This is a genomic window from Novosphingobium sp. SG751A, assembly GCF_013149295.1.
GTDB lineage: Bacteria > Pseudomonadota > Alphaproteobacteria > Sphingomonadales > Sphingomonadaceae > Novosphingobium.
The window spans coordinates 57,672-171,123 of record NZ_JABGCB010000007.1 but is presented as its reverse complement, the minus strand read 5'-3'; the positions used below and the strand labels follow the sequence as shown (position 1 = coordinate 171,123).

General features: G+C 64.1%; 100 protein-coding genes and 1 pseudogene (2 of these 101 only partly in view). 28 read left to right on the top strand and 73 right to left on the bottom strand.

All coding sequences use genetic code 11. The annotated features are described in order from the left end of the window. Positions 1–1,546: the 5' portion of a phosphocholine-specific phospholipase C gene (locus tag FHW96_RS11385; RefSeq protein WP_253950885.1), read on the bottom strand. Its footprint begins 554 nt before the window's first position; the window shows 1,546 of its 2,100 coding nt (coding positions 1–1,546); its start codon is at positions 1,544–1,546; the stop codon falls past the left edge of the window. A 430-nt stretch (positions 1,547–1,976) separates the two neighbouring features. Here FHW96_RS11385 and FHW96_RS11380 point away from each other — a divergent pair, with 430 nt between their 5' ends. Next, positions 1,977–3,845 carry an acyltransferase family protein gene (locus FHW96_RS11380; RefSeq protein WP_172340688.1) on the top strand — a complete coding sequence of 623 codons (1,869 nt, stop codon included), beginning with the start codon at positions 1,977–1,979 and terminating at the stop codon, positions 3,843–3,845. Between the two features lie 63 nt (positions 3,846–3,908). Here the strand turns inward: FHW96_RS11380 and FHW96_RS11375 are convergent, their stop codons facing one another. Then, on the bottom strand, positions 3,909–5,039 hold the full coding sequence (locus FHW96_RS11375; RefSeq protein WP_172340687.1) for an OmpA family protein: 1,131 nt from the start codon (positions 5,037–5,039) through the stop codon (positions 3,909–3,911). A 211-nt stretch (positions 5,040–5,250) separates the two neighbouring features. On the opposite strand from FHW96_RS11375, the gene FHW96_RS11370 reads away from it, so the two are divergent. Next, complete coding sequence (locus FHW96_RS11370; protein ID WP_172340686.1) at positions 5,251–5,502, top strand: GlsB/YeaQ/YmgE family stress response membrane protein; 252 nt, start codon at positions 5,251–5,253, stop codon at positions 5,500–5,502. 30 nt (positions 5,503–5,532) lie between these two features. On the opposite strand, the gene FHW96_RS11365 is transcribed toward FHW96_RS11370, so the two are convergent. From FHW96_RS11365 to FHW96_RS11345, 5 genes are all read right to left on the bottom strand, one after another. Continuing rightward, a complete protein-coding gene (locus tag FHW96_RS11365; RefSeq protein WP_172340685.1) occupies positions 5,533–7,305 on the bottom strand; it encodes an SLC13 family permease in 1,773 nt (590 codons plus the stop codon). A gap of 123 nt (positions 7,306–7,428) precedes the next feature. Next, on the bottom strand, positions 7,429–7,686 hold the full coding sequence (locus tag FHW96_RS11360; protein WP_172340684.1) for a GlsB/YeaQ/YmgE family stress response membrane protein: 258 nt from the start codon (positions 7,684–7,686) through the stop codon (positions 7,429–7,431). 23 nt (positions 7,687–7,709) lie between these two features. Then, positions 7,710–7,862, bottom strand: coding sequence for a lmo0937 family membrane protein (locus FHW96_RS11355; protein WP_172340683.1), 153 nt, complete (start codon positions 7,860–7,862; stop codon positions 7,710–7,712). 97 nt (positions 7,863–7,959) lie between these two features. Beyond that, a complete protein-coding gene (locus FHW96_RS11350; protein WP_172340682.1) occupies positions 7,960–8,175 on the bottom strand; it encodes a NepR family anti-sigma factor in 216 nt (71 codons plus the stop codon). Between the two features lie 61 nt (positions 8,176–8,236). Then, positions 8,237–9,049 carry a response regulator gene (locus FHW96_RS11345; protein WP_172340681.1) on the bottom strand — a complete coding sequence of 271 codons (813 nt, stop codon included), beginning with the start codon at positions 9,047–9,049 and terminating at the stop codon, positions 8,237–8,239. On the opposite strand from FHW96_RS11345, the gene FHW96_RS11340 reads away from it, so the two are divergent. Both FHW96_RS11340 and FHW96_RS11335 read left to right on the top strand, forming a co-directional pair. Continuing rightward, a complete protein-coding gene (locus FHW96_RS11340; protein WP_172340680.1) occupies positions 9,048–9,185 on the top strand; it encodes a hypothetical protein in 138 nt (45 codons plus the stop codon). The genes FHW96_RS11345 and FHW96_RS11340 overlap by 2 nt on opposite strands. Before the next feature lie 87 nt (positions 9,186–9,272). Next, on the top strand, positions 9,273–9,923 hold the full coding sequence (locus FHW96_RS11335) for a sigma-70 family RNA polymerase sigma factor (RefSeq protein WP_172340679.1): 651 nt from the start codon (positions 9,273–9,275) through the stop codon (positions 9,921–9,923). A gap of 52 nt (positions 9,924–9,975) precedes the next feature. On the opposite strand, the gene FHW96_RS11330 is transcribed toward FHW96_RS11335, so the two are convergent. From FHW96_RS11330 to FHW96_RS11315, 4 genes are read right to left on the bottom strand one after another with little or no spacing between them, the layout of a single operon-like run. Beyond that, positions 9,976–11,079 carry a histidine kinase dimerization/phosphoacceptor domain -containing protein gene (locus FHW96_RS11330; RefSeq protein ID WP_172340678.1) on the bottom strand — a complete coding sequence of 368 codons (1,104 nt, stop codon included), beginning with the start codon at positions 11,077–11,079 and terminating at the stop codon, positions 9,976–9,978. Next, positions 11,079–11,519, bottom strand: a complete 441-nt coding sequence (locus FHW96_RS11325; protein ID WP_172340677.1) for a response regulator — start codon at positions 11,517–11,519, stop codon at positions 11,079–11,081. The genes FHW96_RS11330 and FHW96_RS11325 overlap by 1 nt, the downstream gene beginning before the upstream one ends. Next, on the bottom strand, positions 11,516–12,976 hold the full coding sequence (locus tag FHW96_RS11320; RefSeq protein WP_172340676.1) for an ATP-binding protein: 1,461 nt from the start codon (positions 12,974–12,976) through the stop codon (positions 11,516–11,518). The genes FHW96_RS11325 and FHW96_RS11320 overlap by 4 nt, the downstream gene beginning before the upstream one ends. Position 12,977: 1 nt before the next feature. After that, the gene (locus tag FHW96_RS11315; protein ID WP_172340675.1) at positions 12,978–13,256 is read right to left on the bottom strand and encodes a hypothetical protein; all 279 of its coding nucleotides are present in this window, start codon (positions 13,254–13,256) and stop codon (positions 12,978–12,980) included. 223 nt (positions 13,257–13,479) lie between these two features. Here FHW96_RS11315 and FHW96_RS11310 point away from each other — a divergent pair, with 223 nt between their 5' ends. Continuing rightward, the gene (locus FHW96_RS11310) at positions 13,480–13,656 is read left to right on the top strand and encodes a CsbD family protein (protein ID WP_172340674.1); all 177 of its coding nucleotides are present in this window, start codon (positions 13,480–13,482) and stop codon (positions 13,654–13,656) included. A 115-nt stretch (positions 13,657–13,771) separates the two neighbouring features. Here FHW96_RS11310 and FHW96_RS11305 read toward each other — a convergent pair whose 3' ends face one another. From FHW96_RS11305 to FHW96_RS11265, 9 genes are all read right to left on the bottom strand, one after another. Continuing rightward, on the bottom strand, positions 13,772–14,074 hold the full coding sequence (locus tag FHW96_RS11305; RefSeq protein ID WP_172340673.1) for a GNAT family N-acetyltransferase: 303 nt from the start codon (positions 14,072–14,074) through the stop codon (positions 13,772–13,774). A 79-nt stretch (positions 14,075–14,153) separates the two neighbouring features. Continuing rightward, the gene (locus FHW96_RS11300) at positions 14,154–15,227 is read right to left on the bottom strand and encodes a glycosyl hydrolase family 8 (protein WP_253950882.1); all 1,074 of its coding nucleotides are present in this window, start codon (positions 15,225–15,227) and stop codon (positions 14,154–14,156) included. After that, complete coding sequence (gene bcsD / locus FHW96_RS11295; protein WP_172340672.1) at positions 15,217–15,720, bottom strand: cellulose biosynthesis protein BcsD; 504 nt, start codon at positions 15,718–15,720, stop codon at positions 15,217–15,219. Before bcsD ends, FHW96_RS11300 begins: the two co-directional genes overlap by 11 nt. A 13-nt stretch (positions 15,721–15,733) precedes the next feature. Beyond that, positions 15,734–19,312, bottom strand: coding sequence for a cellulose synthase subunit BcsC-related outer membrane protein (locus FHW96_RS11290; RefSeq protein WP_371815692.1), 3,579 nt, complete (start codon positions 19,310–19,312; stop codon positions 15,734–15,736). Then, complete coding sequence (gene bcsA / locus FHW96_RS11285) at positions 19,309–23,889, bottom strand: UDP-forming cellulose synthase catalytic subunit (RefSeq protein WP_371815691.1); 4,581 nt, start codon at positions 23,887–23,889, stop codon at positions 19,309–19,311. The genes FHW96_RS11290 and bcsA overlap by 4 nt, the downstream gene beginning before the upstream one ends. Continuing rightward, complete coding sequence (locus tag FHW96_RS11280; protein WP_172340671.1) at positions 23,886–24,599, bottom strand: division plane positioning ATPase MipZ; 714 nt, start codon at positions 24,597–24,599, stop codon at positions 23,886–23,888. The genes bcsA and FHW96_RS11280 overlap by 4 nt, the downstream gene beginning before the upstream one ends. Further along, complete coding sequence (locus tag FHW96_RS11275; RefSeq protein WP_172340670.1) at positions 24,599–25,000, bottom strand: hypothetical protein; 402 nt, start codon at positions 24,998–25,000, stop codon at positions 24,599–24,601. The genes FHW96_RS11280 and FHW96_RS11275 overlap by 1 nt, the downstream gene beginning before the upstream one ends. A gap of 121 nt (positions 25,001–25,121) precedes the next feature. Next, on the bottom strand, positions 25,122–27,401 hold the full coding sequence (locus tag FHW96_RS11270; protein ID WP_172340669.1) for a patatin-like protein: 2,280 nt from the start codon (positions 27,399–27,401) through the stop codon (positions 25,122–25,124). Between the two features lie 40 nt (positions 27,402–27,441). Continuing rightward, positions 27,442–28,089 (bottom strand): trimeric intracellular cation channel family protein, encoded by a 648-nt coding sequence (locus FHW96_RS11265; RefSeq protein WP_172340668.1) that lies wholly within the window; start codon positions 28,087–28,089, stop codon positions 27,442–27,444. 197 nt (positions 28,090–28,286) lie between these two features. Between FHW96_RS11265 and FHW96_RS11260 the strand changes: the two genes are divergently transcribed. Beyond that, positions 28,287–29,585: a sugar MFS transporter gene (locus FHW96_RS11260; RefSeq protein ID WP_172340667.1), complete on the top strand. Its 1,299-nt coding sequence runs from the start codon at positions 28,287–28,289 to the stop codon at positions 29,583–29,585. 87 nt (positions 29,586–29,672) lie between these two features. Here the strand turns inward: FHW96_RS11260 and FHW96_RS11255 are convergent, their stop codons facing one another. From FHW96_RS11255 to FHW96_RS11175, 17 genes are all read right to left on the bottom strand, one after another. Beyond that, a complete protein-coding gene (locus FHW96_RS11255; protein WP_172340666.1) occupies positions 29,673–31,475 on the bottom strand; it encodes a DEAD/DEAH box helicase in 1,803 nt (600 codons plus the stop codon). A 195-nt stretch (positions 31,476–31,670) separates the two neighbouring features. Continuing rightward, on the bottom strand, positions 31,671–32,690 hold the full coding sequence (locus tag FHW96_RS11250) for an adenosine deaminase (protein ID WP_172340665.1): 1,020 nt from the start codon (positions 32,688–32,690) through the stop codon (positions 31,671–31,673). A 9-nt stretch (positions 32,691–32,699) separates the two neighbouring features. Continuing rightward, positions 32,700–33,959, bottom strand: a complete 1,260-nt coding sequence (gene guaD / locus FHW96_RS11245; RefSeq protein ID WP_172340664.1) for a guanine deaminase — start codon at positions 33,957–33,959, stop codon at positions 32,700–32,702. Then, complete coding sequence (gene xdhC, locus FHW96_RS11240; RefSeq protein ID WP_172340663.1) at positions 33,956–34,858, bottom strand: xanthine dehydrogenase accessory protein XdhC; 903 nt, start codon at positions 34,856–34,858, stop codon at positions 33,956–33,958. Before xdhC ends, guaD begins: the two co-directional genes overlap by 4 nt. After that, on the bottom strand, positions 34,855–37,140 hold the full coding sequence (gene xdhB, locus FHW96_RS11235) for a xanthine dehydrogenase molybdopterin binding subunit (RefSeq protein WP_172340662.1): 2,286 nt from the start codon (positions 37,138–37,140) through the stop codon (positions 34,855–34,857). The genes xdhC and xdhB overlap by 4 nt, the downstream gene beginning before the upstream one ends. Continuing rightward, on the bottom strand, positions 37,133–38,530 hold the full coding sequence (gene xdhA / locus FHW96_RS11230) for a xanthine dehydrogenase small subunit (RefSeq protein ID WP_172340661.1): 1,398 nt from the start codon (positions 38,528–38,530) through the stop codon (positions 37,133–37,135). The genes xdhB and xdhA overlap by 8 nt, the downstream gene beginning before the upstream one ends. A gap of 1 nt (position 38,531) precedes the next feature. Next, positions 38,532–38,882 carry a hydroxyisourate hydrolase gene (gene uraH, locus FHW96_RS11225; protein WP_172340660.1) on the bottom strand — a complete coding sequence of 117 codons (351 nt, stop codon included), beginning with the start codon at positions 38,880–38,882 and terminating at the stop codon, positions 38,532–38,534. Then, positions 38,879–39,319, bottom strand: coding sequence for a 2-oxo-4-hydroxy-4-carboxy-5-ureidoimidazoline decarboxylase (gene uraD, locus FHW96_RS11220; RefSeq protein ID WP_172340659.1), 441 nt, complete (start codon positions 39,317–39,319; stop codon positions 38,879–38,881). The genes uraH and uraD overlap by 4 nt, the downstream gene beginning before the upstream one ends. Further along, on the bottom strand, positions 39,316–39,696 hold the full coding sequence (gene hpxZ, locus FHW96_RS11215) for an oxalurate catabolism protein HpxZ (protein ID WP_172340658.1): 381 nt from the start codon (positions 39,694–39,696) through the stop codon (positions 39,316–39,318). The genes uraD and hpxZ overlap by 4 nt, the downstream gene beginning before the upstream one ends. Beyond that, positions 39,693–40,586: an allantoinase PuuE gene (gene puuE / locus FHW96_RS11210; protein ID WP_172340657.1), complete on the bottom strand. Its 894-nt coding sequence runs from the start codon at positions 40,584–40,586 to the stop codon at positions 39,693–39,695. Before puuE ends, hpxZ begins: the two co-directional genes overlap by 4 nt. Beyond that, on the bottom strand, positions 40,583–41,821 hold the full coding sequence (locus FHW96_RS11205; RefSeq protein WP_172340656.1) for an alanine--glyoxylate aminotransferase family protein: 1,239 nt from the start codon (positions 41,819–41,821) through the stop codon (positions 40,583–40,585). The genes puuE and FHW96_RS11205 overlap by 4 nt, the downstream gene beginning before the upstream one ends. Continuing rightward, positions 41,814–43,040: an allantoate amidohydrolase gene (locus FHW96_RS11200; RefSeq protein WP_172340655.1), complete on the bottom strand. Its 1,227-nt coding sequence runs from the start codon at positions 43,038–43,040 to the stop codon at positions 41,814–41,816. The genes FHW96_RS11205 and FHW96_RS11200 overlap by 8 nt, the downstream gene beginning before the upstream one ends. Next, positions 43,034–44,611, bottom strand: coding sequence for a gamma-glutamyltransferase family protein (locus FHW96_RS11195; protein WP_172340811.1), 1,578 nt, complete (start codon positions 44,609–44,611; stop codon positions 43,034–43,036). The genes FHW96_RS11200 and FHW96_RS11195 overlap by 7 nt, the downstream gene beginning before the upstream one ends. Then, positions 44,611–45,945 (bottom strand): NCS2 family permease, encoded by a 1,335-nt coding sequence (locus FHW96_RS11190; RefSeq protein ID WP_172340654.1) that lies wholly within the window; start codon positions 45,943–45,945, stop codon positions 44,611–44,613. Before FHW96_RS11190 ends, FHW96_RS11195 begins: the two co-directional genes overlap by 1 nt. Then, positions 45,942–47,195 (bottom strand): AtzE family amidohydrolase, encoded by a 1,254-nt coding sequence (locus FHW96_RS11185; protein WP_172340653.1) that lies wholly within the window; start codon positions 47,193–47,195, stop codon positions 45,942–45,944. The genes FHW96_RS11190 and FHW96_RS11185 overlap by 4 nt, the downstream gene beginning before the upstream one ends. Beyond that, complete coding sequence (locus FHW96_RS11180; RefSeq protein WP_172340652.1) at positions 47,192–47,371, bottom strand: hypothetical protein; 180 nt, start codon at positions 47,369–47,371, stop codon at positions 47,192–47,194. Before FHW96_RS11180 ends, FHW96_RS11185 begins: the two co-directional genes overlap by 4 nt. 111 nt (positions 47,372–47,482) lie before the next feature. After that, positions 47,483–48,040: a phosphoribosyltransferase gene (locus FHW96_RS11175; protein WP_172340651.1), complete on the bottom strand. Its 558-nt coding sequence runs from the start codon at positions 48,038–48,040 to the stop codon at positions 47,483–47,485. A gap of 180 nt (positions 48,041–48,220) precedes the next feature. On the opposite strand from FHW96_RS11175, the gene FHW96_RS11170 reads away from it, so the two are divergent. After that, entirely contained in the window at positions 48,221–48,511 is a 291-nt protein-coding gene (locus FHW96_RS11170) for an EthD family reductase (protein ID WP_172340650.1), read from the top strand. Positions 48,512–48,541: 30 nt separating this feature from the next. On the opposite strand, the gene FHW96_RS11165 is transcribed toward FHW96_RS11170, so the two are convergent. Further along, complete coding sequence (locus FHW96_RS11165) at positions 48,542–49,525, bottom strand: 5'-methylthioadenosine/S-adenosylhomocysteine nucleosidase (protein ID WP_172340649.1); 984 nt, start codon at positions 49,523–49,525, stop codon at positions 48,542–48,544. A 117-nt stretch (positions 49,526–49,642) separates the two neighbouring features. On the opposite strand from FHW96_RS11165, the gene FHW96_RS11160 reads away from it, so the two are divergent. Further along, positions 49,643–49,912: a hypothetical protein gene (locus FHW96_RS11160; protein ID WP_216650865.1), complete on the top strand. Its 270-nt coding sequence runs from the start codon at positions 49,643–49,645 to the stop codon at positions 49,910–49,912. 22 nt (positions 49,913–49,934) lie between these two features. Here the strand turns inward: FHW96_RS11160 and FHW96_RS26730 are convergent, their stop codons facing one another. The 6 genes and pseudogenes from FHW96_RS26730 to FHW96_RS11135 all read right to left on the bottom strand — a co-directional run bounded on the left by FHW96_RS26730 (position 49,935) and on the right by FHW96_RS11135 (position 56,003). Then, entirely contained in the window at positions 49,935–50,423 is a 489-nt protein-coding gene (locus FHW96_RS26730; protein WP_371815697.1) for a tannase/feruloyl esterase family alpha/beta hydrolase, read from the bottom strand. Positions 50,424–50,459: 36 nt separating this feature from the next. Then, positions 50,460–51,308, bottom strand: a pseudogene (locus FHW96_RS26725) (tannase/feruloyl esterase family alpha/beta hydrolase); the annotation flags it as partial. A 295-nt stretch (positions 51,309–51,603) separates the two neighbouring features. Beyond that, a complete protein-coding gene (locus FHW96_RS11150; RefSeq protein ID WP_172340648.1) occupies positions 51,604–52,059 on the bottom strand; it encodes a hypothetical protein in 456 nt (151 codons plus the stop codon). 112 nt (positions 52,060–52,171) lie between these two features. Continuing rightward, positions 52,172–54,109 carry a DUF885 family protein gene (locus tag FHW96_RS11145; RefSeq protein ID WP_371815690.1) on the bottom strand — a complete coding sequence of 646 codons (1,938 nt, stop codon included), beginning with the start codon at positions 54,107–54,109 and terminating at the stop codon, positions 52,172–52,174. Positions 54,110–54,153: 44 nt separating this feature from the next. Beyond that, positions 54,154–54,324, bottom strand: coding sequence for a hypothetical protein (locus FHW96_RS11140; protein WP_172340647.1), 171 nt, complete (start codon positions 54,322–54,324; stop codon positions 54,154–54,156). A gap of 83 nt (positions 54,325–54,407) precedes the next feature. After that, positions 54,408–56,003, bottom strand: coding sequence for an isocitrate lyase (locus FHW96_RS11135; protein ID WP_172340646.1), 1,596 nt, complete (start codon positions 56,001–56,003; stop codon positions 54,408–54,410). Positions 56,004–56,183: 180 nt separating this feature from the next. On the opposite strand from FHW96_RS11135, the gene FHW96_RS11130 reads away from it, so the two are divergent. Then, a complete protein-coding gene (locus tag FHW96_RS11130) occupies positions 56,184–57,581 on the top strand; it encodes a short-chain fatty acyl-CoA regulator family protein (RefSeq protein ID WP_172340645.1) in 1,398 nt (465 codons plus the stop codon). Positions 57,582–57,809: 228 nt separating this feature from the next. On the opposite strand, the gene FHW96_RS11125 is transcribed toward FHW96_RS11130, so the two are convergent. Then, entirely contained in the window at positions 57,810–58,721 is a 912-nt protein-coding gene (locus tag FHW96_RS11125; protein WP_172340644.1) for a LysR family transcriptional regulator, read from the bottom strand. 114 nt (positions 58,722–58,835) lie between these two features. On the opposite strand from FHW96_RS11125, the gene FHW96_RS11120 reads away from it, so the two are divergent. From FHW96_RS11120 to FHW96_RS11105, 4 genes are all read left to right on the top strand, one after another. Next, the gene (locus tag FHW96_RS11120) at positions 58,836–59,534 is read left to right on the top strand and encodes a pirin family protein (RefSeq protein ID WP_172340643.1); all 699 of its coding nucleotides are present in this window, start codon (positions 58,836–58,838) and stop codon (positions 59,532–59,534) included. 27 nt (positions 59,535–59,561) lie between these two features. Further along, positions 59,562–60,491, top strand: coding sequence for a pirin family protein (locus tag FHW96_RS11115; RefSeq protein WP_172340642.1), 930 nt, complete (start codon positions 59,562–59,564; stop codon positions 60,489–60,491). 123 nt (positions 60,492–60,614) lie between these two features. Beyond that, positions 60,615–61,067 (top strand): cytochrome c, encoded by a 453-nt coding sequence (locus FHW96_RS11110; RefSeq protein ID WP_172340641.1) that lies wholly within the window; start codon positions 60,615–60,617, stop codon positions 61,065–61,067. A 70-nt stretch (positions 61,068–61,137) separates the two neighbouring features. Then, positions 61,138–61,848: a cytochrome b/b6 domain-containing protein gene (locus FHW96_RS11105; RefSeq protein WP_172340640.1), complete on the top strand. Its 711-nt coding sequence runs from the start codon at positions 61,138–61,140 to the stop codon at positions 61,846–61,848. A gap of 10 nt (positions 61,849–61,858) precedes the next feature. Here the strand turns inward: FHW96_RS11105 and FHW96_RS11100 are convergent, their stop codons facing one another. After that, positions 61,859–62,902 (bottom strand): aldo/keto reductase, encoded by a 1,044-nt coding sequence (locus FHW96_RS11100; protein WP_172340639.1) that lies wholly within the window; start codon positions 62,900–62,902, stop codon positions 61,859–61,861. A 216-nt stretch (positions 62,903–63,118) separates the two neighbouring features. On the opposite strand from FHW96_RS11100, the gene cysK reads away from it, so the two are divergent. The 4 genes from cysK (at position 63,119) to FHW96_RS11080 (ending at position 67,042) form a co-directional block, all read left to right on the top strand. Then, positions 63,119–64,039 (top strand): cysteine synthase A, encoded by a 921-nt coding sequence (gene cysK, locus FHW96_RS11095; RefSeq protein WP_172340638.1) that lies wholly within the window; start codon positions 63,119–63,121, stop codon positions 64,037–64,039. A gap of 6 nt (positions 64,040–64,045) precedes the next feature. Next, the gene (locus FHW96_RS11090) at positions 64,046–64,738 is read left to right on the top strand and encodes a glutamine amidotransferase (protein ID WP_172340637.1); all 693 of its coding nucleotides are present in this window, start codon (positions 64,046–64,048) and stop codon (positions 64,736–64,738) included. A gap of 288 nt (positions 64,739–65,026) precedes the next feature. Then, positions 65,027–66,142 carry an alanine dehydrogenase gene (ald, locus tag FHW96_RS11085; protein ID WP_172340636.1) on the top strand — a complete coding sequence of 372 codons (1,116 nt, stop codon included), beginning with the start codon at positions 65,027–65,029 and terminating at the stop codon, positions 66,140–66,142. A gap of 63 nt (positions 66,143–66,205) precedes the next feature. Continuing rightward, entirely contained in the window at positions 66,206–67,042 is an 837-nt protein-coding gene (locus FHW96_RS11080; protein WP_172340635.1) for a transcriptional regulator, read from the top strand. Here FHW96_RS11080 and FHW96_RS11075 read toward each other — a convergent pair. The 4 genes from FHW96_RS11075 to FHW96_RS11060 all read right to left on the bottom strand — a co-directional run bounded on the left by FHW96_RS11075 (position 67,020) and on the right by FHW96_RS11060 (position 71,456). Beyond that, positions 67,020–68,417, bottom strand: a complete 1,398-nt coding sequence (locus FHW96_RS11075) for a hypothetical protein (protein WP_172340634.1) — start codon at positions 68,415–68,417, stop codon at positions 67,020–67,022. The genes FHW96_RS11080 and FHW96_RS11075 overlap by 23 nt on opposite strands. A gap of 83 nt (positions 68,418–68,500) precedes the next feature. Continuing rightward, positions 68,501–69,202 (bottom strand): ABC transporter ATP-binding protein, encoded by a 702-nt coding sequence (locus tag FHW96_RS11070; protein ID WP_172340633.1) that lies wholly within the window; start codon positions 69,200–69,202, stop codon positions 68,501–68,503. Continuing rightward, positions 69,202–70,452: an ABC transporter permease gene (locus FHW96_RS11065; RefSeq protein ID WP_172340632.1), complete on the bottom strand. Its 1,251-nt coding sequence runs from the start codon at positions 70,450–70,452 to the stop codon at positions 69,202–69,204. The genes FHW96_RS11070 and FHW96_RS11065 overlap by 1 nt, the downstream gene beginning before the upstream one ends. Continuing rightward, entirely contained in the window at positions 70,452–71,456 is a 1,005-nt protein-coding gene (locus FHW96_RS11060) for an efflux RND transporter periplasmic adaptor subunit (RefSeq protein WP_172340631.1), read from the bottom strand. Before FHW96_RS11060 ends, FHW96_RS11065 begins: the two co-directional genes overlap by 1 nt. 234 nt (positions 71,457–71,690) lie before the next feature. Between FHW96_RS11060 and FHW96_RS11055 the strand changes: the two genes are divergently transcribed. Both FHW96_RS11055 and FHW96_RS11050 read left to right on the top strand, forming a co-directional pair. After that, on the top strand, positions 71,691–72,827 hold the full coding sequence (locus tag FHW96_RS11055) for an FIST N-terminal domain-containing protein (RefSeq protein ID WP_371815696.1): 1,137 nt from the start codon (positions 71,691–71,693) through the stop codon (positions 72,825–72,827). A gap of 2 nt (positions 72,828–72,829) precedes the next feature. Further along, positions 72,830–75,052 (top strand): NahK/ErcS family hybrid sensor histidine kinase/response regulator, encoded by a 2,223-nt coding sequence (locus FHW96_RS11050; RefSeq protein WP_172340629.1) that lies wholly within the window; start codon positions 72,830–72,832, stop codon positions 75,050–75,052. A gap of 117 nt (positions 75,053–75,169) precedes the next feature. Here FHW96_RS11050 and FHW96_RS11045 read toward each other — a convergent pair whose 3' ends face one another. The 4 genes from FHW96_RS11045 to pedF all read right to left on the bottom strand — a co-directional run bounded on the left by FHW96_RS11045 (position 75,170) and on the right by pedF (position 79,176). Further along, positions 75,170–75,826 carry a response regulator transcription factor gene (locus FHW96_RS11045; RefSeq protein WP_253950881.1) on the bottom strand — a complete coding sequence of 219 codons (657 nt, stop codon included), beginning with the start codon at positions 75,824–75,826 and terminating at the stop codon, positions 75,170–75,172. 77 nt (positions 75,827–75,903) lie between these two features. Then, entirely contained in the window at positions 75,904–77,661 is a 1,758-nt protein-coding gene (locus FHW96_RS11040) for a methanol/ethanol family PQQ-dependent dehydrogenase (RefSeq protein ID WP_172340627.1), read from the bottom strand. A gap of 165 nt (positions 77,662–77,826) precedes the next feature. Then, positions 77,827–78,702, bottom strand: a complete 876-nt coding sequence (locus FHW96_RS11035; protein WP_172340626.1) for an ABC transporter substrate-binding protein — start codon at positions 78,700–78,702, stop codon at positions 77,827–77,829. A gap of 63 nt (positions 78,703–78,765) precedes the next feature. Further along, on the bottom strand, positions 78,766–79,176 hold the full coding sequence (pedF, locus tag FHW96_RS11030) for a cytochrome c-550 PedF (RefSeq protein ID WP_253950900.1): 411 nt from the start codon (positions 79,174–79,176) through the stop codon (positions 78,766–78,768). A gap of 197 nt (positions 79,177–79,373) precedes the next feature. Here pedF and FHW96_RS11025 point away from each other — a divergent pair, with 197 nt between their 5' ends. Next, positions 79,374–80,366, top strand: coding sequence for a PQQ-dependent catabolism-associated beta-propeller protein (locus FHW96_RS11025; protein WP_172340624.1), 993 nt, complete (start codon positions 79,374–79,376; stop codon positions 80,364–80,366). Positions 80,367–80,514: 148 nt separating this feature from the next. Continuing rightward, positions 80,515–81,909 (top strand): porin, encoded by a 1,395-nt coding sequence (locus FHW96_RS11020; RefSeq protein ID WP_172340623.1) that lies wholly within the window; start codon positions 80,515–80,517, stop codon positions 81,907–81,909. 176 nt (positions 81,910–82,085) lie between these two features. Here the strand turns inward: FHW96_RS11020 and FHW96_RS11015 are convergent, their stop codons facing one another. From FHW96_RS11015 to FHW96_RS11005, 3 genes are all read right to left on the bottom strand, one after another. Continuing rightward, the gene (locus FHW96_RS11015; protein ID WP_253950880.1) at positions 82,086–82,469 is read right to left on the bottom strand and encodes a cytochrome c family protein; all 384 of its coding nucleotides are present in this window, start codon (positions 82,467–82,469) and stop codon (positions 82,086–82,088) included. 93 nt (positions 82,470–82,562) lie between these two features. Then, the gene (locus FHW96_RS11010; RefSeq protein WP_172340622.1) at positions 82,563–83,708 is read right to left on the bottom strand and encodes a pyridoxal phosphate-dependent aminotransferase; all 1,146 of its coding nucleotides are present in this window, start codon (positions 83,706–83,708) and stop codon (positions 82,563–82,565) included. 36 nt (positions 83,709–83,744) lie between these two features. Next, positions 83,745–85,010 (bottom strand): MFS transporter, encoded by a 1,266-nt coding sequence (locus FHW96_RS11005; RefSeq protein ID WP_172340807.1) that lies wholly within the window; start codon positions 85,008–85,010, stop codon positions 83,745–83,747. A 243-nt stretch (positions 85,011–85,253) separates the two neighbouring features. On the opposite strand from FHW96_RS11005, the gene FHW96_RS11000 reads away from it, so the two are divergent. After that, positions 85,254–86,213, top strand: coding sequence for a bile acid:sodium symporter family protein (locus FHW96_RS11000; RefSeq protein ID WP_172340621.1), 960 nt, complete (start codon positions 85,254–85,256; stop codon positions 86,211–86,213). A 35-nt stretch (positions 86,214–86,248) separates the two neighbouring features. On the opposite strand, the gene FHW96_RS10995 is transcribed toward FHW96_RS11000, so the two are convergent. Together FHW96_RS10995 and FHW96_RS10990 are read right to left on the bottom strand one after the other, a co-directional pair. Continuing rightward, positions 86,249–87,202, bottom strand: a complete 954-nt coding sequence (locus FHW96_RS10995) for an SDR family oxidoreductase (RefSeq protein ID WP_172340620.1) — start codon at positions 87,200–87,202, stop codon at positions 86,249–86,251. A gap of 26 nt (positions 87,203–87,228) precedes the next feature. Beyond that, positions 87,229–88,107, bottom strand: coding sequence for a 3-keto-5-aminohexanoate cleavage protein (locus tag FHW96_RS10990; RefSeq protein WP_172340619.1), 879 nt, complete (start codon positions 88,105–88,107; stop codon positions 87,229–87,231). Positions 88,108–88,281: 174 nt separating this feature from the next. Between FHW96_RS10990 and FHW96_RS10985 the strand changes: the two genes are divergently transcribed. Then, positions 88,282–89,103: a helix-turn-helix transcriptional regulator gene (locus FHW96_RS10985; protein ID WP_172340618.1), complete on the top strand. Its 822-nt coding sequence runs from the start codon at positions 88,282–88,284 to the stop codon at positions 89,101–89,103. Between the two features lie 33 nt (positions 89,104–89,136). Here FHW96_RS10985 and FHW96_RS10980 read toward each other — a convergent pair whose 3' ends face one another. From FHW96_RS10980 to FHW96_RS10970, 3 genes are read right to left on the bottom strand one after another with little or no spacing between them, the layout of a single operon-like run. Then, complete coding sequence (locus tag FHW96_RS10980; RefSeq protein ID WP_172340617.1) at positions 89,137–90,564, bottom strand: aldehyde dehydrogenase family protein; 1,428 nt, start codon at positions 90,562–90,564, stop codon at positions 89,137–89,139. 13 nt (positions 90,565–90,577) lie between these two features. Continuing rightward, positions 90,578–91,411 carry a glutathione S-transferase family protein gene (locus FHW96_RS10975; RefSeq protein ID WP_253950879.1) on the bottom strand — a complete coding sequence of 278 codons (834 nt, stop codon included), beginning with the start codon at positions 91,409–91,411 and terminating at the stop codon, positions 90,578–90,580. Next, positions 91,408–92,277, bottom strand: coding sequence for a beta-etherase (locus tag FHW96_RS10970; protein ID WP_172340616.1), 870 nt, complete (start codon positions 92,275–92,277; stop codon positions 91,408–91,410). The genes FHW96_RS10975 and FHW96_RS10970 overlap by 4 nt, the downstream gene beginning before the upstream one ends. Before the next feature lie 225 nt (positions 92,278–92,502). Between FHW96_RS10970 and FHW96_RS10965 the strand changes: the two genes are divergently transcribed. Continuing rightward, the gene (locus tag FHW96_RS10965; RefSeq protein ID WP_172340615.1) at positions 92,503–93,162 is read left to right on the top strand and encodes a glutathione S-transferase family protein; all 660 of its coding nucleotides are present in this window, start codon (positions 92,503–92,505) and stop codon (positions 93,160–93,162) included. On the opposite strand, the gene FHW96_RS10960 is transcribed toward FHW96_RS10965, so the two are convergent. The 6 genes from FHW96_RS10960 to FHW96_RS10935 form a co-directional block, all read right to left on the bottom strand. Then, positions 93,159–93,365: a hypothetical protein gene (locus FHW96_RS10960; protein WP_172340614.1), complete on the bottom strand. Its 207-nt coding sequence runs from the start codon at positions 93,363–93,365 to the stop codon at positions 93,159–93,161. The genes FHW96_RS10965 and FHW96_RS10960 overlap by 4 nt on opposite strands. Continuing rightward, complete coding sequence (locus FHW96_RS10955) at positions 93,365–94,141, bottom strand: SDR family NAD(P)-dependent oxidoreductase (RefSeq protein ID WP_172340613.1); 777 nt, start codon at positions 94,139–94,141, stop codon at positions 93,365–93,367. Before FHW96_RS10955 ends, FHW96_RS10960 begins: the two co-directional genes overlap by 1 nt. 72 nt (positions 94,142–94,213) lie before the next feature. Beyond that, positions 94,214–94,669 carry a MerR family transcriptional regulator gene (locus tag FHW96_RS10950; protein ID WP_172340612.1) on the bottom strand — a complete coding sequence of 152 codons (456 nt, stop codon included), beginning with the start codon at positions 94,667–94,669 and terminating at the stop codon, positions 94,214–94,216. A 63-nt stretch (positions 94,670–94,732) separates the two neighbouring features. Next, on the bottom strand, positions 94,733–96,397 hold the full coding sequence (locus tag FHW96_RS10945) for a long-chain fatty acid--CoA ligase (RefSeq protein ID WP_253950878.1): 1,665 nt from the start codon (positions 96,395–96,397) through the stop codon (positions 94,733–94,735). A 37-nt stretch (positions 96,398–96,434) separates the two neighbouring features. Continuing rightward, positions 96,435–97,736 (bottom strand): OmpP1/FadL family transporter, encoded by a 1,302-nt coding sequence (locus tag FHW96_RS10940; RefSeq protein WP_172340611.1) that lies wholly within the window; start codon positions 97,734–97,736, stop codon positions 96,435–96,437. Between the two features lie 31 nt (positions 97,737–97,767). After that, a complete protein-coding gene (locus tag FHW96_RS10935) occupies positions 97,768–98,172 on the bottom strand; it encodes a DUF2147 domain-containing protein (RefSeq protein WP_172340610.1) in 405 nt (134 codons plus the stop codon). A 225-nt stretch (positions 98,173–98,397) separates the two neighbouring features. Between FHW96_RS10935 and FHW96_RS10930 the strand changes: the two genes are divergently transcribed. From FHW96_RS10930 to FHW96_RS10915, 4 genes are read left to right on the top strand one after another with little or no spacing between them, the layout of a single operon-like run. Then, entirely contained in the window at positions 98,398–99,519 is a 1,122-nt protein-coding gene (locus tag FHW96_RS10930; protein ID WP_172340609.1) for a thiolase family protein, read from the top strand. Then, complete coding sequence (locus FHW96_RS10925; RefSeq protein ID WP_172340608.1) at positions 99,519–101,828, top strand: 3-hydroxyacyl-CoA dehydrogenase/enoyl-CoA hydratase family protein; 2,310 nt, start codon at positions 99,519–99,521, stop codon at positions 101,826–101,828. The genes FHW96_RS10930 and FHW96_RS10925 overlap by 1 nt, the downstream gene beginning before the upstream one ends. Before the next feature lie 24 nt (positions 101,829–101,852). Then, positions 101,853–103,643, top strand: coding sequence for an acyl-CoA dehydrogenase C-terminal domain-containing protein (locus FHW96_RS10920; RefSeq protein ID WP_172340607.1), 1,791 nt, complete (start codon positions 101,853–101,855; stop codon positions 103,641–103,643). Beyond that, positions 103,643–103,942, top strand: coding sequence for a polyhydroxyalkanoic acid system family protein (locus FHW96_RS10915; protein WP_172340606.1), 300 nt, complete (start codon positions 103,643–103,645; stop codon positions 103,940–103,942). Before FHW96_RS10920 ends, FHW96_RS10915 begins: the two co-directional genes overlap by 1 nt. Positions 103,943–103,981: 39 nt before the next feature. Here FHW96_RS10915 and FHW96_RS10910 read toward each other — a convergent pair whose 3' ends face one another. The 5 genes in view from FHW96_RS10910 to FHW96_RS10890 are tightly spaced (at most 21 nt apart) and all read right to left on the bottom strand, a layout consistent with a single transcriptional unit that may run on beyond the window. After that, positions 103,982–104,962 carry a polysaccharide deacetylase family protein gene (locus tag FHW96_RS10910; protein WP_172340605.1) on the bottom strand — a complete coding sequence of 327 codons (981 nt, stop codon included), beginning with the start codon at positions 104,960–104,962 and terminating at the stop codon, positions 103,982–103,984. A 21-nt stretch (positions 104,963–104,983) separates the two neighbouring features. Then, positions 104,984–106,432, bottom strand: coding sequence for an efflux transporter outer membrane subunit (locus FHW96_RS10905; protein WP_172340604.1), 1,449 nt, complete (start codon positions 106,430–106,432; stop codon positions 104,984–104,986). 1 nt (position 106,433) lies between these two features. Further along, entirely contained in the window at positions 106,434–109,637 is a 3,204-nt protein-coding gene (locus FHW96_RS10900) for an efflux RND transporter permease subunit (RefSeq protein ID WP_172340603.1), read from the bottom strand. Next, positions 109,634–112,786: an efflux RND transporter permease subunit gene (locus FHW96_RS10895; RefSeq protein WP_172340602.1), complete on the bottom strand. Its 3,153-nt coding sequence runs from the start codon at positions 112,784–112,786 to the stop codon at positions 109,634–109,636. Before FHW96_RS10895 ends, FHW96_RS10900 begins: the two co-directional genes overlap by 4 nt. Further along, positions 112,783–113,452: the 3' portion of an efflux RND transporter periplasmic adaptor subunit gene (locus FHW96_RS10890; RefSeq protein WP_253950877.1), read on the bottom strand. 587 nt of this gene lie beyond the right edge of the window; 670 of the gene's 1,257 nt are visible here — the last part of the coding sequence; the start codon falls outside the window, past its right edge — the gene reads right to left on this strand; its stop codon occupies positions 112,783–112,785. The genes FHW96_RS10895 and FHW96_RS10890 overlap by 4 nt, the downstream gene beginning before the upstream one ends.

The window sequence follows — 113,452 nt, the reverse complement described above, 5'->3', positions numbered from 1 at the left end:
GGCGCAGGCCGGTTTCCTGCACGGGCGCGACGGGTTGAGCGGGCAGCGGCGGGGCCACTTCGACCAGCCCCGCCGCGCGCCGCGACAGATCGGCGGTGGCGGGCATGGCGGCCATGAAAGCCTGCGCATCAGGCGCGGCAAAATCAAAGCATGAGGTCAGATCGCCGCAAACCGCGCGTCGCCATGCGCTGATATTGGGCTCGGCCACGCCAAAGCGCGCCTCAAGGAAGCGCAGGATGCTGGTGTGGTCGAACACTTCGGAGGCGACATGGCCCCCCTTGCTCCATGGCGAGATCACATACATCGGCACCCGCATGCCCAGCCCATAGGGCCGGTCGAGATAGGCCGCATCCCCGGCATTATGCGAGACACGGTGATATTCGTCCTCGGCCGCTATCGTGGTGGCCCCGATCATCCGGCCATTCAGCCGCGCGGGCGGCGCGGGCGGCGGCATATGGTCGAACAACCCGTCATTCTCGTCGAAATTGACCAGCAGGACTGTGCGCGCCCAGACCGCAGGATCGGCGGTCAGCGCATCAAGCACGCGGGCGGTGTAATCGGCGCCCTGCAGCGGAGTGGAGGCGCCCGGATGTTCCGATTGCGCGGCGGGCGCGACGATCCATGAGACCGGGGGCAGGCGGCCCCCCATGACATCGCCCCGCAGATCCTCAAGCGAGCGCGTAGCCAGTGTCCGCCGGGCCAGCATCGCCGCCTCACGCGACAGGCCCGAGCGGGCCGCGCGATAGGCGGCAAAACCCACCAGCGGGTTGTCCGAGAAATTGTCGGCCATGTCCTGATAGATCTGGAAACCGATGCCTGCGGCCATCAGCCTTTCGGGATAGGTCATCCAGCGATAGCCGCCGTGATGCGCCGGATCGGCCTCCATTGTGTCATAGCCATTGTCGAGCGCGGGCCCATGGCCCTGGCCCAGCGGGTCATGCGTGCCGCTCCAGATGAACAGGCGGTTTGGGTTGGTGCCGCCATGCATCGAGCAATGATAGGCATCGCAAAGAGTAAAGGCCTCGGCCAGCGCATATTGGAATGGCAGGTCGGCGCGGGTGAAATGGGCCATGGCGTGATTGTGCTTGGCATGGGGCCATGCGCCCATCCGGCCATTGTCCCATGCGGCCTGGCTGTCGGGAAAGACATGGGGCGTGCCCAGCGGGCGATAGAGGCGGAAATCGACCTTCGTGTCCAGCCGGAACGGCGCGATCAGCGCGGGGTCGGCCTCGGCATGTTCGTTGGGTTGCAACAGCACGGTGCGATGGGGCGCCAGCGGCAGCGGCGGGGCAGGAACGGCAAAGCGGTCGCCATAGCCGCGCACCCCGCGCATCGTGCCGAAATAATGGTCAAACGAGCGGTTTTCCTGCGTCAGGATCACCACATGGGCCACATCCTGCAAGGTGCCCGTCCGGCGATCGGCCGGGATTTCCAGCGCGCGGGCGATGGCGGGGGTAAAGGCGGCCGCCACGCCTGCGGTTTCCATCATGGCGCGGATGAAGCTGCGGCGGTCCTGCATCGTGTTTGCGCCCCTGTCGGCTGGCATGAGGGTCCTCATGGCTATGGTTGACGGCGCGCAGATTGGGCGCGGGGCGGGCAATGTCCATGCGTCATTGCGCGACATGGGTGCGTTGAGACATTGGGTCGGGTTTATGCTGGGCCGGTTAAGCGCAAGCAGCCCTTCGTTCTGGCAGACTTTGCCGGGAGCTGAAATGTGGTTTGGGCGGTGGGAGCGAAGGCTGTAATCGACCAAATGCGGGACAGCTTTCTTTCGCTAAGGCAACATACTTTGTCGCTATGCAGCAAAACCTATGGTAGTTGCCGGATAAGGCATTGCACTTATGGCTGGCATGGAATTCCTAAGAAAGGGCGGTTCGCTTTATCTAATAAAGCGGACACGGATAGGTGCCCAATCATGGTTTTGAGCGCTTCGCCAGAAACGTGCCTCTATAAATGGCGTGCAAATGGAGTTGATTATGAGTGTTTCCAGTGCAGTGCGTCACAAGGCTAATTTGCATCACGAAACCTCAGGTGGCTATATTACAGAAATTGACGGCATGAGGGCAATTGCTGTCATGTCTGTTTTTATATTCCATTTAAATAAAAATTACATACCCGGTGGATTTGTCGGGGTCGATGTATTTTTTGTTATATCGGGATTTCTCATTTCCACGCTGATTATTGCTGCGCTGGATGCTGGGCGATTCTCTTATTTCCAATTTTATCAACGCCGTATTGCCCGCATCGCACCGGCCGCGACCGTCACCGTGGTTGCGGCGTTGATTGCCGGGATGCTGTTATATGACCGCCAGGATTACGCCTCGCTGGGCGCGAATGCTGCGGCTGCGATGCTGTCGGTCATGAATTTCAAGCAGTTGTTTGAAGGGGGCTATTTCAAGGCTTCAGTCGATGCTCAGCCTTTGATCCACTATTGGTCTTTGTCGGTTGAAGAGCAGTTTTACGTTTTTTTTCCAGTTTTTATGCATGTGGTGGCAAGGTTCTGGCGCAAAAATTGCGCTGCGATCCTGATCGGGCTGTGTGTTCTGGGATATATCGCCAGTATTATTTTGACCCCTAGGATGCCGGTGGCGGCCTATTATTTGTTGCATACGCGCGCCTGGGAATTGCTCGTCGGGGCTGCGCTGGCGGTGCTGAAGCGTGATGGCAAGGTGGCTGGCTGGCCCGCACCCGGATTGAGGATGAATATCGGCCTGATTCTGGTATGCCTTGGGATGATCTTCGCGCGGGGGGACGGCTTTCCCGGGTGGATAGCGATCCTGCCTGTCGGCGGCGCGGCGCTCATGCTGTCGGCGGCCGGGGGGCAAGCGGCGACCGAGCCGGGGTTTGTTGCGCGCGTCCTGTCGTGGCCGGTTTTGGTGTTTATTGGTAAAATTTCTTTTTCGCTCTACCTTTGGCACTGGGTTGTATTTTCATTTTTGAATTACAGTCTTTACGATTATTCTCAGTACGTCGCGTATATTGGTATGGTGGTTCTGTCATTTCTGGCAGCAATACTATCTTATTACTATATTGAGGCGCCGTCGCGAAAATATCTGAATGCTCCCGGCCATATGAAATTTGCCTTCGCGATGTTCGTGGCAACCGCCGCGATTATCAGTCTGGCTGGATGGAGCATTCGCAGAAGCAACTATCTTTCTGCTCCTGAAAAATCGATCGCCTCGGGGGGCATTGCCGTCAATGGTGACAAGGCCCCGGCTTTGTTGCTGATGGGTGATAGCCAGGGAGCAATGTATGCCCATGACATTGCCCAGATCGCCCGAGCCAGATCCTTGCGCGCCAATTTGCTGGCTGCTGCCGCGCATAACGAATTGCCCGAAGAAGATGGTACCCAATGGCCCAAGGTTGAGCAATATCTGCATGGTAGGCATTTCGCGCTGATTATTGTCGCTCAAGCTTGGGGCGCCAAACTTCCTGCGGATGGCGTGACCCATATGCAGCATGCACTGGATCGGCTTTTGCCTTATGCGGATCGTATCATGCTGATAGGGCAATTGCCGAATGTGCCCGAAAATGCTTCTCGTATGGCTATCGCGACGGGGGCAGTCCATTTGCCGGTTTACGAACCGGAAGAGCGCTTGCGGCAGCGGCTTCGCGCGCAGTCGGTTCTTGCCCGACTGTCGGGTCCCAAAGTGACGGTTTTGGAAATTGCTGATCTGATGCACAATGCCGATGGTTCGCTGCGATTGATCGCGCCTAATGGGCGGATTGCCTATCATGATGCCGGGCATCTTTCTTCTTCGGGCCAGTTGATACTGCATGACCGGCTGGATCGGGCTATTGCGGATGCGTTGAAAGGTACGGGAGCTGAACTAACCGCGCATTGAGGTGCCGGAGCAACAAAAAAGGACCGGATTGCTCCGGCCCTTTTCGTTAAGAGGGTGGCTTGCTCAGTTACCTGCGCCCGGCCCGTAGGTGATTTCCACACGGCGGTTTTGCAGTTCGCGCACGCCATCGGCGGTGGGAACGCGCTGGTTGGCTTCGCCAAGGCCCTGCGTGGTGATCGAGGCGCTGCCGATGCCGTGGCTGGTCAGATAGGATTTGACCGAGTCCGCGCGGCGGGCCGACAGGCCGAGGTTGTACTTGGGCGTGCCCGAACTGTCGGTGTAACCGGCCACCATCACCGGCACGCTGGCGCAATTGCCATAGGCCTGAACCGCGCTGTCCAGAATGCTGGCCGCCTCGCTGGTGAGCTCTGACTTATCCCAGTCGAAGAACACGATATAGGGCCCCTTGTTGCAGACCGGAGCGGGCGGCGGCGGCGGGGGCGGCGGGGGCGGCGGAGCCTCGGCCACGGGCGGCGGCGGGGGCGGCGGCGGTGCGGGTTCGGGCGCAGGCTCGGCGGCGCGGCCGAAATTATAGGTCAGCGTGGCCAGCACGGCATGGCTGCGCACCTTGGCCCCCTGAAACGCGCCTTCGCGGTCGGTAAAATGCTTGGCGTCCTCGGGGCGGAAATAGCGATATTTTATGCCCAGGTCGACATTCTTGCTGAGCGGCGCGCTGATCCCTGCCAGCGCCTGCCAGGCGAAGCCTTCGTCATGGCCGCGCAGGCCGCCGACCGTGCCGTTATCGGCCCACACATCCACCCGCGCATAGCCCGCGCCGGCACCGGCATAGGCCTTAAACATGCCCCATTTGCCCACGCTGAACAGCGCATTGACCATGCCGGCGGTGGTTTCGGTATGACCGTAAAAGCCGTTGCCATTATTGAAATAGCCATTGGGCAGCGGGGTGCCGTTGGGACGGTATTCGCTTCTCAGCGCCGTTTTGTCATAGAAACCTTCGGCCTCAAGGCGGAAATTGCCAAAGTCATAGCCGACCGCGCCGCCGGCCTGCCAACCCAGCTTGGCTCGGTTGTTGCGCTGGAAATTGCCGCTGCCGTCACGGATGTCGATGCGCTCATGCTGCACTGCGCCGCCTTCGACCGTCACATAGGGGCCGGTTTCGGCATGGGCGGTGGTGGCAATTGTGGTGGCCAGAGCGGAAGAGGCCAACGCGGCTGCAAGAACAAGATTTCTCATGGGTTTCCTTCCTTCCTTACCGCAGGCCTTTTCGTTGGCGAGCTGTGCCTGCGCGCTGAGGATGAAAGAATCGAAACGCGGGAAGGTTGCATGGCCCCTCTGCAAATTTACGTCTTTATGCGGGCGCAGCATGGCCCCGCGCGCGACAGACCATGGAACATCGCGCCCCGACCGCTGTTGATGGCATATCAGTCAATCAAGGAGAGTTACGATGAGCATTCTCTTATGGCTTGTCATCGGCGCGCTGGTCGGGGCGGTGGCGGGCATGATCATGGGCGAAAGCATGGGCCTGTTCGGCAATATCGTCATCGGCGTGGTCGGCGCCTTTATCGGCGGGCTGATGTTCTCGCACGGGGATATCAACAACAGCCCGCTGACCATCGGCAGCTTTTCGGTCTCGCTGGTGGGCGCCATCGTGCTGCTGGGTCTGGTCAATCTGTTTCGGCGCGGATCTTTGCGTTGAAAGCCTTGGCGCGCGCCTGATCGCGCGCGCCTACAAGGGCCAGAACAGGTCGATGGCCAGCGTCCCGGCGACAATCACCATGATCGACAAAGGCAGGCCCAGCCGCCAGTAATCGCCGAAGCGATAGCCGCCCGGCCCCATCACCAGCGTGTTGCACTGATGGCCCACCGGGGTCAGGAAATCCGATCCCGCGCCCGTGGCCACTGCCATCAAAAACGCATCGGGATTGAGATGCAGCCCGCGCGCCACGCCGACCGCCACCGGCCCCAGCAACAGCACCGTGGGCGCATTATGGAGGAAGGGCGAGCAGGCCATAGCCGCCGCCATCATCAGCCCCAGCGCAAGGATCGGCGCCATGCCGTCGAGCAGGCCGGTCATCACATGGGCGATGATTTCGGTGCCGCCGCTATGATGCACCGCCTCGCTGATCGGCGTCAAAGCTCCCAGCAGCACCAGCACTTCGGGTTCGAGCGCGCCATAGGCCTCACGCGGGGAAAGCGCGCCCACCACCATCATCATCACCGCCGCGCCAAAGAAGGCCCCCGCCACCGGCGCCACCCCGCAGGCAACCATCACCATAGCGCCTGCCAGCACGATGATCGGTAAAAACCTCTGCCTCCGGTCGCCCAGTTTCACGTGGCGCTCGAACAGGGGCAGCAGGTCAAGATCGGTCAGGATGGCGGGCAGGGCCCTTTCCCCCGCGCGCAGCACCAGCACATCGCCCGCGCGCAGGGCGGTTTCGTCCAGCCTCTCGGTGATCCGCTCCTGACTGCGGCCGATGCCTATCAGATGGACGCCGAAACGGTCATAGAGGCCGACCTCCTGTGCGGTCTGGCCCACCAGCAGCGAGTGTTCCTGCACCACCGCCTCGATGCTGCGCATTTCCTCGCCGGGTTCGGGTTTGCTCATCCGCCGCGTTTCGCGCCCATGCAGTTGCGGCACGCGGGCAAACAGGCGGTCGAGCGCTTCGTCCTGCCCCTCCAGCACAAGGCAACCGCCCGCCTGAAGCGCGGCATCGGGCAGGGCGGGGCGCGCCGCCCCATCCGGCCCGATCAGCCGCCGCAGCATCACCCCGTCATCGTTGAGGCGCAGATCCGCGATGGTGACGCCGCTCTCCGCCAGTTCTGGGGTGATGCGCGCCTCGGTGGTATAACGCGTCTGGGCCGAGGCGGCATCGAGACTGGCCGCGCCCTGCCGCTTGCTGGGCAGCAGCCGCCATGCCACGCTGACCGTCAGCAGGCCCAGCGCCGTCAGCACCAGACCGACCGGCGCAAAATCGAACAGGGCAAAGGGGCGGCCCAGCTCCTGTTGGCGGATCTGGCTGACGATGATGTTGGTCGATGTGCCCACTAGCGTGACCAGTCCGCCCAGCAAGGACATAAAGGCCATCGGCATCAGCAGGCTGGCGGGCGATGTGCCGGTCTTGCGCCCGATGCGCAATGCCACTGGCATCAGGATCGCCAGCGCGCCTACATTCTTGGTCAGCATCGAGAGGATCGCGGTGGTTCCTGCCAGCACCGGCACCTGAACCTGAGCGGTGCGCAGCCGCTCCAGCCAAGGTCCCACCGCCCATTCGATCACGCCCGAGCGGGCAATCGCCGCGCTGATCACCAGCGCCGAACCGACGATAATGACAACATCGCTGGTAAAGCCGGTAAAGGCCTGTTTGACGGGAACATCGCCGGTGGCCATCGCAATGACCAGCACAACCAGCGCCACCAGATCATAACGAAACCGCCCCCACACAAACATCGCAATGGCGCCCAGCAGCAGCGCAAAGGACAGGCCTTGAGCATAGGTCATGAACGCAAGGTCATAGCGATGCAGACCGGAGCAGGACGGGGCGGGAATCGCGACAACACAAACTGATTATATCTCACTATGGCTTTGTGCATAGAGGGGGGCAGGGTGAAGGAGCCGGCAGGCTCAGCGCAGAGAACCGCGTCGAGCCAGATTGACAATGGCCAAAAGGACCACCGCGCCTACCACCGAGACCAGAATGGTGCCCAGCGATATCACGCCGTCGTTGATCGTCCCGCCCGCAAACAGCAGCCCGCCGATAAAGGCACCCACAATGCCCACCACCATATCGCCCAGAAAGCCCTGTTGCCCGTCGCGCCGCATGATCAGGCTGGCCAGCCAGCCCACGAAGGCTCCCGAGAGGAGCCAGATGATGATACCCATGTCTTTCTCCTTTCCTGTGATGTTCAACTGACCGAGGAGCGCCCGGTGATCAGATGAAGCACAAAGGAGGCGATGGCGAAAATCAGCAGCAGATGGATCAGCGCACCTGCGACATGAAACACGGCAAAGCCGCCGATCCACGCAACAACCAGCACAATGGCAAGAAAAAGAAGCATCGCTTTCCTCCTTTATTTCTTTCGTGGTGATCGCCAAAGGGCGATTACAGAAAAGAAATGCCCAGGGCGGGCAGAGGTTCCATTGCGGAATGCGGGGTTATTTCCCGATCTGTTTGGCGATCTGCGCCATCAGGTCGACAAAATCCTGCGGCACCGGTTCTTCGGCCGCAGCATGGTAATAGGCGCGGATATCCTGGCTCCACGCCGGCGGGGGCGCCGGGGTGGATGCCTGCGGAGAAGCCGAAGGGGAGGGCGCGGGGATTTCAACGACCGCCTTGGCCCCATCGGCGTTGAAGGGAGGAACTTCTTTCACGGGCTTGTTCCATTCATCGAAACATCGCATATCGACCGCGCCAATGACAGCGCTTCGACGGCTATTTGTCTACATGCGATCCGAAAAACAGCGCCTGGCTGATTGCGGCACGCACGGTTTCATCGCGAAATGGCTTGCCGATCAGGAAAGCCGGTTCGGGGCGCTCGCCCGTCAGCAGCAATTCGGGAAAGGCGGTGATGAAGATCACCGGCACATCGCCGATGCGCAGGATCGAATCCACCGCATCAGCCCCCGAGCTGCCATCGGCCAACTGCATGTCGCTCAGCACCAGGCCGGGACGTTTGACGGCAAAGATCGTTTGGGCCTCGGCTGCGGTGGTGGCGTTGCCGATCACGCGGTGGCCTGCATCGGCCACGATATCCTCCAGATGGCTGGCGATCAGCGTCTCATCCTCGATGATCAGCACATCGACCGGCCGGTCGAGCGCCAGATCGGCAATTGCCTGCTGCACCAGATCGGCCGCCTCCTCCTCGCTCACCCCCAGAATTTCTCCGGTCTGGGCAATCGAGAAATCCTCAAGCTGGTTGAGCAGCAGCGCCTGACGGGGAAAGCTGGGCACGCGGGCGATCTGCGAGGCGGTTTCGGCGGCGAAGCTTTCGGCCCCGCGCGCGAAACCGGCGTCGCTGGTGGTCCATACTTTGGTAAAGGCGCGAAACAGGCCGACCGACCCACTGTTGATTTCGGCCAGCAGCGCAGGATCCTGCAGCGAGGCTTCGAGCGTGGCGCGCACGATGGCATCGCCGCTGGCCTGACGCCCTGTTACCGAGCGCGCATAGCGGCGCAGATAGGGCAGCGAGGCGGCAAGATCGCCAGGTTTGCGAAAGGAACCGGCGCGCTCAGTGATCAAAGTCATGGATGTCCTCGCAGCGAGTAATGGCCTGCTTTTCAAACAGCTCAGCGCGCGACAGGTTCCGCTGACCGTGCAAATTGCGACAAAATTTTTGCGCAGGGGTGAGATTTTTGCTTATATATATGATAATAAGGAATAATTTTCTAAAGTTCGGCGCCGCACCGCGATGGAACCTTCACGTAATCGGGACGTTAGCCCTTGTGAGGACCTAAAAAGGAAATTTCGCATGACCGAGCGATCCGAAAAAGGCGGCAAGAACAGTGCCGTATCCGGCGCACCGCTGAGCGATGCCGAGTTTCACAAGGAGCTGACGGCGGCCATCCCCCATTTGCGCGCCTTTGCCCGCACGCTATGCGGCAATCGCGACCGGGCTGATGATCTGGCCCAGGAAACGCTGATGAAGGCATGGGCTGCGCGCGACCGCTATGTCGGAGGCACCAGCTTCCGGGCCTGGACTTTCACCATTCTGCGCCATCACTATTTCGGACAATTGCGCCGCGAACGCTTCGTGGGCGACTATGATGAAAGCGTGGCCGAAACCATCCTGAACACGCCGGGCGATCAGGAAAGTCAGATGGAAGCTGCGGACGTCCTGCGCGCGCTCGAAACGCTGCCCGATGCCCAGCGCGAGGTGCTTATCCTGATGGCGGTGGGTTCCGTCAGCTATGAGGAAATCGCCGAAATCTGCGGCGTGGCCGTCGGCACCGTCAAGAGCCGGATCGCGCGCGCCCGCGCGGCTCTGTCCGCGGTGCTGGAGGGCGGGGTGCTGCCCGATTTCCGCCATAACTTCGTCTTGGAGGGCGAAGTGCTGGAGGCATTCATCACGCAATTTCGCCAGATTGCGCCAGCGCATCTGACCATGCCTCGGGCGGCCTGATCCCGCCTGCCGGGGATCGCCGGTGGTATGAATGCCACCGGCGATCCCGACATCAGCTTGTGGAATCGACCCGGCTTGCGGTCTCCGGCAAGGCCGAGGGCGGCATGGGCGAGGGCGCGCGGTAAATATCCACCTGCAATCCTTTCCCCTCGCCCGTAATGCTGTGCTTGGCCCCCAGTGATCGGGCCATGGCGGCCACGATCTGTGATCCCAGACCGGTGCCTTTTGGGTTCAGGCCGTCGTTCATGCCGGACAAACCGATCCCGTCGTCCTCGACGCGCAGGTGATAGCCATCCGCGCCCTCCAGGTCGAAACGGATGCGGACCTCGCCCGATTCCTCTTTGCCATAGGCATATTTGCAGGCATTGCTGACCAGTTCGTTGACCAGCACGCCCAGCGTTACCGCCATTGCCGCGGGCAGCGAGGCGTCCTGAGCCATCACCTTGATCGAGCGCCGGATGTTCTCGCTGGAGAACGTGCCGGTCAGATCGCGCGCCATGCCTTCCAGATAATCGCGCATATTGACCGCGTGAAAGCTCTCGCCGGTATAGAGTTGACGATGGATGCGGCCAATCGCCTGAATGCGGTGGCGCACATCCTGAAGCATCGCGCGCGCTTCCTGTCCGGTCGCCCGGCGCGATTGCAGGCTGACCAGCGAGGAAACCATCTGCAAGCTGTTGGCCACGCGATGGTTCATTTCATGCAGCAGCGCTTCAAGCTGAACATTGGTGTCGCGCAATTGCTGTTCGACCTGCTCCTTCTGCTGGCGCAGGCGCAAGGTGGCCAGCGCCTGATGCAGCGTGCTGGTCAGCAGTTCGAAGAAATCGCCGCTGCCGGTCTTGACCACATAATCGACCGCGCCCGCCTTGAGCGCGGCCACCGCCACGCCCGTTTCGTCCGACCCGGTGACATAGATCACGCCCGGCGGCGAGGGCAGCGCCATCAGCAATTCGAGCGTTTCCAGCCCGCCCATGCCCGGCATGAAGTGATCGAGCGCCACCAGATCGAAAGGCTCCGCCCGGGCCAGTTCGATCCCCTCCGCGCCCGAGAGCGCATAGGTCAGCTCGCAGCCCTGCCTTTCGAGGTGGCGCTTGGCCAGTCGGCACAGCCCCTCGTCATCGTCAATATAGAGGACGCGCGATTCCGAGAGAGGCATCAGCCACCGCTTTCCGGAATTTGGATGACCGAGAGGAACAGGCCAAGCTGGCGGATCGCTTCGGCAAAGCTCTCGTAATTCACCGGCTTGGTGATATAGACATTGCAGCCCAGATCATAGCAACGCTGGATCTCGACCCTGTCATCGGTGGTGGTCAGCACGACAACCGGCGTGCGGTGCAATCCGGGCGCTTCCTTGATCCGCGCCAGAACCGCCGTGCCGCTCATATCGGGCAGGTTGAGGTCAAGCAGGATCAGCACCGGTCCCCGGCGCGCGGGATCCTGCGCCGGATTGAACAGGAATTCCAACGCCGCCGTGCCATTGTCGAAATGGGTGATATGGTTGGAAATCCCGGCACGACGTATATTCTTTTCGATCAGGCGCGCATGGCCCAGATCGTCCTCAATCATGATAATCGTGACAGGCAATGGATTGCTCATGAGACCTGACTCTGCTCCTCGGAATAATGCAGCGGGATCGAGAGGATGAAGGTCGATCCGACACCCAGTTCGGATTCAATCAGAATAGACCCGCCCAGACGATAAACCACCGCACGAACATGCGCCAGTCCGATGCCTTCGCCGGGCCGGTCCTGCGCGCCCGAGCGACGGAAAAGGTCGAAGACACGCTCGAAATCGCCCGGATCGATGCCGCGCCCGTTGTCGTTCACGCGAAATTCGGCATGGGTTCCGATGCGTCGCCCCGTGACCTGGATGATCGGCGGACGGCCGGGTTGGTTATATTTGATCGCATTTTCGATCAGGTTGGACAGGATCTGTTCGACCGCCACCCGATCGCCATAGATTTCGGGCTGGTTGGGGGCGATGATGATCTGCGCCCCGGCCTGTTCGGCCCGCACCTTGAGCGTTTCGGCCACATCGGCCAGCAGCCGGTTCATATCCAGCCATGCCGGCGTCAGCGCGCGGCTGCCCTGTCGCGAGAGTTGCAGGATGGCGTTGATCAGTCGGTCCATCTTTTGCGTGGAGGTGCGGATGAAATGGATCGCTTCGGGCAAATCCTGTTCGATCAGCTCGTCCGTGCCGGGAAACAGCGTTTCGGGGCGGGTCTTGCGCGCCTCCTCCAGCATTTCGCCCAGCCGCTTCGCCGCGATTTCCAGCTCCGAGGTAAAGCCCATCACGTTGACCAGCGGCGAGCGCAGATCATGGCTGACGATATAGGCAAAGCGCTGAAGCTCGCCATTGGCGCGTTTAAGATCGGCGGTGCGCTCCTGCACGGCCAGTTCCAGCCCGGCATTGGCGTCGCGCAGCGCCTGACGCGAATTGACCAGATCGCGGGTGAAACGGCGCAGGCTGACAAAGGTGAGCAGCCCCACCACGATCAGCAACAGGCCCGCCGCCCCCAGCACGACATAGAAGCCATATTGAATCCGCCGCATTTCCGCGTTGCGAAACCTTTGCAGGCGCAATTCCTCATCCTGCATCGCCTTGGTCAGCACGTCGAGCATGCCCAGCGGATCCTCAACCCGGATCGATTCGCCAAATTCCTCTTTGGTGATCGCCCCCACGTCGAGCAGCACCTGCGCCTGCAAGGCTTCGAGCAAGGGCACGCGGGCCTGTTGCCTTGGATTGTCGCTGGTCAGTGTGCGGAAACTGGCGATCGCGCTATCCAGCCTTGCGCGATAGGTCTTCAATTCGTCGGCGCGCCGCTCAATGTCCTTTTTGCGGCGGAAACTGTCGATGCGAAGCAGCGATACGCGCATGGCCGAAACCTGCCGCTCGACCTGATAGGCATGGGCCACGCCGTCCATCTGGCGCTGGTTCATCGTCATCAGGATTGCCGCCGAACCCACGATCCCGGCCAAGGCGACAAAGCCCAGAAGGATCATGCCGATCCATTTGCCGCGCAAAGCGATGGGCGCGCGCAGGTCCAGCACCATATCAGCGCACCACCTCGCGACAGTTGGCAATAGCCCCGTCGCGCGCCGAAGCGCATCCGCGCGCGCAGGCAAAGCCGGAGGTCACCTTGGCCTCCATCGTATAATCCTGCATCGCCATGCGGCATTCCTGCGCGGTCTTATAGGGGCGGGAGATGGCGCCCTCGGCATTATCGCGCAGATCGTCATAGTAATAGCCATACCAGACGTCGTCCTGTCCCCTGCTGTCGAGGCAGCCCCCCAACAGGGAACAGGCGCCAAGCAAAAAACCGGCCGCAAGCATGAAGCAAACGCCCTTCGGCCTGACATCCATGTTCTTCCCCCGCTCCATCAGGCATATAGACGCGCCAGATCGCAAAAGGTTTCATGCCTGCACCACGATAATCAAAAATAATCTATCGGCGGAACCCTGCCCGTCGCGCGTCATTCCATCTCGTGAAGGCCCGCCTGTCAGGCAACAAACCGCGGTCTTCGCATTGATCCATTCATTTCGCAGGAGACGTATCATGGGTTCTGTCAGCGATCGCATTTCGGGCGCCACCAACTCGCTGGTCGGCAAGGCGAAGGAAGCCATCGGCAAGGAAACGGGCGACGTCAAACTGGCCGCGGAAGGCGCGGCGCAGGACGCCAAGGGCAAGATTCAGACCGCCGCAGGCAAGGCCAAGGCCGCGATCGGCGAATAAGCTGACCGCCCGGCGTATGCCGGGCAGGGCAGGGCGTTGGCCCCGCTGGCGAGAGCGGGGCCAGCGTTATTCTGGCCCCGCGTTATTCGGTCCCATCGTTATTCGGTCATGGCCATTATGACGAGGTCAGCACGTCGCCATATTCGGTGTGGCGCGCAGCCCATGCCACCATGAAGGAACAGCGGGGCGTCAGTTTCAACCCCTGCGCCCGCGCCAGGTCGAACACACCCTTAGCCAGCGCTCCTCCGATCCCGCGTCCTTCATAGGCAGGGGGAACCTCGGCATGGAGCAGATGATAGGCACCGCCCGCGTCCTGCCGATAGGTGCAAAAGGCGAGGGCGTTTTCCTCAATCGGCATCTCGAAACGTTGAGCCTGAGCGTTCAGCGTAACCGGTTTCAAGGTGATAGGGGCGGTCATCCATATTCTCCTTTACCGGAAAAGATGGGGCGGGCCGCCCCTTTGCGCAAGGTGTTTAGTGCACATGCCCGGAGGGCATTCACCTCAAATGCCGTGCCAGCAATTGCAGCACGCAGCCGTAATAGTCCTGCGCCAGCGCCTCGGTCTTCATCGGCAGATTCAAGGTGCGCTGCACGACGTTGAGCCCGCCCGGCGAGAGCGGGAAGGGCGCCTCGGCCCCAGAATAGACATCAACCCATGCCGGGATCGTCTGGCCGCCGGCCTGCTTTGCCCGCCAGTAATCGGCAATCGGCGCCACCAGTGCGCCGCGCCGCGCCGCCACCGCGTAAAGCGCGACGCGCACTGCATCAAAGCCGAATTGCGGCGCCTTGTCGGGCGCAGGCTGGGGCATGCCGTCGGCGCCCACCACCACCCAGTCGGTGGGCAGATTATGCGCGCCAAACCGCGCCTTGCGCAGCACGTTCTCGCATGTGGCGATCACCGGCCCCCATGTGGCCGCGCCATCCAGCGCGGCAAAGGCGTCGAGCGCGGTGAAGATGAAATAGGACGGGTTGATCATCAGCCGGTCGCCAAGATCGAAACCCGCAATGCCCGACATCAGATAATGCTGGCCCCCGCGCGCGATCACCAGATGTTCGCGGATCGCCTGCCGGATCTGGCGCGAGCGCGCCTCCCACGCCGCCACGCCCCAGCGCCGCGCCGCCCGCGCCAGCGCCAGCGCGATCAGCATATCGCCATCGGTGGCATTGTTGGGATCGGCCACCGGATTGTTTGAACGCGGATCGAAACGCCACGAATAGAGCGCCATGTCGGCACGGGCCAGATGGGCCTGCGTCCAGTTATACATGGCCTCGAACGCCGGTCGATCACCCACCGCCACGGCCATCAACATGCCATAGCCCTGACCCTCGGTATGGCTGATCCCGCCATTGCCGGTGTCCACGATCCGGCCTGATGCATCCAGATAGATCTGGCGAAAGCTGGTCCACATCCCGTCGAGGTTCTTTTGGCCGTCAAAAGACTTCTGCCCGCCCGTCGAGCTTTCCGGGGTCACGGATTTGCCCTCCCCCTTGCGCGAACAGCCCACCATCAGGGCTGCGCTGGCGGCCATCAACATATGGCGACGGTCGAACAACATGCTCTTATCTTGCATCAATCTCTGCGCCATGGCGGATTTCAATGATGTTGTCCGCACAGGACAACAGGCGGGTCTGCAACGCATCGGGGCTGCCCAACGCGCGCATCCATCCATCATAGGCCCCCAGCAACAGCGAGGGCAAGGCTGCCCCCCAGTGGAAATCGGGGTCATAGGGGATGGTGGCGGGCGCCTCGTGATGATGGATCAGCACGCCTTGCAGATCGAGCGTGATCTCCGCCTCGCCCAGTCCGACGCGCGCCCAGACCGCGTTGACCGCGCCCTGAAGTTCGCGCAGGTCGCGCATGGCGGGGATCGGGTTCTGTCGGGCCAGACGTTGGCCCACGGCGCGAAAGAAGCCCTGCGCCTGATCCTTGCCCGCATTGGCAAAGATTTCCGATACCGCCAGCGCCGCAATCACCGCCAGTCCGCGATCCGAGGTCAGCGGCGGCAAGGGCATGTCATCCATCGTGCCTCCCCCCTTGGGTGTCCCGTCATATGCAAGCCTCATGTGAATGCCCCCCTTATTTGGTGTTGCCAAGGGATTGACGAATGCCCAGCATCGAACGGAATTCGTCATAATTGCCGAAAGTGTTATAGCTGACCTCGCCGCCCACGCGGGTGGCCGGGCCGATGCGATAGTAAAGCGAGGTCTGGGCCGACATGCCGAAGCCGGTCTTGCTCAGGCTGTCGTAATAGTTGCGCACATCGCTGTTGGCGGCCTTCAGAGCGTTGAGCGTGGCCTGCGCCGCCGGATCGCCCGGATACAGATCGGTGCGGTTCTGCGAGAAGCTCTGGAAGCCCGGCGTGCCCGCCACCTTCAGATCCAGATTGCCCTTTTGATAGGCATAGCGGATCGGGAAGCTGAGCGCGAGGAAACTCTGCGGGCTGAAATAGCCGCCCTGGCCCCATGTGAACTGGTTCTGGTTGTTGGCATAGGACTGGTAATTGATGTTCATTCCCGCGGTAATCGAGGAATGTTCATCGCGCCATGCCTGCATATAGCCGCCGACATTGACCTCGACATTGCGGTTCGAGAGCACATTGGTGCCGTTATAGCGGTTATAGCTGACGTCGCCATAGGCGCCGTTGCCATTGTTTTCATACGAGTAACCAACACCGCCCCCGGTGCGCATCACCTGGCCCCAGGTCTGGCCCGTGACCGGATCGCGCGTCCCGGCATAGGAGACGACGCTGTCGGTCACCGGCTTGCGCTCGAACCATGCGCGCGCGGTGGCGTGTTCGGACATTTGCGGCGTGACGGCCACGCGCCATGTGGCGCGGGTGTTGCCAAAGCCCACCGGGGTCGTGCCGCCCTCAACCTGCACCAGCTTGTCGGCATAGCCGGCGCTGAGCGCCACGCCCGAGGCGCGCTGGGTTTCGGCATTGATAAGCGCCGATGCGGTTTTGTTGACGATGGCCTGCGCCTCGATCGTGGCGTTGCGGCCAAAGCGGGCAAGGCCCGACCCCGTCGGGCGCCCGGCATCGATCACCACCGCTTCGGCGCGGGCAAAGACGCGGCCGCGGCCAAGCCCGGTTGAAAGCTGGGCATTGGTCTTCATCTCGCTCAATTGCGAGAGGCCGGTTTCGCCCTTGCGCGCGCGAAACGAGGCGTTGACCTCGGCGCGCGGGCCATTGTCGGCGGCAAGGCCTGCAATGTCGCGCTCAATTCCCGCCAGCACCGGATCGACGGGTGCTTGCGGGGTTGCCGCGAAAGGGGCGGCGTTATTCTGGGCGCCTCCGGCAAAGCCATTGCCCGGCAGACCGCCCCATGTGGCCGGAGCCGGAGCCGATTGCGGGGTGAAATTGTTGCCCTGATAGGCCGCCGGAACCTGCTGGGCGCCATAGTTGCCCTGCGGCGAAAAACCGCCCTGTGCGGCCCCGTTCTGGGGGACAAAACCGTTTTGCGGGGCAAAGCTGTTCTGCTGCTGGGGCGCGCTCATTTGCAGGCGCGTGCCGCCGCCCAGGGTGAAGGGGTTGGGCATGGTGGGCGTGGCGGGTTGTTGTTGCTGTTGTTGTTGCTGCGCGCGGAAGGGGTTGGCGTCGGGCGCCTGCGGGCCGTTTTGCAGGCCATTGGGCGCGCTGCCATCGGCGGCAAAGGGCGAGGAGGCGAAGGGATTAGCGCCGTTATTCGCCCCGCTGCTGCGCTGATAGACCTCGCGGGCCTGTTTGAAATAACGCGTGGCGGCCGAGGCATTGCCGCGTGCCTGCTCGGTGCGCGCGGCGGCCAGCCAGACCTCGTAATTATTGGCATTTTCGCGCAGCAACTGCGCCTGCGCCTGCTGGCTCAGGCTCTTGTCGCCCGCCGCCTGCGCGGTTTCCATCAGGCCCGAGAGCGCATCGCGATTCTTGGGATCGCGCACCAGAATCATCTGGAACGTCTGGGCCGCGCGCGCGTTCATCTTGCCCGACTGATAGAGCCGCGCCAGCGAGGAGAGGATTTCCGGGCTGTCGGGCGCGGCGTTAAAGGCGGTCTGGAGCACGTCGAAGGCTTGCGCGAACTGACCGGCCTGACGCAGGCGGTCGGCCTGCTGGGCCGCCGCGCTGGCGGCCATGCGGGCCACGGCGCGCTGGCCATTGGGGTCGCCTGCGGCCAATTGCGTCGCCTTGGCCATCGCGGTGCGGGCCAGATCGTCGCGGCCCGTGCGTACAGCCACGCGCAGGATCGCTTCATAACCGGCGATTTCGGCCACCGGCCCGTTGATCGCCTGCTGCGCCATCGAGGCGGCATCGAAATTGTCGCCCAGATCAAGCAGGGCCTCGGCAATCGCGGCCTGCTTGATGGGGGAAAGCCCCTTGGTGCCGCCCAATTGCTTGAGCACGCCGACGGCTTCGCCCTTCTGGCCATTGGCGCCGATTTGCTTGGCGCGGATGATGGCCGTGTCGATCTTGAGCCCGATGGCGAAATTGCGCATCGGGGCCGAGCGCGCCTCGTCGGGAATGCGGTCGATCAGCCCTTGCGAGGCGGCCGTGCGGCCCAGATCGGAATTGAGCATCGCAGCGGCATAGAGCGCATCGGGATCGGTCGAGGAAGCCAGCGAGGCGATCAGGCTCTCGCTTTCGGGCACGCGGCCCCGGCGGATCATGAAGCGGGCAAATTCATAGCGGATCCACGGATCGCTCTGGTCCAGCATGATGCCCTGCTGAAAGGCCTGTTCCGCGCCGAAATCATCGCCGCGCGCCGCCGCCGAAAGGGCCGCCCCGCGCGCCGCCCGGCTTTGCAGCCGCTGGCCATTGGGGGTGTCCTCGCCGCCTGCCTGACGATAAAGATCGGCGGCATCGGCATAGCGGCCCTGACGTTCGTAAATGTCGGCCAGCAATTCATAGGCCCCGCCGTTTTCGGCATAGCCCGAACGGATCAGCGCCTCGGCGGCCTTGCGCGCATCATCCAAGGCGCCGCGCGTGACCATGGCCTGCGCTTCCTGAAGCGATGCGAAATAGCGCGCCGATTCCAGCGCTTCCTTCCACTTGGACGCATCGCCCAACTGGCTGGCCTGCGCCAGTTGATCGCGCGCCTGCGCAAAGCGACCGCGCTTGAGATCGACCAGACCAAGGCCGCCCAGCGCATCGGCGTCGCGCTTGTTGCGGGCCAGGGCGGACTGGAACTGATGCTCGGCGCTTTCCAGATCATTGTCCTGAAGCGCGCGGAAACCCACCACGCGCGACTGGCCCGCACGGTCGGCCGCCGAAGGCCCGGTGGGCGCGGCAGGGCGCGGTGCGGGCTTTTCGGCCACCACCGGCGCGGAGGCCGGAGCAGGCGCGGCGCGCGGCGTTACCGGGCGCGGGGCCGGAGCGCGCGCGGGCTGTGGCATGGCCGCCAGCGTGCGGGTCGGCTGGGGCGCGGGGGCGGGCGCTGCGGCGGGCGCAAGCGCCCGCTTGGCCACCGCATTGGCCGGGTCCAGTTCCAGCGCGCGGCGCCATGCCTGTACGGCCAGATCGTGACGGCCTTTGCCTTCCCAATATTGCGCCTGATCCAGCAGGGTTTTGACCCCCGATGCCTGCGCATGAACCGGCGCGGAAGCAAGGCCGGACGCCAGCATCGCTGCGGCAAGGGCTACGCCGGTATTCCAGCGCAGTGCGCGGCGATTAAAGGCGGGGCTCACTTCTTGTCTCCCTTGTGCTGGTTAAGGTCGGCAGGCGTTTCGCCTTGCAGGCGCGCCTTGGCCTGACGGGCAAAGATCAGATAGACAGGACCCGTCAGCAACAGGGCGATCAGCACCCCGCTCAGCGCCATCAACAGCGGGCGCTGGCTGAACCAATAGGCGGTTTTCATCCAGAAGGGCAGGCTGCCGGCCCAATAGCGCGGGCCGATGGCAAAGCTGTTCATGCCATCGCCCGTGGTGACGGCAAGATCGCCCTGAATCTGGGCGTTGATCTTGTCGTCGTTCATGCCGTCAACCAGCTGGGGCAGGGTGGCGGTGTCATCGGCGATCAGCGCGACCACGCTGCGGCCCGAGGAGAAGGGCGATTCAAAGGCGACGATGCCGTTAAAGCCCTTGGAGGCATAGACGGTGTTCTCGACGTCTTCCTTATTGTCCTTGCCCCAGCCGCCGAACAGGCTTTCGACATATTGCAGCGGCGAGCGTTCGGTGACCTTGAGCGTACCGCCCTCGTTGCGCAGCGGCGCATTGGCAAACAGCGCGCCGCCCGCCAGATTGGCGCTGCCGATCACCAGCACGTCATGGTCGGCGGCCTGTTCGCCATTGCCGCCCATCGAGACGGTGACGCCCGTCGTGGCCACCCCGGTCGAATCGCCCAGACGGCCCATCATGTCGAGGAACGCCTCGATCGCGGGCTCGCTGGGATGCTCGTCCATGATCACCACGGTTTCCGACAGGTCGGGGCGCACGGTGAAGGGATAGCCCGCGCCTGCAAAGCTGGCCAGATCGGGCATTTGCAGTCCGTGCCACGCGCCGGTCAGGTTGATCGTCGAATTGGGGTCGAGGCCCACGCGCACATTGTCGGGCAGCGTGCCGGTGCACTTCTGCTTGTCGGCCATGATGAGGTTATAGTCAAAGACCACCTCGTTCGAGCCGAACAGGTTATAGCGGGGCAGGCCAACGCTGCCGCGGCCATTCACGCTGTTGGCGCCCGAACCATACCACAGGCGCTGCCACCAGCTCATGCCGGTCAGCGGCAGGGTTTTCAGGAACTGGCCGTTGATCGACACGTCCATGCGCGAACCTTCGCGGTCCAGCCACTTGGCGTCGGGATAGATATAGCCAAGGCTGAGCGAACCGCCCTGACGGGGCCAGAAGAACAGGTCGGGAGCAAGGCGGAAACGCGCGGCCAGCGGGCCCGGCGGCAGGCCCATGCCCACCAGCGCATAAGGCGCCATGACCTCGCCCAGCTTGACCTCGCGGCCCGTGGTCAGCCAGCGGGGCGCGCCATAGCGCGGCCAGGTGGGCACGCGGGCATTGTCAAAGCTCATCTGCGCGCCGCCCGGAATGCCCTTGGCGCTGGCCAGAGCGGCGGCGGCAAGGCGGATTTCGGCATCGTTGCGCCCGGCAATCACCAGCAGCGTGCCGCTGGGATCGGCAGGGTTGCGGATCATCGTGGCGGTGGCGCCATTGATCGGCACGTTCAGGCCCAGCCCGGGGGCTTTCATGAACACGATGGCATTGCCGGCGGGCAGGCGGCCCACCATCGGCTTGAAGGCAAAACCGCGATAGGAGGCAAGGCTGCCCATCCACGAAGAGATGCTGGCGGCGGCCTCCAGATCGCCGTGGGTGGGCGCGGCGGCGAACACGAAGGGCAGGCGCAGCGCGCCATTGTCATGCCGGTCAAAGAAGGGGCCGGGCAGGCTGGCCAGATCGGGCGCCTTGGGCAGCGACTGCACGGTCAGGTCAAAGCCCGACTGAACATTGCTGACATTGGCCCAGAGCGAGGAGTGGAACGGATCCTCGCAATCGCGGGCATAGTGCGCGACTAGACGCAGGTTGAGCTGATTATCACCGGGCAGGAACAGCGCGGGATTGACCGGGATCTTGAGCGTGATGCCGCCCGCATTGTCGCGGGTCAGGGGAACGGTCTGGACCACTTCGCCATTGAGCAGCACGACGAGCTGCGACACATCGCCCAGCAGCGCCGGGCTCCATGCCGCGCGCAGCGTGACCAGCGCGTCGGTGACGATATCGTTGGGGCGCATGCCAAAGGGAATGCCGATTTCCCCGCGCGTGCCCGCCAGACGGATCGGCGTCTTGATGCGCAGATCCTTGAAGGTGAGATGTTCGCGGCGCGTGCCGGTGGTGCCCGCCGTGATCAGCGGGGCGGCCGCAGCGGCGGTTTCGGTCGGGGCCGCAGCGGCAGTGGCCGCAGCCGCCGCGACCGGAGCCTGAGCGCGCAGACCATCATCCGGGACCATCATCGAGGCGCCCAGCACCGCCAGCAGGCAGGCCGCAGCCTTGATCCCGGCAACAGGGCGGGCCATCAGCATCGGGCGGGCGGCCACGGGCGCTTCGGCTTCAACGGCTTCGGCCGATGCTTCGGGACGCGCCACCGGCTTGTCCTTGACGGCTTCCTTGGTCACCGGGATTGCCTTGCTGGGCAATTCGGCGCTGGCAGCGGCCATTTGCACACGCTGGGCGCGCATCCGGCGGCGTTCTTCGACATTCAGGCCAAGCAGGCGCTTTAACGTCATCAGATCGACGGCAAGAATATCTTTCACAGACCGCAGTTCCCCAACCGGATCGGGTGCCGACATTTGCCACGCATCCGCCCGTCCCATAACGGCACGCACTAGCTTGCGGCCCATGGCCATGTCCAGCGGATGGAACCGTACAAATGCGTATCCGCGCGCCGTGCGAATAGTATCCACAGGAATAACCAGTCGATCAGCGTCCATGTCGAGCGCGATATGCGTCAATTCAGGTTCGCGCACCGGCAGATCGGCGGGCAATACAATGGCCGCGCCGCCCATCGAGATGTCGCGCGTGACGCCCGTGATGGCATGGCCCGACTTCAGATAGAGCGTGACGGGCAGTTCGGCATGGATGCGGATGTCCTTGCGCGCCTGACGGGTTTCGCGCGCCACCGAGACGGCGGCCAGCAGGATGATCAGCGAGAAGCTGGCCCATGCGGTGTTGAGCAGCAGCGTGTCGATCTGGATGTTGAAGCTGGACTGGAAGAACAGCAGCTTGATCCAGCCCATCGAGACGGCACCCGCCAGCAGCGCGATGGCCACCAGATGGGGCTTGACGATCGCCCAGTCGAAGAAGGTCTGGTCCAGCAGGTCGCCCTTGTCGGTGACGTTGAATTTGCCCTTGCGCGGCTGGAACCAGGTCATGACCGTGGGCTTGACCAGATGGAAGGCCAGCATGGTTTCATAGACCTCGCCCCAGAAGGGGCGGCGCCAGCCAAGCTGCGAACGCGCGCTGAACACCTGCGAGCAGACGAGGTGGGGCGCGGAAAAGGCGAAGATCAGCGAGGCCGAGGCCTGAATGATGTTCTGGCCAAAGAGCAGATAGGCCAGCGGGCTGGTCAAAAACACGATGCGCGGCAGCGGAAACTGAAAGTGCATCATCGCGTTGAGATAGCAAAGGCGCTGGGGGATGCTCAGCCCCCGGCCCAGCAGCGGGCAGTCGATGCGCAGGATCTGGGTCATGCCGCGCGCCCAGCGGATGCGCTGGCCGATGTGCAGGACGAAGCGTTCGGTGGCAAGACCGGCCGACAGGCGCGCTTCGAGATAGCCGGTGTTCCAGCCCATGCGCTGCAGTTTGAGCGCGGTATGGGCGTCCTCGGTCACGGTTTCACCGGCAAAGCCATTGGTGATTTCCAGCGCCTCGCGGCGGATGATCGCGCAGGAGCCGCAGAAGAAGGCCGCGTTCCACAGGTCGTTGCCGCCCTGCACCGGGCCATAGAACAGATCGCCTTCGCCCGGCATGTCGCCCACCACATTGCCCAGATTGCGCTGGACCGGATCGGGCGAATACATGTGGTGCGGCGTCTGCATCAGCGCCAGCTTGGGGTCCTTGTCGAACCAGCCGACCGAGAGCTGCAGGAACGAGCGGGTGGGCACGTGGTCGCAATCGAAAATGGCGATCAGCTTGCCGTCGGTCTTCTTCATCGCCGCGTTCATATTGCCCGCCTTGGCGTGCAGATTGTTGTCGCGGGTGATGTAGCCGCATCCGGCCTTGCGGGCGAAAGCCTTGAATTCCGGACGCTTGCCGTCGTCCAGGATATAGACGTTGAAGCGGTCAGCCGGATAATCCATGTCCATCGCGGCATAGACCGTGTTACGCACGATCGAGAGGCTCTCGTTATAGGTGGGGATGTAAACGTCCACCGTGGGCCATTGCGAGGGATCGCCCGCCGGTTCGACCACCGGGCGATAGAGCGGCCAGCTTGTCTGGATAAAGCCCAGCACGAGGATGACCCATGCATAGGCTTCGGCCAGATAGAGGCCCGTGCCCAGCATCGCTTCGAGCGGGGCGCCGAAAGACAGCGTCTGCGTCGTGCGCCAGAACAGATAGCGGGTGGACACGATCAGCGAGAGCAGGCCGATGGCCAGCGCGCCCTTTTGCGATTTCCAGCGGTTGATGATCAGCGCGCCCACAATCGTGGCGCCGGCGAATTGCCATTGCGATTTGGCATCCAGCGGCACGGTGACGACCGCCACGGCGATCATCGCCAGCAGCGCCCATCCGAACAAACGCCCGATCTTGGGGAGATAGTCGATCACGCCGCATCTTCCTCTGCCTGAGGGGGAGCGCAGACCTGCGCAATGGTCTTGGCCAGCGTGCGAATATCGGCCAGAGCCCCGCTGGCGGGGGCATGAGCGGGCAGCAGCTTGGCCATGGCGGCGGCTTCGTTGACCGATTCGTCCTCGTGGATCGACCCGATCAGCTTGCCCCCCAGCAATTCGCGCAGAAAGCTGTGGGCGTTGCGGGCAAAGCGGCGGGTTTCATCCAGCCGGTTGATGATAAAGGCGGTATAGTCCAGATCGATCAGCGGCGTGCCGGGGATCACCTGCGTCAGCGCGGCCAGACCCAGCGCGGTGGGCGAAACCGGCACCACCATCAGCGAGGCATGGGGCAGCAGCTGATCGCGCAGCGCGGCATCGTCGCTGGCAATGTCGGCCACCACGAAAGTGCCGCCCGAAAAGGGCAGCTCGCCATTGTCGAGCGCATCGGCAAAGGCGGGCGCGTGCGTGGCGCGCCAGCCCTGACGCAGCGACACACCGCCAATGGTCAGCCCCTGATTCTCAGGCGCTTCCAGATCGGGGATCTCGCTGATCGGCTTGAGGCCGAAATAGAGCTTGAGACTGTCCTGACGGGTCATGTCGATGGCGGTGGCGCCATGGCCGGCCTCGGCCAGAGCCATGGCCAGATGGGCCGCCACAAAGCTGGTGCCGGCGCCGCCCTTGGGCGAATGGCAAAGGATCAGCGGCATCAGAGCTTTCCTTGTTCGATTTGCTGGGCCAGCTTTTGCAGCAGGGCATGGACATCGCCGGGTGCGTCTTCGGCGTTCTGGCCGCCATAGCGGGCGAACAGGTTGCTCAGATCCTTGGAAGCCGGGGTTGCCTCGCCGCCGGAGGTTTCGCTTTCGGGCCGGGCCGGGGTGATGGCGGCCAGCGTGGCGGTAGCGGCCGGGCTGGGCGCCGGGGCCGCATTGGCGGTCACCGCGGCCTCGGCGTTATCTTCGGCCGGAGGAGCGTTAAGGATACGCGGATCATGGATCAGCGTTTCAAACAGGGGCCAGAGTTCGACATCGCTGAAGCGATCTGCAAATTCCTGGTAATGGAATTCCCGCTTGCCCAATTTGGCCAGCAGATTGGCCACATCCTTACGCATGAATCGACCCCTAGGTTTGTTCCCCTATAAAACTGCATAAAATTGGTTAACAAAGAGCTAAGTTTTGCATAGTCCAAGGGGTCACTTATTGGACTTGCTGGGGATATTTGGATAAAGTCCGTTAGTAAGGACGTAAAGACAATTCCGCACGCAGGCTGGCGATCAGCTCCGGATCGGCGGTCAGTTTGCCCTGTTCCTCGTCAAGAATGGCATGAAACAGGCGATGGGCGAATCGCGTGCTCTCCTGCGAATCGATGGCCCCCGGCGCGGTCGAGATCAACAGATCAACCATCCGCGCCGCGCCGTGCAGGCGCCCCATCAGGTAATCATGCTCGCGATAGGCCCGGCTGAAAAAGGCAGCGAAATGATGAAATTCCTCGCCCTTCAATCTTCGCGACAGACCCGTGGCGCCATCGCCTCGGGCCACATCGCGCGGCGAGATGCGGTCGATCTTGACCGGGTTCATCTCGGCCTCGCCCTGTCCCCGCGTCAGGGTCAGCGTGGCCACGTCGTAAAAGGCAAAGCCCAGATAGGCCAGCAGCATGGCCTGTCCCAGCGCGCCGGGCACGTGGCGGATCGCGTTAACCAGAATGGCATCGATCCGCGCGTCCAGTTGCGGCAGCACGCCCGCCGATGCCATATCGCGCAGCACCTCTCCGGGGTTAACCAATACCCGCTCCGGATCGGCCGGAACCGGCGCCGCCACGCCCAGCGCCAGCGACAGGCCCTGCCATGCCGCATCGCGCGCGGTGTCGTGATGATGGGCGGGCACATCGCCCAATTCCTCGCGCGTTTCCTCCAGCCGCCGAATCAGGTGGCGCATCCGGCGCAGGCGGAAGCCGCCGTCATGGCTGCGCAAAAAGGCCAGCATTTCGCTCGACATGCCTTGGCCCGCGGTGCCCCTGGGGCGCAGATTGGCATTGGCCCAGCGGCCCAGCGCGTTGCGGATCGGTGTGCCGATCTGCGCTTCGGGCGCGGCCACCGGCCCGTCGCGGGTTAACGCCTGCGCCAGCGCGTCCAGCGTGATCTCCAGCTTCATTCGCGCATAGGCCTGATAGGCGAAACCGGCCTGTTCGACGGCGGCGGCGTGGGATGCCTGACGCCATGCCGCCATCTGCGTGCTATCGGGACATGTGCCCAGCACATCGCGCCCCAGCGCCATTCGCACCGAGGCTTCCACCTCGGGCTGGATCGCGGCCATAATCTGGCGCACGCGGGCCATATCGGCCGATTGCCGGGACAAAGCCTCCAGATTGTCGCGGATCGGCTGTTCGCGCGGGATGGTGGAAATGGCGCGAAAGATCACGCTGAAAAAGCCCGGCGCGCCGGTGGGCCGGACATTAGAAATCACATTCTGTGTGGGGTCGATATAGAGCAGGCGGCGGTCCACTTCGCGCTCGGCCGGGCGCGAGGGCAGGGCGGCGATGGCCTGCGCAAAGGGCGCGTTGACGAGGATCGAGCCATCCATCAACGCGGCCTCGTTAACCGTTCCGGCGGCAAAATGGGCGGGCAGCACGCGCGAGAGGAACCCCGTCCGCCCGCTCCATTCCTCGTCGCGTTCGGCCATCAGCCGGTCGATTTCGGTGGGCAGCAGCGGGGGGAACGCGCCGGGAAAACTGGCCGAGGCGCGCGCGGCAAAGACCAGTTCGGGCAGCGCCGCCAGCGCCCCATGCCCGGCAACCGCGCGAAAGCTGATGTCCACGCGATGCTCGCGCTCCTCCACCCATGGCGGGCTGTTGAGCGCCACTTTTTCGGGATGGCCCGCATAATCGGTGGCCGTGGTGAACAGGTCGAGCGGGTGCCCCCTGGGCAGCAGTGCCGCCCCGCAGGCGCCATCGGCCATGGCATCCAGCGCCTCGGCGATCAGGCGCGAAAAGCCGATCCCGCTGAACGGCGCCTCGAACCAGCGCGAACGCACCAGCCGGTTGAGCTTGGCCCTGATCTCATCCTCAATGGCCGATGATGTGTGCGATATGGGCGAGGTGCGCGTCAGCAGCATCCGCACCAAAGGCACCGCCCATTGCTTGGCAAAGCCGGTCCAGCCCTGATCGTCGGCATCAAGCAGGCAGTCGATATCGGCCCGTTCCAGCCAAAGCCGCGTCAAAGGTTCGAGCGATTGCCCGGTGTGAATCGCCTGGGCCAGAAACACGCCGTTGAGCCCCCCCGCGCTGGCCCCGGCAACAATATCGGGCAGCACCCAGAGCTGGGTCGCCGACAGATCCGCGATTCTGTTCAGCAGATCGGCATAGATCCGCTCGCTGGGCAAAAGATTGTCGGGATTTTGGCGCAAGCGGCTGGCGCGGGCCAGTTTCCACACTTCCTTGGTCACGCCATGCATGTAAACCGCGAGGCTGATGCCCCCGTAACAGACCAGAGCGAGACGAAGCTCTTTATGACGCATGGGTTACTGTCTGCGCCCAATAGAGTTTACAGGCAAGCGCCTAAAGGTCTTTGTAGGCTGGAAGGCCCAATTGCCAGCGGATCGCGGCAAAGCGCAGGATCAGCCCGCCAAGGAAGCCCACCCCCATCGCCAGCCCGCCATGCAGCCCCATGCTGACCAGCGCAACATAGGACCCCGCCGCCAGCGCCGCCGCCGTCACGTAAATCTCGGGCCGCAGCACGATCGAGGGCACGCCCGCCAGCATATCGCGGAAAATCCCGCCCATACACGCCGTCACCACCCCCATGATCGCGGCCGGCAGCGGCGGTATGCCAAAGGACAGCGCCTTGGCCGCGCCAAACACGCTATAGGCGGCAAGCCCGATGCCATCGCACCATTCCAGCGCTTGTTCCGGCCAGATCCGGCGCGGCGTGAACCACACCACCAGCGCCGCGCCCAGACAGATCGCAATCGGTGCGCTGCGATGCATCCAGAACACCGGCGCCCCGATCAGCACATCGCGCAAGGTGCCCCCGCCCACGCCCGTGATCGCGCCAAAGAACATGAAGGTGACCAGCGTCTTGCGCATCCGCGCCGCCGCCAGTGCGCCCGACAGCGCAAAAACCGTGGTCGCCGCCATATCCAGCCATGGCATGATCCATGCCGAGGCATCCACAACAGGCTGAACAGAGAGGGATGCGGCCACCATTCGTCGCTTTTTCGTCATGCCGGGGCAATTTGCAAGCGTATGCGTGGTGGACAAACGCTTGACAGCGTTGTCGAGATTGCCGAGGGCTAGGCTGCTTGGCGCCTTGCAAACGTATATCTGCGGCTGCGCCATTGCTGCAACGGGATCTGTCGATATGACAGGCGCATAAAGGCACAAGAGGAGGGGGATTTACGCCCATGGCATTGGCTCCAGACACCAAAGGCAGCGCGCAGGCGGGCCAGAATATCGACGCACCGGAATTGCGCCTGTTTGTCATGGCGCTGTTCTTCATCTTCGGCGGCATCACCAGCCTGAATGACGTGATCATTCCCAAGCTGAAGGAACTCTTCACGCTGAATTACACCCAGGCGATGCTGGTGCAATTCTGCTTCTTCACCGCCTATGCGCTGATCGGCCTGCCCGGTGCCGCGCTGGTCAAGCGGATCGGCTATATGCGCGGCGCGGTGGCGGGGCTGCTGGCGATGATGGTGGGCTGCCTGCTCTTCATCCCGGCTTCGAAAAGCGCGACCTATGCGATCTTCCTTGCCGCTCTCTTCGTGTTGGCCAGCGGCGTCGTGGTGGTGCAGGTCGTGACCAACCCGCTGATCTCGCTGCTTGGCCCGGCCAAGACCGCGCACAGTCGCCTGACCTTTGCGCAGGCTTTCAACAGCCTTGGCACGGTGATCTTTCCGCTGGTGGGCGCGCCGATCATCCTTGGCAAGCTCAAGGACGTGAAGGTCGAGGACCTGACCGGCCCGGCGCTTGACGCCTATCGCATGGCCGAAACCCAGCACGTGGTGAACACCTATACCGCTCTGGCCGCCGCGCTGGCGCTGGTGGCCGCTGTGGTGTGGTTCAACCGCAACCGCCTCAAGGGCGAGCAGCATGAGCAGACCTCGCTGGCGGCCGGTTTCGCGCTGCTTTCGCAAAAGCGCTTTGGTCTGGGCGCGCTCTGCATCTTCCTCTATGTCGGCGCGGAAGTGTCGATCGGTTCGCTGATCGTCAACTATCTCAAGCAGTCCAGCGTGCTGGGCCTCGATGATGCCTCGGCGGGCGGCTATATCCCCTATTACTGGGCGGGCGCGCTGGTGGGCCGTTTTGCAGGGTCCGCGCTGCTGCGCGTGGTTTCGCCGGGCAAGGTGCTGACCTTCAACGCGATTGGCGCGATTGCGCTGATCCTGATTTCGACCAACACCACCGGCCATGCGGCAGCCTACAGCCTGCTGCTGATCGGCCTGATGAACTCGATCATGTTCCCCACCATCTTCAGCCTCGCCTGCGAAGGGCTTGGCCCCAAGGCGGCCGATGGTTCGGGCATCATCAACATTGCCATCTTTGGCGGCGCGGTGGTGCCTCTGGCCACGGGCGCGATTGCCGACGGCATGGGCAGCCTTGCCCTGTCGCTGGCACTGCCTGCGATCTGCTATGCGGTCATTGCCTATTTCGGCTGGTTCGCACGCAATCCGGCCTCGGATGCGGCTCTGGCGGAGGGTTAATCCCCTTCGCCCCCATCAGGGCACAGCAAAAGGGCGGCGGAACCGGGTTGGTTCCGCCGCCCTTTCTGTTTTAAAGGCCTATCAGGCTCAGTCGCGACCGCGCGGGCCCTTGCCCTTGAAGCCGCCGCCAAAGCCGCCCTTACCGCCCGCAGGCTTGGGGCGATAGGGCTTTACGCCATTGGGGTGCTGGGCATGGCCTTCGCTGTGCGCAGGACGACGCGCGCCCGGCGCATGGCGGCCCTTGCGGTGCTCGCGGGCCTGCTCGCGCGGGCCGGTGGTGCTGGGCTCGATGTTGACACCGGCCTCATCGTCGCTGCCCGGCACGGCGGTGCGAGCAATGGCATTGCCAAAGCGTTCGGCCAGATTGCGCGGGATTTGCACAAAGGTCTCGTTCGGGCCGATGCGGATCGCGCCGATCTCGCCGCGCGTCACATGGCCGCGGCGGCACAGCAGCGGCAGAATCCAGCGCGGATCGGCGTTCTGCTGACGACCGATGTCGATGCGGAACCAGGCCACATCCTCGAAACCGGCGCGGTGATGCGCCTGACGGATGTTGTCCGGCGCCGATGCGATCAGCTCTTCGGGCTGGGGCAGCGAGGCGCGATGCGAACGCACCAGCGCCAGCGCCAGTTCCTGCGCGCTGCGCTGGCTCATCAGCTCTTCGGCGATGGCCAGATCCTCGGCATCGTCCTCGGCATCGACCGGGGCCAGCATCTTGTCCAGCATGCGCTGACGGTCGGCGGCGCGGATGGCTTCGGGGCTGGGCACTTCGGTCCATTCGGCCTCGATACGCGCGCCGCGCAGCATCATTTCCACCCGGCGACGGCGCGGGAAGGGAACGATGAGGACGGCGGTGCCCTTCTTGCCCGCGCGGCCGGTACGGCCCGAACGGTGCTGAAGCGTTTCGGCGTCACGCGGGATTTCCACATGGACCACCAGCGTCAGATTGGGCAAATCGATGCCGCGCGCGGCAACGTCGGTGGCCACGCAAACGCGGGCGCGGCGGTCACGCAGCGCCTGAAGCGCGTTGTTGCGCTCATTCTGGCTATGCTCGCCCGACAGGGCCACGGCGGCAAAGCCGCGCTCGACCAGCGTGGCGTGCAGGTGGCGCACATTGTCGCGCGTGGCGCAGAACAGGATCGCGGTGTCGGCTTCGTGGAAACGCAGCAGGTTGACCACCGCATGTTCGATGTCGGCCGGGGCCACGGTCATCACCTGATAGGCGATGTCGCCATGGCCGCGGTTTTCGCCCACGGTCGAAATGCGCAGCGCGTCGCGCTGATAGCGGCGGGCCAGCGCCACGATCTGACCCGGCATCGTGGCCGAGAACAACAGCGTGCGGCGGGTTTCGGGCGTAGCTTCAAGGATCTGTTCCAGATCCTCGCGGAAGCCCATGTCGAGCATTTCGTCCGCTTCGTCCAGAACGATCGCCTTCAGACCCGACAGGTCGATGGCGCCGCGCTCCAGATGGTCGCGCAGACGGCCCGGCGTGCCCACCACGATATGTGCGCCCATGTTGAGCTGGCGGCGTTCCTTGACCGGGTCCATCCCGCCAACGCAGGTCACGATGCGCGCGCCCGCCTGCGAATAGAGCCAGGTCAGCTCGCGGCTGACCTGAAGCGCCAGTTCGCGCGTGGGGGCGATGATGAGTGCGAGCGGATCGCGTGCGGGCGGCAGCATTTCGCCGCCATCCAGCAGGTCATTGGCCATCGCCAGACCAAAGGCCACGGTCTTGCCCGATCCGGTCTGCGCCGAAACGATGAGGTCACGGCCATGCGCTTCCTCCTTGATGACGCTGGACTGCACTTCGGTCAGCGAAGTGTAGCCTTGCGTCTCGATGGCGCGAAGGATGCAGGGGGCGAGCGTGGCGGGAAGGTTCGATTCGGTCATGCAAACTCTTGTGGCTCTGCCCCGGTGGGGGCAGGAGGAATGGGAACATTCGGTAACAGGCGCCAAAGGGGCCAAAAGAGGGCGCGACAACAGCCAGCAGCCCGTCATATGGCGCGCCCATAGCGGGAAAATTGCCGTTTGGCTTGTTCTTTTTTTGCGGCAGGTCGAGTCGGGCGGCCCGCCATGGCACAAAATCTAGTTTTGGCGCGCAAATTCCTCGATTGTCGCCAGATGGGTGGCGATTTCCTCGGGGCTCAGAAATGAGCCGGTAAAGCTGTTGCGCGCCAGCGCGGCGATCTGCGCTTTGCCAAGGTTGCGCGCATGCGCCACCGCCCGGTAATTTTCGGCCACATAGCCGCCGAAATAGGCCGGATCATCCGAATTGACCGTGGCGTTCAGCCCAAGCTCAAGCATCCGGTCGATCGGATGATCGGCCAGATCGCCCACCACGCATAATTTCAGATTGGAAAGCGGGCAGACGGTCAGCGTCATCCCCGATTGCGCCAGACGCTCGACCAGCGCGGGGTCTTCCAGTGCGCGGTTGCCATGGTCGATTCGGTCGACATGCAGGATGTCGAGCGCCTCATAGACATAGGCGGGCGGGCCTTCCTCGCCGGCATGGGCCACGCGCTTGAGGCCTGCCTCGCCCGCAGCAGCAAAGACGCGGGCGAATTTCGAAGGCGGATGGCCCAGTTCGGAGGAATCGAGGCCCACGCCCGCAATCCGGTCCAGCCATTTTTCCGCAGCTGTCCATGTGGCAAAGGCGGCCTCCTCGTCCAGATGGCGCAGGAAGGACAGGATCAGCTTCGAGCTGACCCCTTCGACCGCCGCCATGCCCGAAAGCAGCCCCTCGATCACCACGTCAAAGGGAATGCCGCGGTCGGTATGCGTCTGGGGGTCAAAAAAGATCTCGGCGTGGCGTACCCCATCGGCGCGCGCCCGCGCAAAATAGGCGGCGGCCAGATCGTGAAAATCCTGCGCCGTCTGCAAGACCTGCGCCCCGGCATAATAGATGTCGAGAAAGTCCTGAAGATTCGAGAATTGATAGGCCGCGCGCACGTCCTCAACGCTGGCAAAGGGGATCGCCACTCGATTGCGCCGCGCCAGTTCAAACATCAGCTCCGGCTCAAGGCTGCCCTCGATATGCAGGTGAAGCTCGGCCTTGGGGATGCCCCCAATAAATTGGTCCAGGTTGAAATTGTCGAGATCGCTCATGGGCCTATCCTATCGGCAATGGGCAAGGATGCCAGCAATATAGGTGCGCGCCACGCAGCGGTCATCGCCCAGCACCTGCATGGCAAAGAGCTTTTCCGCCAGCCCGGCCCCCTGCGTGCGCATCGCCAGCAAAGGCGTGGCGGCAGGATCCAGCACGATGAAATCGGCCTCCTGCCCCGCCTCCAATCCACCGATGCGATCCGACAGGCCCAGCGCCCGCGCGCCCCCGGCCGTTGCCAGATAGAGCGCGCGAAACGGATCGAGCACCGCGCCCCGCATCTGGCACACCTTATAGGCCTCGCCCTGCGTTGCCAGCATCGAGAAACTCGTGCCCGCGCCCACATCACTGCCCATGCCCACCTTCACCCCGAACCGGTCCGCATGGGCCAGATCGAACAGGCCCGAACCCAGAAACAGATTGCTGGTCGGGCAAAAAGCGATCGCTGATCCGGCCTCGCCCATGCGGCCCATCGCGGCGTCATTCATATGGATGCAATGGGCAAACAGCGATCGCGGCCCCACAAGGCCAAACCGGTCATAGGCGTCGATATAATGCGCGGCGCCAAACCGCGCCTCCACCGCCGCGCATTCGCCAAGGTTTTCCGCCATATGCGTGTGCATCATCACGTCGGCGTGCGCCGCCAGCAGATCGCCCGCCACGCGCAATTGCGCATCGGATGATGTCAGCGCAAAACGCGGCGTCACCGCATAACCCAGCCGCCCGCGTCCGCGCCACCGCGCGATCAGCGCCTCGCTTTCCCCCCGCGCTGCCTCGGGCGTATCGCGCAATCCTTCCGGCCCAAGGTCCATCAGCACCTTGCCCGAAATGATCCGCATATTGCGCGAGAGCGCCGCCTCGAACAAAGCGTCCACGCTGCCCTCATGCACGGTGGCGAAAACCAGCGCGCTGGTCGTGCCGTTGCGCAGCAATTCGTCGAGGAAGAAGGCGGCCACATGGTCGGCATGGGCGCGCTCGGCAAAGGCTTTCTCGGCCGGGAAAATATGCTGCTCCAGCCAGCTCAGCAATTGCTGGCCATGGGCCGCGATTCGCCCGGTCTGCGGATAATGGATATGGGTGTCGATGAAACCCGGCACGATCAGGCCGGGCAAAGCCTCCACCGCCACATCGCCAAACCGCCCCGCCAGATCGGTATAAGCCCCCAGCGCCACCACCAGCCCATCCTCGACCACCAGCAAGCCATCGGGATAATGCCGGACCACATCGGGGGCGGGCGTGGTCAGGATCTCGCCGCGAAACGCATGGATCATGCCGCCTGCTCCATCGCGGCCGCCATGGGCAGCGACAGCAATTGCGCCAGCACGGCAATGGCGATGGTGTCCGGCTCCTTGCCGGTGATGCCGGGGATGCCGATGGGGCAGGTCAGGCGCGCGGCATCCACCCCTTCGCCGCGCAGCCGCGCCAGAAAGCGCGCCCGCTTGGTGGCCGAACCGATCAGCCCGACAAACCGCGCCCTTGACCGCAAGGCCGCCGCCACCAGCCGATAGTCCAGTCCATGGTCATGCGTCAGGATCAGCACCGCACAATCGCCCCCCGCGCTGGCCGCGCATTCGACCAATTCCGCCTCGGGCGCTATCACCACGCCGGGGCGATCATATTCCGCGCGGCTGTCATACCACCCCAGCGAGAGCGGCAACCCATCCATCCGCCCCGCAATCGCCTGGCCGACATGGCCCGCGCCAAACAGCATCAGCGGCAGGCGCGGCCCATCCTGCGGCTCGGCAAAGGCAAAGCCGGGGGCGGGCAGGGGGCCACGTGCGGGAATGGCCATTGCGGGCCTTTTGTCCAGAGCACTCCGCTCCACGCCCCCCTCGCGCAAAATGGTCAGCGTTGGCGCATCGAACCATGCCGCATCGGCCAGATGCTCGACCATCACCCGCACCCGCCCGCCGCAGCACTGGCCCAGCAAAGGCCCCAGCGGATAATCCTGCACCCGCCAGCTTCCGGCCCGATGGGCCAGAATCGCGCGGGCCTGCGCCACCAATTGATGCTCCAGTCGCCCGCCGCCGATCGTGCCCGCCATAGCGCCCGCCGTGATCGCCATGCGCGCGCCGGGCCCGCGCGGGGCCGACCCTTCGGTGGCCAGCACGCTGATCAGCGCGACCGGTTCGCGCGGCAAAGCCTGCCGGGCCAGATCCTGCCAGATCATCGCGCCTTTAACTCCGCAATGGCCTTGAGAACCCGCTCGGGCGTGGCGGGCGCATCCAGCGCGGGCAGGCCGACACCGGGCGCAGCCGCCATCACCGCCTCGCTCAAAGCGCTGAAAACGCTGATCGCCAGCATGAAAGGCGGTTCGCCCACGGCTTTGGAGCGGTGGATCGTCGGCTCGACATTTTCGCCCCGGTCCCACAGGCGAATGTCCATATGGGCGGGGCGGTCGCCGGCCGTGGGGATCTTGTAAGTGCTGGGCGCGTGGGAGAGCAGGCGGCCATCGGGATGGAACACCAGTTCCTCCGTGGTCAGCCAGCCCATGCCCTGAATGAACCCGCCTTCGACCTGCCCCAGATCAATCGCCGGATTGAGCGAGCGTCCCGCGTCATGGAGAATATCGGTCCGCAGCACCTTATGCTCGCCCGTCAGCGTGTCGATCACGACTTCGGAACAGGCCGCGCCATAGGCGAAGTAGTAAAACGGGCGGCCATGATGCGCGGCGCGGTCATAGTGAATGTCGGGCGTGGCGTAAAAGCCGCTGGCCCATAATGGCACCCGAGCCATATAGGCCATGCGGGCCAGCGCGGAAAAAGGCATGGTGGTGTCTCCGGCCACCACGCCCTCGCGGGTAAAGCGCACATCCTGCGCCGTCACGCCATTTTGCGCGGCCAGCCATGCGGCCATCCGCCCCCGGATCTCCATCGCCGCATAATAGGCCGCCATGCCGTTCAGGTCCGAGCCGGAAGAGGCTGCCGTGGCGCTGGTGTTGGGCACTTTGTCGGTGCGCGTGGCGGTGATGCGGATGCGCGAAAGGGGCAGGGCGAAGACATCGGCCACCACTTGCGCCACCTTGGTGTAAAGCCCCTGGCCCATCTCGATCCCGCCGTGGTTCAACTGGATCGAGCCATCGGCATAGACCAGCACCAGCGCGCCTGCCTGATTGAGATGTTGCGCTGTAAAGCTGATGCCGAATTTGACCGGGGTGAGGGCGATGCCCTTTTTGAGCACGCGATGGCTTGCGTTGAAATCCGCCACCGCCGCGCGCCGCGCCGCATAATCGCAGGACACGGCCAGTTCATCCATGATCCGGGGCGCGACATTATCGGCCACGCGCATGCCATAGGGCGTGATGTCGCGCCCCGGCGCATAAAGGTTGGCGCGGCGCACATCCAAAGGATCGCGGCCCACGGCGGCGGCCACATCATCCATGATCCGCTCGATGGCGATCATTCCCTGCGGCCCGCCAAAGCCGCGAAAGGCGGTGTTCGACACGGTGTTGGTGCGCAGACGGTGGCTGAGGATTTCCACCGCGGGCAGCCAATAGGCGTTGTCGGCATGAAACATCGCCCGGTCATTGATCGAGGGCGAGAGGTCCATGCTGATCCCGCAGCGCGAGGCCAGATCGAGTTTCAGCCCGATCAGCACGCCCTCGTCGTCAAAGCCCACGTCATAGCGGATGACAAAATCATGCCGCTTGCCGGTCAGCACCATGTCGTCGTCGCGGTCATAGCGCAGACGCGCGGGCCGCCCCGTTTTCATGGCCACCAGCGCGCAGGCGGCGGCGGGCGCGGTGGCCTGCGTTTCCTTGCCGCCGAAACCGCCGCCCAGCCGCCGCGCCTCCACCGTCACATCGGCGCTGGGGCGGCCCAGCAGATGGGCGACCAGATGCTGCACCTCGGACGGATGCTGGGTCGAGGACCAGACATGGGTCTGTCCGTCCTCCATCGGCATCGCCTGCGCAATCTGGCCTTCGAGGTAGAAATGTTCCTGTCCGCCGATTTCCAGCCTGCCCGACAGGCGGCGCGGGCTGGCGGCCAGCGCGGCATCGGCATCGCCGCGCGCCATGCGCTGGGTCGGTTCGATATGGTCGCCCGCCGCCAGGGCCTGCGCCACGGTCAGATGGGCGGGCAGATCCTCATAGTCCACCTTGGCCAGCCTTGCCGCGCGGCGAGCAGAATCATAGCTTTGCGCGGCCACCAGAAACAAAGGCTGCCCGGCAAAATGCACCTCGTCACTGGCCAGCAGGGGCTCGTCATGGCGCAGCGGGCCGACATTGTTGTCGCCGGGAATATCAGCAGCGGTATAGACCCCCACCACGCCCGGCGCCGCGCGCACCGCCGACAGGTCCATCGCCAGAACGCGCGCATGGGCCCGCGCGCACAGCCCAAAGGCCAGATGCAGCAGCCCGGCAGGCGCGGGCAGATCGTCAATATAGGCCGCCGCGCCCGTTACGTGCAGGCGGGCGCTGTCATGCGCATGGGGTGTGTGGACCTCAGCCATGGCCCACCTCCAATACGCTGACCGCCTCGCCGCTTTGCGCCAGCCACAGGCGGCGCAGCAGGTTGCCCGCCACGGCAAGGCGATAGGCCGATGATCCGCGCACATCGCTCAAAGGCTGATAATCGCGGGATAGAGCGGGGATCGCGGCCTCGATGGTCGCCTCCTCCCATGCCTTGCCGATCAGCGCCTCCTCGGTGGCATGAGCGCGTTTGGGCGTGGCCGCCATGCCGCCAAAGGCGATGCGCGCGCGGGCGATCATGCCATCCTCGATGGACAGATGGAACGCCCCCAGCACCGCCGAAATATCGCTGTCAAAGCGTTTGGAAAGTTTTATGATGGCGATCACCGCATCGGATGCGGGGCGGGGGATGAAGACGCTTTCTACAAATTCCCCCTCGCGCCGGTCCTGCTTGCCATAGGCCAGGAAATAGTCCTCCAGCGCCATTTCGCGCCGCATATCGCCCCGGCGCAGTGTTAATGTCGCGCCAAGGGCGATCAGCGCGGGCGGCATGTCGCCGATCGGCGATCCATTGGCGATATTGCCGCCGATCGTGCCCGCATTGCGCACCGGCGTCCCCGCAATCCGCCGCATCAGCTCGCCCAGATCCGGGTGGAGCCGGGCCAGCACATCCCAGCTTTCCGAATAGCGCACCGCCGCGCCCAGCGTGACGCCCGCCTCATTCTCCCCGATCCCGCGCAGATCGGCCACATCGCCGATGAAGATCACCCGCCCCAGATCGCGCAATTGCTTGGTCACCCACAGGCCGACATCCGTGGCCCCGGCGACGATCCGCGCCTCGGGATAGGCCATCAACAGCGCGGCCAGTTCATCGGCCGAGCGCGGCGCGTGCCAGTTTTCGCCCTCGCCGCGCGGCAGACCCGTCAGGCCCGCCAGCACATCGCCATCATCGCGCGGGGCGGGGGGGCAGGCCGCCGCGCTGTCCAAAATCGGGCCATAGCCGGTGCAGCGGCACAGATTGCCCGACAGCACATCGGCCACAGGACGCCCTACCGTACCCAATCCGCCCCTTGCGCGCCCTTCAAGGCTCATGATGAAACCGGGGGTGCAAAAGCCGCATTGGCTGCCATGGCGCGCCACCATCTCCCCCTGCACCGCGCAGAGGCGATCAGGCGCGCCAAGGCTCTCGACCGTCACCAGCGCCTTGCCGTCGAGCATGGGGGCAAACAGGATGCACGAATTGACCGCGCGCCATTGCACCGTGCTCCCCACGATCTCGCCCAGCAGCACCGTGCAGGCCCCGCAATCGCCCTCGCCGCAGCCTTCCTTGGTGCCCTTTCGGCCCAGTCTTTCGCGGATGAGGTGCAGCGCGGTTTCCTGCGCGCCCGCCTCGATTTTCATCACTTGCCCGTCGAGCAGAAAGCGGATCATCTCAACTCCCGCGATAGGTGGAATAGGAAAATGGTGAGACGAGCAGCGGCACATGGTAATGCCCGCCGCGTTCCGACCCGCTGCTTTGGGCTATGCCGAAATCGATGGAAACTTCGTCCAGAAACGGCGGATCGGGCAGGGCCACGCCCCGGCCCCGGAAATAATCCGCCACGGCAAAGCTCAGGCGATAGCGCCCCGGCGCCAGATCGGCCGGCGCCAGATTGGCCACACGCCCGTCCTCATTGGTCACCCCCTGCGCCGCCAGTCCATGGGGCCCGGTCAGCCGCACCGCCATGCCTGCGGCGGGCGCGCCGTGCATCGTGTCGAGAACATGGGTCGAAAGGCTGCTCATGGCTGATCCTCCAGCCGCAATTTCGTGATTCTACCGATTTCGGCCAGCGCGACGGCGATTTCCGTCTCTGTATCGTGGGCTGCGCGCTCCTCCATCGCGGCCAATATACCAGCCTTGTCGGTCAGCCGCACGCAGATGATGAAAGGCATGTCATGGGCCGCGCGATAGGCCGCGTTGAGCGCATGGAAGCGGGCAAATTCCTCCGGCGTCAAACGGTCCAGCCCGGCGCTGGCTTGTTCGGCGGCGCTGGCCGGCGTCAATGTGCCGTCAATCGCCGCCTTGCCCGCCAGTTCGGGATGGGCGCGGATCAGGGCCAATTGCTCGGCGCGGCTGGCGGCATGGACCACGGCCATCAGATCGGCATGGCGGTCGCCCGATGATGGCGCGGCATCGGCGCGCGCTTCCACCCATGGGGAATGTTCGAAAAGGGCGGTCAATGCGTATGGCCTTCCATGCTGACATGGGCCGAGACGACCTTCCAGCCATCCGGAAATTTGACCCAGGCCTGGGTCTGGCGCCCGCGCCGGTCCGAGCCTTCGCGCCAGAATTCGGCATCGGCGGTGGCGAAAGCATCGCCATAGGTGGTGATCGAGATGCGCCCCAGCCTGCGTTGGGGCGATCCGCCACGCCCACGGCGAAACGCGCGGATCTCCTCGATGCCGTAGAGAACCTCGCCCACGCCATAGCGGTTGGTGGTGGGCGCATCGTGAAACAGCGCGTCCATCGCGGGAATATCATCCGCCATCAGCGCACGCTCATATTGATGGAACGCCGCCGTGACTTCGGCCAGCAGGACCGGATCGTCGATGGTCATGCGCCGCCTCCATAAGGGTGGGTGGCGACCCAGTGGCGGGCGATTTCGCGCCTTGTGGTGATCCACGCCGCCCCGCTGTCGATCACATGGTCGAGGAAACGCGCCACCGCCCGCGCCCGGCCCGGACGCCCCGCGATGCGCCCGTGTAGGCCGATGCTCATCATCCGCCCGCCTTCTTCGGCCAATTGGTCAAATGTGTCGCGCAGATAGCGAAAGAACTGCTCGCCTTCGGTAAAGCCGTTGAGCGCGACCATCTTCATGTCATTGGCGTCGAGGCTGTAGGGCACGATGAGCTGAGCTTTGCCGTGCTTATCATCCCAATAGGGCAGATCGTCGGCATAGGAATCGGCATCGTACAGAAACCCGCCCTCCTGCGCGACGAGGCGCGCGGTGTTGGGGCTGGTGCGCCCCTGATACCAGCCGAGCGGGCGCTCTCCGGTCAGGCGCGTGTGGACTGCGATGGCTCTGGCGATATGTTCGGCCTCCACTTCGGGGGCGATGGTCTGATAGTCGATCCAGCGATAGCCATGGGTGGCCACCTCCCAATCGGCCTTCAGCATGGCCTCGACCGCATCGGGGTTCTGCTCCATGGCGGCGGCCACGCCGAATACGGTGACGGGCGCGGCGCGATCCGTAAACAGGCGGTGGAGCCGCCAGAAACCGGCGCGGCTGCCATATTCGTACAGGCTCTCCATAGCCATGGCGCGGGCCGGATGGCGCGCGGCGCCCACCATGTCGGACAGGAAGCCTTCGGACAGTTCATCGCCGTAAAGCGGGCTGTTTTCCGCGCCTTCCTCATAATTGATGACGAAATTGACCGCGACCCGCGCATCATCGGGCCAATGGGCCGCCGGAGGCGTGGGGCCATAGCCGATCAGGTCGCGGCTCATTGCGCATCGTCCCATGCGTAGAGCGCAGCAGGAACAGCCGCCCCCATCGGCAGCCTGAACCCTTGCGCGCTCAAGCAAGACTCCAGCGCGGCCAGCGTTATCAGCACCTTATGCTTCATCGCATTATAGCCCATAGCCCCGATCCGCCAGATGCGCCCGGCCAGCGGGCCAAAGGCGGTGCCGATCTCGATCTCGAAATGCTCGCGCATCGCGCGGCGGATCGCTTCTCCATCGACGCCATCGGGGATGTAAACGCCTGTCACATTGGTCATCCGGTGGGCATCATCGCCAAACAGCGTCAGGCCCATCGCGCGCAGTCCTGCGCTCATCGCCGCGCCCGCCGCGCGGTGGCGGCGGTATCGCGCCTCCAATCCTTCGCCCAAGGCCACGCGCGCGCATTCCCGTGCGCCATAAAGCATGCTCGTCGCCTCGGTGTGATGGTTCAGCCGCTTCTCGCTCCAGTAATCCATCACCATGGCCAGATCGAAATAGTTCGAACCGATGCGCGGCCCTTGGCCATCGACGGCATCGGCCGCCCGAATGCCCTTTTCATCATGGCGGCGGGCGAAAATCCGCTCGGCCGCCGCGTCCGAAATGGTGATCGGCGCGCTGCCCGACGGCCCGCCGAGGCATTTTTGCAGGCCCCCCGTGATGACATCGACGCCCCAGCGGTCGGCGGCGATTTCCATGCCGCCGATCGTCGCCGTGGCGTCAATATAGGTCAGCGCGCCGACCTCGCGGGCGATCGCGCCAAGGCCATCGAGCGGTTGGGCCATCGTGGTGGACGTATCGCCATGCACGCTGCAAATCAGCGCGGGCCGGACGCGCAGGGCGGCCTCCCGGATCGCCTCCATCGGCACGACCTCGCCCCATGGGGCATCGACGGTTTCAAACCTTGCGCCGATCCGCGTCAGGATCTCCTGCAAGAGCAGCCCGAAGCGTCCGAAATTGACCACCAGCGCTGTCTCGCCAGGCTGGATCATGCTGACCAGCGCCGCCTCGATCCCCGCGCGCGCCGTGCCGTCCACCAGCATGGTCCAGCGGTTCTGCGTGCCGAAGAGCGGGCGATAGAGCGCCATCACCTGATTCATATATTCGGTCATTTCCGGGTCGAACTGGCCCAGCAGATCCGCGCTCATCGCGCGCAGCACGCGCGGATGGGCATTGACCGGCCCCGGCCCCATCAGCAGACGCTGCGGCGGGTCAATCTCGCCAAAGAGCAGCGGATCAAGCATAGGTCGCTCCCAATTTCTCGATAAAGCCCAGCATCACGGAAAGCGCCGCCTCGGCATCTGCAGGTTCGACATGCTCGGCCGGATTGTGGCTGATCCCGTCGCGGCAACGGATGAACAGCATCGCGGTGGGGCACAATTGCGCCATCACCATCGCATCATGCCCCGCCCCCGACACCAGCCGCCGCGCAGCATGGCCGTTTTCCACCAGCGCCTCCTCCAGCAGATCCATCAGCCGCCCGTCGCATGGGCTGGCGGGCAGATCGTGGACCCGCTCAAATTCAAAATCCAGACCGCGCGCATCGGCAATATCGACCAGCGCGTCGAGGATCTGCTCAGCCGCCCGGTTGCGCCGCGCCGCATCGCCCGAACGCACATCGAGCGTAAAGCGCACCTCGCCTGCAATGACATTGGCCGCGCCCGGCATTGCCTCGATCCGGCCCACCGTGGCGACCAGATCGCTTTCATCCGCGCGCGCGATGCTTTCCACCGCCAGCACCATTTCCGCCGCCCCGGCCAGCGCATCGCGGCGCAGCGGCATCGAACTTGTCCCCGCATGGCCCGCCAGGCCGCGCACCACCATGCCGTAGCGCAATTGCGCGGCAATCCCGGTGACGACGCCCAGCGCAAGACCCTCGGCCTCCAGCACCGGGCCTTGCTCGATATGCGCCTCCAGATAAGCCAGCGCGCCGGGGTGCCGCGCGCCGCTCAGCCCATCGGGCGAAAGGCCATATTCGGCCAGAGCCTGCGCCAGCGTGACGCCCTTGGCATCGGCCATGTCGGGCACGCCATCCAGGGCCCCCGCCACCGCCTTGCTGGTCAGCATGGCGGCGGGAAAACGGCTGCCCTCCTCGTCGCCAAAGGCGATGACCTCGATAGGAAAGGGCATATGCCGCCCGGAGGCCGAGAGCGCCGCCACGCATTCAACCCCCAGCATGATGCCCAAAGGCCCATCGTAAAACCCACCATCACGCACGCTGTCCAAATGGCTGGCGATGATGAGGGGGGGCAGATCCGCTGCGCCCGGATAGCGCCCGATCAGATTGGCCGCCGCGTCGGTGCGAGGGGTCATCCCCGCCTCGACCATCCATGCCGACAGCTGCTCACGCGCGGCGCGATAGGCGGGGGTCAGCCATGCGCGGTACAGTCCGCCCTCCATGTCGGAAAAGGGCGCGCGACCCAAAGCCTCGCATCGGGTGACCGCTCTGGCCCCGCCTAGCATGCCGCCGCCTCGCCATCGCTGCGCGGGTCGGTGGCGCCTTCCAACCCTCCGCCGGGGTGGCGCACAATCGCGCCCGCATGGCCCATCATCGCGGTGATCGCTCCGACACGCTCGACATCGTGGCCCGCCGCGATCAAGGCGTTATAGACCTCGGGTGCAAAGCCGTCCTCGATCTTCAACGTGGTGCTTTGATCGCCCCATGTCCGGCCCAGCAGCCAGCGGGGCGCGGAAATCGCCTCCTGCAAATCCGCGCCATAACGGGCATAGCGGGAAAAGATCGCCGCCTGCGTCTGGGGCTGGCCCTCGCCGCCCATCGTGCCATAGGCCATCACGCGGCCATCATCGAACAGGGCCAGCGCGGGATTGAGCGTGTGGAACGGTTTGCGAAAGGGTTTGAGCGCATTCCATCCGCCCGGCGCCAGACGGAAGGAAGCGCCCCGGTTCTGCCATGTGATGCCGGTGCCCGGCAAAACCAGCCCCGAGCCAAATTCGAAATAGGTGCTTTGAATGCAGGAGACGACCTGCCCCCTTCCGTCGGCGGCGCCGAACCAGCAGGTGTCGCCCCACTGGCTGGGTTGGGGCCAAGGCAGGGCGCGCGCCGGATCGATGCGCGCGGCCATCGCGTCCAGCGTGGCGGGATCATCCAGCAGGGCCTGCGGATCGCTCTCCATATATTGCGGATCGCCGCAATGGCGGTCGCGCCAGAGAAAGGCCTGTTTGGTCGCCTCGACAAGGCCGTGAATATGGTCGAAACCGTCCATCGCACCCGCCTGCAACCGGTCGAACAGGGCGAGGATCAGCAGCGATGCCGTCCCTTGCGTCGGCGGAGCGGCATTATACAGCGCGGCGCGGCTGGTCCGCACATGCGGCGGGGCTGGGCGTGTGGCGCAATGCGCGGCAAGGTCGGAGGCCGCAACCGGGCTGCCCAGCGCGGCCAGATCCGAGGCAATATCGGCGGCAAGAGGACCACGATAGAAACTCTCCAGACCTTCCTCGCACAGGCGGCGCAGGGTCTTGGCCAGCAAGGGCTGGCGCAAAAGATCCCCCTCGCGCAGGGGGCGACCATCGGGCTCGAACACGGAGGCATAGGCGCCCGGCTGGATGCGCAATTCCGGCCCCTTGGCGGCGGCAATCTCCGCCCCGCCTTGCGTCACCGCCACGCCCGCCTCGGCATGGGCGATGGCATCACGCAGCAGGCGCTCCAATGGCAATGATCCGTCATCGCTTTCCAGCGCCGCCTGCCATCCGCTGATCGTGCCCGCCACAGTATTGGCCGCCAGCGGCCCGCGCCACGGCACGGCGTCAAGGCCCGCATAGAGCGCAAGATCGGCCCTTTCCGCCGCGCCGCCGCAGCCATGGACGCCATGGACCCGTCCGTCCGCCTCGCGGATCACCCAGAAGCCATCGCCCCCGATCCCGGTCATATGCGGATAGACAACTGCCAAAGCCGCCGCCGCCGCCACGCAGGCCTCCACCGCCGTGCCGCCATCCCGCAAGACCGACAGGCCCGCCCTGCTGGCCAGATAATGGGGCGCGGTGACCATGCCCCCTTCGCCCCGAACGGTCTGCATCACGCCGCCCCCGTCAGCCAGACGAAGCGCGCGATAAACAGCCCCGCCAGCACCAGCAGCAGCCAGTCCTTCTGCGTTATCTTGCCGCGCACCAGCTTGATCAGCGCATGGGCCGCAATGCCCAGCGCCAGACCATTGGCGATGGAAAAGGTGAAAGGAATGCCCACCAGCGTCAGAAAGGCGGGAATCGCGGCCTCCGGATCGGTCCATTCCACATCGGAGAGCGGCACCATCATCAGCGCGCCGACAAGGATCAGCGCGGGCGCGGTGGCCGCGCTGGGCACCAGTTGCGCATAGGGAGCGACAAACATTGCGGCCAGAAACAGCACGCCGGTGATGATCGCGGTCAGGCCCGTGCGCCCGCCGACCTCGACCCCGCTGGCGCTTTCGACATAGGAGGTGACGGTGGATGTGCCCGCCACCGCGCCCACCATCGTGGCCAGCGAATCGGCCACCAGCATCCGGTTAAGCCCCGGAATATTGCCCGCCGGTTCGATCAGGCCCGCGCGGCGCGTGACCGCCATCAGCGTGCCCAGATTGTCAAACAGATCGACGAACAGGAACACGAACAGGATCTCGAAAATCCCCAACCCCGCCTTGCCGCCAAAGCCGAACACGCCGCCAAGGTCGAGCTTGCCCACCGTCTCGGTCATGGCGGCGATGGAATAGGGTTTCACATCGAAACTGACCGCGCCCACGATCCATGCCAGAACCGTCGTGGCCGCAATCGCGATCAGGATCGCCGCATTCACCCGCCACACATGCAGCGCCACCACCAGCACAAGGCCGATAATCGCAAGGATCGGCCCGCTCTCATGCAGATTGCCCAGCGCCAGACCTGTGGCCGGGCTGTTGACCACAAGGCCGCCGTTTTTGAGGCCAATCAGCCCGATGAACAGGCCGATGCCCGCCGCCACCGCCGCGAACAGATGGGCCGGAATCGCCGCCACGATCATCTGGCGTATCCCCGCCAGCGTCAGGATCAGGAAAATTGCCCCTGAAACAAACACGCAGCCCAGCGCAACGGGCCATGGCACATGCATCGACTGGACCACGGTAAAGCTGAAATAGGCGTTGAGCCCCATGCCCGGCGCGAGGGCCAGCGGCGTGTTGGCGATGGTGCCCATCAGGATGCTGGCAAAACCGGCGGCAAAACACGTTGCCGCCGCAACGCCCGCCACCGGCATTCCGGCCAGCCCCAAAATCGAAGGATTGACCAGAATGATATAGGCCATGGTCAGGAAAGTCGTTGCCCCCGCCAGCACCTCGGTGCGGATCGAGGTGCCCCTTTCGGAAAGCGCGAAATGGCGGTCGAGCGTGGACGTGAGGCTCATGGGGCGGTTCCTGTGGTGCCGGTGATCCCGGCGCGGTGAAGGTGGTGGGCGGTGTGGATCAGGCGCGCCTCGGCCCATGCGGGCGCGATCATCTGCACCCCGATGGGCAAAGGCGTGTTTGCCAAAGCGGGGACGGAGATCGCGGGCAGGCCGATAAAGCTGATCGGTTGGCAGAACATGCCCAGATTGGCACGGACGGGAACCGGACGGCCCTCGATCTCAATGGTGGGTTCGCCGATGCGCGGGGCGCTGCATGGCGTGGCGGGGGAGAGCAGCAGGTCGAAATCGGCAAACAGCGCGCGCGCAGACGCGGCAACAATCCGCCGCACCCGCCGCGCGGCCAGCAGCAGATCAGCGGGCATCAGCAATCCGGCCAGCATCCGGTCGCGCACGGCGGGGTCAAAATCCATCGGCCGCGTCATCAGATCGGCGCGGTGCAGGCTGCCCCCCTCCATCGCGGTCATGCAAAAGGCGGCCGAGCGCGCCTGACTGGCGCCGGGCAGCAGGGCGGGGGCGATGGCGCAGCCCAGCGCGGCCAGACCATCGACCACATGGGCCAGCGCGGCATGGGCCTCGGGCGCGGCGCCGGTTGCGAAAAATCCGCGCAGCATGCCCACGCGCAGCGGCGCCATGTCGGAGCTCAGCACAATCGGTTCGGCGGGGCGCTGGTCTTGCGCCGGATCTCGCGGGTCGGGGCCCTGCACCGCGTCATAGGCCGCCGCCAGCATCGCCGGGGTCCGGGCAAACAATCCGGCATGATCGAGGCTGTGAACAAAGGGATAGACCCCCGCGCGCGACAGGCGGCCAAAGGTGGGTTTCAGGCCGTAAACCCCGCAGAGCGAGGCGGGCACCCGGATCGAGCCGTTGGTGTCCGAGCCCAGCGCAACATCGACCAGCCCCGCCGCCACCGCCGCCGCCGAACCGCCCGAGGAACCGCCTGCGATGCGCGTGGGGTCATGGGGGTTGCGGGTGGTGCCGTAATGGCTGTTTTCCGTGGCGAAACCATAGGCATATTCGTCCATGTTGGTCATGCCGACCAACCGGCACCCGGCCGCCTTCAGCCGCGCCACCAGCGTGGCGTCCTGCGCGGCGATCCGGCCATCGTCGGCATTGATCTTGGATCCGGCCAGCGTGACATGGCCCGCCACATCGAACAGATCCTTGGCAGCAAAGCTGGTGCCCGCCAAAGGACCGTCCGGCGCGGGGCCTCCGGGCAGGAGCGTGGTGAAGATATTCAACGTGTCGATCATGGCGCGATCAACTCGGCGGGGTCCTCCATCGGATCGTCAATCTCGCGCAAATGCGCACCATGGCGGGCCAGCAGCGCCAGATTGGCCATGATCCCGGCGTGGCATTCCTCGGGCGGGGCCAGTCCCGCCACGCGCAGCAGGACATCGAGTGTCGCGCCGTCGATGTCCCCGCTCATCTGGCCTCCCTTTGTTGCCCCTGTCCTCTTTGCCCCGGCGGCCCTGTACGAGAAAGCGCAAATTTTTGCCCCATGCGTTGCAAAAATTCGCGCACCTGCGTGCCTGTCGGCTTACTCCTCGCGCAGGATGATCGCCGCCTCGGGCTTGTGCTTGCGGATTTCCTCCTTGGTCAGCCCATCCACCTCATGCGGGAACACCAGCCATTCGTCGGTTTCATAGACATAGAAATCGGGCTTGATATCCACCTTGGACCGGCGCGGCTTGTAGTAAACCGTGGCGCTGCGGATCGTTTTGGGTGTGTTGTGGCGGCATCGCGCGGCCAGTTCCTTCATGAAGGCGGCAATCGAACGCCCGCTGTCGAAAACATCGTCGATTACCAAGAGCTTGTCGGTAGGCTCCAGCGTGTCGATCAGATAGCCCAGCGAATAGACCTGAACCTCGTCCTCCTGACGGTCGATGCCGGTATAGCTGGCCGTGCGCACCGCGATATGGTCGGTCATCACGCCGTGATATTCCAGCAGTTCCTGTACCGCGATGCCCACCGGCGCGCCCCCGCGCCAGATGCCCACGATATGGGTGGGGCGGAAATCGGAATCGAGGATCTTGTTGGCAAGGCGGAAGGAATCGGCAAGCAGGTCATTGGCCGAGAGGTAACGCTTTTCGATCATGGCAGAACGGCTCTTTTGATGTCGGATCATGCAGGGATAAACGCTTTACGCGCCATTGAATAGCGCCCCGGGCAAAAGCGCGTAGGACCAAAGGGCAATTCGCCTATTGCCGATAATTGCGGCAAGTTGGCACCACACAAGCGGCCCGACCAGAACCGGGCGCGGGATGAGGAGAAGATCATGCCTACTCTGGTTGTCAGCTATCCGGTGGGGGATGGCACACAGTTTGATGCCGAATATTATGTGGAAACGCATATTCCTTTGGTCCGGACCTGCTGGACGCCCTATGGATTGAGCAGCGCCGAGGTGCTGTTGCCGCAGGGCGATCAGCCGTGGCACGGGGCGGTGCTGCTGCGTTTTGAAAGCAGCGCGGCAATCGACGCGGCGCTCAACGGCATCGAGACGCCCAAGGTGATGGCCGACCTGCCCAAATTCACCAATATCGCACCGGTCATTTATCGCGCGTTTTGATGGGCTGGGGCTGCGCTTAATTCAGCCCCCTCAATCGGGAAGCGCGGCCACAAACCGCTGCACCACCGTGGCGGCATTGCGCGCGGCAAGGCGGCCAAACACCCATGACTGGTTTGGCCCGCTGTCGCCGCCCGCAAGGTCGGACAGCGAGCGAAAGCCGATGAAGGGCATCTGATTGGCATAGGCGACATGGGCCGTGGCCGCCGTTTCCATGTCCAGCACCTGCGCCTTGAACTGGGCGAAGAGATATTCGCGATATTCGGCATTGTCGGCAAAGGCGGGGCCGGAAATGCCGTTGCCGCCCACCATAACGCGGGGCTGATGGTCGAGGCAGCGCCCCGCCTCGGCGGAAACGCCGCGCGTCTGGGGGATCGGCTCGTTGGCGGGCAGGCAGCGTTCGAGAGCAAAGCCGCCGACCGATTTCTTCGCCAGCGCCAGCAGCGCGGGATCGGCCGGAAACCAGCGATGGCGCTTGGCCGGCTGCGCGGCATTGCCGACGCGCACCGTGCGCGGGATCATCATGCCGTAATTGCTCAGATGGTCGGGGTCGTCATAGATGTCGGGGCTGATGAACTGATCGCCCTTTTTACGGCCCAGCGCGACCTCCATATATTGCGCCCATTGGTCGGCCACCACCACATCGCCCACGACAAGCGCCGGGTCGATGCCGCCCGCGATGCCGGAAAAGACGATGCGTTTGACGTTGAAGCGGTCGATCACCAATTGCGTGTTCATCGCCGCATTGACCATCGATACGCCCGATTGCAGCAGCACCACCCGATGTCCGGCCATCATGCCGGTCAGGATGGTCAGCCCGTTTATGTGATAGGCTTTCGGGGCTTTCACTGCGCCCTCCAGCGCCACCCATTCCGGTTCGAACGCGGTGATGATGACGGTGCGGGGGATGGCGTCCAGCTTGCCTGCGGCGATGGCTGCAGGCTTGGCCGAGGCGGGCACCGCCCCCGCCGCCGATGTTGCAAGGGCAAGAGCAAGCAGGCAGCGGCGGGCGATCATGGCAAACTCCATTGCAAACAGCGCCCAAGGTTGGGACAGCGCGGCGCAACCTGTCAACCGGGCCGAATTGCGGATGGGCCTGTTCAAACCGGGCGCGATGGCGCAAGGACATGCGCCATGGAACTCGACATGCTGCTCACCCACTATTTCAACACCGCTGATCTGGCCGATGTCGATCCCGATACGCTGGCGATGGGCTGCGAACAGCTCGCGCTGGATTTCGGGATCGAGCAGGAGGGCGGGCGCAAATTCGCGCTCTGGGTGCTGCTCGATGCGATGGGCATGGCCCCGCCGCCCGCCGAGGCGTTCAAGGACCATCCCGAACTGGTCGAACCGGCCTATGACTGGCAGCGCGCGACCTATAGGGCAGAACGCGACCAGTCTTAACCGCCAGCCTTAATGCGCAGGGTTAACGCGAGGCGCAGGTGAAGCGGCCCGGATCGCCGGTATATTGGGCAAAACCGGGATAGGGGCAGAGCGGCATAGTCTCGCTCCCGCTCCGGCGAAAGGCGTTGATGGCCTCGGGCGCCGCGCCCTTTTCCACCCAATCGACCACCGCGCCCAGCAGGTCGAACGTGTCAAACGCATTGCCCCCGCCGCAATGGCCCATGCCCGGCACCATATAGAACCGGCTGGCATCGGTGAATGCCGGGCCATTGGCGCCCTGATTCGCCGATGCCGCGCGCTGCCAGTAATCCCATGTGTCGAGCGCGGAGAACCACGGGTCGGAAACGCCGTGATAGAACAAGATCTTGCCGCCATGGCCCAGAAAGCCCGACAAATTGGTCCAGCGGTCGGTGTCGGTTAACCCTTGCACGAAATCGGCGCGGATCGCCTCGATGCGGGCGTCGGGATCGAAGGTCAAGGCGCGGATCGGCGGGCCGAGCGGACCGGGCATGCCGGTGGGCAGAAAGCCGGGGATGCCGCCGTCCGTGGCCACGATGCCCGTGTCATAGGGGAAGGGTGAATAGAGCGCATGGCCCGCCTTGTCGCGCGGGGGCGCAAAGGCGCGCTCCAGCACTTCGGCCTGAAGCGGCGAGAGGCAATTCTGCGCCGCGCCGGGCGCGCAGATCAACGCGGCGGGGCGGAAATGGCAGGCCGCCACATTGGCGATCATGCCATCCTTGCGCCCGTCCAGCGCGTCGCATTGGTTCAACACGCCATCAAGGATTGTCTTGCGGTCGGCGGCGGAAAAGATCTGCGCAGGGATCGGCATTCCGGCCCCATCGCGCGGGGCGGCCTGATTGAAGGTGACGGCGGCATGGGTCGTGGCCAGATTGGAATTGCCGGTGCGCATCGCGGGCGCCCCCACCACCAGCCCGTCGAACAATTCGGGATAGCGCTGGGCCGCCAGCATCGTCTCGCGCCCGCCGGTGGAGCATCCCGCCATATAGGAACGCGCGATCGGGCGGCGGTAATAGGCCCGCGTGATCGCCTTGCCCAGCAGCGCCACTTCGCGCACCGAGCTTTCGGCGAAATCGAGCGCGGCGCGTTGGTCGACCATGAAATCCCTGTCGAAAACCGCACCCTTGTGGCCGCTGTCATGGCTGATGACGGCAAAGCCGCGCGCCAGAGCGGGGGTCTTTCCGGAGGCCGCCGCGCCGATGGGCGGGCGGATCGAGCCGTTCAGCCCGCCCCCGCCTTGCAGCAGAAAGCGCCCCTGCCAATTGGCGGGCAGGGCGATGGCAAAGCCGATGCCATAGGTCACGCCCTTCGATTGGCGGGCGTTGATCGTGCCTTCGACCCGGCAGTGGGCGGGCAGTTCGACCGGCGGCGCCCCCATGTCGCCCGGCGCGGAGCCCGCCGCCACCATCCGGGCCGAGGTGATCGCCACGCCGGGGCCGAAATTCTCGCGCGCCATGGCCGTGCAGGAATCGGCGGCCATGGCGGGGTTTGCGGCCAGCAACAGAGGTGTCAGCAGCAGGGCATGTCTGGCCGAAAGCTGGCGCGCAGAAAACTGGGGCATGTCGGGCGGTCCTCTCAACGCAGGTTTTTATCAACCTTCCGTTGTAAGGTATGACAATCCGACCCCGCCCAGACAAGAGTTTTCAGGCCCAAGAGTTTTCAGGCCCCAATCATCAGTGCAGCAAAATGTCCGCCGGGATTTCGAACGGGGCGCTGCCCGCCATCTGCCCCTGTGCGCTATTGAGCGCCTCTGCCAGCGCGCCAAGGCAGGCGAGCGTCAGGCTGGCCCCGCCCGCAGTGCTCTCTTCAAAACGATAGGGCAGCAGGATCGAGGCCAGCGGTGCGCCATCGGCCCCGCGTGACAGGCAAAATCCGCTGTCCTGTCCCATCAGCATCATGACCGCGCTTTCGGTCGCGCCCGCCGCCAGCATGGCCTCGATCCGGTCGCGCGCGGGGGGCGTCAGGCCCTGCAACAGCGCCAATTCCGGCGCATGGTCGATCAGATCGAGGAACAGGCGCAGCAGATGGATCTCCCGTCCGGCCTGAGCCCCTCTGATGGCATGGGCCAGTTCGTCCAGCCGGTGAAACCAATCCGAGCGATCCATCGGGATACCATTGCGCGAGCCCATTTTATTCCTTTCGTTGTCGCGCGGCTTTTTACACGATGGGTTTGCGGAGAAACTTGCGGCCACCCCCTGTATTTAGCGCTAGGCGGCCTTAACCAAAGGGCGGCCGGAAATCTTAACCACGAAGCCGCGCGGCGATGCGCTCGTCCACCCGCCGCTCCAGCATGGCCAGCGGCAGGATGCCGTCTTTGAGCACCTCGTGGAACCAGCCCATGTTGAATTTGGCCCCCAGCGCCTTTTGCGCCTTTTCGCGCTGAGCCACCCAGACATTGTGGCCGATCTTGTAGCTGCAGGCCTGTCCGATCATGCAGATATAGCGTTCGATCTCGCTCTGGCTGCGTCCGCGGACAAAGCCGGTGGTGTCCATCATATAGCGCGTGGCCTCCTCGCGGCTCCAGCGCTTGGCATGGATGCCGGTGTCCACCACCAATCGCGTGGCACGGAACAGCAGCGATTGCAGATAGCCCGCCTCGTCAAGGCCGGGCAGCGCGCCCAGTTCATAGGCCACCTGTTCGGCATAAAGCGCCCAGCCCTCGGCATAGGCCGAATTGAACGTGTTGCGCAGCAGGAGCGGCAGATTGCCCGCGCGCCGAATATAGGAGAGTTGCAGGTGATGGCCCGGCACGCCCTCGTGATAGGTCAGATCGGGCAGGCCATATTTGGGCCAGTTGGCGGTGTCGCGCAGGTTGATCCAGTAGATCGCGGGGCGCGAACCGTCGAAAGGGGCGCGGTAATAATAGCCATTGGGCGCGCCATCCTGAATTTCGACCGGCACGCGGCGGATTTCCAGTGGATCATTGGGCGGATCGTTAAACGCCGCGCCCAGCTTTTTCTGCATCGCCGCCACGCTCTGGTTCAGCCCGGCCAGCAGGGCGGCGCGGCCCTCGTCCGTATTGGGATAAAGCTGATCGGGGCGTTTGTTGAGCGCGGCCAGACGCGCGCCGATGGTCCCCTGCGTCATGCCATTGGCGCGCAGCACCTTGTCCAGCCGGGCCGAGAGGTCGGCCACCTGCGCAAGGCCGATCTTGTGGATCTCCTCGGGCGAGAAATTCGTGGTGGTCGCCTCGGCTAATGCTGCGGCATAGAGCGCCTCGCCATCCTTGACGCGCCAGATGCCGTCGCCCGCCGGGGTCTGGCCCTTCAGGCTTTCGACAAAGGCGATCTGGCGGTCGAGCGCGGGATAGACCTTGGCCGCGACGATGGCGGCGGCGCGCGCCTGCCAGTCGCCTGCGATGCCCGCCTTGGCCGCGCGCCGGGCCAGCGAGGTGGCCATGCCGCTCTCCTCCGGCTTTGCCCCGCGCAGCGCCCGCAATTGCCCCAGCGTCAGATCGAGCGACCAGACCGGGGCGACCAGCCCGCGCGCAATCCGCGATTTCTGCTTCTCGCTGTCCTGATCGATGGCCCGGTCAAACGCATCGAGCCGCGCCAGATAGGCGTCGGCATCCTCTTTCGTGTCGACCGGATGTTGGCTGTCGAGGAAATCGGGCACTTCGAAATAGGCGCCGTCGGCCTGCGAGAGGACATAGGGGTTCTCGACATTCTCGATGCCGAATTTGCCCGAGGCGATGGCGTGATCCTCATACCACAGCGCCAGCTCGCGCTGCTGTGCCACGGCGGGCGACAAAATGGCCGGGTTGATCGCGCGCAGCGCTCCGGCGGCCCAGCGGCGATGGGCCAGATAGCGTTCAACATTGGCCTGGCTGCGGTCGGTCAGCCGCGATTTGAGCGCGGCGCGTTCGCCCTTGTCCAGCCCCATCGAGGTGGCGTCCTGCGGCGAAAGGTCGAGGCGTTCGTAAAAGATCCGGTCGGTCAGCGCGACGAAATCGGTGTCACCATTTCCGGCGGCACGCGCCGCGACGGGCAAGGCTGCGGCCAGAGCGGCGCTTGCGCCCGAGGTGAGGCCAGATGAGAGGAATTCGCGTCTTTTCATGCCGATTGCCCCCGCAATATCCGTGACGGGCAGGGGTGTATCAGGATGCGCGTAATTGACAAAGATGAAAGTAGCGGCCCGCGCATAAAGGAAGGCCCGCCGGATCGCTCCGGCGGGCCCCAAGTCAACTCCTCCCCAGGAGTCTAAACGAAACTTGTTTTTCCGGCTTATCGGCGCGTCACGCTGCCCAACCGGTGATAAAGATTGGAGAACTTTGCAGTTCCCGGAGCATCTTCATGCTCGCGCAGGTAGAACAGTACCGCTTCCTGCAAGAGCCGGAAGTCCTCGGTCGAGAGGACGGCACGGGCGCGGGCGGGTTCGCGAACTTGGGTCGTCATCGTCTTTCTCCTCATGCAAGAAGGGTTGATAATTCAAAAAGTAGGGCGGCCCCGGCCTACTGAGGCCGCCCCTGCGGAGTGGATTACGCCGCGAATTGGTTCATCGTGTTGTGGACGCCGCCGGCCTTGAGCGCGGCTTCACCCGAGAAATATTCCTTGTGATCGTCGCCAATGTCGCTGCCCGACATGTTCTGGTGCTTCACACAGGCGATGCCCTGACGGATTTCCTGACGCTGCACGCCCTTGACGTAACCCAGCATGCCGGCCTCGCCGAAGTATTCCTTGGCCAGATTGTCGGTGCTGAGCGCCGCGGTGTGATAGGTGGGCAGGGTGATCAGGTGGTGGAAGATCCCCGCCTGAGCCGCTGCGTCACGCTGGAAGGTGCGGATGCGTTCGTCGGCTTCGATGGCCAGTTCGGTGGCGTCATAATCGACGCTCATCAAACGGGCGCGGTCATAGGCCGACACATCCTTGCCTGCTTCCACCCACGCATCGAACACCTGCTGGCGGAAGTTCAGCGTCCAGTTGAACGAGGGGCTGTTGTTATACACCAGCTTTGCGTTCGGGATCACCTCGCGGATGCGGCTGACCATGCCGCCGATCTGGCCGATATGCGGCTTTTCGGTTTCGATCCACAACAGGTCCGCGCCGTTCTGAAGGCTGGTGATGCTGTCGAGAACGCAGCGGTCTTCCCCGGTGCCAGTGCGGAACTGGAACAGGTTAGAGGGCAGGCGCTTGGGACGCATCAGCTTGCCTTCGCGAGTGATCAGCACGTCGCCGTGGGTGATCTGATCGGCGGTCACTTCGTCGCAGTCGAGGAAGCTGTTGTACTGATCGCCAATGTCGCCCTTTTCGCGGACAAAAGCGATCTGCTTGGTCAGCCCCGCGCCCAGCGAGTCGGTGCGGGCCACGATCACACCATCGTCAACGCCCAGTTCGAGGAAGGCGTAACGCACCGCGCGGATCTTCGCGAGGAAGTCTTCGTGCGGAACGGTAACCTTGCCGTCCTGGTGGCCGCACTGCTTTTCATCCGAAACCTGATTTTCGATCTGGATGCAGCAGGCGCCCGCTTCGATGAACTTCTTGGCCAGCAGATAGGTGGCTTCGGCATTGCCGAAACCGGCGTCGATATCCGCGATGATCGGAACGATATGCGTCTGGAACTCGTCGATCTTGTGCAGGAGACGATGGGTATTGACCGCATCGCCGGCTGCCTTGGCGGCGTCGAGTTCGCGGAACAGACCGCCCAGTTCGCGGGCATCGGCCTGACGCAGGAAGGTGTAAAGTTCCTCGATCAGATCCGACACGCTGGTTTTTTCATGCATCGACTGGTCCGGCAACGGGCCAAACTCGCTGCGCAGTGCGGCCACCATCCAGCCCGAAAGATAGAGGTAGCGGCCCTTGGTGCTGCCGAAATGCTTCTTGATGCTGATCAGCTTCTGCTGACCGATGAACCCGTGCCAGCAGCCCAGCGACTGGGTGTAATTGGCCGGGTCCGCATCATAGGCGGCCATGTCGGCGCGCATGATCTTGGCGGTATAGCGCGCAATGTCGAGACCCGTGCGGAAGCGGTTCTGAAGGCGCATGCGGGCCACATTGGCCGCATCGATGCCGCTCCACGTGTCGGTGTTAGGACCAATGGCCGTGTTGGCTTCGGCGATGGTGGACTGATACGTCATGGCTTCAACTCCCGCTGGGTGTAACGCGCCCATGAATGAATGGGTGTCTGCGTTGTTGAAGCCTGTTTATGCCGGGTCGCGATTCGAGAAAATTGGTGGCGAGGTGCGGCTGTAAAACTTTACAGCTTTTGTCTGTAAAGTTGTATAGGCATGACAAGTCAACCATGAGAGGATGCCGCCATGTCCGGACCTAAGCCTTTGTATATGGGCCCCCGACTCAAACGCCTGCGCCGCGAGCTGGGCCTGACGCAGCAGGCGATGGCGGCCGATCTGGAGATCTCGCCCTCCTATGTCGCGCTGCTCGAGCGCAACCAGCGGCCCTTTACCGCCGATCTCGTGCTGCGCCTCGCGCGGGCTTACCGCCTCGACCTCGACGATCTGGGCGGCGACGAGGGCGCCGATTATGGCCGCCGGTTGCAGGACGTGCTGCGCGATCCGATCTTTGCCGATATCGACCTGCCCGCGCTGGAGGTTGCCGATCTGGCCACCTCCTTCCCCGGCATTTCCGAGGCCTTGCTGCGGCTCCACGGCGCCTATACGCGCGAACAGGCTGCCCTTGCCGACCTTTCTGCGGGCGGTGGCAGCCAGACGCCTGACCCTGTGGCCGAGGCGCGGCGCTTCATTTCCTCGCGCCGTAACTGGTTCCCCTCGCTCGATGCGCGCGCCGAGGGCATCGCCGCTCTGGTGGCCGAATCGGGCGATCCCAAAGCCTATCTGGCCCAGCGCCACGGCATCCGCACCCGCAGCCTGCCCGACCATGTGATGATGGGCGCGATCCGCCGCTTTGACCGGCATAATCAGCAATTGCTGCTGGTCGATACGCTCTCGGCCAATACGGCGCGGTTTCAGGCGGCGCTGCAAATCGCCTATCAGGAATGCCGGGGCGACATCAACGCCCTGACCCGCGAGGGCGGGTTCGCCAGCCAGACGACATCGAACCTGATTCGCCGCGCGCTGGCGGGCTATGTCGCCGCCGCGATCCTGATGCCCTATGACGCCTTCGCCCGCGCGGTCGAGGAGCGCCGCTATGACATCGAGGCCGTCGCCCGCCTGTTCGGCACGAGTTTTGAACAAACCGCCCACCGCATGACCACGCTGCACAAGCCGGGCGCGGAAAAAGTGCCCTTCTTCTTCCTGCGCCTCGATGCAGCGGGCAATATCTCGAAAAGGCTCGATGGCGCGGGCTTCCCCTTCGCCTCCCACGGCGGCGGATGCCCGCTCTGGAATGTCCACGATGCCTTTGCCGCGCCGGGCCGCGTCCACACCCAATGGCTCGAACTGCCCGATGGCCAGCGCTTCTTCTCCATCGCCCGCACAGTCGAATCGGGCGGCGGAGGTTATCGCCAGCCCCGCATCCTGCGCGCCGTTGCCCTTGCCTGCGCCGCCGAACATGCGCCCCGTCTGATCTATGCCGAAGGGGCCGATCCGCGCCGCGTCGAGGCAGCGCCCATCGGGGTGTCGTGTCGCTTGTGTCATCGCCCCGATTGTGCGGCGCGGGCCTTGCCCCCCATCGGGCGTGAGGTGATGGCGGAGGATTATCGCCGGGGGGTGGCGCCGTTTGGGTTGGCGGAGAGTTAGAAAGGTTTTGCCTCCGGCGGGCAAAGGGACTCGTCCCTTTGCAATCCCATTTTTGGGGTGGTGGCAAGATCGCCGGGGTGGGCCATATCATTAAAGCCTGCGGCGCGGAGAGGGCGACCCTAAAGTTAAAGCCCCAGCGCCCAACACCCAATGCTGAACCCTATGCGCAACGCAGGCAGTAACGGAAGCGCGAGGGTCTGGACCCTCGCATCTAAACCCTTACCCCCTTCAATCCCTGGCCCACTCCGCCCCCGCCAGCCTCCCGGCCAGAAACTCGATCAACGCCACCACCCGCGCAGGCCGCAAGCTGCCCGGCGGTGTGACCAGATGCAGCGCAATATCGGGGATGCGCCATTCGGGCAGGACTTCGACCAGAGCCCCGCTGGAGAGATGTTCCCAGACCATGAAGTCGGGCTGGAGCGCCATGCCCTTGCCCGCCAGCAGCGCGGGGGTGAGGGCATCGGCATTGTTGGCCGAGAGGCGGCTTTCGACGGTGACGATATAGTCGCCCTGCGAAACATGCGAAAACCGCCACACCCCCGGCGTGGCCAGATTGGAGTAGAGCAGCGCGGGCAGGGCGGCCAGATCGCGCGGGTGCTCCGGTGCGCCATGGGCGGCCAGAAAGCCGGGGCTGGCCACCAGCGGTCGGCGCACTTTGCACAGGCGACGCGCGCGCAGCGAGCTATCCTCCAGCCCCGCGATGCGCAGCACCACGTCATGCCCGCCCCCCACCACATCGACCAGCGCATCCGACAGATCGAGATCGACGTAAACCTGCGGATAGGCCGCCATGAATTCCGGCAGGATCGGCGCGACATGGCGCAGGCCGAAACTCATCGGCACGGCAAGGCGCACGGTGCCGCGCGGGGTGAGCCCTTGCGCGCTGGCCTCGGCCTCGGCGGCCTCGCCATCGGACAGGATGCGGCGTGCGCGGTCCAGCACACCCTTGCCGCTCTCGGTCAGCGCAAGGCGGCGCGAGGTGCGATGCAGCAGCGGCACGCCAAGTCGCATTTCCAGCCGCGTCATCGCCTTGGACACGGTGGGTTTGGACAGGCCCAAGGCCCCCGCCGCCCCGGCAAACGATCCATGCTCGACCACCTTGGCAAAGATCGCCCATGCCTCAAGATCCGGCAAGCTCATTGGTAAAATCCTTTCACCGATGCTTTTCCATCATTGCCATTTCTTTGCGCGGCGCAATCCCTATCTTGGCCCCAACAGCCGCGTATCCATACAGCGGCGCACTGGAGAAAGCCGATGATCGATCTTCGCCCCTTTGCCGGCCTTGGCCATGCCAATCATGGCTGGCTGGACGCCAATCACCATTTTTCCTTCGCCGATTATTACGACCCCGCCCGTATGCAGTGGGGGCCTCTGCGTGTGTGGAACGACGATACGATCGCGCCCAAGTCGGGCTTTCCGCCGCATCCGCACCGCGACATGGAAATCATCACCTATGTCCGCACCGGGGCGATCACGCATAAGGACAGCCTGGGCAACACCGGCCGTACCGCCGCCGGCGACGTTCAGGTGATGAGCGCGGGCGAGGGCATCACCCATGCCGAATATAACCTTGAGGACGAGGTGACCACGCTGTTCCAGATCTGGATCCAGCCCGCCACGCGCGGCGGCGCGCCAAGCTGGGGCGCCAAGCAATTCCCGCGCGGCGATCGCGCCGGGCAAATGGTCGTGCTGGCCAGCGGTTATGGCGACGATGCCGACGCCCTGCCGATCCGCACGCAGGGGCGCGTTCTGGGCGCCACGATCCGCGCGGGCGAGAGCGTCGATTACCCGCTTGGGGCAGAGCGTAAGGCCTATCTGGTGTCGGCCACCGGCCGGATCGAGGTCAATGGCATTGCCGCCCAGCCCCGCGATGGCGTGGCCATTGCCGATGAGGAAAATCTGCGTATCACCGCTTTGGATGATGCCGAAATCGTGCTGGTCGAAACCGCATAAAGCGCCCGGAAAGAAGGAGAGGCCCCCATGACCGATCTTACGCCTGATTTTGCCGCCAACAGCCCCGTCGAGATGATGATCGTGCCGCCCCTGCGCGATCTGGGCGATGGGTTCAATGTCCGCCGCGCTTTGCCCAATGCCGGGCGGCGGATGGTGGGGCCTTTCATTTTCCTCGACCAGATGGGGCCGGTGGCCTTTACCCCCGATCAGGCGCTGGACGTGCGGCCCCATCCCCATATCGGCCTTGCCACGCTGACCTATCTGCTGGACGGGGCGATCATGCACAAGGACTCGCTGGGCAGTGAGCAGGTGATCGAACCGGGCGCGGTCAATTGGATGACGGCGGGGCAGGGCATCGTCCATTCCGAGCGGACGCCAGAGGGCCTGCGCGGCCAGCAGGGCGGGCTGTTCGGTTTGCAGACATGGCTGGCGCTGCCCACGCAATATGAGGAAACCGCGCCCGAATTCTTTCACTATGGCGCCGGGGGCATCCCGCGCGATGGCGACAAGGGTTTCCATCTTTCGGTGATCGCCGGGCAGATTGACGGGATGGTCTCGCCGGTCAAGACCTATTCCGATGTGCTTTGCGGTGATCTGGTGCTTGTCCCGGGCGGGCGTTACCGTCTGGCCGCCGATCATGTTGAACGCGCCGCCTATGTGGTGCATGGCGAGGTTGCCGTCGAGGGGCAGGAGGGCAGCTTTGCCACCAGTCAGCTTATCATCTTCAAGCCCGGCGCCGAGGTGGTGATCTCCAGCGCGAACGGTGCCCGCATCTTCCTGATCGGGGGCGAGCCTTTTGCCGAAAAACGCTATGTTTACTGGAATTTCGTTTCCAGCCGCGCCGACCGCATCGAACAGGCCAAGCAGGATTGGCGCGAGGGTCGCTTTGGCCCGGTGCCGGGCGAGCATGAATTTATCCCCCTGCCTGAGGACGTTCCGGGGGTGAAACTCAAGTGAGCATCAGCATTTTGAATACATTTGACGACATTCCGAGACTTGACTTTACCATGGCCAGAAGCGACCCCTAAGGCTGGTCGGGGGCGGCTTTTGCGCTGTGCCCGAAAGAGATCGGGAGAATTTATGCGCAAGATTTCGATGATGATTGGCGCGCTCGCGCTGGGCGTGGCCGTGGCGGCTCAGGCGGCGGCTCCGGCCCAGACCATTGAAGCGCGTCAGAAGTCGCTCAAGGAAATGGGCAAGGCGATGAAGGGCGCGGGCGATTCGTTCAAGTCGGGCACGCCTGACGCCGCCATCATCAAGGCCAGCGCCACCACCGTTGCCGGTTATGCCGACAAGCTGGGCACTTGGTTCCCCAAGGGCACCGGCGCGGAAAGCGGCGTGAAGACCGCCGCCAAGGCTGAAATCTGGACCGATCAGGCTGGTTTCAAGAAGGCCGCTGCTGATTTCTCGGCTGCTGCCAAGGGTTTCAAGACCGCCGCTGACTCGGGCGATCTGGCCGCTGCGGGCAAGGCGATGGGCACGCTGGGCGGCACCTGCAAGGGTTGCCATGAAAAGTTCAAGAACAAGGACTGATCGGTCCTTTTGAGCTGAAATTCTGGGGCGCCCGGCCAAGGTCGGGCGCCTTTTTGATGGGGGGTCCATTATGGATCAGAACAAGTCGCTGACCATCCGGCTATGGGATCTGCCGGTGCGTCTGTTTCACTGGAGCGTGGTGTTGCTCGTGCCCGCGATGTGGGCCACGTATAAGGCGGGCAAGATGGACCTGCATATCAAGCTGGGCATCGCGCTGGTGTTCATCGTGGGCTTTCGCATCATCTGGGGTTTTCTGGGCAGCCAGACCGCGCGCTTTGCCAGCTTTGTAAAAGGGCCGGGCGCGATCCTGGCCTATCTGCGCAGCGGCCGCGGGGCCGATGGCGGCCCGGTGATCGGCCATAATCCGCTGGGCGCGCTTTCGGTGCTGGGCCTGCTGGGGCTGATGGCGGCGCAGGTCACGCTGGGCCTGTTTGCCACCGATACTGACGCCACCTATTCGGGGCCGCTCAATTATTGGGTGGGGTCCGATCTGGCCGAAAAACTGACCGATCTGCACGAGGTCGGGTTTAACCTGATCGTGCTGATGGTGATTATCCATCTGGGCGCGGTCATCTTTTACACCGTGGCGAAGAAGGAGCGGCTGGTGCCCCCGATGGTGACGGGCAAAAAGACCTATGAAGAACCCGTGGAGCAGCCCAAGGGCGCGCCGCTGTGGCGCCTTGCCATTGCGTTGGTGTTGGCCGGGGGCTTGACCTGGTGGGTCTATCATGGCGGCCATTTCGTGCCACCGCCGCCCCCGGCTTACGATATCAGCTATTAAGGGCCTATAATCAGGGGCAGGGGTCCGGATAGAGGTTGTAAACTTCGTTGATCGCCGTCAGCGCTTCCTCCGGCAGGGGGGTGAGGCTGGCGGCGATGTCGGTTTTAAGCTGCTCGACACTGGTCGCCCCGATGATCGAACTGGTGACGAAGGGACGGCTGTAGACGAAGGCCAGCGCCAGTTGCACCGGGGTCAGGCCAAAGGATTGCGCCACGGCCACATAGCGCGCGGCGGCCTGCTGCTGGTTCACGGTGAAATAGCGGGTGAACTGTTTGGCCACATCGACGCGCGAACCGGGCGGCACCACCCCGCCCAGATATTTACCCGACAGATGCCCGGCGGCCAGCGGCGAATAGGCCAGCAGGCCCACGCCTTCGCGCAGGGCAAATTCCGACAGGCCCACTTCGAACACGCGGTTGAGCAGATTATAGGCGTTCTGGATCGAGGCCACGCGCGGCAGGCCCTTGTCGCGGTGCAGGCGCAGCGCCTCGGACACACCCCATGGCGTCTCGTTCGAGACGCCAAAGGCGCGGATCTTGCCCGCCTTGACCAGATCCTCCAGCACGGAAATGGTTTCCTCCAGCGCCACGGCCTCGGGCGCATCGGTGAGCGCCTGCGTGCCGCGCCCGCCGAACATCGGCACGCTGCGGTCGGGCCAGTGGAGCTGATAGAGGTCGAGATAATCGGTCTGGAGCCGCTTCAGGCTGCCCTCGATGGCCTCCTCGATATTGCGCCGGTCGAGCCGGTTGTCGCCCCCGCGCAGAGGGAAGAAGCGCGAGGGGCCGGAGACCTTGCTGGCCAGCACGATTTTGTCGCGCTTGCCCGACCCGGCGATCCACGTGCCCAGATATTCCTCGGTGCGGCCAAAGGTTTCCGGGCGCGTGGGGGTGACGGGATACATCTCGGCGGTGTCGAGAAAATTGATGCCATGGTCGAGCGCAACCTCGATCTGTTCATGCGCTTCAGCTTCGGTGTTCTGCGAGCCGAAGGTCATGGTGCCAAGGCAGACGGCGCTGACCGAGAGGCCGGTGGTGCCAAGCGGGCGATAATCCATGCGGGGATAATTCCTGATTGGGGGGAAGGGGATAGGAGGCCCCAAGATAGGAAGTCGGGGCCGGTTCATCCAGAGGGATAAAGCGCGATTTGTGCGCCGACAAGAAAACTCTACTGGATTAGTTGTCATTGAGGATTAATCAGAACCGGTCCATGGCTTGAGCGCCAGAAGATCAGGCGCGGCAGGAATGCGCCAGCAAGAGGAAAGGCAAGACCGATGAAGGCCGATTCGATTCTCGCAACCATTGGCGGCACGCCCCATGTGCGCCTCTCGCGTCTGTTTCCCGATCACGAGGTTTGGGTAAAGAGCGAGCGCGGCAACCCCGGCGGGTCGATCAAGGACCGCATCGCGCTGGCCATGATCGAGGCGGCCGAGGCCGACGGCACGCTGGCACCGGGCGGCACGATCATCGAGCCCACCAGCGGCAACACCGGCATCGGCCTTGCGCTGGTCGCCGCCGTTAAGGGTTACAAGCTGATCCTGGTCATGCCCGAAAGCATGAGCATCGAGCGCCGCCGCCTGATGCTGGCCTATGGTGCCAGCTTTGACCTGACCCCGCGCGAAAAGGGCATGAAGGGCGCGATCGAGCGCGCCAAGGAACTGGCCGCGGAAATCCCCGGCGCATGGATCCCGCAACAGTTTGAAAATGGCGCCAACCCCGCCGTTCACGCCCGCACCACGGCGCAGGAAATCCTTGCCGATTTCGCCGATACGCCCATTGACGCAGTGATCACCGGCGTGGGCACCGGCGGCCATCTGACCGGCGTTGCCGAAGCGCTGAAACCCGTCTGGCCGGGCCTGAAGGCTTATGCGGTCGAACCCACCCTCTCGCCCGTCATCAGCGGCGGCCAGCCCGCGCCCCACCCGATTCAGGGCATTGGTGCGGGCTTCATCCCGGCCAACCTGCACACAGCGTCCATCGACGGCGTGATTCAGGTGGACCCGGCCGATGCCAAGGAATGGGCGCGCCGCTCGGCCCGCGAGGAAGGCATTCTTGTGGGCATTTCCAGCGGTGCCACGCTGGCTGCCATCGCCCAGAAGCTCAAGGAACTGCCCGCGGGCAGCCGCGTCCTCGGCTTCAACTATGACACCGGTGAGCGCTATCTCTCGGTGCCGGACTTCCTGCCCGAACCCTGAGAAACGATGAAGAAAGCCCTTATCATCCGCCACGTCCCCTATGAGGGCGTGGCGGGCTATCGCGCCCCCATCGAAGCGGCCGGATATGATGTGGATCGCATCGATGTGGCCGATCCCGCCTTTGCCTCGCTCGACCTGCGCGAGCCTGACCTGCTGATCATGATGGGCGGCCCGATGGGCGTTTATGAGCAGGAACAGCACCCATGGATCCGCTGCCAGATGCGCCGCCTTGCCATGCGGCTGGAGGCGGACCGCCCGACGCTGGGCGTGTGCTTTGGCGCGCAGATGATGGCCGCCGCGCTGGGGGCCGAGGTCTATCCCGGCCCGCGCAAGGAAGTGGGCTTTCACCCCGTCCACGTCCACGCCAAGGACAGCCCGCTGCGCCATATCGAAGGCGTGCCCGTGCTGCACTGGCACGGCGACACGTTCACCCGGCCCGAAGGCGTCGAACTGCTGGCCGCCAGCCACGTCTATGACCATCAGGCCTTTCGCCGGGGGCGCAACATACTCGCGCTGCAATTCCACGCCGAAATGGGCATGGACCCGCGCTTTGACGCATGGATCGAGCAATGGCCCGAAAGCGTGGTCGAAGCGGGCGGCACCGAGACGGACCTGCGCGCGGCTCATGCCGAGCTGGGGCCCAAGGCCGTGGCAGCCGGGCGGGCGATGATTGCGGAGTGGTTGGAGGGGGTGGGGTAACGCTGGGGTTTTATGCCCCCGGCGGGCAAAGGGACTTGTCCCTTTGCAATCCCGTTAATGGGGTGGTGCAACATCGCGGCTTGGTGGTTTGTGCCATGGTTTTAAAGCCTGCTGCGCGGATAGGCTGCGCTAAAGGCGCCGCAGGCTTTCAAACTTCGGACATCGCGTCCGACACAAGACGCCGAACCCATGGCGCAACGCAGACAGTAATGGGAGCGCGAGGGTCTAGACCCTCGCATTTCCCCTTTCTCCTCCCCATCTAGACCGCACCATCAAGGAGTCCGCCCCATGATCGTCGGCACTGTCAAAGAGATCAAGAACCACGAATACCGCGTCGGCCTGACGCCGGAGAGCGCGGTCGAACTGGCCGTTCATGGCCACACGGTGCTGGTCGAGACGGGCGCGGGCCTTGGTATAGGCGCCACCGATGCCGATTATGCGGCGGCGGGCGCGCAGATTATCGCCACCCCTGCCGAGGTCTTTGCCCGCGCCGATATGGTGGTCAAGGTCAAGGAGCCGCAGGCGGGTGAGCGGGCGATGCTGCGCGAGGGGCAGGTGCTGTTCACCTATCTCCATCTGGCCCCCGATCCCGCCCAGACCGCCGATCTCATTCAATCGCGCGCCGTGTGCATCGCCTATGAAACCGTCACCGATGCCCAAGGCGGCCTGCCCTTGCTCAAGCCCATGTCGCAGGTGGCCGGGCGTATGGCGATACAGGCGGGGGCCAACGCGCTGGAAAAGGCCCATGGCGGGCGCGGGGTTTTGCTGGGCGGCGTGCCGGGGGTGGCCCCGGCGCGGGTGGTGGTGATCGGCGGCGGCGTGGTGGGGTTTAACGCGGCGGAAATGGCGGTGGGCCTTTGCGCCGATGTGACGATTCTTGATCGCAGCGCCTCGGTGCTCGAACGGCTTTCAACCCATTTCGGCGCGCGGGCCAAAACGCTTTATTCCAGCCGCGCCAATCTGGCCGCCGCCGTTGCGGGCGCGGATCTGGTGATCGGGGCGGTGCTGGTTCCGGGCGCCGCCGCGCCCCGGCTGGTGACGCGGGCCATGCTTTCCACCATGCAGCCGGGCGCGGTGCTGGTCGATGTGGCCATCGATCAGGGCGGCTGCTTTGAAACCAGCCATGCCACCACCCATGCCGACCCGACCTATATCGTCGATGGTATCGTCCATTATGCGGTGGCCAATATGCCCGGCGCCGTGGCGCGCACCAGCACTTATGCGCTGAACAACGCCACGCTGCCCCATGCCCTTACCATCGCCGATCTGGGCTGGCGCGAGGCGCTGCGCCGCAATCGGCATTTGCTGGACGGGCTCAATGTGTGGGATGGGCGGATCACCTGCGCGGCGGTGGCCGAAGCGCTGGACTATCCCGCCGTGGCGCCTGAGGCCGCGCTGGAGTGACGTTAGCCATTCCTTGGCATTCTGGGCTTACACCGGCCTGCAACTCCAAGGGAATCATGGCCGATGTCTTATTTGCCGCCGCGCGCTTTCGAAACTTTTGCCGCCAATTATCCCGAAGTGCCCCATGTGATGGAGCACAATCTTTGCGGCCATCCGTTGATGGAGCTGGAATCTCTGGCCGCGCTGATCGAGCGGCTGCCGACCAAAAATGTCGAATATGCCTATGCCAAGCAGCCCATCGGCATCACCGGCAAGCCCCCCGTGCCCTCCATCAGCGCCGCCGATGCGGTGCGCCAGATCGACAGCGCGGGCTGCTGGGTGGCGATCAAACATCTGGAGGAGGATGAGGCCTATCGCGCGCTGCTGCTTGACGTGATCGGCGAGCTGGAAGGCACGATCACCAGCAAGACCGGCAAGGTTTACCACCCGCAGGGCTTCGTTTTCGTCTCCTCGCCCAATGCGGTGACGCCTTACCACTTTGACCCGGAACACAATATCCTGATGCAGATCCGGGGCAGCAAGGTGATGACCCAGTTTCCCGCCGCCGAGGAAGCCTATAGCCCCGCGCGCGTGCATGAGGTCTATCACACCGGCGGCGGGCGCGAATTGAAATGGAGCGATGATCTTTTGCCCGGAGGCCGCGATTTCGCGCTGGCGCCCGGACAGGGCCTGATGGTGCCGGTCATGGCGCCGCATTTCGTGAAGAACGGGCCGGAGGTTTCCGTCTCGCTCTCGATCACATGGCGTTCGCAATGGTCCTATGACGAGGCCGCCGCCCATGCCTTTAACGGGGTGCTGCGTGGGATGGGGCTGAACCCGCGCCGCCCCGGTCGCTGGCCGGAGCAGAACAAGGCCAAGGCGCTGGGCTGGCGCGCGATCAGGAAGCTGGGGCTGAAATAGGCGAGGCGCCCCCGGCCCGGAACGCCGCGCGCGCCAGCGGCGCCAGCACATAGAGCGTGCCGCCCAGCATCAGCAGGCTATCGAGCAGCCCATTGGAATAGGACCCGGCCAGCGGCGACATCACCAGCACGGTGACGATCAGCAGCGGCAGGCGCGCATCGCCGGGGCGGGGAGGCCGGCGCTCGAAATCGGCCACGATCAGCGCGATCACCGCGACAAAAGCCACCATGTGGTAATAGGAATAGACCGGCACGAACATCGCGGGCAGCGCCGTCAGCAGGAACACCAGCGCGGGCATGGCGATCTGCCGCGCCCACGCGCCCCAGATCGCCAGCAACAGCGCTGCGCTGCCGCATAGTTCCAGCGCCTGGGCCACGCCGTCATTATAGCGCGGGCGCACATCCATCAGCATCAGCACGCCCTTGGCCCACAGGAACAGCGAGGCGTTCCATTCATCGCCCATGTCCGAAACGATATAGCGGAAATGATAGATCCGCAGGCCGTGCCGCACATTGTCGAGCGTATAGAGCGGATAGAGCGCATGGGCGATGGGGAAGGTGATTGCGGCCAGCGCCACGCTCATCGCGCCGGGAATGGCCATGCGCGAAAACCGCGTCCAGAGCGAGCCGGAGCCCAGCAGTTCGATCATCACCAGCAGCGCCGGTTCGGGCCGCAGATTGACCGAGAGCGCCAGCATCACCCAGCCCGCCCACCGATTGCGCCCCGACACCGCCGTGGCCAGCCAGCCCAGCGTCAGCAGCCCCGAATAACCCCCCGCCAGATTGCCGCGCGAGAGCATCCACAGCACCGGATAGCAGGCGAGCGAAGCAAACAGGATGAACCATCCGCAGGCCCGCGACACCCCGAAATGCGCCCGCGCCATCCGCGCCACGCCCCATCCGCCCAGCATATAGCCCCCCCAGAACACCGCCATCGCCACCAGCGGATTGGTCGCCGCGATCAGATGCGCGCAGGAGAGGTAAAGCAGGCTGGCAAAGGGCGGCAGGTGCAGGTTGGTGACATTGGCCTGCGTGTCGGGCACCGACAGGTTATGCGCCGAAAGGTCATAGGGATTGTCCAGCAGATAGAGCCGGAAGAGATAGGGCCAGTGGTCGAGATAGGCCTTGCTGGCCAGCGTTTCGGTGAAAATGTGGCTGTAAGACAGCGCGACCTTGATGAAATCGGCATAGCGATCATTGGCCGGGAAAAACATCGAGGAATTGTCGCCGCTGAAGGCCGCCCAGATATCATCGCCCAGCGCGCGGGCCGCCATGACCCCGGCCATCACCAGCAACAGACGACCGGGCCGGTACAGCCCGCGGGCAAGGATTGCATTTTCCATCCGGCCATAAAGGTGGCGCAGCCAGCGCAACATGGGGCATCTCCTGAAGCAAGCCTGGGGGCAGGGCTTTTCAGGGCGGTAGGCCGGGCGGTTTGCCCGGATATTTCTTCAATATTTCACGAAGGAGGGTTTTGTTCCCTGACCTCGATCACGCGCCCGTCCAGCATGGAGACGCGAATATCGGCCAGATCGGCAATCCCCATGTCATGCGTCACGCAGACCACCGCGCGCCCTTGTTCATGGGCCAGCGCGCGAAACATGTCGACCACGCGGGCCGAATTGACGCTGTCGAGATTGCCTGTCGGTTCATCGCCCAGTACAAGGCGCGGATTGTTGGCCAGAGCGCGGGCGATGGCCACGCGCTGGCGTTCCCCGCCCGACAGCTTTTCGGGCAATTTCCACCCTTTTTCGGCAAGGCCCACATCGGCCAGCAGGCTGGTCGCCCGCGCCTCAACCTCACGCGCGGACAGGCGGCCAAGGCGGCGCAGCGGCAGCATGACATTTTCAAGCGCGGTAAATTCGGGCAGCAGGAAATGGAACTGAAATACGAAACCGAAATGTTCGAGCCGGATCGCCGCGCGTTCATCGCCCGACATCTGCGCCAGATCGCGCCCGTCAAACAGCAACTCGCCCCCCGTGGGCCGGTCGATCAGGCCGAGGAGATAGAGCAGCGAGGATTTGCCGCAGCCCGATGGCCCGACAATCGCGGTAAACCGCCCCGGCATCACCGCCAGATCCGCGTCCGCCACCAGCACGGGCGGCGGATCGCCGGGCAATTCCCGCCGCAGATGGCGGGCAACCAGAACCGGATCGACCATCAGACCGCCCCTCGCAGAATATCGACCGGATCGACCCGCGAGGCCTTGCGCGCGGGCAGCCATGCCGCCAGTACGCCCGCCGCCAGCGAGGCCGCCGCCGCAATCGCATATTGGCGCGGCGAACGGTCGAGCGGCATATGCTGGATCTCGCCCCCGATGGAAAATTCAAGGCTGCCCAGAATGGTCATCAGGCCAAAGCCCAGCGCCCAGCCCAGCACAATGCCGATTATCGCCAGCGCCATGCCCTCCAGCACAAAGACCAGTTGCAGATCGCCCTGCGAAAAGCCCATCGAGCGTAGGATGGCGATGTCGCGCCGCTTGTCGGCCACGCTGTTCGACACGGCGGTATAGATGCCGAAAGAGGCCACCAGCAGGATGGCCGAAACCACCGTGTACATGATGACATTGCGCGTCAGCAGCAAGGACAGGAAATCGGCGCTGCGCTCCTGCCAGCTTTGCGCCTTGTAACGATAGCGCGCCTCCAGCCCCGCGGCCACGCTCTGGGCGGCATAGGGATCGCTCAGCTTCACCCCGATCCGGTTGATGATGAAGGGCCGCCCCAGCAGGCTCTGCGCCTCGCGCAGCAGCATATAGCCTGAGGAGGAGCCAAGCTGGCTGTTGCCCTTTTTGACCAGCGCGACGATGCGCAGGGATCGCGTGGTGCCGTTGGCGGCGGTGGCGGGCACGATATCGCCCATGCCGCGCCCCAGCCTTTGCGCCAGTTCCTCGCCGATGATCACGCCGCCCTGCACCCGCTCCAGATCGTCCAGATGCCCCGCGCGCAGCTTGTCGCTGATCGAGCTGACCTTGGCCTCCAGCCCTGGTTCGATGCCGACAATGGCCAGCGGCTCGTCCCGCCCGCCCAGCCGCAGCGTCACCGCCCCCGAAAGGCTGGGCGAACCGATCGCGCCGGGGATGGCATTGACGCTGGCCAGAATGCGCTGCCAGTCTTTCAGGCCGCGCACCTCGTTGCGGATGCGATAGCCATGCAGCTCGACCGCGCCGCCCGGATAGGCCGCGATGCCCGGCTGGGGCGGGGGGCTGCGCAACTCGTCGGAGATGATGATATGGGGCGCGACATCGATCAGCTGCCGCACGAAATCATTCTGGCTGCCCACCATCAGCGCGGAAACGGCGAGGAAAAACCCAACCCCCACCGCCACCCCGCTGGTGGCCACCAGCGTTTGCCGCCGCCGCACGATCAGATGGCGCGAGGCGATATGGACCAGCAGGGAAAAACGCGCGAACATCAGCGCTGCGCCGGACGCAGACGCTGGCCCGGTTGCAGATCGGCGGGCGGGTTCAGGATCACGGTTTCGCCCACGCGCAATCCGTGGGCAATCTCCACCTTGTCGGTGCCGTTCGCGCCCTTGTCGATGGTGCGCGGCGTGGCCCTGCCCTGCGCCACCACCCAGACTTGGGTGCCATCACTCGTCAGCGCCGTGGCCGGCACCAGCACTGCCGCCTTGCGCTCGCTGGTGATGATATTGACCTCCAGCGTCAACCCCATCGGCAGGGCGCCCGCCCCATCGGGCATCAGCCGGACGCGGAACGCGCGCACCGTGGGATCGCCGCCGGGCGTCACCTCGGAGACATGCGCCGGGATCGCGCCGGGCAGTGCATCGGAGGACATCAGCGCCTTTTGCCCCGCCCTCACGCGGGTGATGTCGCGCTCGTCCACCGTGGCGGTGATGCGGATGCGCGATGGATCGCCCAGTTGAAACAGCACCTTGGTGGGCGTTGCCAGATCGCCGGGATAGACATCGCGCTTGGTCACGATGCCATCGGAATTAGCGCGCACCACCAGTTGGTCTAGCCGGGCGCGCGCGGTTGCGCTGGCCGCGCGGGCGGCGTCGGCTGTGGTGGTGGCATTGTCGCGCGCGGCCGCCGTCACCCATCCATCGCGGAACAGCGCCAGATTGCGCCGTTCGACCACCTCGGCGCTGCGCTGCTGGGCGCGGGCCTGATCGAGCAATCCGTGCTGTTCATCATCGGAAAGCAGCACCAGCGCCTGCCCGCGTTTCACACGGTCGCCTTCCTCCACCAGCACCTTTGCCACAGGCGCCGTAATGCGCGAGGAGACTGAAACCGGCTGCTGCGCCTCGACATAGCCGGTGGCATAGACCTGCTCGGAGGCCGTGCCCGGTTGTGCCTGCGCCACCTGCACGACAACAGGCCGGTCGCGCCATGCCCACACGCCCGCACCTGCCGCCAGCACAAGCCCCAAGCCTATGACGTAACGCGCCTTTACCACCCGTTTTGCCTCCTGTCGGCCTTGTGCGGGGCCTTTTGCGCATCAGGGGTGCCTGCGTCTTTGCCAAGTGTCAATTTCGCGGGCCATCCGGCATCGGAATCTTCCGTCTATTATCCTTAAGTCCTATGTCGAGCGCATCGCGCCCCCTTGGCCCTGAGGGGGAGTCCGGCTAAGGTGGGTTAACCGAGAATGCCGGCAACAGGCATCCGGTGGTTGGAGAGGGTAATGGCGCACATGGCGCGTTCGGCTTTGGCTGTGGTATCATCTCATGCAAGCGATCCGGTGACCGCCGTGGACGAGGTGGTGCGCGCGATCGGCGGGATGGCGCTGGCGGGGGCGCTGCTGTTCTGCTCGCATCGCTATGACCGGGACGAACTGGCGCGCGAACTCACGCGGCGGCTGGGCGATTTCCCGTTGATCGGCTGCACCAGCGCGGGCGAATTGACCCAGCGCGGCTATGATGAGGACAGCCTCGTCTTTATCGGTTTTCCCGCCGACGGCTTTGCCATGAGCGTGCTGCATTTCGACGATCTGGATGATTTCGATGTGGCCGAGGGGCGGCGCGCGGTGCGCGAACTGGCCGCGCAGGCGGCGGCCTCGGCGCGGCGGCTGGGCGAACAATTGCACCATGCCGCGATCTTTCTGGTCGACGGGCTTTCCCACCGCGAGGAACTGGTGACCATGACGGTTCAGGACGCGCTGGGCGAGACGGTGATGGTGGGCGGATCGTCGGGCGATGGCATGGTGTTTCGCGAGACGGGCGTGCTGGTCGATGGGCGGTTTGTGAAGGATGCCGCGGTGGTGGCGATGCTGTCCAGCACGCGGCCCTTGCACGCTTTTTGCTCGCACCACTATCGCCCGCGTGAGGAGCGGATGGTCGTGACCTCGGCGGACGCTCAGGCGCGGGTGGTGTTCGAGATCAACGCCCGCCCCGCCGCGCAGGAATATGCGCGGATCGCAGGGCTGCTGGGCGGAGAAATTGACGCGGCTTTCTTTGCCGCCAATCCGCCCATGGTGCGTGCAGGCGGCGAATATCACATCCGGGCGGTGCAAAGCGCCAATCCCGACGGCAGCCTGACTTTCTATTGCGCCATCGACAATGGCATCGTGCTGCGCGTGGGCGAGCGGGTGGACCGGCTGGCCCATCTCGAACGCCTGTTTTCCGAGGTGGAGACCCGCGTGGGCGAGATCGACCATGTGATCGGCTTTGATTGTGTGTTGAACCGGGTGGATGCCGACAATCGCCAGATCACGCGCGAGGTTTCCCAGCTCTATGCCGCGCGCCATGTCGTGGGCTTCAACACCTATGGCGAGCAATTCCGCGCCGCGCATAATAACCAGACGCTGAGCGGTCTGGCGATCGGCGCGTGAGGATGGCCGAGGCGGACCTGTCCGACGCCGGTGTGTTGGTGGAGCGCATCCGCCAGCTTGAAAAGATCAACGAGGCGCTGATCGACCGGGTGGAGCGGTCGAGCGATGTTCAGGGCGGCGCTTTCTCGATGTTCGAGGCGGCCATCGCGCTGGAAGGCATGGTGCGCGACCGCACGGCGGCGCTGGAAAATGCGCTCTTCAGCCTGAACGAGGCCAATGCCGACATGGCCGAGGCCCACCGCGATGCCGATGCGGCGCGGGTGCGGCTGCGCGACGCGATCGAATCCTTGCCCGATGGCTTTGCGCTGTTTGATGCCGATGACCGGCTGCTGCTGCATAATGAGGCCTATCTAGGCTTCTGGCCTGCGCTGCGCGGGCGCGATCTTTCCTCGGTGACGTTTGGCGAGATTGCGGAAATGGCGGCGCAAAGCGGGCTGCCGGTGGGCTCGCTGGTCTCGCGTGAGCGCTGGCTGGCCGACCGGCTTTCGCAGCATGCCAAGGCGGACCGGGTGCATGTTCAGGCGCTGGCCGATGGGCGCTGGGTTCAGATCAACGAACTGAAGACCTCGGAGGGCGGGCGCGTCGGCATCTATACCGATGTGACCGAGGTGAAGGCCGAGGATGCGCGCGAACGCGCCCGCGAACTGGCCGAGCGCAATCTCGTGCTTCAGGCCACGCTCGATACTTTGTCCGAGGGCGTGTGCCACTATGGGCTGGATCGCCGCCTGTTGGTGCGCAATCAGGGCATGGTGCGGCTGCTGGGGCTGGACGCGCGGGGCAGCAAGCGTCTGGAAACCCATGCGGGCCTGCTCTCCTATTGCCGCGACCGGCTGGGGATGGACAGCACATCGGTGCTGGAATGGCGCGAGACGGGCGAGCAGATGGAGGGGCCCTGCGTGCTGGGCGGGCGGCATTTCATCATCCGCTCAACACCCCTGACGCCCGGCGGCGGCATGGCCTTCAGCTTTGACGACATCACCGAGCGGGTGCAGGATCGCGACGCGCTGCGCGAGGCGGCGGAGATGCTGGAGCGCCGCGTGACCGAACGCACTACCGCGCTTCAGGCCGAGATTGCCGAGCGGCGCGAGGTCGAGGGACAATTGCGCGCGGCCAAGACGGCGGCCGAACACGCCAATCGCGACAAGACGCGCTTTCTGGCGGCGGCCAGCCATGATCTGCTGCAACCTTTGAACGCGGCGCGGCTTTTTGTCTCGGCGCTGGCCGAACGGCGGCTTGCCGCGCCCAGCCGGGCCTTGGTGCGCCAGACCGGGGTGGCGCTCGATTCGGTCGAGGATCTGCTGGAGGCTCTGTTCGAGATCTCGCGGCTGGACGCCGGTGCGATCACGCCGGTGTGGAGCGCGATTGAGCTGGAATCGATGCTGGCCGCGCTGCGCATCGAATTTGCCGCCGTGGCGCGGGCCGAGGGGCTTTCGCTTGACATTCCGGTCACCGATATCTGGGTGCGTTCGGACATTCGCCTGCTGCGCCGCATTTTGCAGAATTTCCTCTCCAACGCGATCCGATACACCGCGCAGGGCTGTGTCAGCATCACCATTGCGGCGCAGGAGGGCGGCGCGCGCATCGCCGTGCGCGACACCGGCCCCGGCATCGCGCCCGAGCATCAGGAAGCGATCTTCGAGGAGTTCCGCCGTCTGGAATCGACCCAGCGCATTCCCGGCAAGGGGCTGGGGCTGGCCATTGTGCGCCGCGCCAGCACGATGCTGGGCCACCGTCTCGATGTGGAATCGACGCCGGGGCAGGGCAGCGCCTTTTCCGTGCTGGTCCCTCTGGCCGAGGCGCGCAGCGACAAGAGCGGCGATGCCTCACGCCCCGCGCTGCCCGGCGCCAGCGGCACGCAGAGCCTGCTGGTGATCGACAATGATCCGGCGATTTTGGCGGGCATGGCGGCTTTGCTGCGCAATTGGGGGCATAAGGTAGCCACCGCCGCCGGGCCGCAGGATGAGGAGGCCGGCAAGGCCATTGCGCAGGGCGTCGATCTGATCATCGCCGATTATCACCTCGACGGCGCGCTGCGCGGGGATGAGGCTATTGCGATGGTGCGCAAGGCGGCGGGGCGCGAGATTCCCGCTCTGGTCATCACCGCCGACCGCAGCGACGAGGTGAAAGCCGCGCTGGCGCAGGCGCGGGTGCCGATGCTGAACAAGCCGGTCAAGCCTGCGCAATTGCGGGCGCTGATGCGCAATATGTTGGGGAACGGGGCGTAATTGGCCCTAAACTCAAGTTTTGGTGTTCGGCACCGGCCCTCTCTCCCGGCCCCGCTGCCCTACGGGCATACTCTATGGGTGGCGGAGCCGGGGGAGAGGGCCGGTGCCCCCTAGCGCTTAACCCGGAAAATTGACCCGATTGGCCAGAATGACCGCCTGCGTCCGGCTGAACACATTCAGCTTTTGCAGGATGGCCGAGACATGCGCCTTCACCGTCGTCATCGAAACGTCCAGCTCATAGGCGATCTGCTTGTTCAATCGGCCCGAGACGAGCAGGCCCAGCACCACCTTCTGCTGCGGCGTCAGCGTGGCGATCTTTTGGCGGATCGCGGTTTCTTCGCCGCTGCTGGCTTCCTCGGCAAAGTCGAAATCGGGGACATAGATCTCGCCCGCCAGCACCTGGCGCAGGGCTTCGACGATCTGGTCGCGCTTCAGGCTCTTGGGGATGAAGCCGGCCGCACCTGCGGAAAGCGCCTCGCGCACCGCCGACCCATCGAGCGTGCCCGACACCATCACCACCGGCACGGCGGGATGTTCCTCGCGCAGCCCTTGCAGGGCGGAAAAACGCTTGGCATCGGGAATGTTGAGATCGAGCAGCACCAGATCGACATCGGCATGGCTCGCCAGTGCCTCGCGCGCCTCGGCGTAATTGGCCGCCTCCAGAATGCTGCACTGGGCAAAGCATCCTTCAAGGAGGGTCCGCATGCCATCGCGCACCAGCGCGTGGTCATCAACGATCAGGATGCTGTCGGGCGTTGCCATACTAATCAGCATATCTCTCTGATGGTACATCGGCGTCAATTCCAAAGATGAGCGGCGCGGGAATTTTACCCCCCGCGCCGCACCTCTCATCAGCCCTTGGGCAGCTTGAACACCCAGAGCGAACCGCCCTGGCTGATTTCCTTGAAGGTCTTGGCAACCTCGCCGCCCCACAGCGGCACAGCGCCGCCCCAGCCCGACATCACGGCCACATATTGCTCGCCATCCTGTTCCCAGGTGATGGGCGAACCGACCACGCCCGAACCGGTGTTGAACTTCCACAGTTCCTCCCCCGTCTTGGCGTTAAAGGCCTTGAGGTAACCTTCAGGCGTGCCGGTGAACACCAGATTGCCCGCCGTGGTCAGAACGCCGCCCCACAGCGGAGCCTTGTTCTTGTATTCCCACACGATCTTGCCGGTCTTGGGGTCCATCGCGCGCAGCGCGCCGATGTGGTCCTCGGCAATCGGCTTGATGGTGAAGCCCGCGCCCAGATAGGCCGAGCCCTTCTTATAGGCGATGGGTTCGTTCCAGATGTCCATGCCCCAGTCGTTGGAGGGCACATAGAACAGGCCGGTGTCCTTGGAATAGGCCATAGGCATCCAGTTCTTGCCGCCAAGGAAGGACGGCGAGGAGAAGACCACCTTGCCCTTTTCGGTGCCGCTGGGCGCGCCGGGGCGGCCATCTTCGGTATAGTTGGGGCGACCGGTCTTCAGATTGATGCCATTGGCCCATGTGGTCTGCATCACGAATTTGCTGGCATTGACCAGCTTGCCGTTGGTGCGGTCGAGCACATAGAAATAGCCGTTGCGGTCGGCCTTGGCGCCCAGCTTCATCGCCTTGCCGTTGATCGTGGCGTCAAACGGGATGAATTCGTTCACACCGTCAAAGTCCCAGCCGTCATGGGGCGTGGTCTGATAGTGCCACTTGATCACGCCCGTGTCGGGGTCAATCGCCAGCGTCGAGGAGGTGTAGAGATTGTCGCCGGGGCGCAGATGGCTGTTCCACGGGCCGGGGTTGCCGGTGCCGAAGAAGATCAGGTTGGTGTCGGGGTCATAGGTGCCGCCCAGCCAGGTGGCGCCGCCGCCGGTCTTGTACATGTCGCCGGGCCATGTGGCGTTGAGCTTGCCGGTCATGCCGTTGGGCTGACCCTTGAGCGTGCCCATATTGCCTTCGATGGTCGGGCGGCTCCAGATCAGCTCGCCCGTATCAACATTGCGGGCCTGCACTTCGCCGATAATGCCGAATTCACCGCCCGAATTGCCGGTGATGACCATGTCTTTCACGATCAGCGGCGCGGCGGTGGCCGAATAGCCCGCCTGATAATCGGAGGTGGTCTTGTTCCAGATCACCTTGCCGGTGTTGCGGTTGAGCGCGATCAGGTGAGCGTCGAGCGTGGCGAAGATGATCTTGTCGCCATGGATCGCCGCGCCGCGGTTGACCACGTCGCAGCAGGGCATGATGCCGTCGGGCAGGCGAGCAGAATATTCCCACTTCTTTTCGCCGGTGCGCGCATCAAACGCGAAAACGCGCGAGTACGAACCTGTTACATAGATCGTGCCGTCATAGACCAGCGGCTGGGCTTCCTGCCCGCGCTGCTTTTCGCCGCCCAGCGAGGCGGCAAAGGCGGGGACCATGTTCTTCACGTTGTCGACATTGACCTTGGCCAGCGTGCTGAAGCGCTGCGCCTGCGGGCCCATGCCATAGGTCAGCACGTCGCCGGGCGTGGCCGCGTCGTTCAGCAGATCCTGGCTGGTGGGGCCGGCGGCCAGCAAAGGCCCGCCGGCGATAAGACCGGCGGCCATGCCCAATGCTGCAAAGGACGCGACATAGCGCGAAATTCTGCCCTTCATCTCGACTCTCCTGTTGTCGTTCGCAATTGTTTTTGAAACGGTCGGTTTTCGGGTCTGTGCTGTCGCGCGCGTCCTAACGCGCTTCTCCCCCGTGGTGTTCAGCCTATCGGCCCCCTGCTGCGCAGCAATTGGACCTTAGGCCAAGCTCAGACTTGTCCCATATGTTCAGGCCGAAATTGCCGGGCGCCATTCGACGCCATAAGCGCCGAAAATCGCCTTCATCTGGCCATCGGCGCTCATTTTCCCGATGATCCCCTCGACCGCATCGCCCAGCGAGCGGCTGTTTTCCTTGACCGCCATGCCAATGTCCCATCCCGGCGACATCATCGCCTCCAATGCGCGCTTGCGCGGTTTGATGGCGGGGTTTTTCATGTCGAAGATCGCGGCCTCGACCTCGGCCCTGGTGGCCACGGCCACATCGGCCTGACCTGTGCCCAGCGCCAGCACTGCGTCATGGCCGGTGTTGAAATGCGTCACGCTGGAGCGCAGCGTGCCGCCAAAGCTGGATAGGAGATAAATGTCGGGAATGGTGGCAACAGCCGCGGCCATGCGCCGCCCGCGATATTGCGGCGCCGGCACGTCGCAATCATTCTGCTCCGGCCCGCAGGCGGCGGCAAAGCTCTCGCGGTAATAGGGGGCCAGAATCGCGCATTGGTCGTTTTCGACCATCAATTGCCGGTCAAACGGCACATGCATCATGATGTCGGCGGGTTTGAAGCCCAGCAGGCCCCCACGCCACACCGCATTGCGCAGGTCTGTGGCCATATCATCGCCTGCGGTAAACTCCTCAATATCGAGCTTTACCCCAAGCGTCTTGGCAATCGCCCCGGCCAGATCGACATCGATCCCGCGCAGGTTGGTGCTGTTGTCCGGCTCGGCCCAGGACCACGGGCGGTTGTGCTTATACACCGCCACCCGCAGCGTGCCCAATTCGCGCACCTTGGCCAGAGGCGCCGCCGAAAGCGGCAAGGGGGCGGCCAGAGCGGCAAGCCCTCCCGCCAGAAACGCCCTGCGCCCAATGCCGGTTGCCTGCTTGCCCATGTGCCGCCTTCTTCCCGTTTTTATCTTTTAATATCAGTCGCCAGTAAATCAGTCGCCAACAGATCAGTCATCCGTGTGGCGTGTTTCCAGCCACGCGCGGATCGCCCAACCGGCCTTCTGGCCCAACGCTTCGCCAAAGGGGGGCATGTAAACTTTGCCATCGCGGCTCGACCCATGCTGGAAACGCTGAACGAACCATTCGTCGCCCGAATCGCCTAGTTCAAGGTAGCGCAGATCCGGCGCGATCCCGCCCGAAATCGCATCCAGACCATGGCAGCGCGCGCAGTTCTGGCCAAAGGCCGACTTGCCGATTTCGGCGGCCTTGGCATTGCCGCGATAGGGGTTATGCGTCACCCATGCGTCGCCAATATCGGGCAATGCGCTGGTATCAACCGGCTGGGGCGTAACGTCGCCATGGGCGGCAAGGCGCGTGCCGACGCTGGCGGCGGCCAGCAGCGTGGCGGCGGCAAGCATCGTCTGGGCGCGCGTGACGCGCTTGAAAAATCCGGACATGATCAGATCTTCCTCTCTTCTTTCTCACCACAAGGCGGTGCCGATGTGCCGGGCCCGCGTCTTTTGTTTCCGTGATGCGAGTTTATGATCCCTGCGGTCATGTCTATATTGGACCTTGGTGCTATTCATGGGCTGATACGGGGGGATATGCTGCCATCATGACAAAGCGAACTGCGCAGAAACACGCGATTCCCGCCCTGCTTATTGCCATTTTGGGTAATACGCTGATCCCCACCCCGGCATCGGCGCAAACGGCCTATGTTTCGAACGAGCGCGGCAATTCGGTCAGCGTGATCGATTTGGCCACGGGCAAGGCGGTGGCCACATGGAAAGTGGGCCAGCGCCCGCGCGGCATCGCCCTGACGCGCGATGGCGCCCAATTGCTGGTGGCCAGCGGGCTGGACAATGCGGTCGAGCTGCGTGACCGGGCCAGCGGAGCCTTGGTGGCCCATCTGCCATCGGGTCAGGACCCGGAGCAATTCTACCCCTCGCGCGATGGAAAACTGTTGTTTGTGAGCAATGAGGACGATGCGGCCATGACCGCGATCGACCTTTCCTCGCGCGCCGTGGCGTGGCAGGTGCCGGTGGGCAAGGAGCCCGAGGGCATCACCCAGAGCCCCGATGGCAGGGTGATTGTCGTCACCAGCGAGGATGGCAAGCTGATCTCGTGGATTGATGCGGCCACCCACCAGGTGATCGACACGACCGAGACGGCGGCGCGCCCGCGCCATGTCGAATTTACTGCCGATGGGCGCGCATTGTGGATCGCGGCGGAAATGGGCGGCGTGGTCCAGATTGCCGACCCGGCCACCCGCGCGATCACCGCGACCATCGCTTTTGCCCCACCCGGCGTCCAACCGATTCGCGTGATGCCCTGCGGCATCCGTTTCACCCCCGATGGGCGCAAGGCGATTGTCGCGCTGGGCAGGGCCAATCATATCGCCATCGTCGATGTCGCCAGCCATGCGGTCGAGGCCTATATCAAGGTTGGCCAGCGGCCATGGCATCTGGCGATCACGCCCGATGGCGGCCGTGCCATCGTGGCCAATGGCATCAGCGACGATGTCAGCGTGGTGGATCTTAACACCCGCACCGTGACCGCCACCATTCCGGCGGGCGCGGGGCCTTGGGGCGTGGCGATTGCACCCTGATTTTCGTAAAGCTGATCGGGTCTGATACCTAGGAACAAGCTCGTTCTCCCAAAGTACCAGACCCGAAAGTCCAATTTCAAGAAGGGCCTTTCGAGCCTCATTCTCCCATCACCACAGCAGATAAAGTGGATCGACAAGGGAGAGTATCATGCTCTGGAAAGTTCTGCTCGGCACCGCGAGTGCCGTGGCCATGATGGGTGTTTCGGCCCCGGCCTATGCCGGCAATTCGCAGGCCTTGCTCAAGCGTCTGCATGACAAGGGCATCCTCTCGGACGCGGAATATAACGAGTTGCTCAAGGATGAGGCCGAAGCGCCTGCTCCTGCGGCGCCAGCTCCGGTGATGGGGGCTCCGGTGGTGGCGGGGGACACCGCCAAATTCGTGCGCGCCACCGACAGCGGGATCGGCCTTCAGGTCGGCCCGGCCACGATCAAGTTTTCCGGCTCGATCAATGGCTTCTACGTCTATGACGGCGCGGCCAAGCCCGGCGCGAACACCGCTGTTACCGGCGGCATCGCCAGCGTGGGCGGCAACACCAGCGCGGTGCGCAACGGCCTGCTCCCCGGCTTCCTGAAGGTGGACGCCACCACCACCCAGAACGGATGGGATGTGGGCGCGCATTTCGGCATGTATCCGGGCATCAACAGCGCGGCATGGGGCGCGCTGGGCGCCAACAATGGCGGTCAGCCGACCGCTCTGGCGACGGCCGGCATCGACTTTCGCGAAACCTATCTGACCATTGGCCGCAAGGGTTTTGGTGAATTGAAGATCGGCCGCGCCATCGGTCTGTATGGTTCCGAAGCGATCCTCAATGACATCACGCTGCTCTCCTCCGGCCCGACCGGCGGCAATGCGGCGCCTGCCAACACGACGCTGGGCCGCATCGGCTCGGGCTATATCTACACCGATTTCCAGCCCCAGATGACCTATACCACGCCCAGCATGAGCGGGTTCCAGGCATCGGTGGGCGTGTTCCAGCCGCTCAACTCGCTGACGGCGGGCGCGCAGAACAATTCCAGCCCCGGTTTCCAGGGCAAGGTGACCTATGACGGCGCCTTCGATGCGGTCAAGCTCCACCTGTGGGCCTCGGGCATCACGCAGGAGCACAAGTTCGTGGCGGGCGGCAGCTATACCGGGCAGGGCCTGGATGTGGGCGCGCGCACGACCTATGGCCCGCTGACGCTGGTGGGCACCTATTACACGGCCAAGGGGCTGGGCACGACGGTGCTGAACCTGTTCGACACCGACGCTGCGGGCAAGTCGCGCAGCAGCGAAGGCTATTACGTGCAGGCCGCGCTGACGCAGGGCAAGTTCACCATCGCGGGCAGCTATGGCGCCAGCTATCTCAACCATACCGACGCTGCCGACCGCGCCGCCAACCCGACGCTGGTGCGCGTAAACAGCAGCGCCGTGGGCCAGCTTCGCTATGGGTTGAACAGCTGGGTGACGTTGATCGGCGAATATATCAACTCGAACGCCAAGGCGCACAATGGCAATTCGGCCACCAGCGATGCGGTGGCGCTGGGCGGTATTCTGTTCTTCTAAGCCAAAATCTTCTAAGGAAGCATCACTCCCAAGGAAGATGGGCGCGCGAGGGAAGGCTCGCGCGCCCTTTTTTGTGCGCGGCATTTGGGCTTGAAAAGGGGAGGGCAAACAAAAAGGGCGGGAAGGCCCAACCCCTCCCGCCCTCTTGCGACCCTTTCGGGCTTATGCGGTGCCGCTTACTTCAGCGTTTTGAGCCAGGCGATCAGCTCGGCGCGCTTGGCCGCGTCCTTGATGCCGGGGAAGGCCATGGCGGTGCCGGGCACCATCTGCATGGGGCCTGAGATCCACTTGTCCAGATTGGCGTCATCCCACTTCAGGTTCGCCTTCTTCAGCGCCTCGGTGTAGTTGTGCTTGCCGGTGGCGGCCTTCTTGCCATAGACGCCGAAGAGATCCGGGCCGACCTTGTCCGCGCCGCCCTTTTCCGCATTGTGGCATACCGCGCAGCGCGAGGTGAAGGTGGCGGGCGTGGGCGCCGGCGCGGCATAGGCGGTGGTGGCCGAAAGCGTGGCAGACAGCGCGATACCGCCCAGCGCTGCAATCAGAGAAATGGACTTCATCATGGCATCCTCATTCTTGGGGGGATGCCAAGCCATGCCACGATGAGGCGGCGCGGGTGAATTGCACTTTGGGCCGGAATCGGGGGCGTGCGGGCCTTAACCCTGCCGCGCGAACCCCTGCCGCGCGAACCAGGGAATCATGCGCTCAATCGCCTCGGTCACCAGCGGCGTGGAGACGGCAAAGCTGAAACGCATGAAGCGGTGGCCGTCGACCGGATCGAAATCCACCCCCGGCGCGCAGGCGACCCCGGTTTCCTGCAAAAGGCGGGTGCAGAATTCCATCGAATCATTGGTCAGGTGGCCAATATCGGCCCAGATGTAAAAGGCCCCATCAGGCGGCGCGATCCGGGCAAGGCCCAACGCGGGAAGCGCCGCCAGCATCGCCTCGCGGTTGGCGGCATAGGTGGCGATATGGCCTTGCAACTCCTCGTCGCAATCAAAGGCGATCAGGCCCGCATGTTGCGCCAAAACCGGAGGCGTCAGCATCAGATTGCTCATCCGCGCATAGGCGGCATCAACCAGATCATCGGGCGCCACCAACCAGCCCAGACGCCAGCCCGGCATCGAGAAATATTTCGAGAAGCTGTTGACCACCAGCGCATCGGGCGCATGGACCAGCGCCGAGACGCAAGGCCCGGTATAGGACAGGCCGTGATAGATCTCGTCAGAGATGATGCGGATGCCGCGCCGCGCACAGACCGCTGCGATGGCGGCCAGTTCTTGCGGATCGATGATCGTGCCGGTGGGGTTGGCGGGGCTGGCGATGATGACGCCGTCGGGGGCGGGGTGGATGGCCTCCAGGGCCGCCGCCGTGATCTGATAACGCTCCGCCGCGCCGCAGGGGATTTCGATCGGTTCCATATGCAGCGCGCGCAAAGTGTTGCGATAGGCGACATAGCCGGGGCGGGCGCAGACGATCCGCGCGCCCGGCGCAAAGGCGCTGGACAGGGCAAGCAGCAGGGCGGGCGACGCGCCGCAGGTCAGGATCACCTGTTCGGGGCGGATGGTGACGCCTTGCGTGTCGGCGTAATGCCGGGCGATGCGCTCTTTCAAAGGCGCGCTTTCCCAGTACCCCTGCGCCTCGGTGTCCAGCACCTGATGCGCCTTGGCCAGCGCGGCGGCAGGCGCGCTGGTCGATGGCTGGCCATATTCCATATGGATCACGCTGCGGCCCTCTGCCGCCAGCTTGTGGGCCAGTTGGCCGATGGCCATTGCGCGGAACGGTTCGATAGGGGCGGTCATAAGGCCGCCCCTAGCAGGATCGATCAGGGTTGAAAATCAGTGGGCGGCATTTTCGCGATGCGGCATGACCAGCAAGGCCGCCGCCGCCACCAGCGAGCCGCCCGACATGGCCAGCGCCACCACCGGCAGCCCCAGCTTGGCCTCGAACAGATAGCCCGCGACAATCGGCCCCGTGGCCGCGCCCAGGCGCCCGACGCCGATGACAAAGCCCGTGCCCGTGCCGCGCAGCGGGGTGGGAAAGCTCTGGGCGATCAGCGCATAGAAGCCCACGATCACGCTGTTGGTGCAGAAAGACACGGCCGCCGCAGCCAGCGAGAGGCGCGAGAGATCGGCAGGCGAATGGCCAAACAGCGCCACCAGCACCGTCGAGGCCACCATCATCACCATCAGCGTCGGACGCAGCGGCAGCCGCAGCGCCGAGAGCGAGAACAGAATAGCCCCGATCAAACCGCCGACATTGGCCCAGACCAGCACGCCGCCCGCCGCCGAGGCCGGAAAGCCCATATCGACGACAATCTTGGGCACCCATTTCAGCACGAAGTAGAAGGTCAGGATGTGGGCGAAATAGGAGAGCAGCAGCAGCAGGCTGACGCTGCGCAATTCCGGCCCGAACAGATCGGCCACGCGCGCCTTGGGTGCAGTGTCCACCGGGGGCAGGGCATCGACCGGTGCATGGCCAAAGGCGCGCAGCGAGCGGTTAAGCTTTTCCAGCGCGCCCGCCGAACGGCGGTGCAGGATGGCGTTGATGGGTTCGGGCATCAGCAGCGGCACCAGCGGCAGCAGGATCAGCGCCAGCGCCGCGCCCAGATAAAACACATCGCGCCAATTGCCCGTCACCAGCATCTTGCTGGCAATCGTGCCGCCCACCACCGCGCCCAGCGGATAGCCTGCCGCCATCAGCGCGACGCCTGCGCTGCGCCAGCGGGTATTGGCATATTCGGCGGCCACCGCATTGGTCGCGGCCAGCATTCCGCCGATGCCCAGCCCGGTGAACAGGCGGATCACCGCCAGCGAGGTGACATCCCAGGCCATGGGTGCGGCGATCATGCCCGATGCCATGATGACCAGACAGATGACCATCGTCGGGATGCGCCCCAGCCGGTCGGTCAACCGCCCCAGCAGGATCGATCCGGCCGCCATGCCAAAGATTTCCATCGAGAGGACATAGCCCAGCACCTTGCGCTCGACATGCCATTCGGCCGCGATGCCGGGCGAGGCAAAGCTGATCGAGAGCACATCGAACCCGTCAAGGGCATTGAGCAGCGCGCACAGGGCAATGCCCACGATCTGGCGCCAGCCCATCGGGCTGTCGGCCAGCACCCGGCGCGGATCAACAGGGTTTAGGGGCGCAGATGCCAAAGTCTTTCTCCATCCTCTCGATACCGCCTTTATTAACGCGGGTTAGACTGTTGATGCCCGTTGTCGGGCGATCCCGCAAGGGAATCGTCGCGCTTAATTGGTTATGCTTCATAGCGATATGACAGCGCGATCCTGTACGCAAGCCGCCATCTTGCTCTGGGCCGCGGCAATCTTTAGGCAGGGGGGATGCTCGACCGTCTCAAATCAGCTTTCGACCCCTATATTCTGGCGCTGCTCTCCACGGTGGCCTTTGCCTCGGTGCTGCCCGCGCGGGGGATGGGGGCGAACCTGTTCGACCATGCCGCCGATGCGGCCATCGTGCTGCTGTTCTTTCTGCATGGCGCGAAACTCTCGCGTGAGGCGATTGTGGCGGGTGCGGGCCATTGGCGGCTGCATCTGGCCACGATGGGCACGACCTTCGCGCTCTTCCCTTTGCTGGGCCTCGGGCTGGCGGCTTTGCCGGGGCTGCCCGCGCTGGTGGCCTCGGGGATGCTGTTCCTGACGCTGCTGCCCTCGACAGTGCAAAGCTCGATTGCCTTTACCTCGATTGCGCGGGGCAATGTGGCCGCCGCAGTCTGTTCGGCTTCCTTCTCCAATCTGGCGGGCATTTTCATCACGCCGCTGCTGGCCAGCCTGCTGATGGGCGGTTCGGGGGCCAGCATGTCGTGGAGTTCGATTGAAAAGATCGTGCTGCAACTGCTGCTGCCCTTTGCGCTGGGCCATGGGCTGCGCCCGGTGATCGGCAAATTTGTGAGCAAGCACAAGGCGATGATCGGCTATGTCGATCGCGGCTCGATCCTGCTGGTGGTTTATACCGCCTTTTCCGCCGCCGTGGTCGAGGGGCTGTGGACCCATCTGCCGCTGTGGGAACTGGGGCTGATCGCCGGCTTGAGCGCCGTGCTGCTGGCGGTCGTGCTGGCCGCCACATGGGGGCTGGGCGCGATGCTGGGCTTTGAGCGGGCGGACCGCATCGTGCTGCTGTTCTGCGGCTCGAAGAAATCGCTGGCCAGCGGGGTGCCGATTGCGGGCGTGCTGTTCCCGGCGGCGCAGGTGGGTGTGGTGATCCTGCCGCTGATGCTGTTTCACCAGATTCAGTTGATGGCCTGCGCGGTGATCGCGCGGGGGCTGGCGCAGGACGAAAAATAAAGCCCCCCGCCGCGCGGGCAGGGGGCTTTGGTTGATTACGCTTCGGCAGGCTGCTTGGCGCAGCGCGCGCTCTGTTCCGCAAAAATCGGATTGTCGAGCAGGAAGAAGATCTCCTTGGCGCGGGCCTCGTTGATCTCTTCATCCGGCACGCTGGCCATGATCGAATCGAAGCGGCGCTGCATGCCGGGGCCGAATTCCGGGTGGGTCAGGATATAGAGATCGTTGCGGCGAATGCCCGACAGCACGCGCTCGCCCACTTCGTCCTGACTCATCCACAGCGGCGAGACGGGGCGGGCTTCCAGCTCTTCCTCGCGCTTCAGATAGCCGGTGTCCTGCTTCTTGTCCTCGGGGCGCAATTCGCCGGAATGGGCGATGTTTGACTGTACCGGGCCGGGGCAGAAGGCCGAAATACCGATGTTGAGCGCCGCCAATTCGCCGCGCGCCGCCTCGGTGATGCCGATGATCGCCGCCTTGGCCGCCGAATAGATCGCCGAATAGGAGATCGGCAGCAGTCCGCTTTGCGAGGAGGTGGTGACGACCTGCCCGCCTTCGCCATGGGCTTTAATGCGCGGCAGGATGGTGACCAGCCCGTTGATGACCCCGCCAAGGTTCACCCCCATGCCCCAGTCCCAATCGTCATAGCGCGCATCCATGATCGGCCCCATCACGCCGATCCCGGCATTGCCGACAAGGATGTGGATCTTGCCAAAGCGCGCCTCGGCCTTGTCAGCGGCGGCGGCAAACGCGGCGCGGTCTGTCACGTCCAGTTGCACGGTTTCAACCTGATCGTCGGCGTTCAGCGCGGCCTTGGCCTCGGCCAGCGCGCTTTCGCGGATGTCGGCGATCACCACATTGGCGCCGGCACGAACCAGCGCGCTGGCGATGCCAAAGCCGATGCCATTGGCGCCGCCGGTGATAAAGGCGGTACGTCCGCGAACATCGGCCATCGGCGCGGCGTTCTGGGCGGGCGCGGGGGGAGTGTAAGCCATGATCCTCTCCTTTATATTCGTGTGGTTTAGTTCTTCAGACCAAGCATTTTGCGCGCTTCGCCCGGCGTTGCCAGATCTGCGCCCAGATGGTCGATCAGCTCGACCGCCCAATTGACCATATCGGCATTGCCCGCTGCCTGCTTGCCCTTGCGCAGATAGGTGCTGTCCTCAAACCCGGTGCGCACATGCCCGCCCAGCAGCACCGATTGCGCAGCCATGGGGAAGGAATGGCGCTGAATGCCAAAGCCGGTGAAGGTGGCGCCGCGCGGCAATTGGTTCTTGGAATATTGCATCGCCTCGGGCGTGGCGGGCAGGCCATATTTGGTGCCCAGCACAAAGGTGTAGGGCGAATGGGCGGGCAGCGCGCCTTCGGCAATCAGATCCTCGGCATAGACGAAATCGCCCGCTTCGAAGCATTCGATCTCAGGCAAGACGCCCGCGTCCTGAATCATATGGCCCAGCCGCGTGACCATGGGCTTGAGATTGATCGCCGCCCCGCCCCACAGGTTCATCGTGCAGATGTCGAGCGTGCACATGTCAGGCTTGAGGTCGAGAATATGCTCCAGCCGCTTTTCGGCGGTGAACATCAGCGTGCCGGGGCCGGGCAGGCTGGGGTCTTCCTCGCTCTGCATCCATGTGCAGCCCGGACCGGTGGTGACGTTGAGGATCACCTCGGTATTCTTGGCGCGGATCAGGCCGACCACCTCGCGGTAATCCTCCAGTTCCGTGCTGGGATGGCCGGTTTCGCGATCCCGCACATGAAGGTGGATGATTGAGGCCCCGGCGGCGGCGGCATCCAGCGCTTCCTGCGCCACATGCTCGGGTCGGAAAGGGAAATTGGGATGCTTGGGCAGCGGCCATGGCGAGCCGGTGACGGCGCAGGTGATAAAGACCTTATCGGCCATTGAATGTCCTCTCCATTGGGGGAAAATGTTCTGATTGATACGCTATGCCCGTCTGACAGGTGTTGAACAGGCCTTTGTCTGTGCCATTATTGAGAGTAACAGGCAGAACAGACTTTCGTGGTTTCCCATATAGTGTAAGGGGCGCGGAAGGAAATACGGGCAAGAGGCAAGGATATGGCGCAAAGAGAGGAACTTACCCGCTTTCTGAAGGCCGCGCGCGGGCGGCTGGCCCCCACCGATGTGGGCCTGCCCGCGGGCGAGCGCCGCCGCACGCGCGGGCTGCGCCGCGAGGAAGTGGCCACGCTCGCGGGGATGAGCGTGACATGGTACACATGGTTCGAGCAGGGCCGCGAGGTTCAGCTTTCCGCCGCGATGATCGAGCGTCTGGGCAAGGCCTTGCGCCTTGAGCCGCAGGAGCGTGAATTTCTCTTCGCGCTGGCCCAGCATCGCCCGCCGCCGCTGACCGGCAAGGCCGACGAGGCCGTGCGCCCATCCACCCAGCAATTGATGGACAGCCTCTCGATCCCCGCGCTGGTGATCGTCGAGGATTGGACCGTGGTGGGCTGGAACGCGCTGGTGACCCAGCTTTTCCGCGATTATGCGCCTTTGCCGCGCGAAGAGCGCAACCTGTTCCGCATCCTGATGCTCAACGAACGCTATCGGATCGATCCGGAGCGCTATCGCGAAATGGCGCGGCGTCTGGTCGCGCGCTTCAAGTGGGATTACAGCCGCACCGCCCAGCCGCAGGTGTTCGAGACGCTGATTGCGGAATTGAACGAAGCCTCCGACCTGTTCCGCGAATATTGGGAGGCCGCCGAAATCCGCAGCCATTTTGAGGATGTGAACAGCGCCACCCTGCCCGACGTGGGTGAAATCGCTTTTCACCACACGTCCTATGCGATCGAGGAAGTGCCGGGCCAGCGCCTGATCCTGTTCGCCCCCGCCGATGATGCCAGCGCGGCCAAATTACGCCGTCTGGCCGCTGAGATGGCGTGAAAACGGGGTGCGGCGGACCGCACCCCCGTTCGATCAGGCCGGAAGCGCGCCGATCACCGACTTGACCTCCAGATATTCCTCAAGCCCATATTTGCCGAATTCGCGGCCATTGCCCGATTGCTTATACCCGCCAAAGGGCATGTCCATGGCAAGGCCCCCGGCGTTGACATAGACCGAGCCGGCGCGGATCTTGCCTACGATGGTTTTGGCCACGGCGGGATCGCCCGCGATATAGGCGCCAAGGCCATAGGGCGTGTCATTGGCGATGGCGACGGCCTCATCCAGATCCTTATACGGCAGGATGACCAGCACGGGGCCAAAGATTTCCTCACGCGCAATCGCCATATCATTGGTGACATTGGCAAACACGGTGGGACGCACGAAATAGCCCTTGTCCACGCCCTCGGGCAGGCCGAGGCCGCCGGTGACCAGCGTGGCGCCTTCTTCGATACCCTTGGCGATCAGCGCCTCGATCTTGTCAAACTGCGCCTTGTTGACCACCGGGCCGATATGCCCGCCTTCGGCCAGCGGATCGCCGACCGGCTTGGCGGCAAAGATTTCGCCCGCCAGTTTCGCCGCCTCGTCATGCTGGCTGACATGCACCAACAGGCGCGTGGGCGCCACGCAGCTTTGCCCCGAATTGAGCAGCACGCCGCCGCAGCCACCGGGCAGCGCCTTGTCGAGCGGCGTGCCGGGCAGGACGATGTTGGGCGATTTGCCGCCCAGTTCCTGCGTCACGCGCTTGACCGTATCGGCGGCGGCCTTGGCCACCATGATCCCGGCGCGGGTCGATCCGGTAAAGCTGACCATGTCGATGTCGGGGTGCGCCGCAATCGCCGCGCCCACGCCCGGCCCGTCGCCCTGCACCAGATTGAACACGCCCGCCGGAACGCCTGCCGCCGCCAAAACCTCGGCAAACACGGCGGCGCAGGTGGGGGCTTCTTCGGACGGCTTCAAAACAATCGTGCAGCCCGCCGCCAGCGCCGGGGCGACCTTGGCGACGATCTGGTTCATCGGCCAGTTCCACGGGGTGATCAGGCCCACCACGCCGATCGGCTCGCGCACGACCTTGTTGTCGCCGATCTTTTCCTCAAACTCATATGCCTGCAAAGCCGCCAGCGCATTGGCCAGATGGCCCAGACCCGACCCCGCCTGCGCGGTGGAGGAGGTGCTGATCGGGCAGCCCATTTCGGTGCTGATCGCCTCGGCAATGTCGCCGATGCGGGCCTTATAGGCCTCGATGATCGCGCCAAGCAGGGCGATGCGCTCTTCCTTGGTGGTCTGGCTGAAGCTGGCAAAGGCGCGGCGCGCGGCGGCCACGGCGGCGTCCACATCGGCGGCTGTGCCCAGCGTGATCTGGCTGGCCGCGCCCTCGGTGGCGGGGTTGATGACCGTGTGGGCGGTACCGCCGATGCTGTCGACCCACTGGCCGTCGATGAAATTCTGCGGATAGTTCTTCATGAGATATGTCCTTTTATGAGGCGGGGATCAGGCCAAGCTCGGCATCGCCGGCGGCGTGGCCCCATTTGTCGCGGGGGGGCATGGGGCGGGTGTCCCATGGCGGATCGAGGGTGAAGCTGGAGACGGCGCGCCCTTCGGGAATGCGGCCATTGCCGCCGCCTTGGGCATAATCGTAATAGAGCGTCATCAGTTCGCGGTGGCTGTGAATCGCCTTGACCGCCGGATGATCCAGACATGCTTCGCGCCAGCGCAGCAGGCGGGTGAGGAGCTGCGGCACCGCATAATCCTCGTAATATTCGAGGAACCACAGGCGCTTGAACATGGGCGCAAAAGCCACCTCGGCCCAGCCGAAACGGTCGAACAGGTAATCGCCATCCGGCGCATAATCGCGCAGGAAAGCATCGAGCCGGGCATATTGCGCATCGACCTCGGCCTTCAACGCCTCGCGCTGGGCCGGGTCACGGTTCAGGATCATGCGATAGCCCGCCCCGGTAAAGGCCCCATCGGTGGCGCAGAGCATCTGTTCCACGGCATGTTCATAAGGATCGGCGCGGGCGATGCGGACCTGCGGAAAGCGCTCGTCGAAATAGCGCATGATGACCATGCTTTCTTTCAGCGTCTCGCCATTTTCCAGTTCCAGCGCGGGCAGGGCCGTGGTCCCGCGCGTCTTGCGCAACAGCCATTCCGGGCGGGGGCGGGAAATGTCGATGTCATGATGGGCCAGCCTGTCGGCCAGCCCTTTCAGCGACAGCAAAATCTCTACCCGCTCGGAAAAGGGGCAGCCGGGGATGTGATACATGCGCAGGACGCCCGAGGGCGGTTCCTGCTCGCCCGAAGTGTGCATCATGCCTCGGCCTTTTCACCCTGATTGGTGCTTTTGGCTCCGGTGATATGGGCGGTTTCGGCTGCCGTGCTGGCCGGACCCGTGTTGCGTTTGACCAGACCCGCCACCAGCGAGGGCCCCTTGGCAAAGGGTTCAGGATCGCCCTCGCGCAATTGCAGGCCGAACAGCGGGCTCATACCCGGAATGCGGCCAAGGCCGCCGTAAAGGTCGAAACCGCGGTCGATCCAGTCGCGCAGCGGGTCATCTTCGGTCATCGGCGGAATATCGGCCACGCTGGCGCACCACAGGAATACGGCCAGCGCGCGATAGTCGGCATAGTTGGGCGTTTCCCCGCCCAGCCACTTGTGCTGGCCCAGCAGCCCGCGCAGCAATTCCAGTTCCGGCAAGACCTTGGGCAGGCGATCCTCGCGGCCCACGGCAATGTCTTCCAGCTTGCGGTTGCCGAACATGCGTTCGCGCGATTCGGTGATATAGGCGTGGTCGTGGGGGAAGGCGCGGCTGCGATATTGCAGGATATAGCAGGTCATCCACGGGCTGATCGCGGTCTTCCACAGCCAGGTTTCGAGGAATTGCGCCAGCACTTTGACCGAAGGATCGCCGATCAGCGTGGGGCGGTCGGGATATTTGGCATCCAGATATTCGGCAATCAGCCAGCTATCGAGGACATATTCGCCATCATCGCAGATCACCGGCAGGCGTTCCGAGCGTCCGCCCGTGCGTTCCAGAATGCCGGTGAACCCGCCGGGCACCACATCCAGATCGAAACCCTTGTGCTTAATCGCATATTTCGTCGCCCAGACGAAAGGACTGGTGGTGCAGCCGCTCTCGTGGTTGAGGTCGAAAAAGGTGATCTTGTTATCCTTGGCCATGGACCGCTCCCGCTGATCTGTTTGTATGTGTTACTGTCAATCTGGTGCATGGTTGGCGCGCTGCCAAGGGGGAAACGAATACTATCAGCAAGAGTAACAGGATGGGCGCCGGCTCTCTGAAGCTGTCACCCCTAATGATAGCGGGGACGCTGGCCTTGTTGCGGGGGCTGGGGCGTGTTTGCTGCGCGGGTCAACAAATAAGGCCAACAAATAAGGGATGCCGCGATGCTCGAACTTTTCACCTCCGAAACGCCCAATGGCTGGAAGGTCACGATCCTGCTGGAGGAACTGGGCGTGCCCTATAAGGTTTCGCCGATCTCGTTGACCAATCACGAGCAGAAGACGCCGGAATTTCTGGCCATCAACCCCAATGGCAAGATCCCCGCGCTGGTCGACGATGGTTTTGCAGTGTTCGAATCCGGCGCGATCCTGCTCTATCTGGCCGAGAAATTTGGCCGCTTCATTCCCGCCGATGCGCAGGGCCGCAGCCGCGCGATCCAGTGGGTGATGTGGCAGGTGGCGGGCCTTGGCCCGATGATGGGGCAGGCCACGGTCTTCAACCGCTACTTTCCGGAAAAGCTGCCCGCGGTGATCGAACGCTACACGCGCGAAAGCCGCCGCCTGCTGGGCGTGCTGGATGCGGCGCTGGAGGGGCGCGATTACCTTGTTGGCGATTATTCGATTGCCGACATCGCCTGTTTCCCATGGGTGCGCGGGCACGAATGGGCGGGGGTCACGCTCGATGGCCTGCCCAATATCGCGCGCTGGATGGCGGACATTGGCGCGCGCCCTGCGGTGCAGCGCGGATTGCTGATCCCCACTCCTCCCACCGCCGAAGAGATGGCCGCCAAGACCACCACCCAGGGCAAGGCTATTCTGGCTTAATAGCCCTCAAACAGGTCGAGGAAGGCCACCACGTCATTGTCGGTGGCGATGAACAGGCCTTCCTGCACCTCTGCTGGTTGCTGCTCGGCGATGCGCATGGCCTCGCTGAGCGGACCGTAGAACAAAGTGGTCGCTGCTCCGCCTTCTGGTCCGCCATCCAGATGATAGAGGCGGACCGAAGCATCTTCATAGGTCGTGCGCATTACTTGCGCGCCATGGCCAGCGGGGCAAAGGCCTGAGCCACGGGCATGATCTCGATCGTGTTGACATTGAGATGTTCGGGCAGGCGCAGCACCGCCTCGACCGTTTGCGCCACATCATCGGCCGACAGCGGCTTCATACCCTGATAGACGGCGGCGGCCTTGTCCTTGTCGCCGCCAAAGCGGACCTGCGAAAACTCGGTCTCACAGGCGCCCGGCTCCAGCGAGGTGACCTTGATCGGCGTGCCCAGAAGATCGGCGCGCAGGCCCAGCGAGAACTGGCGCACAAAGGCCTTGGTGCCGCCGTAAACATTGCCGCCCGGATAGGGATAGGTCGCCGCAATGCTGGCCACGTTGATGACATGGCCGCGCCCGCGCGCCACCATGCCGGGCAGCACCGCATGGGCAATGCGCACAACGCCCGTCACATTGGTTTCGATCATGGTCTCCCATTCGTCCAGATCGGCTGTATGCGCCGGGCCCAGACCCAGCGCGAGGCCGGCATTGTTGAACAGGATGTCGATCCCGGCAAAGGCTTCGGGCAGGGCGGCCAGCAGTTTCTCGCCGCAGTCCTTTTCCGTCACGTCCAGTTCAATGGTCAGCAGGCGGTCGGTATTCGCTTCTGCGGCCAGTTCATTCAAACGTTCGTGCCGTCGCCCGGTGGCGATCACCCGCGCACCCCCGGCCAACAGGCGCAGCGCCACCGCCCGGCCAAAGCCCGAGGTGGCCCCCGTCACCAAGGCGATGTGGGTTTCTGCCCAATTGGCGGTGTCACTCATGGCTGGCTCCTGCTGCGTTGCAATATCGCGGCTGAGATAGGCCGCCATCCCGGCGCAGACAAGCCCTGCGAACTATCCCCCCGCAGCAGCAATTTCCGCCAGCGTCTCGGCTTCCAGCTTTTTCAGCTCGCCCACCGTTTCCTCGATCGCCGCCCTTTGCCGCGCCAGCAGTTTCAGCCTTTCGCGGATGCGGCGCAGCAGGAGCTTCGATTGCTCGACATGCTCGGGATCGGCATCATACAGGTCGAGGAATTCGCTGATCTCGCGGATGGTGAAGCCCAGCCTTTTGCCGCGCAGGATCAATTGCATCCGCGCCACTTCGCGCCGCGCATATATCCGCGTGTTGCCCACCCGCTGCGGCTCGATCAGCCCCTTGTCCTCGTAAAAGCGTAAGGTGCGATGGGTGACATTGAGCATGGTGGCGACCTCCTGAATCCCCATCAGGTCGCGGCTCCTGCCCGTGTCCTCCGGCCCATTGTTGTTCGGCCCGGTCTCCTCCAGTTTTGCGTCCATCTCACGATCCCCCATCGGCCTATTCGACCAAAATGTTGCGCTTTTCGCAAGGGGCCAGAAGGCCTAGCCGCGCATGGCCTAACCTTCGCGCTTGCGGCGCTCCTCCTCCACCAGTTCCTTTTTCGACAATTTGCCCACCAGCGTGCGCGGCAGATGGTCGCGGATCTCGACCTCCTTGGGAATCTCGATCTTGTTGAGATAATCGCCAAGGAAATGCAGCAATTCCTGCGGCGTGGCGGTCATTCCGGCGTGCAGCTTGATGAAAAGCTTGGGGCTTTGCCCGCGATAGGCGTCGGGAATGCCGATGGCGATGGCTTCCTCCACCGCCGGGTGGTGATAGGCGGCATCCTCGATCACGCGGGGATAGACGTTAAAGCCTCCGCACAGGATCACATCCTTCATCCGGTCGACCAGGAACAGATAGCCCTCATCATCCAGATAGCCGATGTCGCCGGTGCGCAGCGCGCCGTCGACAAAAGTCTTTTCGGTGTCTTCGGGGCGGTGCCAATAGCCCTGCATCACCTGCGGCCCGCGCGCGCAAACCTCGCCCCGTTCACCCGTGGGCAGGAGTTCGCCGGTTTCCGGATTGCGGATCTCGATGATCGTGGCGGGGAAGGCCGGGCCGCAGCTGTTGTCCTTGATACGCCCGTTGATCGGGTTGCAGGTGATGATTGGGCTGGCCTCCGACAGGCCATAGCCCTCGGTGATGATCGCGCCGGTCAGCTTTTCAAACGCCTGCCGCACGTCCAGCGGCAGCGGCGCCCCGCCCGAAACGCAGGCGGACAGATGCGACAGATCGGGCGCCTCGCCCGGCGCCACCTCATTGTTCATCGCCACCCAGATGGTCGGCACGCCAAACATGATGGTGGGCTTTGTGCGCCGGATCGTGGCCAGCATCTGTTTGAGGTCAAACCGGGCCAGCAGCACGATTTCCGCGGCGATCTCGATGGAAAAGTTGAGCACCGTGGTCAGCGCAAAGACATGGAACATCGGCAACACGCCCAGCACGCGCTCCTGCGCGCTCATCGCATGGCCCAGATGGGCCAGCATCTGGGCCGAATTGGCGGTCAGATTGGCATGGCTGAGCATCGCGCCCTTGGGCGTGCCGGTGGTGCCTCCGGTATATTGCAGCACGGCCAGATCCTGCGGGCTGCGCTCAATGGCGGGCATATCGCCCTTGCGCTCGATCAGGCGGAAGAAGCCGATATGCAGATCATCCTCGCTGTACCGGGCATGTTCGCGCCGTTTCAGCACCCGCCAGCCCAAAGATTGCAGCGTGGGCAGGATGGGGGCCAGCGGACACATCACGATCTTTTCAATGCCCGCCGCCGGACCAACCTCGCGCACCTTGACATAGATGCTGGCCACATCGGGCACCGCGATCATCCGCGCGCCGGAATCGCGGATCAGGTGATCCATCTCGCGCGGGGTGTACATGGGGTTGAGATTGACGATCACCGCCCCGATTTTCAGCGCGGCAAAATACATCACCACGAAATAGGGCGTGTTGGGCAGGCACAGCGCAAAGCGATCCCCCTTGCGCAGGCCCAGCGCGTAAAGCCCGCGCGCCGCCCGGTCGGCCAGACGCCCAACCTCGCCATAGGTCCATGTGCGGCCCAGAAAGTCGAGCGCGATCCTTTCGGCATGATGCTCGACCGCCTTGTCCAGCAGATCGGTGATCAGCCGTTCTTGCGGCATCCACCCTTCCTGCTCAAGGCTCTTGGCATCATCCGTTGCAATCATCGCTCGCCCTTTCCGTTATTTTATCGTTATTTATGCGTCAGATGGTAAATCGACCGCCCAGCGCAAAGATGAACACATGGGCCGAATTGACCGTGCCGTTCATCAGGATAGGCGTTTGCGCCGCCGTGCCGACATAGGCCGCCGTGGTGCGGTTGATCGGCCCGCTGTCCAGCGTCAGGTAATTGACGCCGACATCGACCGCGAAACGCTTCGACATCTGATGCGTGGCGCCCATGGCGAACACCCAGCGGTTGGTGTCGGGCACGCGCGCATCGCGCTCGGTGCTGCGCACCGGCGTCAGGTCGCGCGCCACGCCGCTGCGCAGCGTCCAGCGCGGCGAAACGGCCACATCCACGCCCACCGCATAGCTCCAGCTGTCGCGATAGTTTTCGGGGATCGCGGTGTTATAGGGCGCGGCCAGGCGGATCGCGTCAAACTTGGACCATCCGCTGGCGGTGGCCTGCGCATTGAGCGTGATGGCCGGGGTCACGGCATAGCGGATGCCGAAAATCGCCTGCCACGGCGTGCTGAAACTGGCCGAGGTGTTGACCGTGCCATTGTTGGCCGCCAGCGGCCCCAGCAGGCCCGCCACCGTCACCGAACCATTGAGCGTATGCTTGACCGAGGACTTGTAGCTGGCCCCGATGCTGACCGGCCCGCGCTGGAGCTGGAAACCGGCCGACCAGCCCATGTCCCAGCCATTGCCCGACAGTTTCTGCGACCCGTCGGCCAGCAGCGGCGAGAGGTTGGGCAGGGCATTGCCCAGTTCGGCCTTGGCATATTCGATGTTGGCCGCCGCGCCGATACGCAGACCAGGCAGCACTTCGATGGCGATGCCGGGCTGAATGTCGATGGTCAGCAGCGAGGTGCGCAGCGCCGAATAGCGCGCCCAGCTTGTCGTGGCGTAATCGGTGGTGAAATTATACGGCGCGGTGATGGCAAGGCCCAGCGCAACCGTGTCGGTCAGGCCATAGGAGATCGCGCCGGTGGGCACGACGCCGTTTTCAATGGGGTTGCTGCTCACCTGATCGCCGCCCACGCCTGCGGGCGATTGCGCGGGGCGCACGATGATCGTGTTGACATTGGTCATCTTGGCGGCGGGCAGGATCGCGCTGGCCCCGGCATGGATGGCGATGCCCTTTTGCCCGGCAATCGCCGCCGGGTTCCACCACAAGGATTCAGGACCGGTATCGGCCACCTCGCCCGAATAGGCGCGGCCCGTGGCCTTGGGGCTTTGCTCGACGATATAGAAGCCGCTTGCCATCGCCTGCGCCGGGATCAGGCCCAGCAGCAGCGCGGAAATTTTTGCGGCACGAGAAAATTTGCGAACCGAAGTCATATTTTGCCTCCCCTTCATGGGATTGTTGCGGTCAGCGCAAGCGCTTCCAAGTCTGGCTCTTGCACAAAGGCCAGACGATGCAACCTTTTACCTTGAGCGTGTCGCGATCGATCAGGCTGAGCGTGGCCTGATAGGTGCCGCCATCGTCGCCATTATAGATCGTGCCGCCGGCCCATTCGCCGCTCTTGGCATGAAACCCTTGCAGGATCGTCAGGCCTTTGAGCATCCGGTCGCGCTGGGCGGCGTCCTTGTTCTTGGTATCGCGCAATTGCGGATTGGTGCGCAGCGCATCCGATTCCACCAGCCGCCCACAGATCGAGGGGCCGCAGGCGGCAATTTCCACCACGCCATGCTTCGTTTCGGTCTGCCACCGGCCCAGCGCATCCTGGGCGGATGGCGCGGCGGCGGCCGCCAATATCCCTAAGAGGGCAATCATCCTTTCGGCTCCTTCTCCTGACCTGCGCATCGGGGTGATCCCCAAGGTGCGGGGCCGCAGGCGTTTAGGTGCTTTGCTGCACTCTGTTCCTTGCGGCGAATCAGTGTATGCATCAAAAATTGGTTGACGTATAGGGAAACTTGGGCACCATTAGAGCAGAAGGGTGCGGGGCGTGATTCCCGTGCTACAATCCCGGCCAATAAGTCGACAAAAAGAGGATGTGCGATGCGTAACGTGGTGATTGCGGGCTATGCCCGTTCTCCTTTCCATCTGGCGGGCAAGGGCGCGCTGGCGCGGGTGCGGCCCGACGATCTGGCCGCCGATGTGGTGCGGGGGCTGATCGCACGCACGGGCGTTGATGCCGCCGCGCTCGAAGATCTGATTGTCGGCTGCGCTTTTCCCGAGGGCGAACAGGGGTTTAACATTGCCCGCCTGATCGGCCTGATTGCCGATCTGCCGCTCTCGGTGGGGGGCATGACGGTCAACCGTTTCTGCGGCTCTTCGATGAGTGCCATCCATTATGCTGCGGGCCAGATCCAGCTTGGTGCGGGCGAGGTGTTCATTGCTGCGGGCGTGGAATCGATGAGCCGTGTGCCGATGATGGGCTTTAACCCGATGCCCAATCCGGCGCTGGCCAAAAAGAGCGCGGCCTATCTGGGCATGGGCGATACGGCCGAAAACGTGGCGGCCAAATTCGGCATCAGCCGCGCGGCCCAAGAAGCCTTTGCGGTGGAGAGCCAGCGCAAGGCGGGCGCGGCCATCGCGGCGGGCCTGCTTTCCGATGAAATCGTGGCCGTGGGCGGCGTGGAGGCCGACGGCACCCCGCGCCCCGGCACCACGGCTGAGGCTCTGGCGGGCCTCAAGCCTGCCTTTTCCGCCAATGGCAGCGTGACGGCGGGCACCGCCAGCCCGCTGACCGATGGCGCCGCCGCCGTGCTGGTGTGCAGCGAGGATTATGCTGTCGCCAACGGCCTGCCCATTCTGGCGCGGATCAAATCGGTGGCCATCAGCGGATGTGCGCCCGAAATCATGGGCATGGGGCCGGTTGAATCCAGCCGCAAGGCGCTGGCCCGCGCGGGGATTTCGGTGGGCGATCTTGATGTGGTCGAACTCAACGAAGCCTTTGCCAGCCAGAGCCTTGCCTGCATCGGCGAACTGGGGCTGGACGTGGCCAAGGTCAACATTGACGGCGGGGCGATTGCCATCGGCCACCCGCTGGGCGCGACCGGCGCGCGCATCGTCGGCAAGGCGGCCAGCCTTTTGAAGCGCACCGGGGGCCGCTATGCTCTGGCCACGCAATGCATCGGCGGCGGGCAGGGGATCGCCACGGTTCTGGAGGCCATCTGATGGTGAAGGAACTCTGTGTGATCGGCGCCGGGACCATGGGCGCCGGCATCGCGGCGCAGGCGGCCAATGCGGGCGTGCCGGTGCTGCTGCTGGATATCGTGCGGGACGCTGCGGATCGTAACTCTGTTGCGGCTGGCGCGATTGAGCGGCTGAAGAAAGCTGAACCGGCGGCCTTCATGAGCAAGGCGGCGGCGCGGCTGGTCGAGGCGGGCAATATTGAGGATGATCTGGGCCGGGTTGCCGAATGCGACTGGGTGATCGAGGCGATTGTCGAAAAGATCGAGCTGAAGCACGCGCTTTATGAAAAGCTGGAGGCGGTGCGGACGCCGGGGACGGCGATTTCGTCGAACACCTCGACCATTCCGCTCGACCGCCTGATCGAGGGGCGCAGCGAGGCCTTCGCCCGCGATTTCCTCATCACTCATTTCTTCAACCCTCCGCGTTACATGCGCCTGCTGGAAATTGTGGCCGGGCCCAAGAGCGACCCCGCACTGGTGGCCAAGGTTTCCGATTTTGCCGATCGCGCAATGGGCAAGACCGTGGTGCGCGCCAAAGACACGCCCGGCTTCCTCGCCAATCGCGTGGGGACATACTGGCTTCAGGCGGCGATCAATGCGGCTTTTGAGCAGGGCGTTTCCATCGAGGATGCCGATGCCATCGGCGGCAAACCGATGGGCGTGCCCAAGACCGGGATCTTCGGTCTGGTCGATCTGGTGGGCATTGATCTCATGCCCTATCTCAAGGCCAGCCTGACCGGCACTCTGCCTGCCAATGACCCCTATCAGTCCATCGCCCATGACCATCCGCTGATCCTGAAAATGATCGCGGAGGGCTATACCGGGCGCAAGGGCAAGGGCGGCTTTTACCGGATCAATAAGGAAGCCGGGAAGGTCAAGGAAGCGATCAACCTGAGCACCGGGGATTATGCCAAGGCGGCCAAGCCCGTCTCGATCCCTTCGGCGGCGCAGAAGGATTTGAAGGCGCTGATTTCCGCGCCGGGCGTGGTGGGTGCCTATGCCTGGGCCGTGCTGGGGCCGACATTGGCCTATGCGGCGGGGCTGATTGGCGAGGCATCGGACGACATTCTGGCCATCGATGTAGCGATGAAGCTGGGCTATAATTGGAAATATGGCCCGTTTGAGCTGATAGACCGGATTGGCGGCGCGGATTTCGTTGCCCGTTTACAGGCCGAGGGGCGCGAGATTCCCGCGATCCTGACGCTGGCGGCGGGGCGTCCGTTTTACCGCGTTGAGGAAGGCGTGCGCCAATATCTGGGCGCCGATGGCGAGTATCACGCGATTGCGCGGCCCGATGGCGTGCTGTTGCTGGAGGACATCAAGGCGGCGTCCAAGCCGGTGCTGAAAAGCGCTTCGGCGGCGCTGTGGGATATTGGCGACGGCGTGGTGGCGCTGGAATTCACCGGCAAGATGAACGCGCTCGACGGCGAGGTGATGAAGCTGATCGAGAAGACGATTCCGCTGGTGGCCGAGCAGTACAAGGCGCTGGTGGTCTATAATGAAGGTTCGAACTTCTCGGCTGGTGCGAACCTTGGCCTTGCCATCTTCGCCATCAACATCGCCGCATGGGGCGAGGTGGAGAAGCTGGTTGCGGGCGGACAGAAGGCGTATAAGGCGCTGAAATACGCACCCTTCCCGGTGGTGGCCGCGCCCTTTGGCATGGCGCTGGGGGGCGGGTGCGAGATCTGCCTCAATGCCGATGCGGTGCAGGCCCATGCCGAAACCTATATCGGTCTGGTCGAATGCGGCGTGGGGCTGATCCCCGGCTGGGGCGGATGCGGGGAATTGATGGTCCGCGCCGCGCAAAGCCCCAAGGCGCCCAAGGGGCCGATGCCCCCGGTGGCCAAGGCGTTTGAAACGATCTCGACCGCCACGGTCGCCAAATCGGCGGCCAATGCCAAGGAGATCGGTTATTTGCGCCCCAGCGACGGCATCACCATGAACCGCGACCGCCTGCTGGCAGACGCCAAGGCGCGGGCGCTGGCGATGGTCGAGGGCTATACCCCGCCCGCGCCGCCCACTTTCCGCCTGCCCGGCGCCAGCGGCAAGACCGCGCTGGAACTGGCGGTCAAGGGCTTCCGCGCGCGCGGCCTTGCCACGCCCTATGACGAGGTGGTGGCCGACAAGCTGGCCACGGTTCTGACCGGGGGGGATGCCGATGTGGTCGATACTGTAACCGAAGAGCAGCTATTGGCGCTGGAGCTGCGCGAATTCATGACGCTGGTGCGCGATAGTCGTACGCAGGCGCGGGTGGAGCATATGCTGACCACCGGCAAGCCGCTGCGCAATTGACGCCGGTATAACAGGAGAGGTTTTATGCAGGTCTATACCGCACCCTTGCGCGATATGCGCTTTGTTCTGAATGAATTGCATCAGGATGACGGCTTTGGCGGGCTCTCGGTGCATGAGGAATTCACCACCGATCTGACCGATGCCGTTTTGGAAGAGGCGGCCAAGCTGTGTCAGGACGTGCTGCTGCCCATCAACCTTTCGGGCGATGCCGAAGGGTGCCGCTATGAAAACGGCGTGGTGCGCACGCCCAAGGGCTTCAAGGAGGCCTATGACCAGTTCGTGCAGAGCGGCTGGGGCGGCCTTGTCATGCCGGTCGAATATGGCGGGCAGGGGTTGCCCGAGGCGGTGGGCAAGCTGGTCGAGGAGATGATCTGCGCCACCAATGTCTCCTTCAGCCTCTATCCCGGCCTGACAGCGGGGGCAGTGACGGCGCTCAACGCCTATGCCAGCGAGGAATTGAAGGCGGCCTATCTGCCCAAGATGATCAGCGGCGAATGGTCGGGCACGATGAACCTGACCGAACCGCATTGCGGGACCGATCTGGGCCTGCTGCGCACCAAGGCCGAGCCGGTGGGCGATGGCAGTTACAAGCTGACCGGCTCGAAGATCTTCATTTCGGCGGGCGAGCAGGATTTGACCAGCAACATCATCCATCTGGTGCTGGCGCGTCTGCCCGATGCGCCCAAGGGGGTGAAGGGGATCAGCCTGTTCCTCGTGCCCAAGTTCCTGCCCGATGAGGCGGGCAATCCGGGCGCGCGCAATGGCGTGCGCGCCAGCGGGATCGAGCATAAGATGGGGATCAAGGCGAGTGCCACCTGTCAGATGCAGTTCGATGAGGCTATCGGCTGGCTGGTTGGCGAGCCGCATCGGGGCCTTGAGGCGATGTTCACGATGATGAATGCCGAGCGCGTGGGCGTGGGCATTCAGGGGTTGGGCATTGGTGAGGCGGCCTATCAGTCGGCCGTGTGGTATGCCAAGGATCGGCTTCAGGGGCGTTCGCTTTCGGGCGCGAAATATCCCGATAAGGCGGCGGACCCGATCATCGTTCACCCCGATGTGCGCAAGAACCTGCTGACCATGCGGGCCTATAATGAGGGCTGTCGGGCGCTGGGCGCATGGGTGGCGCGCGGGCTGGACGCGGAAAAGCACGCAACCGACCCCGAGGTTCGCCAGCGGGCCGAGGATTTCGTCGCGTTGATGACGCCGGTGGTCAAAGCCTTGTTCACCGACCTTGGCCATGACAGCGCGAGCCTTGCGGTGCAGGTCTATGGCGGCCATGGCTATATCCATGAAAGCGGGGTCGAGCAGTATCAGCGCGATGCCCGTATCGCGATGATCTATGAAGGCACCAACGGCATTCAGGCGCTCGATCTGGTCGGGCGGAAACTGGGCGCGCATATGGGGCGCTATTTGCGCAGCTTCTTCCATCCCGTGTCGGCCTTTATCGAGGAGAACAAGGGCGAAGGCCCGATGCAGAAGATGATCGAGGGGCTGGAAAAGGCCTTTGGCGCTTTGCAGCTTTCCACCGCGACGATTGCCGAAAAGGGCATGAAGGACGCCGAGGAAGCAGGGGCGGCGGCCAGCGATTATCTGCGCCTGCTCGGCCTTGTCGGCATGGCCTATTGCTTTGCTAAATCGACCAAGATCGCCGGGCTGCAATTGTTCTTCGGCACCGAGGACAAGGCGTTTTACGAGACCAAGATCAAGACCGCGACCTTCTTCTTTGAAAAGATCCTGCCGCAGGCGACCACGCATTTCCTTGCCATCAAGGCGGGCAAGGGCGCGCTGATGGCCTTTGCCGAGGATGAATTCTGATGGACATTTCGATTCCCCACAGCCTTGGCCGGGTTGAGGCCAGGCGCCGCATCGAGGTGGGCCTGCCCAAGCTTGCCGCCCATATTCCGGGCGGGGGGGCTCTTACCTCGGAATGGGCGGGCGATTATGTGCTGAACATGACGATTACGGCGCTCGGCTCGCGCATTCCGGTGTCGCTGACCATCGAGGAAGACCGGCTCAGCGGCAGCCTTGAGGTGCCCGCTCTGATGAGGATGATGCAGGGGCAGGTGGCCGAATTTGTGGAACTCAGCGCAGGCAAGATGCTCGACAAGGCCTGATGAAAAAAGGGCGGCGGTTTTGCGCCGCCGCCCTTTTCCTCAATTCTTGTGCTGGTCGTTTTCGAGGCGCTCGTATTCGTCCTCGATCTGCTTGGGCGCATCCTGCCAGCTCGTCCACGGCAGGCCCTTTTTCAGCGTATAGGACCAGCGCTCCATCCACTCGATCCCGTCCTTGCCGACATAGGGATCGCGGGTTTTATAGGCCGGATCGCGCATCGCCGCCTCCAGCGTGACGGGCCGCAGCTTGCGCCGCTTCAGGATCGCGGAGAGTTCGTCGATGCTGTCGGCATTGAGCCGCGTGTCGTGGAGCAGCATGACAAAGGCGATCTGGCGCCCGAACAGCGCGTCCGAGGCCTTCTGATACCAACTGATCGCGCGTTCGGTATAATCGAGATATTGCTTGCGCACGCGCAGCCGCCGCGCCTCGTCATGGCGGGCCAGCGCATCCTCATAGGGTTCGGCAAACATCCAGTCGTCAGCGTCGATCGTGACCGGCGCAATACGATAGCCATGCTGGCCCAGCCATGCGTTGATTGCGTGCTTGACCGCCTCGGGCGCGCCGGTTTCAAGATAGGGATGACGGAACCAGTCCAGCTTGCGCCCCCGCGCGGCCAGCAATTCGCGCGTCACCGGCTCGCCCTTGGCAATATCGGCAATATAGCCCGCCGCGCCCAGATCATTGGGCGATTCATGGCTGAACGTGTGGTTGCCCAGATCCTTGCCCGCATCCAGCCATAGTTTCAGATTGGTGATCTGGCGCGCGCGCACTGCCTCGTCCAGCTTCGATTCGTTGACGAAGCCGATGGCGGGCATATGGTTGCGCCGCAGCCCGCGCAGCAAGGTTCGGTTGATGTAATCCAGCCATGCCTGATCGTTGAACAGGCTCAACCCCGGCAAATCGTCAAAAGTCAGCGCAACCTTGCCCATTTGCGCAGGCGGCGGGGCCAAAGGTTGCGCCAAAACCGGCGTGCCGCCCGCCATCAGCGCCAGTGCTGCCACCGCGCCCCAAACTCCACGCATGTCTTATATTCCCCCGTTTCATCATTTGACGGCGGGGTGCAACTCCACACCGTCTCGCCATTCGCCGCCGATGGCCTGTATCAGGGCCACGGCGGCGGTCTGTTGATTGACGGTATTCTGTATCAGATTAACACGCGCCGAATAGGCTGTGGATTGTGCGGAGGAAACGCTGGTGAAATCGACCGTGCCGGCCTGATACTGGTTGCGGATGATGGTTTCGGCCCGTGCCGCAGCGGCATTGGCGGCGGCGTAATGGGGTGCCTCGGCGCGATAGGCCGAGACGGCGGACAGGTTGGTTTCCACCTCCTGAAACGCATTGAGCACGCTCTGGCGATAGGTGGCCACAGCCGCATTATAGGCCGCGCGGGCCTGCGCCACCTTGGCCGAACGCGCGCCAAAGTCGATCAGCGTTTCGGCAGCGCTCGCCCCCAGCGACCAGAGCGAGGTGGCCGCGCTGAACAGGTTGGTCATCGTGGTGGAGTTCGACCCCACCGAGCCGGACAGGGTGATCGAGGGGAAGAAGGCCGAGCGCTGAATGCCGATGGCCGAATTGGCGGCAGCCACCGATCTTTCGGCATTGGCGATGTCGGGGCGGCGTTGCAGGATGTCGCCCGGCATCACGCCCGGCACCGAAGGCAGCGCCGGGTTCCACGCCGCCGGGGCCAGATGGAAGGTGGAGGGGTTTTCGCCCACCAGCACCGCGATGGCATTTTCATAGGATGCGCGCTGGCGCTCCAGATCGCGCAAATTCGCCTCGGCATTTGACAAGGTGGCCTGCGCGCTTTGCACATCGGCTTCGCTGATGGTCCCGGCGGAGAGCTTGTTGCGCGTCACCTCCAGCGAGCGGCGATAGGAGGCCACACTGTCGGTCAGCATCGCCTTTTGCGCGTCGATCCCGCGCAATTGGAAATAATTGGTGGCCAATGTGCCCCGCGCCGAGAGCGTGGCATTGGCCAGCGTGGCGGCCGATGCCTGCGCCTGCGCCTTGGACTGGCGCGTGGTATCGGCCAGCTTGCCCCAGATGTCGGGGGTCCAACTGGCGCTGCCGGTGGCCGAAATGGTGGTGCCGGTACGCGTCACGCTGCCGCCCGACCCTGTGGTGGTGCCGGTGCTGTTGGCGGCAAAGGTGCCGCTGCGCGTGTCGCTGGCGCTGGCGCTGATGGTGGGGAAGAGCGCGGCGCGATTGGCGCGCACCACCGCCTCGGCCTGCGCATAGGCGGCGCGGTAATAGGCGACGTTCTGGTTGGTCACCTCCACCTTTTCCTCCAAAGCGTCCAGCGCGGGATCGCCGAAGAGCTTCCACCATTGCCCCTTGGCCACATCATCGGCGGGCATGGCGGGCGCCCATCCGGCATCGCCCTTGAAGGCGGCGGCGGGGGCGGCGCTGGTGGGTACATGATATTTGGGGGCCATGCTGCATCCCGACAGGGCCAGCGCTGTGGTAAGGGCAAAAAGGGTGCGCTTCATCATATCAGGCTTCCAGAGGTTCTGCGTCACCATGACGGGCCAGCAGATGTTCATGGGGAGAGCGGCGGCGCCATTTGTCCACCGCCAGATAGACCACAGGCGTCGTCAGCAGCGTCAGCATCTGGCTGACGATCAGCCCGCCCACGATGGCAATGCCCAGCGGGCGACGCAGTTCGGCGCCGTCGCCAAAACCGATGGCCAGAGGCAAGGCCCCCAGCGCGGCGGCCAGCGTGGTCATCAGGATCGGGCGGAAACGCAGCAGGCTGGCCTCGCGGATCGCCTCGAAGGAGGACAGCCCGCGCGAACGTTCCGATTCGATGGCAAAATCGATGATCAGGATCGCGTTCTTCTTCACAATGCCGATCAGCAGCACGACCCCGATCAGCGCGATGATATCGAACTGCCCCCCCGTCACGATCAGCGCAAAGATCGCCCCCACGCCCGCCGAGGGCAGGGTGGAGAGCACTGTCAGCGGGTGGATCGCGCTTTCATACAGAATGCCCAGCACGATATAGATCGTGACGATCGCGGCCACGATCAGCATCGGCATCGAACCGGTCGATTGCTGAAACACCTTGGCCGTGCCGCCGAAATCGCCATGGACGCCGGCGGGCAGCGCCAGATCGGCCTGCGTTTTGGCAATGGTCTGCGCGGCCTGCCCCAGCGAGAGGCCCGGCGGCAGGTTGAACGAGATCGTCGCCGAGGGCTCGCCATCGGTATGGCTGACGCTGGCCGCGGTTGATGCGTTGGACCATGCCGCCACGGTCGAGAGCGGCACCTGCGAGGTGGCCGCGCTGCTCACCGCGCTGCCCTTGGCCGCATTGCTGCCCAGCGAGGCATTGGCGTTGGTGGCCGTGGTGGACGAGGACAAGGTGCCGCCCACCGGCAGATAGAGATTGCCCAGCGCTTCCGGCTTGCCCGAATAGGTCGGGTCGGCCTCCATCACCACATGATACTGGTTCAGCCCCTGATAGATCGAGGCGACCTGCCGCTGGCCAAAGGCGTCATAGAGCGTCTGGTCGATGGTGTTCATGGTGATGCCGAGGCTGGCCGCGCGGTTGCGGTCAACAGTGACAAAGGCGCTGGCGCCCGCGTCCTGCTGGTCAATATCCACGTCGGTGATCGCCTGCGGCTGGGCCTTCAGGGCTTTGACCAGCTTCTCGCCCGCCTCGCGCAGCATCTGGGCGCTCTCGGCGTGGAGGACATATTGATAGGTTGCGCTGGTCTGTCGCCCCCCCGCCTGCAAATCCTGCACCGGGTTGAGAAACACGCTGACCCCGCGCACCCGCGCCAGTTTGGGGCGCAGGCGGGCGATGACATCGTTGATCGGCGGGCGCTCTCCGCGCGGTTTCAGATTGACGAACATAAAGCCCGAACCCGCGCGCCCGCCCCCGGTAAAGGCCACCAGCGTGGCGACGGCCGGATCGGCGCGGATGATGTTGGCCGCCTGCGTCAGCTTGTCGGCGGTGGCGGTAAAGGACATGGATTGATCGACGCGCAGGCCGCCGGTCATCGCGCCCGTATCCTGTTGCGGCAGCAATCCCTTGGGCGCGACCACGATCAGGAACACGTTCAGGATCACCGCGCCCAGCAGCAGCAGCAGCACCGGCCCGCGATGGTTCAGCGCCCAATCCAGCCGCCGCGCATAACGCGCATGGAGTCCATCGAAAAACCGCCGCGAGGCGCGGAACAGGGCATTGTCCTTTTCCACCCCCGGTGCGGCCAGCGCCCGGCTGGCCAGCATCGGCGTGACCGTCAGGCTGGCGATCAGGCTGATGCCCACCGCCGCCGTCATGGTCAGCGCAAATTCGCGCATCAGCCGCCCCATCACCCCGCCCATGAAGATCAGCGGCACAAACACCGCGACAAGGGACAGCGAGATGGACAGCACGGTAAAGCCCACTTCGCGCGCGCCGCGCAGGGCGGCGGGGAAGGGGGGCATCCCTTCCTCGACATGGCGGGCGATGTTTTCAACCACCACGATGGCATCGTCGACCACGAAGCCGGTCGCCACGGTCAGCGCCATGAGCGAAAGATTGTCGAGCAGAAAGCCCGACATATACATCACCCCCAACGTGCCCAGCAGCGAGACGATCACCGCCGCCGCCGGGATCAGCGTCGCGCGCCAGCTTTGCAGAAACACGCTGACCACGATCACCACCAGCAGTGTGGAGACAAGCAGCGCGATCTCCACCTCATGCAGCGAGGAGCGGATGGTGATCGTGCGGTCGGTGGCGATGTTGAGCTTGATGTCGGCGGGCAGCAAGGCTTGCAGCCCCGGCACCTGCGCGCGCAGGGCATCGACTGTCTGCACGATATTGGCGTCGGGCTGGCGGGTGATGATGATGGGCACCGACTTCTTGCCGTTGAACAGGCCCATCGTGTGCAGTTCTTCGGGCCCGTCGACTACGCGGGCGATGTCGGACAGGCGCACCGGTGCGCCATTGCGCCATGCGATGATCATGGGGGCAAAATCGCTGGCCTTCAATGCGGCGGCATTGGAGAAAATCTGCCAGGACAGGCCGCCCTTGGAAATGTCGATGCCTTCCAGCACGCCTCGGGGCCGGTTCGCGCTGGCCGATTGCAGGGCGGTGCGCACATCCTCCAGCCCGATCCCGGCGCGGGCCAGCTGCATCGGGTTGATCTCGATCCGCACGCCGGGCAAAGCCGCGCCGCCCAGCTCGACATTGCCCACCCCGTTCACCTGAAGCAGCTTTTGCTGCACGATGTTCGACACCGCATCATAGATCTGCTCGGGCGTGCGGGTCGGGCTGGTCAGGGCAAGGATCAGGATCGGCGCATCGGCCGGGTTCATCTTGCGATAGGTGGGATTGGTTTTCAGTGTTGAGGGCAGATCGGCCCGCGCGGCGGCAATCGCGGCCTGAACATCGCGTGCCGCGCCATCAATATTGCGAGAAAGATCGAATTGCAGCACCACCTGAGACGAGCCGAGCGAGGAGCGCGAGGTCATCTCGGTCACGCCCGCAATCGTGCCTAGGCGGCGCTCCAGCGGGCTGGCCACGGTGCTGGCCATGGTCGATGGGCTGGCGCCGGGCAGGCTGGCCTGCACCATCACCGTGGGAATATCGACGCGGGGCAGGGGCGCGACGGGAAGCTGGAAAAACGCTGCAATGCCCGCCAGCGCCACCCCGATGGTGAGCAATATCGTGCCGACCGGACGGCGGATGAAGGGCGCGGAGATATTCACGCCGCCTGCTCCCCTTGCGCGCGACTCCGGCGGGCCTGACGCCGCGCCCGCCAGTTTTCAAAGGCGAGGAAAATGACCGGCGTGGTGAACAGCGTCAAAACCTGAGACAGGATCAGGCCCCCCGCGATGGACAGGCCCAAAGGCTGGCGCAATTCATGGCCCATGCCCGAACCGAAGATCATCGGGATGGCGGCAAACAGCGCGGCAAAGGTGGTCATCATGATCGGACGGAAGCGCAGATGGGCGGCGCGGCGGATCGCTTCGCCCGCCTCCATTCCTTCCTCGCGCATGGCGGCAATGGCAAAGTCGATCATCATGATCGCGTTTTTCTTCACAATGCCGATCAGCAGCACGATGCCGATGATCCCGATCACCCCCAGCCCATAAGAGGTCAGCGCCAGTGCGATCAGAGCCCCCACGCCCGCCGAGGGCAGGGTGGAGAGAATTGTGACGGGATGGATGAAGCTTTCATACAGCACGCCCAGCACGATATAGACCGTGATGATCGCGGCCAGCACCAGCACCAGTTCGTTCGAAAGCGCCGAGCGGAAGGCCGAGGCCGAGCCGGAAAAATCCATCGTCAAAGAGGATGGCATGCCCAGATCCTTGGCCACCTGTTCGATGGAGGACACCGCATGGCCCAGCGAGACGCCCGGCGTCACATCGAAACCGATCGTGGCCGAGGGGAATTGCCCCTCGCGCGCCAGAACCAGCGGGCTGGTGCCCTCGCGGATCGTGGCGATGGTGCCCAGCGGCACCTGCGTGCCCGAGGACAGCGGGATATAGAGCTGCCCAAGGCTTTGCGGATCGGACAGCATCTGCGGGCTGGCCGAGAGGATCACGCGGTTCTGGCTCGACTGGGTATAGATCGTCGAGATGATCCGCTGGCCAAAGGCATCATAGAGCGCATTGTCGACGCTGAGCACCGAAAGGCCCAGACGTGCCGCCGCATCGCGGTTGACGTCCACGATCACGCTGCGCCCTTGCCCCAGCGCGGGCGCATTGACATCGCGCAGCGAGCTTTCGCTTTTCAGCGCCTGTGCCAGTTTTTGCCCCCAGGTGTTGACCGTATCCTGATCCGCGCCATGCAGGGCAAAGCGATAGGGCGTCAGGCCCGTTTCGGTGTCGATGGTCAGATCCTGCACCGGCTGGAAATAGAGCTGAACCCCCGGCACACCGGCTGCGCTTTCGCGCAGGCGGGTCATGATCGCCTCCTGACCCTCACGCGCGCTGATGGGCTTCAGGTTGATGACCATCCGCCCCTGATTGACGGTGGTGTTCGTGCCATCGACGCCCACGCTGGAGGAGAGCGATTCCACGCCCGGATCCTCCAGCATCCTGGCCGCCACCTGCTGTTGCAGATGGGCCATGCGGGTAAAGCTGATGTCCTGCGCGGCGACCAACGTCGCGCGGATTTGCCCGGTATCCTGGGTCGGAAACAGGTTTTTCGGGATCGCCCAGAATAGCGCCGCCGTCACCACCAGTGAACCGGCAAAGACCAGCATGGTCAGGCCCGAACGTTCCATCACCCAGGCCAGCGCGCGGGCATAGGCGGCGGCGAGGCGGTCGAACTGGTGCATCGCCTTGTCCACGATGACAAAGCGGCGCTCCTCATGCTCGGGCCGCAGCCAGCGCGCGGCCAGCATCGGCACGGCGGTGAGCGCCACCAGCGCGGACAGGGCAATGGTAACGGCAAGGCTGATGGCAAATTCGCGAAACAGCCGCCCGACCACATCGCCCATGAACAACAACGGGATCAGCACCGCGATCAGGCTGACGGTCAGGCTGATGATGGTAAAGCCAATCTCGCTGGCGCCCTTGAGCGCGGCGTCAAAGGGCTTCATCCCTTCCTCGACATAGCGGGCTATATTCTCGATCACCACGATGGCATCGTCGACCACGAAACCGCTGGCGATGGTCAGCGCCATCAGCGTGAGATTGTTGATCGAAAAGCCCAGCGCCCACATGGCCGCAAAGGCGCCCACCAAGGACAGAGGCACCGAAATCGCCGCCACCATCGTTGCGCGGATGCTGCCCAGAAACAGGAAGATCACCAGCACCACGAGGCCCACGGCCAGCACCAGTTCGAATTGCACATCCTCGACGCTGGCGCGAATGCCCTCGGTGCGGTCGGTCAGGATGTTGACCTTGACGTCGGCGGGCAATTGCGCGGTGAGGTCCGGCAGCGCCGCCTTGATCGCATCGACCGTGGCGATGACATTGGCGCCGGGCTGGCGCTGAACGTCAATGATGACGGCGCTCTGCTTGTTCATCCAACTGGCGGTGCGGGTGTTTTCCACGCCCGCTTCCACGCTGGCCACATCGGACAGGCGGATCGGCGCGCCATTGGCATAGGTGATGACCAGATTGGCGTAATCTTTCGCGCTGCCCAACTGGTCATTGGCGTCGATGGTCCAGCTTTTGGTGATCCCGTCAAAGCTGCCCTTGGCCATGTTGACATTGGCGTTGGAAATCGCGCTGCGGATGCTTTCGAGGCTCAGCCCCCGCGTGGCCAGCGCCTGAACATTGGCGATGATGCGCACGGCGGGGCGCTGTCCGCCCGAGAGCGAGACAAGGCCCACGCCCGAAACCTGCGCGATCTTGTTCGAAAACTGCCGCTCGACAATCCCCTGCACCTCGCCCAGCGGGCGGGTTTTCGAGGAAACGCCCAGCGTGATGACCGGCGCGTCGGCCGGGTTCACCTTGGCATAGACCGGGGGCGCGGGCAGATCGGACGGCAGCAAACTGTTCGCCGCATTGATCGCGGCCTGCACCTGCTGCTCGGCCACGTCCAGCGCCATGCCCAGATCGAATTGCAGCGTGATGACCGAGGCCCCGCCCGAGGAATTCGAGGTCATGCGCGTCAGGCCCGGCATCTGGCCGAACTGGCGTTCCAGCGGGCTGGTGACGGTCAGCGCCATCACATCGGGGCTGGCGCCGGGATAGAGCGTGCGCACCTGTATCGTGGGATAATCCACCTGCGGCAGCGCCGAGAGCGGCAATTGCTTCCACGCGATGAAGCCTGCCAGCAGCAGCGCGATCATCATCAGCGTGGTGGCCACAGGGCGCAGGATGAAGGGCCGCGATGGGCCGCCTATCACTTTCTCGGTCGGAATCGCGTCCGGGCCGGTTTCCACGGGCGCGCTCATTGGGCTGCCTTGCGCTTGCCCTTGTGTTCGCCCGCACCGCCGGGGCCGCCCGATCCGGCCAGACGCACGGTCGAGCCATCATCAAGCCCGTCCGCGCCCTCGGCCACAACCATCTGGCCCTTGCTCAGGCCCGACAGAACGGCGGTGTTCCTGCCATCGCTGGGGCCGACCTTGACCACGGTCAGCTTCACCTTCTTGTCAGGCTGCACCACGAACACGAAATCGCCCGGCGCGCCGTGACGCAGCGCCGAAACCGGCACCACCGGCACCTGATGCAGCGTATCGACCAGCATCTTCACATTGACGAACTGATTGGGGAAAAGGGCCTTCACCGCCGCCGGATTGGCAAAGCGCGCCTTGGCTTTGACCGTGCCGGTGGTGGTGTCGATCTGATTGTCAAAGGTCGAGAATGTGCCCTTGGCCAGCTCGCTCTTGCCGTCCTGATCATAGGCGATGACGGGCAGACCGGAACCCTTGGCGGCAATCGCGTTCAATTGTCCCTGCGGCACCGTGAAGGCGACATCGATGGGATCTGTGCGCGTGATCGTGGCAATGCCCGCCGTGTCCGAAGGCGTGACATAGGCGCCCACGCTGACCTGACGCAGGCCGATACGGCCCGAGAAAGGCGCCTTGACCGCGGTATATTGCAAATTCAGCTTGGCCGTC

Excerpts from the sequence above, each read along its gene's own strand:
- FHW96_RS11380 (WP_172340688.1), top strand. The coding sequence starts at position 1,977 with ATGAGTGTTTCCAGTGCAGTGCGTCACAAGGCTAATTTGCATCACGAA.
- FHW96_RS11375 (WP_172340687.1), bottom strand. The coding sequence starts at position 5,039 with ATGAGAAATCTTGTTCTTGCAGCCGCGTTGGCCTCTTCCGCTCTGGCC.
- FHW96_RS11370 (WP_172340686.1), top strand. The coding sequence starts at position 5,251 with ATGAGCATTCTCTTATGGCTTGTCATCGGCGCGCTGGTCGGGGCGGTG.
- FHW96_RS11365 (WP_172340685.1), bottom strand. The coding sequence starts at position 7,305 with ATGACCTATGCTCAAGGCCTGTCCTTTGCGCTGCTGCTGGGCGCCATT.
- FHW96_RS11360 (WP_172340684.1), bottom strand. The coding sequence starts at position 7,686 with ATGGGTATCATCATCTGGCTCCTCTCGGGAGCCTTCGTGGGCTGGCTG.
- FHW96_RS11355 (WP_172340683.1), bottom strand. The coding sequence starts at position 7,862 with ATGCTTCTTTTTCTTGCCATTGTGCTGGTTGTTGCGTGGATCGGCGGC.
- FHW96_RS11340 (WP_172340680.1), top strand. The coding sequence starts at position 9,048 with ATGGATGTCCTCGCAGCGAGTAATGGCCTGCTTTTCAAACAGCTCAGC.
- FHW96_RS11345 (WP_172340681.1), bottom strand. The coding sequence starts at position 9,049 with ATGACTTTGATCACTGAGCGCGCCGGTTCCTTTCGCAAACCTGGCGAT.
- FHW96_RS11335 (WP_172340679.1), top strand. The coding sequence starts at position 9,273 with ATGACCGAGCGATCCGAAAAAGGCGGCAAGAACAGTGCCGTATCCGGC.
- FHW96_RS11330 (WP_172340678.1), bottom strand. The coding sequence starts at position 11,079 with ATGCCTCTCTCGGAATCGCGCGTCCTCTATATTGACGATGACGAGGGG.
- FHW96_RS11325 (WP_172340677.1), bottom strand. The coding sequence starts at position 11,519 with ATGAGCAATCCATTGCCTGTCACGATTATCATGATTGAGGACGATCTG.
- FHW96_RS11320 (WP_172340676.1), bottom strand. The coding sequence starts at position 12,976 with ATGGTGCTGGACCTGCGCGCGCCCATCGCTTTGCGCGGCAAATGGATC.
- FHW96_RS11315 (WP_172340675.1), bottom strand. The coding sequence starts at position 13,256 with ATGCTTGCGGCCGGTTTTTTGCTTGGCGCCTGTTCCCTGTTGGGGGGC.
- FHW96_RS11310 (WP_172340674.1), top strand. The coding sequence starts at position 13,480 with ATGGGTTCTGTCAGCGATCGCATTTCGGGCGCCACCAACTCGCTGGTC.
- FHW96_RS11305 (WP_172340673.1), bottom strand. The coding sequence starts at position 14,074 with ATGACCGCCCCTATCACCTTGAAACCGGTTACGCTGAACGCTCAGGCT.
- FHW96_RS11300 (WP_253950882.1), bottom strand. The coding sequence starts at position 15,227 with ATGCAAGATAAGAGCATGTTGTTCGACCGTCGCCATATGTTGATGGCC.
- bcsD (WP_172340672.1), bottom strand. The coding sequence starts at position 15,720 with ATGAGGCTTGCATATGACGGGACACCCAAGGGGGGAGGCACGATGGAT.
- FHW96_RS11280 (WP_172340671.1), bottom strand. The coding sequence starts at position 24,599 with ATGCCGCTGATCCTTTGCCATTCGCCCAAGGGCGGCGCCGGCACCAGC.
- FHW96_RS11275 (WP_172340670.1), bottom strand. The coding sequence starts at position 25,000 with ATGCGTAAGGATGTGGCCAATCTGCTGGCCAAATTGGGCAAGCGGGAA.
- FHW96_RS11270 (WP_172340669.1), bottom strand. The coding sequence starts at position 27,401 with ATGCGTCATAAAGAGCTTCGTCTCGCTCTGGTCTGTTACGGGGGCATC.
- FHW96_RS11265 (WP_172340668.1), bottom strand. The coding sequence starts at position 28,089 with ATGGTGGCCGCATCCCTCTCTGTTCAGCCTGTTGTGGATGCCTCGGCA.
- FHW96_RS11260 (WP_172340667.1), top strand. The coding sequence starts at position 28,287 with ATGGCATTGGCTCCAGACACCAAAGGCAGCGCGCAGGCGGGCCAGAAT.
- FHW96_RS11255 (WP_172340666.1), bottom strand. The coding sequence starts at position 31,475 with ATGACCGAATCGAACCTTCCCGCCACGCTCGCCCCCTGCATCCTTCGC.
- FHW96_RS11250 (WP_172340665.1), bottom strand. The coding sequence starts at position 32,690 with ATGAGCGATCTCGACAATTTCAACCTGGACCAATTTATTGGGGGCATC.
- guaD (WP_172340664.1), bottom strand. The coding sequence starts at position 33,959 with ATGATCCATGCGTTTCGCGGCGAGATCCTGACCACGCCCGCCCCCGAT.
- xdhC (WP_172340663.1), bottom strand. The coding sequence starts at position 34,858 with ATGATCTGGCAGGATCTGGCCCGGCAGGCTTTGCCGCGCGAACCGGTC.
- xdhB (WP_172340662.1), bottom strand. The coding sequence starts at position 37,140 with ATGGCTGAGGTCCACACACCCCATGCGCATGACAGCGCCCGCCTGCAC.
- xdhA (WP_172340661.1), bottom strand. The coding sequence starts at position 38,530 with ATGATCCGCTTTCTGCTCGACGGGCAAGTGATGAAAATCGAGGCGGGC.
- uraH (WP_172340660.1), bottom strand. The coding sequence starts at position 38,882 with ATGAGCAGCCTTTCGACCCATGTTCTCGACACGATGCACGGCGCGCCC.
- hpxZ (WP_172340658.1), bottom strand. The coding sequence starts at position 39,696 with ATGACCATCGACGATCCGGTCCTGCTGGCCGAAGTCACGGCGGCGTTC.
- puuE (WP_172340657.1), bottom strand. The coding sequence starts at position 40,586 with ATGAGCCGCGACCTGATCGGCTATGGCCCCACGCCTCCGGCGGCCCAT.
- FHW96_RS11205 (WP_172340656.1), bottom strand. The coding sequence starts at position 41,821 with ATGCTTGATCCGCTGCTCTTTGGCGAGATTGACCCGCCGCAGCGTCTG.
- FHW96_RS11200 (WP_172340655.1), bottom strand. The coding sequence starts at position 43,040 with ATGCTAGGCGGGGCCAGAGCGGTCACCCGATGCGAGGCTTTGGGTCGC.
- FHW96_RS11195 (WP_172340811.1), bottom strand. The coding sequence starts at position 44,611 with ATGCAGACCGTTCGGGGCGAAGGGGGCATGGTCACCGCGCCCCATTAT.
- FHW96_RS11190 (WP_172340654.1), bottom strand. The coding sequence starts at position 45,945 with ATGAGCCTCACGTCCACGCTCGACCGCCATTTCGCGCTTTCCGAAAGG.
- FHW96_RS11185 (WP_172340653.1), bottom strand. The coding sequence starts at position 47,195 with ATGATCGACACGTTGAATATCTTCACCACGCTCCTGCCCGGAGGCCCC.
- FHW96_RS11180 (WP_172340652.1), bottom strand. The coding sequence starts at position 47,371 with ATGAGCGGGGACATCGACGGCGCGACACTCGATGTCCTGCTGCGCGTG.
- FHW96_RS11175 (WP_172340651.1), bottom strand. The coding sequence starts at position 48,040 with ATGATCGAAAAGCGTTACCTCTCGGCCAATGACCTGCTTGCCGATTCC.
- FHW96_RS11170 (WP_172340650.1), top strand. The coding sequence starts at position 48,221 with ATGCCTACTCTGGTTGTCAGCTATCCGGTGGGGGATGGCACACAGTTT.
- FHW96_RS11165 (WP_172340649.1), bottom strand. The coding sequence starts at position 49,525 with ATGATCGCCCGCCGCTGCCTGCTTGCTCTTGCCCTTGCAACATCGGCG.
- FHW96_RS11160 (WP_216650865.1), top strand. The coding sequence starts at position 49,643 with ATGGAACTCGACATGCTGCTCACCCACTATTTCAACACCGCTGATCTG.
- FHW96_RS26730 (WP_371815697.1), bottom strand. The coding sequence starts at position 50,423 with ATGCCCGGTCCGCTCGGCCCGCCGATCCGCGCCTTGACCTTCGATCCC.
- FHW96_RS11150 (WP_172340648.1), bottom strand. The coding sequence starts at position 52,059 with ATGGGCTCGCGCAATGGTATCCCGATGGATCGCTCGGATTGGTTTCAC.
- FHW96_RS11140 (WP_172340647.1), bottom strand. The coding sequence starts at position 54,324 with ATGACGACCCAAGTTCGCGAACCCGCCCGCGCCCGTGCCGTCCTCTCG.
- FHW96_RS11135 (WP_172340646.1), bottom strand. The coding sequence starts at position 56,003 with ATGACGTATCAGTCCACCATCGCCGAAGCCAACACGGCCATTGGTCCT.
- FHW96_RS11130 (WP_172340645.1), top strand. The coding sequence starts at position 56,184 with ATGTCCGGACCTAAGCCTTTGTATATGGGCCCCCGACTCAAACGCCTG.
- FHW96_RS11125 (WP_172340644.1), bottom strand. The coding sequence starts at position 58,721 with ATGAGCTTGCCGGATCTTGAGGCATGGGCGATCTTTGCCAAGGTGGTC.
- FHW96_RS11120 (WP_172340643.1), top strand. The coding sequence starts at position 58,836 with ATGATCGATCTTCGCCCCTTTGCCGGCCTTGGCCATGCCAATCATGGC.
- FHW96_RS11115 (WP_172340642.1), top strand. The coding sequence starts at position 59,562 with ATGACCGATCTTACGCCTGATTTTGCCGCCAACAGCCCCGTCGAGATG.
- FHW96_RS11110 (WP_172340641.1), top strand. The coding sequence starts at position 60,615 with ATGCGCAAGATTTCGATGATGATTGGCGCGCTCGCGCTGGGCGTGGCC.
- FHW96_RS11105 (WP_172340640.1), top strand. The coding sequence starts at position 61,138 with ATGGATCAGAACAAGTCGCTGACCATCCGGCTATGGGATCTGCCGGTG.
- FHW96_RS11100 (WP_172340639.1), bottom strand. The coding sequence starts at position 62,902 with ATGGATTATCGCCCGCTTGGCACCACCGGCCTCTCGGTCAGCGCCGTC.
- cysK (WP_172340638.1), top strand. The coding sequence starts at position 63,119 with ATGAAGGCCGATTCGATTCTCGCAACCATTGGCGGCACGCCCCATGTG.
- FHW96_RS11090 (WP_172340637.1), top strand. The coding sequence starts at position 64,046 with ATGAAGAAAGCCCTTATCATCCGCCACGTCCCCTATGAGGGCGTGGCG.
- ald (WP_172340636.1), top strand. The coding sequence starts at position 65,027 with ATGATCGTCGGCACTGTCAAAGAGATCAAGAACCACGAATACCGCGTC.
- FHW96_RS11080 (WP_172340635.1), top strand. The coding sequence starts at position 66,206 with ATGTCTTATTTGCCGCCGCGCGCTTTCGAAACTTTTGCCGCCAATTAT.
- FHW96_RS11075 (WP_172340634.1), bottom strand. The coding sequence starts at position 68,417 with ATGTTGCGCTGGCTGCGCCACCTTTATGGCCGGATGGAAAATGCAATC.
- FHW96_RS11070 (WP_172340633.1), bottom strand. The coding sequence starts at position 69,202 with ATGGTCGATCCGGTTCTGGTTGCCCGCCATCTGCGGCGGGAATTGCCC.
- FHW96_RS11065 (WP_172340632.1), bottom strand. The coding sequence starts at position 70,452 with ATGTTCGCGCGTTTTTCCCTGCTGGTCCATATCGCCTCGCGCCATCTG.
- FHW96_RS11055 (WP_371815696.1), top strand. The coding sequence starts at position 71,691 with ATGGCGCGTTCGGCTTTGGCTGTGGTATCATCTCATGCAAGCGATCCG.
- FHW96_RS11050 (WP_172340629.1), top strand. The coding sequence starts at position 72,830 with ATGGCCGAGGCGGACCTGTCCGACGCCGGTGTGTTGGTGGAGCGCATC.
- FHW96_RS11045 (WP_253950881.1), bottom strand. The coding sequence starts at position 75,826 with ATGCTGATTAGTATGGCAACGCCCGACAGCATCCTGATCGTTGATGAC.
- FHW96_RS11040 (WP_172340627.1), bottom strand. The coding sequence starts at position 77,661 with ATGAAGGGCAGAATTTCGCGCTATGTCGCGTCCTTTGCAGCATTGGGC.
- FHW96_RS11035 (WP_172340626.1), bottom strand. The coding sequence starts at position 78,702 with ATGGGCAAGCAGGCAACCGGCATTGGGCGCAGGGCGTTTCTGGCGGGA.
- pedF (WP_253950900.1), bottom strand. The coding sequence starts at position 79,176 with ATGCTTGCCGCCGCCACGCTGCTGGCCGCCGCCAGCGTCGGCACGCGC.
- FHW96_RS11025 (WP_172340624.1), top strand. The coding sequence starts at position 79,374 with ATGACAAAGCGAACTGCGCAGAAACACGCGATTCCCGCCCTGCTTATT.
- FHW96_RS11020 (WP_172340623.1), top strand. The coding sequence starts at position 80,515 with ATGCTCTGGAAAGTTCTGCTCGGCACCGCGAGTGCCGTGGCCATGATG.
- FHW96_RS11015 (WP_253950880.1), bottom strand. The coding sequence starts at position 82,469 with ATGATGAAGTCCATTTCTCTGATTGCAGCGCTGGGCGGTATCGCGCTG.
- FHW96_RS11010 (WP_172340622.1), bottom strand. The coding sequence starts at position 83,708 with ATGACCGCCCCTATCGAACCGTTCCGCGCAATGGCCATCGGCCAACTG.
- FHW96_RS11005 (WP_172340807.1), bottom strand. The coding sequence starts at position 85,010 with ATGGGCTGGCGCCAGATCGTGGGCATTGCCCTGTGCGCGCTGCTCAAT.
- FHW96_RS11000 (WP_172340621.1), top strand. The coding sequence starts at position 85,254 with ATGCTCGACCGTCTCAAATCAGCTTTCGACCCCTATATTCTGGCGCTG.
- FHW96_RS10995 (WP_172340620.1), bottom strand. The coding sequence starts at position 87,202 with ATGGCTTACACTCCCCCCGCGCCCGCCCAGAACGCCGCGCCGATGGCC.
- FHW96_RS10990 (WP_172340619.1), bottom strand. The coding sequence starts at position 88,107 with ATGGCCGATAAGGTCTTTATCACCTGCGCCGTCACCGGCTCGCCATGG.
- FHW96_RS10985 (WP_172340618.1), top strand. The coding sequence starts at position 88,282 with ATGGCGCAAAGAGAGGAACTTACCCGCTTTCTGAAGGCCGCGCGCGGG.
- FHW96_RS10980 (WP_172340617.1), bottom strand. The coding sequence starts at position 90,564 with ATGAAGAACTATCCGCAGAATTTCATCGACGGCCAGTGGGTCGACAGC.
- FHW96_RS10975 (WP_253950879.1), bottom strand. The coding sequence starts at position 91,411 with ATGATGCACACTTCGGGCGAGCAGGAACCGCCCTCGGGCGTCCTGCGC.
- FHW96_RS10970 (WP_172340616.1), bottom strand. The coding sequence starts at position 92,277 with ATGGCCAAGGATAACAAGATCACCTTTTTCGACCTCAACCACGAGAGC.
- FHW96_RS10965 (WP_172340615.1), top strand. The coding sequence starts at position 92,503 with ATGCTCGAACTTTTCACCTCCGAAACGCCCAATGGCTGGAAGGTCACG.
- FHW96_RS10960 (WP_172340614.1), bottom strand. The coding sequence starts at position 93,365 with ATGCGCACGACCTATGAAGATGCTTCGGTCCGCCTCTATCATCTGGAT.
- FHW96_RS10955 (WP_172340613.1), bottom strand. The coding sequence starts at position 94,141 with ATGAGTGACACCGCCAATTGGGCAGAAACCCACATCGCCTTGGTGACG.
- FHW96_RS10950 (WP_172340612.1), bottom strand. The coding sequence starts at position 94,669 with ATGGGGGATCGTGAGATGGACGCAAAACTGGAGGAGACCGGGCCGAAC.
- FHW96_RS10945 (WP_253950878.1), bottom strand. The coding sequence starts at position 96,397 with ATGATTGCAACGGATGATGCCAAGAGCCTTGAGCAGGAAGGGTGGATG.
- FHW96_RS10940 (WP_172340611.1), bottom strand. The coding sequence starts at position 97,736 with ATGACTTCGGTTCGCAAATTTTCTCGTGCCGCAAAAATTTCCGCGCTG.
- FHW96_RS10935 (WP_172340610.1), bottom strand. The coding sequence starts at position 98,172 with ATGATTGCCCTCTTAGGGATATTGGCGGCCGCCGCCGCGCCATCCGCC.
- FHW96_RS10930 (WP_172340609.1), top strand. The coding sequence starts at position 98,398 with ATGCGTAACGTGGTGATTGCGGGCTATGCCCGTTCTCCTTTCCATCTG.
- FHW96_RS10925 (WP_172340608.1), top strand. The coding sequence starts at position 99,519 with ATGGTGAAGGAACTCTGTGTGATCGGCGCCGGGACCATGGGCGCCGGC.
- FHW96_RS10920 (WP_172340607.1), top strand. The coding sequence starts at position 101,853 with ATGCAGGTCTATACCGCACCCTTGCGCGATATGCGCTTTGTTCTGAAT.
- FHW96_RS10915 (WP_172340606.1), top strand. The coding sequence starts at position 103,643 with ATGGACATTTCGATTCCCCACAGCCTTGGCCGGGTTGAGGCCAGGCGC.
- FHW96_RS10910 (WP_172340605.1), bottom strand. The coding sequence starts at position 104,962 with ATGCGTGGAGTTTGGGGCGCGGTGGCAGCACTGGCGCTGATGGCGGGC.
- FHW96_RS10905 (WP_172340604.1), bottom strand. The coding sequence starts at position 106,432 with ATGATGAAGCGCACCCTTTTTGCCCTTACCACAGCGCTGGCCCTGTCG.
- FHW96_RS10895 (WP_172340602.1), bottom strand. The coding sequence starts at position 112,786 with ATGAGCGCGCCCGTGGAAACCGGCCCGGACGCGATTCCGACCGAGAAA.